Consider the following 104,497-nt stretch of genomic DNA (forward strand, 5'->3'; position numbering starts at 1 on the left):
GAAGCTCGTGCACACAAACCCATTCACAATGCAATGCACCCTGGCGCGGGGTGGAGCAGCCCGGTAGCTCGTCAGGCTCATAACCTGAAGGTCACAGGTTCAAATCCTGTCCCCGCAACCACACACCAAAGCCCGCTTGGTCTGACGACCTCGCGGGCTTTGTTGCGTTTGGGGTACTGGGAGGCTAACCTGGCGCAGGGCCGCGCCTGAAACGGATGCGACGGTCAGCCACTCCGCTGTCCTCCCCGCCGGCCCTCGTCCGGGTTCCCTCACGGCGGTTCTCCACAGATGCCGCTGCCCCCGGCCGCACGCCGCGCCCTCCAACAGCCCTCACCGCACCTGGACCCGGCCTCCGCAGGGGTGCGAAGAGGGCTCCTGAAACGCGAGAGCGCCCTGGATCTCCGACCTCTGGGCAACTCTGCCGGTCTGGCATCGGGCGCCTGGTGAGGTTCGCGAGAGCCTCTCGAGGCGCTGCTGCTTCCTCTTAAGCGTTCGGTCGAGGGTTACGCGACTTTCCGTGATGCCAGATGTGAATCGGAGTGGCGTTAGTGGCACCGGTAGCCATTGGACGAGCGAGAGAACCTCCGCCTGGGTAACGCATCGGCAGATTTGTCGTGCGGCCGAAATCATTCTGTGACATCTACGTGAATTCTAGTTGGCTTATTAATCAACGCCCGATAATGGGAGCGCTACCGTGGAGAGCCGCCCGGTAAGCGGTGGCAGCCACTGGCATGGGGAGGACTTTTGCAATGATTTCTCGCTGGCATCGTTCACGCTCGGTGCAGGCAGCGGCGCTTCGATTGGGCGCCTCCGCGGTGGCACTGGCCGCCGTAGGGTCGGCGCTGCCGGCCTGGGCACAGGTTCAGCAGGATACGCCCGACGCGACCCAGCAGGCCGCGGGGCCCGAAGCGGAAGCCGCTGGCGGTGGTGAAATCGTCGTGACCGGCCGTCGCGCCGCGCTGGAGGCCGCGGACGACCGCAAGCGCCGCAGCGAGACCATCGTCGATTCCGTCGTGGCGGATGACGCGGGCAAGCTGCCCGACAATTCGATCACCGAAGTGTTGCAGCGTGTCTCGGGCGTCTCGATCGTCCGCTTCTCGGCCTTGAACGATCCGGATCACTTCTCCGCCCAGGGTTCGGGCGTGCAGGTTCGCGGCCTGTCGGGCGTGGCTTCGCGCCTCAACGGCCGCGAGATCTTCAGCGCGAACGGCGGTCGTGCGCTGCTGTGGGGCGACGTCACGCCCGAACTGATGAGCGCCGTGGACGTCTATAAGGCGTCGACCGCGGACCTGATCGAGGGCGGCACGGGCGGCCAGATCGACCTACGCACGCGGCTGCCGTTCGACTATCGCGACCAGGACCTCCACATTGCGGCGACCGGCGAGCTCAGCCTGGGCGACCTCGCGCAGAATGCCGACTACGCCGGATCGATCCTGGTCTCGAAGAACTTTCAGACGGGCATCGGCGACATCGGTGTCATGGTCGATGTGGCGCGCAGCCGCTTCACCCAGCTGTCGCAGTTCTTCCGCGTCGAGCCCTATTTCCGCACTCGCCTGGAAGGGGACGATTACTACGTCCCGGGCGGCTATGCGTACGGCGACGAGCGTTTCCAGCGTGATCGCACCGGCATCTACGGCGCCGTCCAGTGGTCGCCGTCGGACGCCTTCACCCTGACGGGCACCTTCTTCCAGTCGCGCTACGAGAACCTGTCGAGCGACTATGGCGCGCAGGTCGCGGCGCAGGTGCTGGCGGTGAACCCGTCCGAATCGCAGTTCGACGAGAACGGCCTGCTGGTTTCCAGCCCGTCGGTGTTCGTGCGCGACCAGACCACCTTCCTGCCGAGCGGCGGCTCGATCGTCAGCGGCGGCAACAAGGGCGTCTGGGACAGCGAAACCGTCACCCGCGACTACTCGCTGGCCGCGCAGTTCACCCCGGCCGACAGCCCGCTGTCGATCAAGGGTGCGATCCAGCGCGTTGAGTCGACCAATGAGCTCAACCGCCTCGACGTGTTCCGCGACCTCAACTTCCCGACCAGCTTCGGCTTCGACCTTTCGGGCGATCTGCCGGTCGTCAGCGTGCCCGCAGGGTCGCAGGCGATCTTTAACGATCCATCGAACTATCTCTGGTCGGCGTCGATGCCGCACAACGAGAACAACAAGGGGCGGCTCGACTCCGCGAACCTCGACCTCGAGTACAGCTTCGACGACAGCTTCTTCCGTTCGGTGAAGGCTGGCGCCCGCTGGTCGGAACGGACCGAGCGCGACTACAACAACGGCTACAACTGGGCGGCACTCGGCCGCGGCTGGAATGGCGATCCGCAGCTCACCTTCGCCAATGCGGCGCCGGGTGACATCGAGCGGCACACCTTCAAGAACTTCTTCCGTGGCGATGCGGTCATTCCGGGCGAACTGCTGTTTCCGTCCTACGATCTGGTCAGCCGCCTCGATCGCGAAGAACTGACCCAGTCGCCGCCGGCCGGCTTCTGCCCGGGGGATCTGGCCAACAACTGCTCGGCAGCGGGGCCGCTGCCGACCACCGGCTATGGCGGCCAGAGCGGCATCCGGCCCGTCGGGTTCGTCCTGCCGGCGGATCTCACCAGGTACCGCACCGAAACCTGGGCCGGCTATGCGCTGGCGCGGTTCGGGCGTGAGGGCGGTGCCTTTTCGGGTAACGTCGGCGCGCGTCTGGTTCACATCGACAACACCAGCAGCGGTTATTTCCAGCAGAACGTTGTGACGTTCATCAACAGCAACGGCCAGACGACGACGCTGGCGCAGAACGCGGGCGTGGTGTCCGATGGCGCGAAGTTCACCCGGGTGCTGCCTTCGGTGAACCTCGAATATGCGCTGGCCGACACGGTTAAGCTCCGCGGTGGCTACAACATCACCTTGGATAACCAGAGCTTCACCGCGCTGCGTTCGTCGGGCACGCTGGGCGTGGCGACCGCTACCAACCCGGTGGCGGGTCAGCCGGGCATCTTCACCAACTTCACCTTCGAAAGCGGTGATCCGACGCTCAAGCCGACCACGGCGCACAACTTTGATCTGTCGCTGGAATATTACGGGCCGAACGGTCGCAGCTTCCACATCGCGCCGTTCTACAAGCGCCTGCTCGACACGGCGGTGTTCTCGCTGAGCCAGGTGCCGGTCAATGTGGCGTTCGAAGACGGTACCAGCATCGACACGACGGCGTCCGCAAGCATCTACCGCAACTCGGACGAGGCAGCAGAGATCAAGGGCATCGAAGTCGGCGGACGGTATTTCTTCGACATGCTGCCCGGTTGGCTCTCCGGCATCGGTGTCGAGGCGAACTACACGTTCATCGACAGCAAGAACCCGGGTGACGTCTATCGCGACATCAACGGTGCGACCCACAATGATGCGCCGCTGGCCGGCCTGTCGAAGCACAATGTGAACGCGACCTTCCTGTACGAAAAGGATCCGTTCTCGCTGCGTATCGCCTATACGTGGCGGTCGAAGTACCTGCAGTCGACCAATGCGTCCGGCACCAACCCGACCTACGCGTTCTACAGCGCGCCGGGGGTGATCTACAATCCGACCACCGGTGCGACCGGACCGGATGCGGGCACGCAGATCGCGCTGCCCACGTACAGCGACTCCTATGGCCAGTTGGACGCGGGCATCCGCTTCAAGGTGAACGATAACTTCTCGTTCGGCATCCAGGGGCAGAACCTCACCAACGCGACCCAGCGCACGCTGATGGGCGGCTATCCCGGCGGCAAGCTGGTCGGCCGCAGCTGGTTCCAGAGCGATCGCCGCATCGCAACCAGCATCAGCCTGGTGTTCTGACCTATTGGTGGCGCCGGGGTACACCCGGCGCCACTTTTGCTGCGATAGAGGGGCGCGATGCGCAAACGCTTGCTGATCGTCGGCGGCGGTACGGCCGGCTGGCTTACCGCGGGCTACCTCGCCAAGCGGCTGAGCACGGACCTGCCCGGCGGGGTCGCCATCACGCTGGTGGAGTCGCCGGAAATTGGCATCCTCGGGGTGGGTGAGGGGACCTTTCCCACCATTCGCCGGACACTGAAGACGATCGGCATCAGCGAGGTCGACCTCGTCCGCAAATGCGGTGCGAGCTTCAAGCAGGGCGCCAAGTTCGCGCACTGGCGCTTCACGCCCGGGTCGCCCGGCCCGGACCATTATACCCACCCGTTCCAGCTCGCCCAGGCGGACAACGGCCTGGATCTGCTGCCCTATTGGCTGCTCGGCCACGGGGGCGAGGCGAACTGGGATGAGGTGTGCAGCCCGCAGAAGAAGGCGGCGGACGCGCACCGTGCGCCCAAGCTGCCGAGCCACCCCGACTATGTCGCGCCGCTGAACTACGCCTTCCACTTCGACGCCGTCGCGCTGGCCGGGCTGCTGCGGGACAAGGCGGTGGAGAATGGCGTCACCCACCTCACCGATCGCGTGACGCAGGTCCACGTCGGCGAGGACGGCGCGATCGCCGGCGTCGACACCGAAGCCAACGGCCGTCTCGACGCCGATCTCTACATCGACTGCACCGGCTTCCGCGCCGAGCTGATCGATAAGGCGCTCGGCCAGCCGTACCGGTCGTGCCGCGACGTGCTATTCTGCGACAGTGCACTGGCAATCCAGGTGCCGTACCGGGACGAACGCGAGCCCATCGTCTCCTACACGCTCGCAACCGCGCAGGAGGCGGGCTGGATGTGGGACATCGGCCTCGATCGCCGCCGCGGCATCGGCCATGTCTTTTCCTCCGCCCACACCGAGGACGCGCGCGCCGAGGAGCTGCTGCGCGCCTATGTCGGCGACGTCGGCGGTGACCAGGAGGTGCGCAAGATCCGCTTCGAGGCGGGCTATCGCGAGACCAACTGGCACAAGAACTGTGTCGCCATCGGCCTGTCGAGCGGCTTTTTCGAGCCGCTGGAGGCGACGGGCATCGTCTTTTCGGAGGTGGCCGCGGGCCTGGTCGCCAACCTGTTCCCCTGGGGCGGCGACCACGAAACGTCGGCGCGCCAGTTCAACGCCAACATGCTCCAGCGCTACGAACGCGCGCGCGATTTCATCAAGCTGCATTACTGCATCTCCGAGCGGCGCGATGCCGAGTTCTGGCGCGACAATGTTGCCGCATCCTCGATCCCGGACAGCCTGCACGACCTGCTCGACCGCTGGCGCTTCCGCCCGCCGACCGAGATCGACATCGACACGAACGTCGACATCTTCACCGAGGCGAGCTGGCAATATGTCCTGTACGGCATGGGCTGGAAGACCGACCTGTCCGCACGCGCCGGTGCCTACCGCTACGTCGAGGACGCGCGCCGCGCCTTTGCGGAGGTGGAGCGGCAGGCGGCATTCGCGGTCGCCAACCTGCCGAGCAACCGCCAGCTGATCGACTACGCCCGCACACGCAGCTTCGGCCCCCCGCAGGGCATCGCGAGATGACGGCGAAGCCGCTCGACCGCGTCGTCATCGTGGGCGGCGGGACGGCCGGGTGGATGACCGCCGCGGTGCTCGCGCGGCTGACGGCGGCGGGCACGTCGGTGACGCTGGTCGAATCCGAGGAGATCGGCACCGTCGGCGTGGGCGAGGCGACGATCCCGCCGCTCCTGGACTTCAACCGCTTCCTCGGCATCGACGAGGATGCCTTCGTCCGTGCGACCGGAGCGACGTTCAAGCTGGGCATCGAGTTCGTCGACTGGGCGCGGCGCGGGGAGCGGTACCTCCACCCGTTCGGCACGTTCGGCCGGGATGTCCAAGGGATCAAGTTCCACCAGCTCTGGCTCCGGCAGGCGCGGGTAGACCCACCGATCGCGGACACCGGATCGTTGCACGATTACTGCCTGGCGTCGGTGGCGGCACGCATGGCGCGGTTCACCCGGCCGAGCGGTGATCCGGCCGCGGTGCTTTCGTCGCTGCGCTACGCCTTTCACTTCGACGCGGCGCTCTATGCCCGTTTCCTGCGGGGCATCGCCGAGCGGGGTGGCGTCGCGCGGGTCGAGGGACGGGTCGCCCAGGTTGATCTCGCGCCGGAGGACGGCTTCATCCGCGCGGTGCAGCTTGCGGACGGGCGCCGGATCGAAGGCGATCTGTTCGTGGATTGCAGCGGCTTCCGGTCGCTGCTGCTCGGCGAAGCGCTGGGCGTTCCCTTCACCAGCTGGCAGCGCTGGTTCCCTTGCGACCGGGCGCTGGCGGTGCCGAGCGCTTCTGCGGGCCCGCTGCTGCCGTATACGCGCGCGACGGCGGAGCGGGCGGGCTGGCGCTGGCGTATCCCGCTCCAGCACCGCACCGGCAACGGCCATGTCTATGCCAGCGCCTTTGCGAGCGACGCGGAGGCCGCCGACACGCTGCTCCAGGGACTGGACGGTGCGCCTGCTGCCGAGCCGCGCCCGCTGCGCTTCGTCGCCGGCATGCGGGAGCGCCTGTGGGAGCGCAATTGCATCGCGATCGGCCTGGCGGGCGGGTTCCTGGAACCGCTGGAATCGACCAGCATCCACCTGATCCAGTCCGGCATCACCCGTCTGATGAGCCTGTTCCCCGACAAGGGTCATGCTGCGGTCGAGCGGGAGGCCTATAACCGGCTTGCCCGGGCCGAGTATGAGCAGGTCCGGGACTTCCTGATCCTCCACTATCACGCCACGGAGCGCGACGATTCCGACTTCTGGCGCCATTGTCGGACTACGCCGCCGCCGGACAGCCTGGCGCACAAGCTCGAGCTCTGGCGCGCTCGCGGCCGCGTGCTGCCGGAGGCGGGCAGCCTCTTCACCGAGGACAGCTGGATCGCGGTGCTGATGGGCCAGGCGGGTGCGCCCGCGTCCGTCGACCCGCTGGTGGCGACGCTGCCCGTCCAGGAGACGCGACGCTTCCTGCACCACCTGCGCACGGTTATCGGCCAGACCGCCGCCGCCATGCCCGCCCACGACCAATTCATCGCCCGCCACTGCGCGGCATGATCCAGTTGGAGAGACGCACCATGACCTTCGCCCTCCGTCACGCCGGGGTCGCCGCCGCGGCACTGGCGCTCGCCGCCTCGCCGGCGGCTGCGCAGTCCCGCCAGATCAGCGTCGATGTCGGCAAGGCCGGTGTCCCGATCGACCGGGCGTTCGACCTGTCGGTCGGCGCGGACTACGCCGGCACGCTGATCCGCGCCGACAGCCTGGCGCAGCTCAAGACGACGGTGGACGAGCTCGGCTTCCGCTACATCCGCTTCCACGCGATCTTCCACGATGATCTCGGCACCCTGAAGGTCGTCAACGGCAAGACGGTGTACGACTGGACCAAGCTCGACAAGCTGATCGACGCCCTGCTCGCCCGGCGCATCAAGCCGTTCGTCGAGCTCGGCTTCACACCCACCGCCATGGCGACGTCCAAGCAGACCTTGTTCTACTGGAAGGGCAACACCTCGCACCCGGAGCCCAAGGCGTGGGCGGCGCTCGTCGACGCCTTCGTGCGCCATGTCCGCGAACGCTATGGCCAGGACGAGGTGCGCAGCTGGTTCTTCGAGGTGTGGAACGAGCCCAATCTCGACGGCTTCTGGGAAAAGGCCGACCAGAAGGCCTATTTCGAACTGTATGAATCGAGCGCGCGGACGATCAAGGCGATCGACCCTGCGCTGCGGGTCGGCGGCCCGGCGACGGCAGGGGCGGCCTGGGTGCCCGAACTGCTCGCACTTACCGCCTCGCGCAACATCCCGATCGATTTCGTGACCACCCACACCTATGGCGTCGACGGCGGGTTCCTCGACGAGAAGGGGCAGGACGACAACAAGTTGTCGACGAACCCGGATTCGGTCGTCGGCGACGTGCGCAAGGTGCGCGCCCAGATCGATGCCACGCAATACCGCGGCATGCCGCTCTATTTCACCGAGTGGAGTGCCAGCTACAATCCGCGCGACCCGGTGCATGACAGCTACGTGAGCGGTCCGTTCATCCTCACCAAGTTGCGCGCCACCCGCGGCATCGCTCAGGGCATGAGCTATTGGGCGTATAGCGATCTGTTCGAGGAAGCCGGCCCGCCGCCCACGCCCTTCCACGGAGGCTTCGGCCTGATGAACCGCGAAGGCATCCGCAAGCCGGCCTGGTTCGCATACAAATATCTGAACGCGGTGAAGGGCAGGGAGATCGCCACCGGCGACACCGAGGCGCTGGCGGCTACCGAAGGTGGCAAGACCAATGTCGTGCTCTGGGCATGGCGACAGCCGGAGCAGAAGGTGAGCAACCGCCCGTTCTTCACCAAGGTGTTGCCGGCCAAGGCGGACCAACCCGCCGAATTGCGCTTCGCCGGGCTCCAGCCGGGTCGCTATCGGGTCGCGGTGCGGCGCGTCGGCTTCAAGGTGAACGACGCGCACACCCGCTACCTGGAGATGGGCTCCCCCAAGGATCTGAGCGCGGCACAGCTCGCCGAGCTGCAGACGTTGACGCGCGACCTGCCCGAGAAGCAGACGACCGTGCAGGTCGGACGCGACGGCCGGCACGCGATGACGGTGAGGATGCGCAGCAACGACGTGGTGCTCGTATCGGTCGAGCCGGCTGGCGCCGCGCAGCAATAGCGTTCAGCGAGAGAGAAACATGACCGTGAACCGCCGCGAAACCATCCTCTTGGCGCTAGCCTCGGCCGGCGCGACGCTGCCGGGCGGGGCCCTCGCGACGCCCAAGGCTGCGCCTTCTTCCAAACGCGCGCGCTGGGGGACCACGGTCGAGGGGCAGCGCCGGGCCGATCTCGGCAACGGCACCTACCTCAATCCGGTGCTCGCCGGCGATCGGCCCGACCCGAACGTGCTGAAGGACGGGGACGACTATTATGCCGCCTTCTCGTCGTTCCTCTACTATCCGGGCGTGCCGATCTGGCATTCGCGCGACCTGGTGAACTGGACGCCGGTGACCGCCGCGCTCAAGGCGCCGATCGGCAACGTCTGGGCACTCGACATCGCGAAGCACGGCGGCCGCTACTTCATCTACATCCCCGTCTTGGACGACAACGACCCGGGCCGCGCCCTCAAGACCTATGTCATCCACGCACCCAGCATGAAGGGGCCTTGGAGCGAGCCGATCGACATGCGGATCGATGGCCTCATCGATCCCGGCCATGCGGTGGGCGAGGACGGCAAGCGCTACCTGTTCTTCAACGGCGGCAACCGGGTGCAGCTGAGCGACGATGGCCTCTCGGCGGTCGGCAAGGTCCAGCATGTGTATGACGGCTGGCCGATCCCCGAGAGCTGGATCATCGAGGGCTTCGCGCTTGAAGGACCGAAGATCACCCGCAAGGACGGCTGGTTCTACATGTTCTCCGGCCAGGGCGGCACCGCCGGGCCGCCGACCAGCCACATGGTGGTGGTCGCCCGATCGCGCTCGATCGACGGGCCTTGGGAGAATTGCCCGCACAACCCGATCGTGCGCACCGCCAGCCGCGACGAACCCTGGTGGTCGCGCGGCCATGCGACCGCGATCGAGGGGCCGGACGGCAAGTGGTGGCTGGTCTATCACGGCTATGAGAACAGCCTGCGCACGCTGGGCCGCCAGATGTTGCTGGAGCCGATCGAGTGGACCGCCGACGGCTGGCCGCGCGCCAGGGGCGGCGACCTGTCGCGCCCGCTACCAAAGCCCGGCAGCGCGGGCGGTGCCCACGGCCAGCCGCTGTCGGGCTTCGGCCCGGACGCGATCGGGAGCAAGCTGACCTTCTGGGCACCGCGCCCGGGCTATCTCGATCGCGCGCGCATCGCCGGCGGCGCGCTGACGCTGGCCGGGCAGGGGACCAGTCCGGCGGATGCCTCGCCACTGCTGTTCGTGGCCGGCGACCGCTCCTACGAGGTGCGCGTCGAGGTGGAACTCGATGGCGCAACGCAGGCCGGGCTGATCCTGTTCTACAACGAGAAGCTGTTCTGCGGCCTCGGCGTCGGGTCGGAGAAGCTCCACGCCTATCGCATCGGCCAGGAGGAACGCTGGCCCGCCGGCGCGCCGATTGACACGCGCCGCCTGCACCTGCGGCTGGTCAACGACGAGGATGTGGTCACCTTCTACTACAGCCGCGACGGAAAGCGCTGGACCAAGGAGCGCTCGTTCGAAGTCGCCGGCTACAACCACAATGTCGCGGACGGCTTCCTCAGCTTGCGGCCCGGCCTCTACGCGGCGGGCGAGGGGAAGGCGACGTTCCGCAATCTGACCTATCGCGCGTTGCAGGGGATCAGCGACAGCGTCCGTCCGTGATCCGGCGGCACCCCTCGCTGGAGCCGGGGTGCCGATGCCGCTTCAGCGCGGCGGACGTGCCAGTGCCTCGGCGATGGCCTTGCGTGCGACGGGGGCCATCCGCGCATAGCCGGCCGCGTTCGGATGCAGGCCGTCGCCGGTATAGGCCTCCGTCAGCATGCCGCGCGCGTCCGCCAGCGGTGCCGCATAGTCGGCAAAGGCGTAGCCCCGCGCCGCCGCGAGCGCCCGCAATCCGTCGTTGATCGCGCGCAGCGTCGCCGGCGGACGCTCCTTGGTCATGTACCCGCGATCCTTGCCATAGTCGTTCACCGGCAGCAGCGCCCCCAACACGACGCGGATGCCCCGCGCGTCGGCGATGTCGGCCATGGCGGTGATGTTCGCGAGGATCGTCTCGGGTGTCTCAATCTGCAGGAAGCCGGACACGTCGTTGGTGCCGCCCAGGATCACCACGGCAGCAGGGCGCAGCGCTACGACATCCTGTTCGAAGCGCACCAGCATCTGCGCCGTCACCTGCGCACCGATGCCGCGATTGACGTAGGGTTTGCCGGGAAAGGCCTTGGCAAGGTCCCAGCCATCGGTGATCGAATCGCCCAGGAAAACGACCCGCTGCTCGCCACGCGCTGGCTGGGGCAGTGCGGCGTTGGCCGGGGCGTAGAGATAGCGCTCGCCGAAGTCCTGCATCAGCGACGGGACCAGCTTCTCGCGGAATGGCCCGCCCCATGGTCCCCAGTCGCGCGACTCGGTGACGGTGCGGCGCTCGGGGCTGCTCTGATAGTGCGGTTCGTCGGCGGCAACGAGCAGCACCGCGCCGGCAAGCAGCAGCGCGATCCGCTTCATGCCGGCAGCACGCCCAGTCGCCGGGCATAGGCGGCGAACAGGTCGGGCCAGGCGGCCGCCGGCACCGTCTTGGGAAGGCGAACGCCGAAGCCGTGGCCGCCCTTGTCGAAGCCGTGGAACTCGGTCTCGCGCTGCTGGTCGAGCATCGCCTGGTACAGGGCGATGCTGTTGGCGATCGGCACCAGTCCATCGTCACTGGCATGCGCCAGGAAGATCGGCGGCGTGGTGGCGGTGACCCGCGTCTCGACCGAGGCGGTCCGCCGCAGCGCTTCGTCCGCGTTCTGCCCGAGCAGCGAGTCCCGCGATCCACCGTGGGTGAACGGCGCCGCAAGGCTGACGACTGGGTAGATCAGCCCGGCAAGGTCGGGCCGGGCGGACTGCTGGTCGGCAGCGACGACGGGCGTATAGGTCCGCTCGTCGTGCCGCGTCGCAAGGCTGCCGGCGAGATGCCCGCCCGCCGAGAAGCCGAGCGCCGCCACGCGCTTGGGATCGACGCCATAGGTCGCCGCACGCGCCCGGATCACGCGCATCGCCCGCTGCGCATCCTGCAACGGAACCAGCGCGCGATCGGCCCAGCCTTCGCCCGGCAGGCGATAGCTTAGGATGAAGCAGGTGACGCCGCGCGCGTTGAGCCAGCGCGCCTGTTCCTCACCCTCGTTGTCGATCGCGAGGAAGCCGTAGCCTCCGCCCGGCACCAGCAGCACCGCCGTGCCGTTGGGCGAGGGCGCACGCCGCACCATCAGCGTCGCCCGATCGATGCCGGTCAGCCAGCGATCGTTGAAGGCCGGGTCCTTGGACTGTTGCGCGACCTTGCCCACCGGCAGGCGGGCCGGGGTGCCCGGCGCCTTGCCGGGCCACAGCTGGATCGTCTCTCCCCAGGCGATTGGCGCGGCATGCGCCGTTGCGCCGACGAAGGGGAGGACCGCGGCCGCTGCGAGCACTTCGCGACGCGACGGCGTCATCACTTCGCCTCGCCGCCTGCGGGGCACACCGCGCCCGCAGGATCGGTCGCGAGCCGGATGTCCGAAATTGCGACGGAGAAGGGCGCGGAGGCGTCGAGCGCGAACGGGGTCGAGACCTTGTCCACCGTCGCGCCGGCAGCGCGGAAGCACTTCAGCGGTACGCGCAGCACATGCCAGCCGGCGCTCCTGTCGAGCGTCGAAGCGATATCCACCCGGCCGCCGCCCAGCGCCAGCCCGACCGCACCGGTCGGCGCCTTGTCGAGGCGATAGGTGACCTGCAGGTTGAGGTCGCCGTTGGTTTCGCGCGTGAGGGCAAGCTCCGGGCCGGAGATCCGCGCCGTGCCCTTGTTCTTCCAGGTCAGTTGCACCGCACCCTCCTGGGCGGTGGCGCTGTCCACCGCCGCGCGGCCGATCGCCGGATCGAGCGACAGCTGGAAGGGCGCCGGCACCCGGCCGCGCGCAAAGAACAGGCTGGTATTGGCGAGGCTGGCGTCGATGCCGGCGACCTCGCTCAGCGCGGGCACCGTGCCCCCCTTGGCGTAGCTCAGGCCATAGCCGAACGGGAACAGCGGGTCGTAGCCGGGCGCGCCGCGGTTCAGCACGAACTGCGCGGCCGTCTTGGGCCAGCTGAAGGCGAGCTTGCCGCTGAAGTCGCGCTTGCCGCCGACCAGCACGTCGGCGACGCCGGCGCCTTCCGACCCCGGGAACCAGGCGGCGACGAACGCATCCGACTGGTTGAGCTCCGGGTTCACCCACATCGGGCGGCCCGACAGGAACACCGACACCGTCGGCACGCCCGCGGCCTTCAGCTTCTTCAGCAGCGCCAGCGCCTGCTTGTCCCCCGCCTCGAACTCCAGCGAGCGAACGTCGCCGCGCATCTCGGCATAGGGCTGCTCACCGAACACCACGATCGCGACATCGGGCTTGGTGGTGAAGCTGCCGTCTGCCGAAAGCGTCGCGGTTCCGCCGCCGGCCTTGGCCGCGGCTGCGATCCCGGCGTAGATCGAGGTTGCGCCGGGGAAGTCGGCGTTGGTGTTGCCGTCGCCCTGCCACGAGAGCGTCCAGCCGCCCGACTGGCGGCCGATGTCGTCTGCCGCTTCACCGGCGACGAGGATGTTGGCGCCCGCCTTCACCGGCAGCACACCATTGTTCTTGAGCAGCACGAGGCTCTTCGCCACCGCCTCGCGCGCCACCGCGCGGTGCTCGGCCGATCCGATCACCTGCGGGCGGCCTTCAAAGGGGCGCGGCGCGTCGAACAAGCCCAGCTTCATCTTCACGCGCAGGATGCGACGCACCGCATCGTCGATGCGCGCCATCGGGATGGTCCCGGCCTTCGCCGCGGCGAGGGTGGTGGTGTAGAGTCCCTTCCAGCTGTCCGGCGCCATTGCCATGTCGAGGCCCGCGTTGAAGGTCGCGGGGCAGTTCTCGTTGGTGCAGCCCGTGATCTGGCCGTGGCCGTTCCAGTCGCCGACGACGAAGCCGTCGAAGCCCATGCGACCCTTCAGCACATCCGTCAGCAGCGACTTGTTGCCGTGCATCTTGGCGCCGTTCCAGCTCGAAAAGCTTGCCATCACCGTCATGGTGCCGGCGTTCACCGCAGCCGGGTAGCCGGCGTTGTGGATCGCGATCAGGGTCGCCTCGTCGACCTGAGTGTCGCCCTGGTCGATGCCGTCCTTGGTGCCGCCGTCGCCGAGGAAGTGCTTCACGCTCGCCGAGACATGCCCTTTTTGGATGCCCCAGTTCGCGGGCTTGCCCTGCAGCCCTTCGACCATCGCGCCTGCATAGGAGGCGACGACTGCGGGATCCTCCGAATAGCCCTCATAGGCGCGGCCCCAGCGATCGTCCTGGGGCACCGCCAGCGTCGGGCCGAACGCCCAGTCGATGCCTGCCGCCGCCGTCTCGACTGCGGTCGCTTCGCCGATGCGGCGGATCAGCGCCGGATCCCGCATTGCGCCCAGCGCGCTGTTGTGCGGGAAGATCGTCGCGCCGACCACGTTGTTGTTGCCGTGTACCGCATCGATGCCGAACATCAGCGGGATGGGGACGTGCCCCGGCCGCTGCTCCAGCGCGACCGCATTGAACGCGCGCGACGTCGCGACCCAGGGGGCCGCAGGCGAGCGATCGGGAGCGCCGATCGGCGGCGAGCTGCCGCCCGCCAGGATTGAGCCGAGTGGATAGGTGCGCAGGTCCTCTGGCGTGATCGAGGCGGTGTCCGCCTGGATCATCTGGCCGATCTTCTCTTCGAGGGAGAGCTTGGCGAGCAGTGCCGTGATCTTGGCCTCGGTCTTGGCGTCCACCAGCGCAGCCGGGCTCTTCGCCTCGGGCCAGCGTGCCGGATCGGCGACCTGTGCTGCCGTTCCGCTTGCCACCATCCCCATCAGGGCGGCGACCGCCCAATAGCCCACGCGACGCATTCCATTCCTCTCCGGCTTTGCCCGCTCTCAACAAGAGCACAGGTCTGATACCGCTATCTACACTTGCTGCTCTGCAGATGCATCAGATGCATCAGATGCGCCCGCACGTCCATGGCTGCCGGTTAGGAATGATGCTCGAAGAGACGAGGGGAAGCCTGACGAAATCTGACCTTCCTGAGATGCAGGGCACATTGCTAATTGAACGCATCACCAACACCGCAGAAGATGGGCGTGAGGCGGCCTGACCGCGCCTGCGCTCTCGTCATCACTTTAATCAGACCGTTCATCGGTTGTGTTAGCGATATCCGGCATGCCATAGACAGCAGCAAGGGCAGCAAGAGCCTAAGAACAATCAAGTGGGGAAGGCGGGGGATGATGGCGCGTATGCACTTGATGCAAACAGCCATGGTCGCGCTCGCCCTGTGCGCTGGTGTCCACGTAAGCGCTCGGCCCGCTGCTTCCCAGTCCTCTCCGTACGAGTGGCGCAACGTCACGGTCGGTGGCGGGGGTTTTGCGCCCGGGATCGTGTTCAGCACCGTCGAGCGCGGGCTCGCTTACCTGCGCACGGACATGGGCGGCGCCTATCGCTGGGATGCGGCCAAGGCGCGCTGGCTGCCGCTGCAGGACGACGAAAGCGAGCCCAGCTACATGGGCATCGAGAGCATCGCTTCCGATCCGGTGGACCCGGACGTCGTCTACATGGCGGCAGGCATGAGCGCCCGGATGCCGGCGGCGATCTTTCGCTCCGCCGATCGCGGCGTCAGTTGGCGCAAGACGGCGGTACCGTTCGCGATGGGGGGCAACGAGGACGGCCGCGGCATGGGCGAACGGCTCGCGATCGATCCGAACGCGCCCGCCACCCTGTTCTTCGGCTCGCGCCACGACGGCCTGTGGCGCAGCGACGATTCGGCGGCGACCTGGCAGAAGGTAGGGAGCTTCCCGCTCCCGGGCCTCGGCAAGCCCGCTCGCCCGCGCACGACCCACGGCGGCCTTTCCTTCGTTCTGTTCGATCGCGCCAAGCGCGGCCGCATCTATGTGGCAAGCGCAGACCCAGGCGCGCAGCACCTGTTCCGATCGGACGACGGCGGGAACGGCTGGCACGCGGTCGCGGGGGGACCGTCCCCTGATCTCCTGCCGGTGAAGGCGGCGATCGGCCGCGATGGCGTCCTCACCATCACCTATTGTGACTATATCGGGCCCAACGGGATCAAGCGCGGCGAAGTCTGGCGGTACGATCCGGCCAAGAAAGCCTGGCACGACGTGACGCCGCTTAAGGGGGCGGCGGCCGTGCCCGGCGGCTACATGGGCGTGGCGGTCGCGGCGAGCGATCCGAACATCATCGCGGTCGCCACGGTGAACCGCTATCAGGGTGGCGATACGGTTTGGCGCTCGGCGGATGCCGGGCGCACGTGGCAGGAACTCTCGGGCACCAGCACGCGCGACGTGTCCGCCACGCCATTCCTCGACTTCGACAAGAAGGCCGACTTCGGTCACTGGATCGCCGGGCTCGCGATCGACCCGTTCGATGCGAACCACGCGGCGTATGTCACCGGCGCGACGATGTACGCGACCAACGGCTTCAACCAAGCCGGCAGCATGCGCTGGGCGCCCTGGACCAGGGGGATCGAGCAGACTGCGGTTATCACCCTCGTCAGCCCCACGGGCGGCGCGCACCTCGTCTCCGGCTTCGGCGATCTCGGTGGTTTTCGCCACGACGACCTCACCCTCTCACCGCCGCGGGTCCACCTCAATCCGTTCCTCACCAACACCAACTCGCTCGATTACGCCGGCAAGGCGCCGGCGGTGCTGGTGCGCAGCGGCAACACGCACAAGCCGGTGGTGCCGGATACCTCGCTCGCGTGGTCGGGCGATGGCGGGACGAACTGGCAGCCGCTGCGCGTTCCGCCAAGCGAAGCCGCCGATGGCGCGCCACCGCCCGAACGCACCGGCAACGCCGCGATCACCGTCTCGGCTGACGGCCGCACCTTCGTGGTGGAGACTAGCCGACCCATCCTGACCCGTGACCGCGGCAAGACATGGCTGGCGGTCCAGGGCCTGCCGGCGCGCGTCCGCGTGACCGCGGACAAGGCCGATCCCCGCCGTTTCTATGCCCTCGATTTCGCCGCGAACCATCTGGTGCGCAGCGACGATGGCGGCGCCACTTTCAAGCCCGCCGCGAGCATCGGTCTTCCCGCCGATCTGTCCGGCGCCCGCGCGATCGGGCGCGAGGCGGCCAACCCGCTGGTCGCGACGCCGGGCCGGGCAGGTGCCTTGTGGCTGCTGGTTGATAGCGACCTCTACCGCTCGACCGACTTCGGCGGGCGTTGGGAACGCGCCACCACCGGCATCGCCATTTCGCGCTACGGCCTCGGCAAGGGTGCGCCTGGCGCCAAATGGCCCGCGCTCTACGCCATCGGCCAGCTCGGGACCACGAAAGGCGTGTTCCGCTCGCTCGACGGCGGGGCGGGGTGGCAACGTATCAACGACGATGCGCATCAATGGGGCCTGCGCCTGCGCATGGTGAGCGGCGACCCGCGGCAGTTCGGCCGGGTCTATTTGGCGACGGACGGACGCGGGATCCTGTACGGCGATCCGAAAGAGGGGGTGAAGTGAACGTTTTCAAACTAGGCACGGCGCTGATCGCGCTCGCGAGTGCCACCAGCGCAGCCGCACAGGCCGGACCGGCCACCGAGTTGCCGCGACTGGAGACCCGCAACGGGCGTCACGCCTTTATTGTCGACGGCGCGCCCTATCTGATGCTCGCGGCGCAGGCCAACAACTCCAGCAACTACCCTGCCATGCTTGCCGAGGTGTGGCCGACGCTCGACCGGATCAACGCCAACACGCTCGAGATCCCCATCGCCTGGCAGCAGGTCGAACCGATCGAGGGGCAGTTCGACCTCTCTTTCCTGCAGGTGCTGCTCGACCAGGCACGCGCGCACGACAAGCGCATCGTTCTGCTCTGGTTCGGCACCTGGAAGAACACCAGCTACGCCTACACCCCGGACTGGGTGAAGCTGAACCCCGGCCGCTTCCCGCGCATGAAGACGCGCGACGGCAAGGATCATGGCGTGCTCAGCGCCCATGGCGAACAGACTTTGGCGCTGGACACCCGCGCCTTCGTCAAGGTCATGGAATATCTGCGGGATCACGACCAGCAAAACACCGTCATTCTGGTCCAGCCACAGAATGAGACGGGCAGCTACCGCAACCCGCGCGACTTCGGTCCCACCGGCAACCGCCTGTTCGCGCAGCAGATCCCTGCCGCACTTGCCCGTAAAACCGGAAAGTCCGGGACCTGGTCGCAGGCTTTCGGCGCCCAGGCGGATCGCGCCTTCAACACCTGGTATGTCGCTTCCTACGTCAATGCGATGGCGGTGGCGGGCAAGAAGGTGAAGCCGCTGCCAATGTACGTGAACGCATCGCTCGCGGGGCCGTCGAACGTGCCCGACCCGGATGGTGTGGCGAGCGGCGGGCCGCAGCAGGACGTGCTCGACATCTGGAAGGCCGCCGCCCCGGCGATCGATTTCCAGGCGCCCGACATCTACGACCGCAAGAGCGAGAACATCGTCCAGTATCTCGACAAGTACGCGCGCCCCGACAATGCGCTGATGGTGCCGGAGATCGGCAACGGGAAGGAGTTCGCCCGCTTCTTCTACCCGACGATCGGCCTCGGCGGGATCGGCTTTGGGCCCTTCGGCATGGACGACACCGGTTACTTCAACTACCCGCTCGGCTCCGACCGGCTCGACAAGGAGACGCTCGACGCCTTCGCCTTGCCGTACAAGGCGGTGGGTTCGATCATGCGCGACTGGGCCCGGATTGCCGCTACCCGCCCGACCTGGGGCGCGGCCAAGCCCGACGACGGCGCCGCTGTTTCCACCGTCCTGGGCGGCTGGAAGATCACCGGCAGTTGGGGCGAGTGGCAGTTCGGCAACAAGGAGTGGACCTGGTTGAAGTCCGAGCCGGCACCCTGGGCCTCGCAGCCGATCGGCGGCCTTGCGGTGGCACAGATGTCCGACACCGAATTCCTGCTGGTGGGCGATCACGTCCGCGTCCGCTTCGAGCCGGAGACGCCTGGCGCCATGGTGCTGCGGATCGAGGAAGGCAGTTTCGCCGAGGGCAAGTGGGTGATGAAGCGGGTGTGGAACGGCGACCAGACCGATTATGGAATCAACCTGATCGACCGGCCGCAGGTATTGAAGATCACGACGGGCCGCCGCGCTGAATGCGCGGCCAGAGGGGATGCAGATAGCTATGATTATGAACAAGGTTTTCGTCTCGGCGCTGTTGGTCGGTAGCGCTATCGCCTCGCCCGCGCTCGCGCAGAGCGGCGCGTTCCAGAAGATCGCCGGCGGCGTCGCGGTGACACCGGCGTCCGGCCCGTCCGCGCGTGTCGAGGTGACGGTGCATGGCGATGGCATCATCCACGTCGTCGCCACGCCGCGCGACATGGCGAGCGGCCCGCTGGTACCCAGCCTGATGGCGCCCAATCCGCCCGCCGCCGGCAAGTTCACGGTGCAGGAGCAGGGGGGCTACGTCACCCTCGCGGCCGCCAAGTCGACGGCGCAGGTCGCGCTCGCGACCGGCGAGGTGCGCTTCCTCGACGCGGCCGGCAACGTGCTGCTGAACGAGGCGGGCGCCACCACCTTCGCCCGCACCACTGCGGACGGCAAGCCGTTCGTCACCGTGTCGCAGCAGTTCAACCGCGGCACCGACGAGGGTGTCTACGGCCTCGGCCAGCACCAGAATGCCTACATGGACAATCTGGGCGAGGACGTCGAACTCGCGCAGCACAACATGGACATCGGCGTGCCGTTCATGGTGTCCACCAAGGGCTACGGCCTGTTGTGGGACAACAACTCCATCACCCGCTTCGGCAATCCCAAGCCCTACCGGTTCGTGGGCGAGGGGATGAAGGTCTCGTCCGGCGGCAAGCCGGGCTGGAAGGCCGAGTATTTCCTGGACGGCAAGCCGGTGGTGACCCGCCAGGAAGCGACGATCAACTACCAGTACATCCGCGACCAGGCGAACTGGCCCGAGGCGGCCAAGGCAAAGACCGAGGCGGCGACCGGCGGGCAGAATACCGCGGGCAACGCGGTGCAGAAGCAGACGGTGATCTGGACCGGCGACGTGATGCCGACCAGCACCGGCACCCACCGCTTCCAGCTCTATGGATCGAGCTATTTCAAGGTCTTCGTCGACGGCAAGGAAGTGCTGAACCGCTGGCGGCAGAACTGGAACCCCTGGTACGCCAATTTCGACGTGCCGATGACCGCCGGCAAGGCCGCCAACGTCCGCATCGAATGGGAGCCCAACGCCGGCTACATGGCGCTGCTGCACAGCGACCCGCTTCCCGCCGAGGACCGCAACTCGATCTGGTTCACCAGCGAAGTGGGGCAGGCCAAGAACTATTGGTTCATCCCCGGCGGCAGCATCGACGGCGCGATCGCCGGCTATCGCCAGCTGACCGGCAAGTCCGAGATGATGCCCAAGTGGGCGTACGGCTTCTGGCAGTCGCGCCAGCGGTACGACACGCAGGACGAGGTGACCGGCGTCGTCGCCAAGTACCGCGAGCTCAAGATCCCGCTCGACAACATCGTGCTCGACTGGCGCTATTGGCGCGACGACGATTGGGGCAGCCATCGCTTCGATGCGACGCGCTTCGCCGATCCGAAGAAGATGATCGACACGGTGCACGCCGACCACGCGCGCTTCATGATCTCGGTCTGGCCGAAATTCTATCCGACCACCGATACCTACAAGGAGCTTGAGGCCGCCGGTGCGGTGTACAAGGGCAACCTGGAGATGGGGAACAAGGACTGGGTCGGCCCCGGCTATGCCAGCACCTTCTACGATCCCTATTCGCCGGAAGGTCGCCGCCTCTTCTGGAAGCAGATCGAGGAACGGCTGGCGAAGCTCGGCACCGACGCCTGGTGGGCGGATGCCAGCGAGCCCGACATGCACTCGAACCTCTCGATCGAAGAGCGCATCAAGACGATGGGGCCGAACGCGATCGGACCGGCGACGCAGTATTTCAACAGCTTCCCGCTGATCAACGCAAAGGCGTTCTACGACGGCTGGACCTCGTTCAAGCCGGACGTGCGCCCGTTCCTGCTCACCCGCTCGGGCTTCGGCGGCTTGCAGCGCTACAGCTCGGCGATCTGGTCGGGCGATATCGCCAGCCGCTGGTACGACCTGAAGGCGCAGATCTCCGCTGGCGTGAACGCCTCCATGTCGGGCATCCCCAACTGGACTCACGACATCGGCGGCTTCGCGCTGGAGGATCGCTACGCCACCAAGACGCCGAAGCCGGCGGATCTCGACGAATGGCGTGAACTCAACCTGCGCTGGTTCCAGTTCGGCGCGTTCAGTCCGCTGTTCCGCAGCCATGGCGAATTTCCGTATCGCGAGATCTACGAGATCAGCCCGGAAGGCTCGCCGATGCGGCAGTCGATGGTCTGGTACGACCAGCTTCGCTACCGCCTGATGCCGTATATCTACACGGTGGGCGCCGACACCTACATGAAGGACGGCAGCATCATGCGGGCGCTCGCAGCCGACTTCCCGCAGGACAAGGTCGCGCGGGATCTCGCCGACGAGTATCTCTTCGGGGACGCGTTCCTGGTCGCGCCCGTCGTCGAATACAAGGCGCGCAGCCGGCAGGTGTATTTCCCCGGCACGGGCATCTGGTACGATTTCTCTTCGGGCCAGACCTATCGCGGCGGGCAGACGGCGACCGTTGCGGCGCCGGCGGAGCGCATGCCGCTGTTCGTCCGTGCCGGTGCGATCGTGCCGATGGGGCCGGTGATGCAATATACTGATCAGGATCGCAGCGCACCGCTGACGATCACGGTGTATACGGGCGCCGACGGCAGCTTCTCGCTCTACGAGGACGACGGCACCAGCACCGCCTACAAGCAAGGCGCGTTCAGCCGCATCCCGATCCGCTACGACGAGCGCACCGGCGCGGTGACGCTCGGCGCACGCGAAGGGAAGGGCTGGACCGGTATGCCCGCCAGCCGCGCGATCCGCATTCGGTGGGTGAGCGAAGGCAAGCCGGTGACCGATGCCGACGCGTATGACGCGCAGGTGACGTATACCGGCCGCGCCCTTACGATCCCGCGGAAGTAACCCGGCAACCCAATCCTCCCCATCTTTGATGGGGAGGGGACCGCCGCCATAGGCGGTGGTGGAGGGGCAGAGCCACGAGCGCCACGCCGCGGCCTCCCCTCCAACATGCTACGCTAGGTTCCCCTCCTCAGCAGAACTGGGGAGGAGCGGAATGTCCACAAGTGGGTGGAAAGCGGAACGTCGGCTAATCTCTTCGAAAACAGAGAATGCAGACGGGTATCGGAGATAGCGCTAGCAGCGCGAACACGATGAATCCGCCGACGTCACCTCCGAGATCAAATCCAAAAAACGCGAACCTAAACACTACCATCGCGGCGATAACGAGAGTGTATCCGACCGCTGCGGCCCGAGCCGTGATGTCTGCCTTGCTGGTCACTCGACCAAAGATACCGCATTGCTGAACAACCGCAATTAGGGGCCGCATTCCGACCAGTGAATGTCAGGATCTGGGCGGAAGCCGCCATGTCGTTATCCCGCGCAGGCGGAGAGCTATAAGCTCCGGACGTCGTGATGGAGGCGAACGTTGAGCATATGGATTTCTGCCTCCGCGGTGGGGCGGGTGGGATTGCCGCTGCACTCAAACTTCCCTTTGTGGAAGGACTCGCGCCACCTCAAACCAATCCGAAACCCTCCAGCTTGACCACCGGTACGAACCCGTCGCCCCGCGGCACAGTGAGCGCCAGCCCGTCCGCCCGCTGCGTAACCTCGACGCGCCCACCGCCCAGCAGCGTTGCCCGCGCAACCCGTCCGTTCCACCGCCCGCGTCCGAGCGCCGCAATCGTTACCGGCCGCGTCGGTCGCTTCAGGAACAGCACGTACAGCGCACCCTTGTTCACCGTGAACCGCACGTCCCGCTCGTCGAAGCCCTTGAACGCGCCTTCGTTCTGCATGCCTGCGCTAAGCCGCGTCGGGCCTTCGCCATACACGCGCCATGGCCGCGAGCCGAAGATCGCCTCGCCGTTCACCGCCATCCAGCCGGCGAGATCGTCGAGGATCCGCTCCTCCTCCGCGTCGATGCTGCCGTCCCCGCGCTGCGGCACGGAAAGCAGCAGGTTGCCGTTCTTCGACACGACGTCGGCCAGCCGCTGCACCACGTCCTCGGCGCTCTTGTAGCTTTTGTCGGTGAAGCGGCTGCGGTTGTAGAACCAGTCCCCGATGCACGTGTCGGTCTGCCACGGCTCGTCCCACAACCGGTCGGAAAAGCCGCGCTCGACATCCTGCACCACGCCGAACCGGGCATAGGGCTTCAACTGCTTGGCGGTGAGCACCACGTCGATGTTGCCGTGCCACTCGATCGAGCGGTTGTAGTAGTGCGCCGCCGCCTCGAGCCCGGTCTGGCCGAACGGCAGCTCGTAATTGTCGAAATAGCACAGGTCCGGGCGATACTTCTCGATCAGCTCCTGCTGGCGCAGCAGCCATTGCCGCACGAAGCGGCGGTCGTGCGGGGGTGCCGTCTCGATCCACTGGCCGTCGTGCTGGTCGTGCCAGGCGTTCATCGCAGCGATGCTGTCGATCCCGTCGGGTGCCACCATATGGCGCCCGGTGTAGAGCTCCTGCGGGTCCAGCCCGTCCCACCATTGCCCGCGGCCGTCGGCCTTGGTCAGCCGGTACGCGTCATAGCGCTCGCCCTTGCGCGGGCCGACCGGATCATAGCCATAGGCCGGCTGGTACCAGTGCCATGCGTGCGAGATGTGGTTTGAGACGCCGAAGCGCAGCCCGGCCCGCCGCGCCGCACGTTCCCAGATGCCGACCACGTCGCGCTTCGGCCCGATCGCGGTCGCATTCCACGCGTGGTGGCTGCTGTCGAAACAGTCCAGGTTGTCGTGATGGCAGGCGAGCGACACGAAATACTTGGCCCCCGCCCGGACGAAGCGCTGCATCAGCGCCTCCGGCTCCCAAGCTGCGGCGGTCCAGCGCGGGAACAGGTCCTTCATCCCGAACTCGGCCGGATGGCCATAGGTCTTGCGGTGGAAGTCGGCCATCGGATGGCCCTGCATGTACAGGAACCGCCCGTACCAATCGCCCTGCTCGGGTACCGCCTGCGGCCCCCAGTGCGACCAGATGCCGAACTTCGCGTCGCGGAACCACTCGGGGTACCGGTAATGCTGCACCAGCGACGGCCAGTTCGGTTGCACCCGCTCGCCCCGCGCGGCGATCAGGGCAGGGGCCGCCAACGCGGCAGCGATCACGGTACGCCGCGATGGTCCTTCGGTCACTTCGTCCTCCCCCGCCTCGAGAGCGCCGGCAAGGACCGGCGTTCCGCAAGATCGTTCACCGCGGCACGCCGTCGCCTGAGTAATGCGCCGGGACTGCTCCGCCGTTCCTGTTCCTGGCGTATGGACGCGCGATGGACAAGGCGATAGCGCTATCAAGATGCTGCTGCACCGCAGGCGCGTGTTCTCAGCGGTCGTCTGGCGGCGGCTTCTTGCCGCGTCGGTTGTCGCGAGGCAGCACGAAAAGGGGAGGGGCATGAGGATCATCGGAACGGCTATCGCAGCCGCAGCGACGCTTTCGACACCGGTGGCGGCGGCGCAGGAGACCGCGGTGCCGCGGATCGTCACCCGGGACGGCCGCCACGCGTTGATCGTCGACGGCGCACCCTTTCTGATCCTTGGCGCGCAGGTGAACAACTCCAGTGCGTGGCCTTTCGCGATGGCGAAGGTCTGGCCGACCATGGAAGCGCTGCACGTCAACACGGTAGAGGTTCCGATCGCCTGGGAGCAGGTCGAGGCCAAGGAGGGGGTGTTCGACTTCTCCTATCTCGATCTGTTGCTGGCACAGGCACGCGAGCGGAACCTGCGCCTCGTCCTGCTGTGGTTCGGTACGTGGAAGAACACCAACCCCCAGTATACGCCGGCTTGGGTGAAGCTGGACAACAAGCGCTTCCCCCGGATGCGCGCGCCGGACGGCACCAACCACTATGCCCTGTCGCCGTTCGGGCGCGAGACGCTCGCCGCCGATCGCCGTGCCTTTTCCGCCTTCATCCGCCACCTGAAAGAAGCCGATGCGCAGAATACGGTGGTGATGGTGCAGGTGCAGAACGAGCCCGGCTCCTATGGCCTGCCGCGCGACCACTCGCCCGAAGCGGACGCCGCCTTCGCCGGACCCGTGCCCGCCGCATTGCTGCGCCAGATGAAGAAGCGGCCGGGTGACTGGGCCACGGTGTTCGGCCGCGATGCCGAGCTGTATTTCCACGCTTGGCACGTCGCGCGCTATATCGATCAGGTCGCGGCGGCAGGCAAGGCGGTCAAGCCGATCCCCATGTATGTCAACGCCGCGCTTCCCGGCGATCCGTTCACCTACCAGGAGCCGAAAAGCTACGCGAGCGGCGGACCGGCCAACACCGTGATCGACGTGTACAAGGCCGCGGCCCCGCACCTGGATGCGCTGGCGCCCGACATCTACAACCCCGATCACAAAGCCTATCGGGGGTTCCTCGATGCCTATGACCGGCCGGACAATCCGCTGTTCGTGCCGGAGACCGGCCACGCCAAGGAGTATGCCCGATACTTCTTCGAGGCGGTCGGGCGGGGCGCGATTGGCTGGGCGCCGTTCGGCGTGGACGGCAACCGGTATCTCTCCACGCTGCCGCTGACGGCCAAGCTGAACGACGAGGCCATCGCGCCGTTCGCGGCGCATTTTGCCCTGTTCCGCCCCATTGCGCGGTTGTGGGCAAGGCTCGCTTTGGACGGCAAGACCTGGGGTGCGGCGGAACCCAATGACCCGGCCGACGAGCACAAGCAGGTGATGCAGCTCGGCAAATATGTCGCCACCGCCACCTTCGGTCGCCCCGACTTTGGCATGGCACCGCCCAAGGGCAATCCCGATCCTTCCGGCGGCGTCGCGATCGCCGAACTCGCGTCGAACGAATATCTGGTCACGGGCTTTCGTGCGCGGGTCGACTTTGATCTGGCGGACAAGCGCGCCGCCAATCTGATCTACGACCGCATCGAGCAAGGCCATTATGACGAGCATGGCCGATGGGTATTCGAGCGCGTGTGGAACGGCGATCAGGCGGATTGGGGGCTGAACTTCACCGCCGCTCCGCAATTGCTGCGGGTGAAGCTTGCCAGCTATCCGAAGCGATAGTGCGGCAGGCAAAGAGGGGATGGCGACGCGTTCGTCGTTGACGGCGATCGCGCCGGTCATGCCGTCCGCCTAGACCGAACGACGTTCAAGCTCCGCGGTCTGGCGGTGCCAGCGAATACCGCCCGGAGCACGTCCCGTTGCCCCCGGCGGGGCGCTTACTCGATGCTGCAGGCCGGATTGGCGACAGTGCTCGCCAGCGGTGAGACACGTCGAAGCTACATTAAAAGCAGCATCTAGGGATTTCGTCCACGCGCGATATCGCGGGTAAAACGTATACCATCCGTTTTGGTGCAGTCTCGTCGACCCTATTCCGATCGCAGAGCGGACGTTCCATTGTCCTAAACGGTTAACTTATTTCAGCCCGGTGTAGCTGAGGTTTCGAAGTCCCGTTCACGCGCCTGACGCCTCGACCGATATTGACATATTCTTGCCGCCTGCGAGCATCGTCGAAAACAGGGAGACGGATGATGATTCAGGGAGGCCCCACTGCAGCTCGGCAATAGCCTGATGGCGGCCCGCATCCGCGGAAAGGATTGGTCATCGACCGAATTGGGGCCGCGGCCGCAGTGGCCACTGGAACTTACCACGACGCTGGGCCTGATCCTCGACTCTGCCTTTCCGCAAAGCCTGCTCTGGGGCGACGACTTCGTCACCTTCTTCAACGACGCCTACACGGTCATCTTGGGCAAGAAGCCCGATGCACTAGGGCGCCCCTATCGGGAAATCTGGGCGGAGGCCTGGGACGAGGTCAGCGGGATTGTCAACGCAGCGATGCGCGGTGAGGCGAGCTTTCACGAGAACCTGCCGCTGGAGCTAGATCGGGGCAGCGGCCCACAAAAGGACTGGTGGACCTTCTCCGTTTCGCCGGTGCGCTATGCCAACGATGAGGTGGGCGGCGTTCTCGTCACCGCGTGGGAGACGACCAAGCTCGTCCTAGCAGAGCGCGAAGCCGTGCATCAGGCGAAGGAACTCGAGCGGTTCAGCGCCCTTGTTCCCGAAATGCTCTGGGTAACGCGGGTTCCGAACCACGTTGCGTGGGCGAACCAGCGGATGATCGACTTCCTCGGCGTCGATCCGACGACCATCGGAGACGATTGGCCGTCCATCGTCCACCAGGACGACGTCCAGGCGATCCGCCTGCGCTTCGAAAAGGCGCTCTCCCGGCGCACGACCTTCGAAAGCCGTCACCGGCTGCGGCGGAACGACGGCCAGTATCGCTGGGTGCTGGTGCGGTCCGAACCCGTGCTGGACGCAGATGGCGAGATCGAGGGCTGGTACAGTGCCGCGACCGATGTGCACGATTGGCATCTCGCCATGGAGTCGATCCACTCCAAGGAAGAGTTGTTCGAAACCTTCGCACATTCCAGCCACAAGGTGCTCTGGATCGTCGATCTCGAAACCCAGCAGATCGACTATCTCGCCGGCGACACCACGCATCTTTGGGGAGAACAGACGGCTTCACAGCTCCGGAGCTGGAGCGATTGGCTGGGGACGGTCCATCCCGACGACCGGGACCGGCAGATCGATTTCCTGCCGCGCCTGCAGGCAGGGGAGCTGATCTGCGAGGAATATCGCGTCGTCGGCGGCGACGGGCAGATCCGCAAGATACGGGAAACGCTGTTTGCGGTACCCGATCGGGAAGGCGGCATCCGCAGCGTCGGAGGCATCGCCGAGCGCATCGATGCGCAAGACCATCAGCAGATCTATCTGGTCGGCCTGGAGCCGGGTGAGGAGGCGCGCCTGGCTGGCCGTTTCTGGCGGCGCGGCTACAAGCCTCGCACGTTCGAGACGATCGAGCAGTTCGTGAAGATCGCCACTGCTCTTCAGGCGGGCTGCATCTTGTTCAGCGTTCCCAGCGCTCCCAACAGCCTGGGGCGGATACTGGGCGCCTTGGGGAACCGCCGTCGGTCGTTCCGGATCATCGCCCTCACGCCCGAGCACGGCAATGCTCAGGAGGTCCGCTCCCTGATGAAGATGGGCGCGTTCGATGTGCTGCCCGGAACCGGGGGCGGGGAGGAGCAACTCCTGCGGGCGGTGCGGGAGGCGCTTCACGCCGTGACCGAGCGGGAGGAAGCCAGCGCTCCCGGCGCACAGTCCGCCCGCGAGCGGCTCGCTGCATTGTCGCCGCGCGAGCGAGAGGTACTCAGCCGGCTGCTCACCGGGTTGAGCAGCAAGCTGATCGCCAAGGAACTCGGGCTCAGCCCCCGCACCATCGAGGTGCATCGGGCCAACATCAAGGACAAGCTGCAGGTGGGGACCATGTCCGAGGCGATGGCGCTGGCCGCTTCGGCCGGCCTGGCCTGAGCGGCCAGGCAGGTGAAACTGGTTTCCAGAAAGTAAATGCCGGCGTGCGGTTCTACGTAGTCACTTAGGGGCTTGGTCCAATAGGATCGGCCTTTTCCCTCAAATACATAGATGTCCGGAGACGCGACTTTCCCGAACGCAAGTTCGGGCAAGACAGGGCGTCGTCTCCGCAGGCGGCGTGAGCCGTCGAAGGACGTGGCCGGAGACCGTCGGATGGCGAGACTTCCGGGACCAAGAGGGAGATGATGCGCCGTGAGCCCACAGACGAGTGACAATGTCGCTGCCGATGCCACCCCTGCTGGCACGACCAACTTCACTCCGGGAACGACGGACGTCGTAAAGCTCCCCTATACGCCCGCCGAGGTCACGGGCTTCGCGCGCGAGGGCGACGCGCTGGTGGTCCGCCTGCAGGACGGAGGCGCCGCGCGGGTCGAGAATTTCTACACGCCGGGCGCGGATAGCACGCCCAAGGACCTGCTGCTGCAGGGCAGCGACGGCCGCGTTTGGCTCGCGCGCGCGCCGGTAGGCAGCACCGAATTCAGCTTCATCGAAGTCGCCGCAGGCGACCAGTTGGTCGGCGGCGCGGTCGGTGCCGGCGCGGCCAGCGGCCTCGGCGCCTTCGCCGGCCCGCTCGCGGGCATCGCTGCCGGTTTCGCAGGCGGCCTGGTCGGCGGCGCGATCACGGGCGACGAGTCCGAGGACTCCGATGCGGATGCGGACGCTGACGCCGACGCTGATGCGGACGCTGATGCGGACGCCGACGCCGACGCCGACGCCGACGCAGACGCAGACGCAGACGCTGACGCTGACGCCGACGCGGATGCGGACGCCGATGCGGACGCTGATGCGGACGCCGACGCTGATGCCGACGCTGACGCCGATGCGGACGCTGATGCCGACGCGGACGCGGACGCTGATGCCGACGCGGACGCTGATGCTGATGCTGATGCGGACGCCGACGCTGATGCCGACGCCGACGCCGATGCGGATGCGGACGCGGACGCTGATGCGGATGCTGATGCGGATGCGGATGCGGATGCGGATGCTGATGCTGATGCTGATGCTGATGCTGATGCTGATGCTGATGCGGATGCGGACGCCGACGCCGACGCCGACGCCGACGCTGATGCTGACGCCGACGCGGATGCTGATGCTGACGCGGATGCGGACGCCGACGCCGATGCCGACGCCGACGTCGTCGCTTACGACGACATCGTCACGGCGGAGATCGACATCGCGGCGGCCGTTACGACGCGTACCGCTTCCGACAGCACATCCGTGCTGCTGAACGTGGGCACCTTCTCCGATACCTTCGTGTTCGAGGTGCCGTCAGGTGCGGTGACCGATGCGACCTTCGAGATTACGGTCGGCGGCCTGGCCGGGGTGCTGCCCAACGCGACGGCGGTGCTGGAAGTGCAGACGGATGCCGGTTGGGTGCGGATTGGGGACGCCTCGCAAGGCGGGCTGCTCGATCTGCTTACCGTTGCAGGACGCGGCTTCACCGTCACTGCCGACGATCTGCAGGCCGGCAACTACCGCCTCACCTATGGGGGCGGCGGTACGCTGGGCGTGGGCACCACGATCAATCTCCAGGCGGGTCTGGAGGACACCAGCCTGACGAACTTCGAGGTCGTGTCCGCTCTGGCGATCACCGGCAACGTGTTCGACGCGTCGGAAGCCGGACCTGCGGACGAGCGCGGCCCGAACGACGGAGCAGTGCTGCAGGTGCTCGACGAGGGCGTCTATGTCTCCGTCACGGAACCCACGGAGGTCACGGGTGAATTCGGGACGCTGGTGATCAATCCCGACGGCAGCTTCACCTATACGCCGAATGCGGACGTGGAGGCGAGTGCCATCGGCCAGGTCGACAGCTTCAGCTACCAGCTGCTCGGGCCGGACGGTCCGTCACAAGCGACGCTGAATGTCCGCCTCGACAGCCCGGACGCGGACATCATCTGGGACGCGACGGACTTCGAAGCGCCCGGCACGGCGGTGGTGGCAGTCGGTGACACGGCCGAGGCCGGCATCGTGCTGGGGCCGCGGGTCGGTGATCCCCAAACGGTTTCCGACGCGATCGAAATCACCGGGCTCATCACGTTGGGGAGGGTATCCGACACGTACCGGTTCGACGTCGCACCCAACACGACCGAGGACTTCACCCTCGACGTGGTCTCGAATTCGGGTGCGAGCCTGCTCGGTGCGACGACCTTCGTGCTTCAGCGCCTGGACGGCACGCAGTGGGTGGACGTGCGGAGTGCGACCGGCGGTTCGCCGATCGAGTTGCTCGGCCTCACCGGCGGCGGCATCCGGGCGGAAGCCGAGGACCTCGGGCCCGGGAACTACCGGGTACGCGTGTCGGTCGATGGCCTGGGCCTGGGGACGAACGTCACGGGCACTGCCACGCGCGTGACGACCTATCCGGGCGAGTTGGAGGCCACGGGCGTCGTGGCGACGAGCGGCAATGTGCTCACCGGAGACGAAGGCGCGGGCAGCGATGTGCTGGGGTCGCAGAACACCATCCTGCGGATCGAGCGGGCCGAGGGCGACTTCGTGGCACCGGGATACGGCGGCCAGCGTGTCGTCGGCGACCACGGCGTGCTGCTCATCGAGGCAGACGGGGATTTCACCTACACCCCGCTCGTGGATGATGCCGGCATCGACCAGACCGACCGGTTCACTTATCAGCTCGTGCATCCCAACGGCGAGACGATCACGGCCGAACTGGTGATCACGATCGGGGAGGCCACGGGCGGAGTACTGGTGGCGGACACTGTCCAGCCGGACGAAGTCGCGCTGCTGGACCTGGATGTCGAGGTGACGGCGCTGGATGGGCTCGCCGCGCTGTCCCTTTCCACCGACGAGGGGCACGAAGCCAGGCTACCGTTGGACCCGGCAGGAATGCCGCTTCCGGCGGAGGATCCGGCCATGCAGGATGCCACCCTGCCGGCGCTCGACGGGGACACCGTCGTCCTGGCCGGGTTGGACCACCTGGATGGCTATGCTGAGGGCGCGGACGCGCAGCCGGTGCTCGTCGGCCCGGATGCGGACGGGATCACCCTGCCGGCGTTCGAGGACGTGTTGGAGGTCGAGCCTGTGGCGGATCAGGAGACCGGCCCGTCGGCAACTCCGGACGCTGCGGACGGTCCTCATGTCGAGACGGAAGTGGCCGTCGAGATAGAACCCGTCATCCTGGTCGAGAGCCCCTTGCACGATCCGTGGGCGAATGCCGCGTCTCACGTCTGATCAAGGGGCATCGCAGGTAAGCAATCCCCGCCGCCGACAGCCATCGCGCTGCCGGCGGTGGCTTGCCGCGGCAGTTGGCTTCGCGATGATCGGGGGCGGGACGTTCCCTTTGGCCTACGCGCAAGAGGGAGTGCCCGCGTCTGGTATCGGACCACCGGCACCCCCGGGGTTCGAGCCGCTGGGCGCGCTCTCGCTGGAGATGGCCGTCCGCCGCGCAGTCGAATGGAACCCCTCGATCGAGGAGGCGGTGGCGAGGATCGGCGCAGACGAGGCGGAGGTTCGCGTCGCACGTGCGGGCTATTACCCGACGATCCGTGGCGGCGTCGGCACGCAGTACGACAACCGCTTGCGCAACACGGCCTGGCTTCCGCGCCCGCAGATCTCCGTCTCCCAGATGATCGTCGACTTCGGGAAGGTCTCCAGCGACGTGGCGGCGGCGCGTGCGGGGGTGGACATCAGCCGCGCTCAGATGTTGCTGGCAGTGGACAGCCTGGTTCGCGATACCGCCCAGGTGGTCGTCGAGATCCAGCGGCATGAGGCGCTGCTCGCGGTCGCGGACGCCCAGCTCGAAAGCGTGCTGGCTATCAACACGCTGGTACAGCACCGGACCCGCAACGGCGCCAGCACCCGGTCGGACGCGGTACAGGCGGAGGCGCGGGTGGAGGCCGCCCGCGTCTCCGTGCTGGAGATCCGCGGCCAGCTGGAACGGTGGCGTGGCGTTCTCAGCTACCTGATCGGCAGCAAAGCACCCGTCACGGCCGTCCGGTCCGAGGCGCCCGCTTGGCTCGACCAGATGTGCGAGGGGCCCGACCCAAACTGGACCCAGGTGCCGACCATCCAGGAGGCGAGTGCGCGCCGGGAAGAAGCGACCGCGCGCCTGCGCCGCAGTCGTGCCGACGCCCTGCCGACGCTGTCGCTGGACGCAGGCGCTGCCGCGGACCTGCGCGACCCGATCTCATCCTCGAGCAACTATAATTTCGGGCTCTCGCTCTCCAGCAGCTTGTTCCAGGGAGGTGCTTCCAAGGCGCGACGGGCAGGCGCGGAGCAATCGCTGCGGGCCGCCACCGCCGCCGTGGAGGCCAGCAACCTCGCCGTCGAGCGTGCTTTGGCGGAGGCACGCCAACAGATCCCCAGTCTTCGCCAGCGGCGGGCTTCGCTGGGGATCCGCGAAGCGATGATGCGCGAGACCGGCAAACTCTACCGCCTGCAGTATCTGGAGATGGGGACACGCACGCTGATCGACCTGCTCAACGCCGAGCAGGAACTCCACCAGGTGCTGTTCGATGGCGTGAATGCGCAACATGACCTGCGGCGGCTCGGGCTCGACTGCATGTTCAACAAGGGCCAGTCGCGCGATCGCTTCGCGCTGAACGGCATGCGGGTCCGCGGAGTGACCTTATGAAGTACGAGCCGATCCATGGCGTCGCGTCGGAGGACGTCGTAGAGGCAGCCGCCGCGCAGGAGATGACGGATCGCTGGGTGGCTGCCTTGCGGCAGGTCGCGACGCAGTTCCGGCTTCCGCAGTCGATGCAGTCGGCACGCCTCTTCTCCGCATGGGATGGGGCAACCGAGCCGCGCGACCGGATCGTGAACCTGGCCGCCCGCATGGGCCTGCGGGTGAAGTTCGAGGGGCCGCGGCTGCTGGGAGGGGAGCTGTCCCCCTGGCGCTTGCCGATGATCGTCCAGCTTCGGAACGGGCAAGTGGGCGTGTTGACCAGCGCGGGCGAGGGAGGCGAAGCGAGTGTCCTGCTGGATGGCCTGGACGAACCTCCGGTCACAGTGCGGCTTGCCGAGCTCCGGGAGGCTGCGGAACTGGTGGTGCTGGCACGCCCGGCACGCGGCATGTCGGACGCCCGGATCGACGCCTATGTCGAACCGTTCGAACCCAAGTGGTTGTGGAAGTCGGCCTTCCAGGAGCGCCGTGCCTATGTGCCGGTGCTTGCGGCGTCGCTGCTGGTACATCTCCTGGGTCTGACCGGGGTCCTGTTCTCCATGCAGGTCTACGATCGCGTCGTTCCCGCGGAGTCGTTCCCGACCCTCTACGTTCTCTTCGCCGGGGTGCTCCTAGCGATCGGCTTCGATTTCGTGCTGCGGCAGCTGCGTACCGGCGTCATCGACCTGCTGGGGAAGCGGGCGGATCTGCGCATCTCGGACCGGGTGTTCGGGCACGCCCTGCGGGTCCGCAACAGCGCGCGGCCGGTGTCGACCGGAAGCTTCACGGCGCAACTGCGCGACCTGGATCAGGTACGCGAGTTGATGACCTCCACGACCGTGGCGGCTATCGCGGACCTGCCGTTCTTCTTCCTGTTCCTGGTGATCTTCTGGTTCATCGGCGGCACGCTGGTGCTGGTGCCGCTCGTCGCGCTCGTGTTGCTGGTGGTTCCCGCCGTGCTCGCCCAGCCGAAGCTTCGCGCCTATGCGGTCGAGGCTGCTCGCGAAGCTTCGCTCCGCAGCGGCATGCTGGTGGAGGTGGTTCAGGGCCTGGAGGACATGAAGACCCTTCAGGCGGAGGAGCGCTTCCAGCAGCACTGGAACCACCTCAACGCGGTCACGGGAGAGGCGCAGCTGCGGCTGCGGGGTCTGACTGCCCGCCTCGTATCCTGGACGCAAACCGTCCAGACGGGCGTCTATGCGGCAGTCATTTTCTTCGGCGCGCCACTGGTCATGGCGGGAGACCTTACGACGGGGGCGCTGGTGGGCGCTTCGATGCTCGGTTCCCGGATGATGACGCCGCTTGCGCAGGTGACTCAGGTGCTCAGCCGCCTTCAGCAGGCGCGGACCAGCATCGCGGGCCTCAACCGGGTCATGGCGCTGCCCGTCGATCACCCGGACCGTGAGTCCCGCGTGCACCTGCCCCATATCGCCGGCGATCTGACGGTGCGGGATGCAGTGTTCCGGTACGGCGACCCGCAGTCTCCGGCCGCCCTGACCGTCAGCCGGCTCCAGATCGCGGCTGGCGAGAAGATCGCGATCCTCGGGCGCAACGGCGCCGGTAAATCGACGCTCCTTCAGGCGCTGTCGGGTCTCCTGGAGCCCGTCTCGGGGGAAGTGCTGATCGACGACGTGGCGCTCGGCCAAGTGGATCCCGCGGACGTGCGGCGCGACATCAGCCTGTTGTCGCAGCGCGCGCGGCTGTTCCACGGCACCATTCGCGACAACCTGCTCATGGGTGCGCCCCACGCCACCGACGAGGATATCCGCTCGGTGCTGGCGATCGTGGGGGCCGACGAGTTCGTCCGGCGCCTGCCGCGAGGGCTGGAGCATCCGATCTTCGAGGGCGGGTCCGGCCTCTCCGGCGGGCAGGTCCAGGCACTGCTGCTCGCACGCCTGCTGATCCGCGATCCTCGCGTCATCCTGTTGGACGAACCCACCGCATCGATGGACGACGCGGCGGAGCGGAACTTCATCGCGCGTTTCCGGGAATGGAGTGCGATACGAACGGTGGTGATCGCCACGCACCGTACGCGGGCGCTCGAACTGGTCGATCGGCTGATCGTGGTGGAAGGCGGCCGCATTGTCGCTGACGGTCCTCGCGACGAGGTGCTGGAGCGGCTTCGCACGCCGCGGGCGCCGGCGAAGGTGGTGCCGGCGCGAAAGGATCGGATCTGATGGCGACGAGCGCCGACGTCCTGAATGGCGCCTGGGTGTTCGGCGATGCCGATGGTGCGCGGCTTGGCCGCGCGACCCGACTGATCTGGGTGATTGTCGCGTGCATGGCCGCACTCTTCGCCTGGGCGTATTTCGCACGGCTGGACGAGGTGGCGACCGGGGCAGGGCGGGTGGTACCCTCCACGCGCGAGCAGGTGATCCAGTCTCTGGAGGGGGGCATCCTCGCAAAGCTGCTGGTGAAGCAGGACGATATCGTTCAGCCTGGCCAGATCCTCGCGCAGCTCGACCCGACCCAGAGTGCCTCCACCTTCGAGGAAAGTGCTGCCAAGTACCGCGCTGCGCTTGCCAGCGTCGCACGGCTGGAAGCGGAGGTCGGACAGACTGCTCCCATTTTTCCGGCGGAGCTCGATCCCTATCCCGAGCTCAAGGCCAAGGAACTGCGCCTGTACCAGGCCCGGCGGAGCAGCCTGGACAAGTCGCTCGCGTGGCTCCGCCGCTCCATCGCGCTGCTGACGAACGAGGTGCAGATCGGGCAGCGCCTGATCGCGGTAGGCGCGGCCAGCAATGTCGAGGTGCTGCGGCTGCAGCGGCAGCTTGCCGACCTGGAACTGAAGCAGGCCGACCTCACCTCCGAGTATATCGTCCAGGCCCGGGAAGAGCTGGCCAAGGCGAACGCGGAAGTGGCGACGCTGTCGCCGGTGGTGAAGGGGCGTGCGGACACGCTTGCCCGCCTGACGCTGCGCTCGCCGGTGCGCGGCATCGTCAAGAACATCGAGGTGTCGACCATCGGCGGCGTCATTCCGCCCAACGGCCGGTTGATGGACATCGTGCCGCTGGACGACAAGCTCCTGGTGGAGGCGCGCATCTCGCCGCGCGACATCGCCTTCATCCATCCGAACCAACCCGCCAGCGTCAAGATCACCGCCTATGATTATGCGATCTACGGCGGGTTGAAGGGGAAGGTCGCGACCATCTCGCCCGACACCATCAAGGACGAAGCAAAGCCCGACGTCGAATATTACCGCGTGCTGATTCGCACTGACAGTGACGCCCTGGTCAACAAGGCCGGTCGTCGCTTCCCGATCGTGCCAGGGATGGTCGCGACCGCCGACATCCACACCGGCAGCAAGACGGTGTTCCAGTATCTGGTGAAGCCGTTCAACCGGGGGCGGGAGGCGTTGCGGGAGCGGTGAGCGTGCTCGGGCATTGGTTGGGGGCGGCGAGCCTGTTCCTGTCGCCTCAACTGGAGACCCCGATGCCGCCGCGGCTGATGCCCAACGAAGCCCAACGCCCCGCAGCCCTGCGCGTGCCGCGCGGTCGCCAGACCTTCGACGCGCGCGAGGCGCTGAACGGGTCCACCAGCAGCAGGCGGCGCTGCACCGACGTGCCCGACGCCTATTGGGTCTCGGTCCGCGGCGGCGGTGCGTGCATCCGCACCTATCCGGCCGGCAACCCGCGCGCCGGCGGCACGATGCTGGTGTACCTGCCGGGTGACGTGCTGCTGCGCGGACGCGGCGGCGTCCGATTGATCTCGGGGAGCTATGCGCGGCGCTCTCCGGCCGACATTCGGCAGGAAATGGCCGGCTGGTCTCGCGACGGCGGCACGCCCGCGATCTTCCTCGCGCGGCCGGGCCTCTACGGATCGTCGGGCAATCATGGCGCAAGGCGGCGGTTGGACGAGGTGCGGTTGATCGACGGTGCGCTCGACCGGATCAAGGCGCGGTACCGGGTGTCGCGCTTCATCCTTGCGGGGCATTCCGGGGGCGGGCACCTGGTTGCGGCGCTGCTCGACCGGCGGCGCGACATCGCGGGCGCGTTCATCAGCTCGGGGCTGGTTTCGGCGGCAGAGGTGATGCGGGCCTACCAGAAACGGCGCGGACCCGACGGCGGCCCGGTCGAGGACCCGGCCGCGGTCTATGACCCGATTGCCCATGTCGGCGGGATCCCGAAGCCGGGGCCCGACATCTTCGTCCTGTCGGATCCCGGCGACCGGGTCGTGCCATTCCTCAGCCAACGCCACTATGTGAAGCGGCTGCGCAGCGCCGGGCTGCACCCCACCCACATCCTGCTGCGGGGTGAGGGACGCACCCGGCACCTGCTCGCCGAGCCGCTGAAGGCGGGCGCAGCACTCTACGCGCGGGGAGAGGACGCGGCCGCGATCAGCGCGGCGTTGCGCGCAATGGCGCCGCTGCCGCCCGTGCCGGAGGAAGTGCAGAACTGAGCAGCGCGCGCGCGGCTGCGTCGCGGGCACCGCGGGTGGGTGCGCCCAGCACGGCCGCGATCCAGCGCCTGCCATCGCGGTCAGTCACCGACAGCAGCAGGTGATGGGCACGCGCGCCGATACTACCCGTGCGCAGCCCGTCGACGCCCGCCACCGTGCCGATCAGCCGGTTGGTGTTGGGGTAGGTTGCCCCCTTCCACGCGAACCACGGCTTGGCCGAGAGCGCATGGACGGCGGGCGCGTGGGTGAGCACATGGGCACCCAGCCGGATCGCATCGCCACCGGTAATCGCCTGGCCCAGGCCGAGGCCGCTGGGCGAGGCGAAGCGGCTCGCCGTCATTCCGATCGCCCGCGCTCGCGCGTTCATTTCGGCGGTGAACGCCTCGGCCGATCCGCTATGCCACTCCGCCAGGGCGTGCGCCGCTTCGTTCGCCCCGACGATCGCGGTTGCGGCCATCAGCTCGCCGAGCGTCACGCGCTCCCCCGCCTCGAACCGCCAGCGGCTGTCCACCCTCGCAGCATTGGGTGAGACGAAGATCGGCGCGTCCTCCGCGAGGCCGAGTTCGCGGCGGCGTTCGTCGACGAGGCAGAGAGTGAGCAGCTTTGCCAGTGCCGCGGGGTGGTGCGCCGCATCGGCGTGTTCGGAGACGACCATGCGCTCGGCTTCCAGATCGTAGAGCAGCAGGCTCTGCGGCGGGGCTGTCTGCGGTGCCGGCGCCCGCAGCAGTGGGGTGGGGGGAGCGCTGCTCGCAGCCGCCTTGAGCCAAGCGACCAGCTCGTGAATGCGGCGGCTGTTCGATCCCTTGAACAGCACCACGTCGCCGTCCCGAAGCTCCGCACGGACCGCAGCGCGAAGCGCCTCCAGGCTTTCCGCGTGCACGCCACGCTGCCCGCCCGGAAGCGCCTCCCAGAAGCCGTTCCACAAGGCGCCGACCGCATGCACGCGCGCGATCCGTGGGTCGACGGCGTTGGCGAGCTGGCGATGGAGCGGTTCCTCGGCCTCGCCGAGTTCGGCCATCTCCCCCAACACCGCCATGCGCCGCATGCCCGGACGCTGGGCGAGATCGGCCAGCGCGGCGGCCATGGAGGCGGGATTGGCGTTGTACGCATCATCGATCAGCGTCACCCGCTTGCCGTCGATCACCAGTGGCAGCGTCTCGCCGCGGCCGGGGAGCGACCGGAAGCTCGCGAGTGCTTCGATCGCCGGTTCGATCGGCTGGCCCAGTGCCGCCACCGCGCCCAGGGCCGCCAGCGCGTTGAACGCCATGTGCTCGCCCGACGCGCCCAGCGTGAAGCGCACCCGACGGCCGAATACCTCGGCTTCGACCTCCCGCGTTACCCCGTCATAGGAGAGCAGGCGCAGCTCGCATTCGTCCGACCGGCCATAGTGGATCACCCGCAGGCGACGCGCCTGGGCGGCGGCATGTACGATATCCCACTGGTCCATGTCGCGGTTGAGGATGGCGATACCGCCGGGCGCCATGCCGAGGAAGATGGCGCTCTTGGTGCGGGCGATGTCCGCCACGCTGCTGCCGTTGGTCAGATGCGCGGGCGCGATGTTGGTGAAGATCGCAACGTCCGGCCGCGCCAGCCGCGCGCTGTGCGCCATGCGCCCGACCGCGAGCTCCAGCACGACGTGCTTGGCGTCGGCCGGAACCGAGGCGAGGTTCCAGGCGACGCCATGCGGCAGATTGGCGTTGTGGGCGCTGCGCCCGACCGTGCCGAACGGCTCCAGCGCATGGGCGAGCATTGCCACCGCCGTCGTTTTGCCCGCGCTTCCGGTGACGGCGAGCACGGGGACCGACAGTCGCTGGCGCGCCGCGCGCCCCAGTTCCAGGATGGCATTGCCCGTGTCGGCGACGCGCAGCACCGGCATGTGGGGCGGGAAGGCGCCTGGGTCCGCATCGGTGACGATTGCGGCCAGCGGCGGCGACAGGCTGGCAAGCGCGGCCGGGCGGATCCCGCGGCCGGTGTCCCTTGAGCGGACCACCGCCAGCTGGCCGGGGCGGTAGGTCGGCGGATGGATGCAGACGCCGCGTGCAGACCAGCCGGCGGGCGGCTGCACCTCCCAGCTGCCTCCGGTCGCCGCGACCAAGCGATCGGCGTCCCACAGGTCCGCCGGACCTGAGGGCGCTGCGAGCGGACGCAGCGGCCGACCCTGCGTCCGATAGTGGTGATAGGCGACCAGGCCGGAGAGATAATGCTCGACGTCGTCGATCCGCACCCGGAAGCCCTGGTGGCGGATGAAGAAGCTCCCGACGATGCGGTCCGGCCGGGCGAAGTCCATCGCCAGCTCCGGCCAGAAATGCCCGTTCAGCAGGTGCCGCGCACGCGCCTCCAGCGCCTCGTTGAAGCGCGCAATATCCACTTCGGCGAGCAGATGGCGATGCTCCGGAAGCTCGGCGATGCGCGACAGCATCGCATGCGCCGCCATCATCAGTTCGAGCAGCGTGGGGAAGGTGGTGATCCGGTCCCGAACGAAGTCGAGGTAGCCGGCGACGTTGCGGATGCCGAATTGGAAATAGCGGGCTTCCGGCCGCACCAGCGTCAGCTGGTTGGTGCAATAGCCGAGCCAGTGATCGTGGTGCCGCCAATGCTCGGCCGCGATGAAGTGGTCGTAGGCGCGCTCCACCACCGCCAGCCAGCGCGGGTCGCCGGTCAGCTGGTGAAGGCGCATCAGCGCAAATGCGGCCTCGCCCTCATAGTAGATCGTGCGGAACGGCTGGACGACCTTCAGGTCGGGATAATGCAGCACATGCGCGAAGGCACCGGTCGCGGGGTCCTGCATCGAGCGGATGCCGAGCCCCAACTGCTCCATCAGCGCCAGATGGTCGCGGCAGCCGGTCGCCTGCGCATGGCGGGCCAGTGCCAGGATCGTGACGGCGCTGCCGCCCAGCTTGATCTCGTCGCCCACGTCCACCAGGAACGCGGCCTCGCTTCCATCGCCAAGCGGCGCCGGGCGGACCAGCTCGCGCACCAGATAGTCCAGCGCACGCTCGATCGCCGCGGCGAGCTGCGGATCGCGCAGCATCTCCCAGGCCTCGATCATCGAGTAGGTGGAACTGGCATGGCGCAGCGCGTTATAGGCGTCTATCTTTCGGTCGAAGCAGGGATGATAGCCGTAGACGAAGCGGCCATCCTCACCGACCTGTCGCGCAAGGTGGCCGGCGCCGCTGCGGACCAGTGCCGCCACGTCCTCCGGCGTCAGCGGGTCGAGCTGTCGCCGGCCGCGTTCGAGGCCGCTGTCGTGCAGGACGACGCAGGTGCCGTCCGCGTCGGCGAATACCGCCTGGGTCGTGAACACGAACAACGGCTGATCGTCCGCAAAGTCGATCTGGGTCGCAGGCCCGTATTTGCGGCGCGCGTAGATGGTGAAGTTGCCCTCGTTCACCACCGCATGGGCGATGGCGTTGCCGCCATAGAGCATGGCGTTGGCGTTGAGTTCCTGCTCCAGGAAGGCACGTTCGAACTCCGCGTCGAGCGCGATGCCATAACGGAAATAGTTGCGCTTGGTCTGGCGCAGGCTGGCCTTCAGCTTTGCCCAGCTGGTGGGTTCGACCTGGTCGACCCTCTCCACGCGCAGCCAGCGGGGAGGATCTCCCGCGGTAGACGTCTCGATCTCTGCGGCCAGCCGGTTCCACGCCGTTTCCAGGCTCTCGCCGCGCGCGGTCAGGACCCGCGCTCTGCTGCCTCCCGAGCTGAAAGCGCCGAAGAGCGTGACCGTCGGGGGCAAACCCTGGGCTGGCGTCCTCGTGCTCATGAGCCTGAAGAGGCTCGCCATCATTTCCGCGCTCGACATGCCAACATCCTGCAATCCAAAAGGGAATTTGGCGAGCGCAGGTTTACGCAATGCTAAGACGGCGCCGTGCGCCATCGCGGCGAGTTGCATCGCAGGCGCGGCATCCTACGTTGATCCCAGAAGCTTCGCGGGCGGTCCTCCGAAGATCCTGCACTCGGTAGGCACCAGCTCGGCTGCGCCCGACCGGGCCAATCAAAAACCTCCGGGGTAGTTGAGCGCGTCGTCGCCTGCGGAGAGGAAAAAGGGAGAATGTCTATCGCGACGTCGAGCGTCACCTTGTGGTTCGTCCTGCTGCTGCCGTTCGTGGGCAGTCTCGCGATTGCCGGGCTTCCGACGCGAAGCCGCGACGCTGCAGCGTTGATCGCGGGAGCGGTCGCGCTCGCGGGCACGGTGCTGATGGCGGTGCTCTATCCGCAGGTCGCGAATGGAACCGGCCTCCATACCGGTGTTTCCTGGCTGCCCTCGCTGGGGCTTGACATCATCCTCCGCCTGGACGGCCTCACCTGGATCTTCGCGATGCTCGTCCTCGCGATCGGCGTTCTCGTGACAGTCTATGCGCGCTACTACATGTCTCCGCGAGATCCGGTCCCGCGCTTCTTCTCGTTCCTGCTCGCCTTCATGGGCTCGATGCTCGCGCTGGTCCTTTCGGGGAACCTCGTGCAGCTGGCTTTTTTCTGGGAACTGACCAGCCTCACCTCGTTCCTCCTCATCGGCTATTGGCACCAGAACGAAAGCGCGCGCAGCGCGGCCCGCATGGCGCTGGTCGTCACGGCAGCGGGCGGGCTGTGCCTGCTCGTCGGGGTTCTCCTGATCGGAAAGATCGTCGGGAGCTATGATCTCGATACGGTGCTCGCCTCCGGGGACCGGATCCGCGCGAGCAGCCTCTACCTGCCGGCGCTGATCCTCATCCTGATCGGCGCGTTCACCAAGAGCGCGCAGTTCCCGTTCCACTTTTGGCTGCCCCACGCAATGGCGGCGCCCACGCCGGTTTCGGCCTACCTCCATTCGGCGACGATGGTGAAGGCAGGCATATTCCTGCTGATCCGGCTGTGGCCCGTGCTGGCCGGAAGCGAGGCGTGGTATCTGATCGTCACCAGCGTGGGGCTGATCACGCTGATCCTGGGTGCCTGGGCGGCGATCTTCCAGCAGGACCTCAAAGGGCTGCTGGCCTACTCGACCATCAGCCACCTGGGCATCATCACCCTGCTGCTGGGCATCGGCAGCCCGCTTGCTGCCGTGGCTGCCATCTTCCACACGATCAACCACGCCGCGTTCAAGGCGTCGCTGTTCATGGCGGCGGGCATCATCGATCACGAGGCGGGCACCCGCGACCTTCGCAAGCTGAGCGGGCTCTATCGGTTCATGCCGATCACTGCGACGCTGGCGATGGTCGCCGCGGCGGCGATGGCGGGCGTACCGCTGCTCAACGGCTTTCTCTCCAAGGAGATGCTGCTCGCAGAGGCGCTGGAGGACACCAACGAAACGCTCCTCGACCAGGCGCTGCCGTATCTCGTCACCCTCGGCTTGATCTTCAGCGTGCTCTATTCCGTGCGCTTCATCCACCAGAGTTTCTTTGGTCCGCCACCGACGAAGCTGGAGCGGCGCCCGCATGAGGCACCGCACTGGATGCGTCTGCCGATCGAGGTCCTGGTGCTTGCCTGCGTCGTCATCGGGATCTTGCCCGCCGTCACCATCGGCCCGTTCCTCGACGTCGCGGTTCGCGCGGCACTGGGGGGAGGGACGCCGGAATACAGCCTCGCGATCTGGCACGGGTTCAGCAAACCGCTGCTGCTGAGCGTCATCGCGCTTGTGCTCGGCACGGCCGCTTATCTGGTGTTCGCGCGGGCTTTGAATGCCGCCGATGCGGTTCCTCTGCTCGGACGGCTGAGGGGCCGGCGCATGTTCGACGCGGTCCTCTCCGTGCTCGTCTCTGGGGCGCGATGGCTGGAGGATTGGCTGGGAACGCGCCAATTGCAGCCGCAGCTTCGGCTGATGGTGCTGGTCGCCTGTGCCGTGGCGCTGCTGCCCTTCCTACGGCATGGCTATGCGCCGGGAACGGAGCCGCGAACCCTGATCGATCCCGGCTTCGCGCTGATCTGGCTGATCGGCAGCGCCTGTGCCGTGGCTGGAGCCTGGCAGGCGAAATATCACCGGCTCGCCGCCGTGGTTCTGGTCTCCGGGACCGGGCTTGCCAGCTGCATCGGCTTCGTCTGGCTCTCGGCTCCCGACCTTGCCCTCACCCAGTTGCTCGTGGAGACGGTGACGACGGTGCTCCTCCTCCTGGGACTGCGCTGGCTTCCCAAGCGGCTGCCGGACAACTGGCCTGGCAAGCGCACGCCCGCGAGCGTCGTGCTGCGGCGGGGGAGCGACCTCCTGATCGCGGTCGCTGCGGGTGCGGGCGTCGCAGCCCTGGCCTATGCGATGATGACCCGTCCGCTTCCCAACACCATCTCCCGCTTTTTCCTGGAGCGGTCCTATGCGGAGGGCGGGGGTCGCAACGTCGTCAACGTCATCCTGGTGGATTTTCGGGCATTTGATACGCTTGGTGAGATTACCGTGCTGGCGATCGTCGCGCTGACGGTGTTCTCGTTGCTGCGCCGCTTCCGGCCGGCCCGGGAGAGCGTCCGCGACCCCGAGCAGCAGCGCCTGCAGGACGCCTTCGACGAGGCGCATGCGGGGCGCGCGCCGGGCGATACGGTGTCGGATTACCTGGTCGTCCCGCGGATCATTTTGGAGTGGGTCTTCCCCTTCATCATCGTGATGGCGCTTTACCTCTTCCTGCGCGGGCACGACCTTCCCGGCGGCGGGTTCGCGGCCGGCGTCGCCATGTCGATCGCGCTGATCCTCCAGTACATGGCGGCGGGAACGCGCAGTGTGGAGGCGCGCCTGCGCGTTCGCCCGACCGACTGGATCGCGGCCGGCTTGTTGATCGCAGCTGCTACCGGCGCTGCGGCACTGCTCTTCGACCATCCGTTCCTCACGTCCTGGTTCCACTACCTGGAGGTGCCCCTGATCGGGAAAATCCCCTTGGCCACCGCGCTTTTGTTCGACCTCGGGGTGTTCCTGCTCGTCGTGGGGGCGACGGCGCTGATCCTGATCGCCATCGCACACCAGTCGATCCGCAGGCCGGTGCGCCCGCTGCGGGGCCGCGAGGAGACGGGGGTGGAGAAGCGCTGATGGAACTGGTTCTTGCCCTCGGCATCGGCGTTCTCACCGCGTCCGGCGTATGGCTGATCCTGCGGCCCCGAACCTTCCAGGTGATCCTGGGCCTGTCGCTCGTCTCCTATGCGGTGAACATGTTCATCTATGCGATGGGGCGGCTCAAGGTGGATGCACCGCCGATCGTGGGGTCAGGTGCGGTGGAAGCGTCGCGATACGATGATCCGCTCCCTCAGGCGCTGGTCCTGACGGCGATCGTGATCTCCTTCGCGATGACCGCCTTGCTGCTGGTCGTGTTGCTCGCATCGCGCGGTATCACCGGCACCGACCATGTCGACGGGAACGACGGCGAATGAGCGGCGGTTGGGCTGGGCACCTGATCATCGCTCCCATCCTGCTGCCGCTCGTCGCCGGCGCGGCCTTGCTGCTGCTCAAGGAGAAGCGTCGCACGGCCAAGCGGTGCATCGCGCTCGGTACCACCGCGACGCTCGTGCTCCTCTCCGTGCTGCTGCTCACGCGCGTGGCTCAGGCGGGGTTTGCCGGCGATCCCGCAACCCTCGTCTATCGCATCGGCAACTGGCCGGCCCCGTTCGGCATCGTGCTGGTGCTGGACTGGCTGTCGGCGCTGATGCTGGTGCTCACAAGCGTGGTCGGTCTAGCTGCGTTGATCTATGCAGCGACCCGCTGGGACCAGGCCGGGCCTCGCTTCCACACCCTGTTCCTGTTCCAGCTGATGGGGCTCAACGGCGCCTTTTTGACAGGCGACCTGTTCAACCTGTTCGTCTTCTTCGAGGTGCTGTTGGCGGCGTCCTTCGGCCTGCTGCTGCACGGGTCGAGCAAGGCGCGCATCAAGGCAGCGCTGCATTATGTGGCGCTCAACGTTGCGACGTCGCTGCTTTTCCTCATCGGTGCGGCGCTCATCTATGGGGTGACCGGCACGCTCAACATGGCGCATCTGGTGTCGCAGGTGGCCGCGGTGAGCGACCAGGACCTGCCCATGCTGCAAGCCGGCATGGCGATCCTGAGCGTCGCGTTCCTGGTCAAGGCGGGGATGTGGCCGCTCGGCTTCTGGCTGCCGCGCACCTATGCCGCGGCGGCGCCGCCGGTCGCTGCGCTTTTCACCATCCTGAGCAAGGTCGGGGTCTATGCGGTGCTTCGGGTACCGTTGCTCCTTTTCGGCGCAGAGATCAGCCGAACTGCGGGCGCCGCCCAGCAATGGCTGTTCTTCGGCGGCGTGTGCACGATCGCGTTCGGCATCATCGGCCTTCTCGCCGCGCGCAGATTGTCGCGGATCGCCGGATGCTCACTCACCATCTCGGCCGGAACGCTGCTGGCCGCGGTGGGAGCGGGGGAGGGCTCGGTCCTTGCTGGCGCGCTCTTCTACCTCGTGAGTTCGACCCTTGGCGTCGCCGCCTTCTACCTGTTGATCGAACTCGTCGAGCGCCGGGATGCCGCGACGGCCATGGGCGGCGAGCCCGTCTTCGACGACGAGTACGTCGGGCTGATGCCGATCGAGCAGGAGAGCGAGGTCGGCGTCGTCATTCCGGCATCGGTGGCGATCCTCGGCGGAGGCTTTGCCTTTTGCGTGCTGCTGATCGCGGGGCTGCCGCCGCTCTCCGGCTTCCTCGCCAAGTTCGCGATGATCAATGGTCTGCTGGATCTGCGGGATACGGTCGGCGCGCCCGTCTGGTGGCTCATCGGCCTGATCGTCGGTTCCGGCCTCGCGACGTTGATCGCGACGACCCGCGCGGGCATCGACCTCATCTGGGCTCCTTCCGAGCGTCCCCAGCCGGCCTTGCGCGTGACGGAACTGCTGCCGGTGGGGCTGCTGCTTGGCATCTGCCTTGCCCTCACGATCTTCGCCGGGCCTGCGATGCGGTACATGGAGCGGACCAGCCAGTCGCTGGGAGACCGCCACGGCTATGTCGAGGCGGTGCTCGGGCCGGAGGCGGCGGGCCGATGAGGCGGTGGCTACCCTATCCGGGGCTCGCCCTCGCGTTGCTGCTGGTATGGCTGCTGCTGTCGCAGTCCCTTTCGGTCGGCCAACTGCTGCTCGGTTCCGGCGCGGCTCTGATCGGTAGCCACGCCATGGCGGTGCTGCGTCCGCCCCGCAGACGGCGTGTTCGCCTGGCGCCGCTAGCGAAGCTCGGTGCCCTGGTCGCAATCGACGTAGTGCGCTCGAACCTGGCAGTGGCGGCGATCATCCTGTTCCCGCGGAAGGGCCGCGTGTCCGGGTTCGTACGCATCCCGCTGAAACTGACCGAACGCGGGGGGCTGGCGCTGCTCGCGCTGATCCTCACCGCCACGCCGGGCACCCTGTGGGTCGAATACGACCAGCGGAAGCGCACGCTGCTGCTCCACGTGCTGGACCTCATCGACGAAGAGGAGTGGGCGACCTTGATCAAGTCCCGCTACGAAGTTCTCCTGCTCCAGGCGTTCGAACAATGACGACCCTGGCGCTCGCGCTCGCGATCACCGCCGCGCAGATCCTGCTCGGACTGGCGGTGTTCTGCGCCTTCCTGCGCATGGCGTGGGGACCGCGCGCGCAGGATCGCGTGCTCGGGCTCGATACCTTCTATACCAACGCCATGCTGCTGTTGCTGACCTTCGGCATCCAGACGGGGCGGACGCTCTATCTGGAGGCGGCGGTGATCATCGCGCTGCTCGGCTTCGTGGGAACCGTCGCCCTCGCCAAGTTCCTGATGCGCGGCGAGGTGATCGAATGATCCAGGCGCCCGATCTGCCCGGATGGGCGGCGCTCATCGTCGCGCTGCTGGTCCTCTCCGGCGCCGCGGTGACCCTCGTGGGCTCGCTGGGCCTGCTGCGGCTCAGGACCTTCTACGAGCGGGTCCATGCGCCGACGCTCGGCAGCACGCTGGGCATGGCGCTGATCGTCGCCGCCTCCATCGTCTGCTTCTCGGTCCTGCGCGGCCGGCTTTCGGTGCACGAGATTGTCATCGGGCTGTTCCTGACCTCCACGGCCCCGGTCGCGTTCATGCTGCTCGCCCGTTCGGCCTTGTACCGGGATCGGGCGGGGGGCCGTTTGAGCCTCCCGTGGGATAAGGAGGACGAGGGCGGCGAGGTGCCGGGGAAGGACTAGCCTGCGGGCGGCTGGCGTCGGAGAACCGACGCCAACCGCTGCCTCAACCCAGCAGTTGCGCGATCGCTCCTGCCGTCACGGGGTGATAACCCGCGCGTGCCCGATCGAAGATCCGGCGTGCGACCGGCATACCCCAGTCGCCCTGCGCCTTCAGCGCGCGATAGACCGGCGTGATCAGCAGGTTGCGGCCGACACTTGGCAGGAACTGTTCGGCCGAGGCGATCGCCGGCTGGTAGCGATTGCCGATCGCGAGCACGAGCCAGGCAGAGCGGATATAGGCATTGGTGGACGTGGAAAGCCGGAACGCTTGATCGAGCTCGGCCAGGCGTGCGGCGCTCTGCTGGCGGGGCAGGCCGTTCAGGAACCGGAGCCACTCCTGCGTCGACCAGCGGCTCGTATCGATCGAAGCGAATGGCGCGCCGCCATTCACGCGCTCCAGCATCTGGTCGATCTTCGCGAGTGTCGCCGACTTCACATGCACCGCATTGGCCGGAAGGCCGGGCTGGTACACCCACGCGTCGAGCTGCAGCTTCTCCTCCAGGGCGCGATCCCCTTGGATGAGGTTGGTGCGCAGGTCCTTCAGGAAGTTGGCGCTGGTCTGCGGCTGGAAGGCGTGCCGGTCGAAGTAGGAGCGCAGATAGGCGTCCCAACGCGCACGCCCGACCGTGTATTCGATCGTCCGCAGGAAGGTCGACCCCTTGGTATAGTCGAGCTGCCCGAAGGTGCCTTCCGGATCGCCGTGCAGGCGGGTCTGTTCGGGCTTCGCCTCCTTCAGGTCGCGCTCGAGGTCGTCCCACGACAGGTCGGCGAGCGTTGCTGCCCGCTCCTTGCCATAGAGCGCCTCGTCGATGCGGTTTTCGAAATAGGTGGTGAACCCTTCGTTGAGCCAGCTGTCGGACCAGGTCGCGTTGGTGACGAGGTTGCCCGACCAGCTGTGCGCCAGTTCATGGGCGATCACGTCCACGTTGGACTTGTCGCCGGTGATGATCGTCGGGGTGGCGAAGGTGAGGGTGGGGTTCTCCATGCCGCCGAACGGGAAGGAGGGCGGGAGGACGAGGACGTCGAAGCGGCCCCAGCGATAGGCGCCGTAGAGGGCCTCCGCGGTGGTCACCATCTTGCCGGTGTCGGACAGTTCGGATGCCGTCCGGTCGAGATCGGTAGGCTCGGTGAAGACGCCGGTGCGGGTGTCCACGGCGCGGAAGCCGATGTCGCCGACCGCAAGCGCGATTAGGTACGGCGGGACGTTGCGGTCCATGCGGAAGCGATAGCGGCGCTGGCCCTCGCCGGCAGCCTCGCCCTCGGGCGTCAGCCGCTCCCCGCTCATCACCGCCACCAGATCGGCCGGCACCGTGATCGACGCGCTCCAGCTCTGGCGAATGCCGGGGCTGTCCTGCGTGGGGATCCAGCTGCGGTTGTTGATCGCCTGCCCCTGGCTGAACAGGTAGGGCTTGCGCTTGCCGGCGGTGAGCTCGGGCGGCAGCCAGCCGAGCGCCCGCGCGTCGGGGCTCGAGCTATAGGTGATGACGATCCGGCGGGCCTTGCCGATCGCGACGGTCAGCGCCGCGCCCTTGTACGGGTCCTCCGCGCCGACCGTCCATTTGAGGGGCTTGCTTGCGCCATCGGTGATGCGGGTGATGACGAGCCCCTTGTCGTCCAGCACGATTTCGCGCGCGTCCGAGCGCGCCAGGATGTCGAGGGTCGCGGTGCCCCGCATCGTGCGGCTCGCAAAGTCGGCGACGAGGTCGAGGTCGACATGCGTCACCCGCGCGATCTCCGGACGCGCATAGGTGAGCACGTCGCGGGCATCCGGCGTCGTCAGGATCGGCGAGGGCGCGTCCGGCGCAGCCATGGCGGGCGCGGCGAGCAGGACTGAGGCGAGAAGAAAGCGGCGCATGGGGATCCACTATGCTGGTGAAGGCACACGTGTCGCCGCTGTCGGCCGCCCGCGCAAGGGCCGGCGCGACTTTGCGCTCCGCCCGCTGGCGCGTGCGCCTATGAGAACAGGCCCAGCGGCACCGCTTCGCCCATCTTCCGATAGCCCGCTTCGGAGGGGTGGAGGTGATCGCCGGAGTCGAGCGCCGGGGCGAGCCGATCCGGTTGGGCCGGGTCGCGCATCACCGTGTCGAAGTCGATGACCGCGTCGAACGTGCCGGAGGTGCGGATGAAGCGGTTGATCTCCTGTCGCGCCGCTTCGAGTTCGGGCGCCGGATGATAATAGCTGTTGCCCCCGAACGGCATGACCGTTCCGCCGATCAGCTTGATGCCATGGGCGTGCGCACGCTCGGCGAGCTGGCGGTAGGCGGCGGTGATCTGCCGCACCAGCGCGCGATGCTGCTCCGGGGTCGCCGGGGCGTCGCGGGTGAGGGTGCCGAGATCGTTGATCCCCTCCAGGACGATCGCCCAGCGGACGCCGCTGCGGGCGATTACGTCCCGGTCGAAGCGGGCCATCAGATTGGGGCCGAGCCCATCGAGGAGGATGCGGTTGCCGCCGATTCCCGCGTTGACCAAGCCGATGCCCCGTGTCCGCGCTTCGCTCCGCAGCCGTTGCGCGAAGACGTCGGTCCAGCGGGTGTTCCGTTCCGGCTCGACACCATAGCCGTCCGTGATGGAGTCGCCGATCGCCACTATGGTGCCGACGTTCGATGCGGCCGCCACCTCCACGTCGGCGATCAGGTACCACCGGGTGGTCGGCCGCGCACCGGGCAGGTCCGCGTCCGCGACATGCTGGCCGGTCAGGAGGAAGCTGGTGGCGCGCGCGCCCGGATGGCCGGTCTGCGGTTCCGGTGCCTCGGGCAGGTAGAGGCTGATGGCGAGGTCGGCGCCGGGGGCGAGGTTCAGCGATACCGGATCCGAATAGATTTCCGCCCCGGCCGGGATCACGGCGTCGGCGTGACCCGAGAAGGTGAGCGCCACGCCGCCTTCAACCCGCGGCGTCCCCGGCTTTGCCGCGCGGGCGACATGCGCGGCGCCGATGGGCAGCGGACGCGTGCCGAAGCGGTTGGAGAACCGCACGCGGATCTCGCCTCCGCCTGCCGATAGGCGGACCACCTGGCGTAGGGTGACGGCATTTGCCGCATCCGCTGGCAGCGCGTTTTCGCCCTCCGGGATCATCTGTGCCGAGCCCCAGCTCGCGATCCAGCGGGTGGCGCTGGTGCGCGCGTCCGCGCCGCCGCCCGCCAGAAGAAGGGCGGCGGCCGCAATCGTCGTCTTCCAAGCTGCTGCCATCGGGTGGTTCCTCAATGCCGGGGTTGGTGGCGCATCAATGCGGATTGCCGGGGGCGTGGGGGAAGCTCTGCGCCTTGTACCAGGCGAGGTCGTGCTCGGGCGCCGCTGCCCCGGCGGGGAGCGGTAGCCCGTTCACCGATTGCCAATAGGCAAGGCTCGCGTCGCGCCACCAGCGTGCCTCGCGCTCCTGGATGGCAAGGAAAGCGGCCGTTTTCTCCCAGCGTTCGGCATCCACGAGCGTGCGCAGTCCGTCCCACTCCCGGCGCATCGCTGCCACGGTGGCCACGCCCCGGTCGTACCGCCGCACCATGCCCTCCCACAGCGTCTCGCCGCTTTTCAGTCGATAGTCCCAGGGGAGGTGGTGGAACCACAGCAGCTCGCTTTCGGGCGTCGTGCGCGGGTTCGCATAGAGCTTTGCCACCGCAGGCGCATATTGCGCGACGGCGTTGCTCCCGGTCCGGGTCCGGTCGAAACCGATCCCCTGGCGATCGGCGCGGTGATAATAGACGGGGTTCCACTCGGGCCGCTGCAACTCGCTCACCCACGGCCCCGGCCCATAATGATGTCCCGTCGCCATGACATGGGCGAGGCCCAAGGGGCCGGTATAGTCCACCACCGCTTCGCGCGAGCGCATCATCATGTCGACGACCGGCGCAACCACTCGCGGATCCGTGCCGAAAGTCTGCTGCGCCCATTCGCGCGCGATCGCTGCCGCATCGAGGGAAGGGTCCCATGCCAGCCGACCGAACGCGTACCAGTTCGCCTGGTTGAACGTGCCCCCGGTCCAGTCGCGATCATCGCCGATGTTTGCGACGCCGGCCATGCCGGTCAGCTGGTGGCGCTCGCTCTCGCCGTCGACGACGCTCGCCACCGTCTCCTTGCCACGCCCGGTCTTCGCCTCCAGCACCTCGGTGAAGAGCGGCCCCAGATAGGCGAGGTGGGTCGCCTGGCCGAGGTACTCCTTGGTGATCTGGAACTCCATCATCAGCGGCGTCTTGGGCATCGCGCCGAACAGCGGATGGAAGGGCTCGCGCGGCTGGAAATCGATGGCGCCGTTCTTCACCTGCACCATCACATTGTCGGCGAACTTGCCGTCCAATGGCTTGAACTCGGTATAGGCCTGCTTGGCGCGATCCTCGGGATCGGTGTCCGCGTAGACAAAGGCGCGCCACATCACGATGCCGCCATGCGGCTTCACCGCCGCGGCGAGCATGTTGGCGCCGTCGGCATGGCTCGCGCCATAGTCGCGCGGACCCGGCTGCCCCTCGCTGTTCGCCTTGACGAGGAAGCCGCCGAAGTCGGGAATGGCGCGGTAGATCTCATCCGCCTTCGCCTTCCACCACGCCGCAACGGCAGGGTCTCGCGGGTCCGCGGTCTTCAGGCCGCCGATCTCGATCGGTGCCGAGAACCGGGCGGAGAGATAGACCCGGATGCCCCAGGGGCGGAACACGTCGGCCAGCGCCGCTGCCTTGGCGATATACGGCGCGGTGAGGCTGTCGGCCTTGGCATTGACGTTGTTCAGCACCGTGCCGTTGATGCCGATCGAGGCATTGGCGCGGGCATAGTCGGTGTAGCGCGGGTCGCGATAGTCCGGCAGCTTCCACCAGTCCCACAACGACTCGCCGGAATAGCCCCGCTCCACGGTGCCATCGAGATTATCCCAATGGTTGAGGACACGCAGCTTCACCTTGGGTGCCGAGCGAAGCGTCGCGTTTGCGACCTGTCCGCCGCTGGCGACGTGGCGGATCAGGGCGAAGGCGCCATAGAGCACGCCTCGATCGGTGTTGCCCGTGACCAACAAGACCTGCCGTCCGCCCAAGGAGGCGGGGCGGACCAGATAGCCCTCACTTCCCAGGTCCGCGACGGGCAGCCGGAGCGCCGAAACCAAAGGGTCGCTTGCGGGCGCTACCACGACCGGCAGGTTCGCAGCGGCGGGCAGATCACGACGAAGCTCGGCTTCGGCGAGCCGCAACGTGGGCGTGTCGCCAAGGCGAGAAATCGCGGTCTGCCCTTCGGCCGGCGCCTGGGTTTGGAGCCAGAGCCGGTAACCGTCCTCCGCCGCAGCCGGTGCTGTCAGCAGGGCCGCCGTGACCGCGATGGCGCTGGCGCACACCAGCGTCCTCATTGCCTTCATTACTCTCTCCCGGTGCGCGGCGGTTGACAGCCCGCCGCGTCGCTGGCCATGGTAACGGTATCAGTTGAACAGGCAAGCCGCGCAAGACGGAGGCCGCAACGGGGAGCGGATCGTGACGCGCGCAGAATGGAAGACCGAGCAGAGCGACCGCCAGCCGTCCGCGCGCCACGGGTTTACGATCCTCGATAGCCGCGCGGGCGAAGCGGTCGCCCGGCAGTATGACTGCGATCGAGTCTCCTCTGCCGCGCGTCCGATCGCGACACTGCGCAACTCGCAGTCCACACACATTCCGGCTGTGGGATGGGACGCGCGAGGCGGTCGCACCCGCCAATTGCATATCCTGACCCGCTCGAACGGCCGCGACCTCCAGCCCGTCGTGCTCGAAATCGCCTGAGGAACCCGATGCCCAAGATCGTCAAAGCCCGCGTCATCGTCACCAGCCCCGGGCGCAACTTCGTCACCCTCAAGATCGAGTGCGACGACGGCACCACCGGCGTGGGCGACGCCACGCTGAACGGCCGGGAACTCGCGGTCGCCAGCTATCTCGCCGATCATGTGGTGCCCTGCCTGATCGGGCGCGAGGCGCACCAGATCGAGGACATCTGGCAGTATCTCTACAAGGGTGCGTATTGGCGGCGCGGGCCCGTCACCATGACCGCGATCGCGGCGGTCGACATGGCGCTGTGGGACATCAAGGGCAAGATCGCGGGGCTTCCCGTCTACCAATTGCTCGGCGGTGCGGCTCGCGAGGGGTGCATGGTCTATGCCCATGCGAACGGCACGACGATCGACGATACGATTGCGGCAGCCAGGGCGGCGATGGACGCGGGGTATCTGGCCGTGCGCCTGCAATGCGGCGTGCCTGGGCTGCCCTCCACCTATGGCGTCGCCAAGCACGGCGAGCGCTATGAGCCCGCCGACGCGGACCTGCCGAGCGAGAGCATCTGGGCCACCTCCAAATATCTGCGCGTCGTCCCCGAACTGTTCCGGGTCGCGCGGGAGGAACTCGGCTGGGACGTCCACCTGCTGCACGACATCCACCATCGCCTGACCCCGATCGAGGCGGGGCGGCTCGGCCGCGACCTGGAGCCCTATCGCCCCTTCTGGCTGGAAGATGCGACTCCGGCCGAAAACCAGGACGCCTTCCGCCTGATCCGCCAGCACACCACGGCGCCGCTTGCCGTCGGCGAGATCTTCAATTCGATCTGGGACTGCAAGACGCTGATCGAGAACCAGTGGATCGACTATATCCGGTCGACCGTGGTCCATGCCGGCGGCATCACCCACATGCGCCGGATCGCGGCGCTCGCCGACCTGTATCAGGTCCGCACCGGCAGTCATGGCGCAACCGACCTCAGCCCCATCTGCATGGCCGCGGCGCTGCATTTCGGCCTCTCGATCCCGAACTTCGGCATCCAGGAACACATGCCGCACACGGAGGAGACCGACCGGGTGTTCCCGCACGCCTATTCCTTCGTCGACGGGCTGATGCATCCGGGCGACCAGCCAGGCCTGGGCGTCGACATCGACGAGGAACTGGCGAGCACCCACGCGTACAAGCGCGCCTTCCTGCCGGTGAACCGGCTGGAGGACGGAACCTTGTGGAGCTGGTGAGGTGAGCGAGTTCACCCAGGCCGCCGCACAGGCGCCGGAAACCGCCGCGCATGCGGTGCGGCCGCCGCGCGGGCGCATCCGCTGGGTGATCTGCGGCCTCCTCTTCACCGCCGTGGTGCTCAGCTACATCGACCGGCTGGTGCTGGGCGTGCTGAAGCCGCAGTTGCAGGGCCTCTACGGCTGGACCAACTCCGGCTATGCCGACATCACCGGCTACTTCCAGGTCTTCTATGGCGTCGGCTTCCTGCTGTTCGGCTGGCTGATCGACCGGGTAGGCCCGCGGTGGGGCTATCTGCTGGCGATGGGCAGCTGGACCGTCGGCCATTTCGCGCAGACACTGGTCACCTCCACCGCCGGCTTCGTCGTCGCCCGCATCCCGCTCGCGTTCGGCGAGGCGGGGACATATCCCTCCGCGCTCGCCGCCGCCTCGCAGTGGTTCCCCAAGAAGGAACGCGCGCTCGCGATCGGCATCTTCAATGCCGGCGCGAACGTGGGCGCGGTGGTGACCCCGTTGCTGGTCGGCTTCATCGTCGCCGACCTGATCCTCGATTGGCGCTGGGCGTTCATCGTCACGGGCCTCTTCAACATCGTCTGGCTCGTCGCCTGGTGGCGCCTCTATCATCCGCCGGGCCGCCATCCGCGCATCACGACCGAGGAGCGCGCCTGGATCGAGGCGGAGCCGGCGGACGACAACGGTCGTGCAGGCTTCCTGTCCGTGCTGCGTCATCGCGAAGCCTGGGCGTACATGGCCGGCCGCTTCCTGATCGATCCGGTGTGGTGGACGTTCCTCTTCTGGCTGCCCGACTTCTTCCACACCCGCTACGGCTATGACCTCAAGAGCTTCGGCCCGCCGTTGGTGGCGATCTACATCCTGGCGGACCTGGGTGCGGTGGCCGGCGGCTGGTACTCGTCGCGCCAGCTGAAGCGGGGAGCCTCCGCGGGAAGTGCCCGCAAGCGCGCGATGTTCGTGTGTGCGCTGTTCGCCCTGCCGGTGATGTTTGCGGCACAGGCCAGCAGCATCTGGATCGCCGTCGCGCTGATCGGCCTCGCCTGCGCGGCGCACCAGGGCTTCTCGACCAACTTGTTCGCGCTGCCGGGGGACCAGTTCCCCCGCTATGCCCAGGGAACGTTGATCGGCGTGGGCGGCTTTGCGGGCGCGGTCGGCGGCTTCCTGGCCTCCAAGACGCTGGGCGCGCTGCTCGACAAGGTCGGCAGCTACGGCCCGTTCTTCGTCGCCTGCGGCGTCGCGTACCTGGTCGCGCTGCTGGTCTTCCACCTCCTCAACCCGCGCTACCGCGACGTGAAGATCGCGCAATGAGCCTTCTCCGCCGTCGCCGACCGAACAAGGGAACTGACGTGAAGCATATCGCTGCAAGCCTGGGTGCAACGCTCCTCATCGCCACGCCCGTTCTGGCCGAGACGCCGCGCCTCGAGCGCAATGGCGAGGCGACCCAGCTTGTCGTCGGCGGCAAGCCGATGCTCCTGATCGCGGGGGAACTGAGCAACTCGGCGGCCTCCAGCGCGACTTATATGGCGCCGCACTGGGCCAAGCTGCGCGCGATGAACCTCAACACGGTGCTCGCGCCGGTGTCCTGGGAGCTGATCGAGCCGGTCGAGGGGCGGTTCGACTGGTCCAGCCTCGACTCCATGATCCGCGAGGCACGCGCCAACGACCTGAAGCTCGTGCTGCTCTGGTTCGGCGCCTACAAGAATTCCATGTCCACCTATGTGCCCGGGTGGGTGAAGCGCGATCAGGCGCGCTTCCCGCGGGCGGGTCTGCCCAACGGGCAGTCGGTGGAGATCCTGTCGACCTTTGGCGAGGAGATGATCCGAGCGGATGCCCGCGCCTATTCGGCGATGCTTGCGCACCTGAAGGCGGTGGACGGCGACCGAAACACCGTCGTGATGGTGCAGGTGGAGAACGAGATCGGCATGCTCCCGGTGGCGCGGGACTATTCCCCCGCTGCCAATGCAGCCTTCGCGCAGCCGGTGCCGGCGGAGCTCACCACCTATCTCGTCCAGCACCGCGATACGCTGGTGCCGGAGATGAAGGCGATGTGGCTGGAGCGCGGTGCCCGCACCCAGGGCAGCTGGACAGAACTGTTCGGCGACGGCGATGCGGCGGCGGAGGTATTCACCGCGTGGCACTATGCCCGCTTCGCCGATGCGCTCGCCCGCGCGGGAAAGGCGGCCTATGCGCTGCCGATGTACGTGAACGTCGCGCTCAACCGGCCGGGGCGCGCTCCCGGACAATATCCGAGCGGCGGCCCGTTGCCGCACCTGATCGACGTGTGGAAGGCCGGGGCGCCCTCGATCGACCTGCTCGCGCCCGACATTTATTTCTCGAACTTCACCCAGATCGTCGATCGCTATCACCGGCCCGACAATCCGCTGTTCGTGCCGGAGGCCCACAACGCCGACAATCCGATCGTGCCGGCCAACGCCTTCTATGCTTTTGGCGAGCGGGATGCGATCGGCTTCGGGCCGTTCTCGATCGACTCCGTGGACGATGCGCCGGGTCAACTCGGCGCGGCGTACGGCGTGCTGCGACAGCTCCAGCCGTACATCCTGCAGGCGCAGGGCAGCGACCGGATCGCCGGCTTCAAGCCGCGGCAGCGTTATGACGATTCGCTCGATTACGAGCCGCAGGTCCGGCGGATGGGCAATTACCGCTTCACCGTGGCCTTCGCGGACATCGAGCGGCCTGCCATGACCCCGGAGACCGCCGGCTACGGCGGCATGGTGATCCAGATCGGAGCGGATGAGTATCTGATCGCGGGGCAGGGGATCACGGTCACGTTCGCCGGTGCGGGGGAGGGGCCGTCACTTGCCGGGATCGAGCGCGCGGAAGAGGGCGTGTTCAACGCCGCCGGCCAGTGGGCGGCGGGACGCCTGCTGAACGGCGATCAGACGCACCAGGGGCGCCACATCCGGCTGCCGGCGGGGCAATGGGGGATCCAGAGAGTACGTTTGTACCGCTACCGGTGACGTACCTCCGGCGACTGGCCCAAGAGGCCGCCGTGTCGGCAAGGTGACACCGGGAGGCAATGCGAACATCGACAGCAATGTCGTGTAAAAACGTGCTTGCGCTGGGTAGCGCTACCAGTAAAGCATAACACATCCAGAAACGAGGGCGGTCCACGCCCCGGCTTCACAGGGAGAGGAACCCATGCGGACTGTACCGATTCGCCGCGCGAGCGGCTTTGCCGCGCTTTTGCTTACCACCGTCGCCTGGCCTGCAATGGCCCAGACGCAGGGAGAGCCCACCGCCTCTTCCTCGAGCAGCGCCGCCACGGAAGCAGGCGCCCCGACCCAGGACGGTGCCGGGCAAACCCAGCCGACTGCGATCGACGACGCGGCGCAGGCACCGGCGGACCCTTCTGCCACCGGCAATGAAGACATCGTCGTCACCGGCTACCGCGCATCCCTGCAGAGCCAGACCAACGCCAAGCGCAACTCGATCGGCTTCACCGACACGATCTTCGCCGAGGATATCGGCAAGTTCCCGGACACCAACATCGCGGAGTCGGTGAACCGCATCCCGGGCGTGACCATCAGCCGGGAAGTCACTGGCGAAGGCGCCAACGTCGCGATCCGCGGCCTGGGCACCAACTTCACCCGCGTGCTGCTGAACGGTGCACCGGTTGCCATCGCGTCCGTGCGGTTCGATGCGCAGAGCACCAACCGCGAGGTCGATCTCGACCTGATCCCGACCGAGCTGTTCACCCAGCTGACCGTCAGCAAGTCGCCCACGGCTAGCCAGATCGAAGGCGGTGCTGCCGGTACCGTGAACCTGCGCTCGGCTCGGCCCTTCGACAATCCCAAGCCTTATATCAGCTACGGCCTCCAGGGTTCGAAGGTGAGCTCGGCCGACAAGTGGGGCTATCGTGGGCACGTCCTGGCGAGCGCCACGTTCGGCGACTTCGGCATCCTGGTCGGCGGCGCGGCGGTCAAGAACCGCTTCCGGGTCGACGGCTTTGAGACGATCGGCTGGACCAACCCGAACCTGACCGCCGCGCAGAGCAGCAGCCCGACCCGCAACAACACCGGCGGCGGCAACTGGACCATCCCCGGCACCGTTCCGGTCAACGCCGGCAACGGCCTGACCCCCGGCACGGTGATCGACCAGGCGTTTCTCCTCGCCAACAACCCGGGCGCCACGATCGAGCAGCTCGACAACGGCCTGCTGCCGCGTCTTGGCCGCCCGCGTACCGAGATCGGGGAACGCACCCGCTACAATGGCCTGGTGTCCGTGGAATGGCGGCCGAGCGATGCGCTGCACTTCTATGTCGATGGCATGTACGCCAAGCGGGACACCGACTTCCAGCGTTCGGCAATGAATTGGGCGGTCCGCAATGGCGCCGCCATCCCGCTCAACACCACCTACGACAAGTCCGACTGTTCTGACGGCTGCACCGTCACCAGCGGTACTTACGCCAATTCGCAGTTCTTCCTCGAATTCCGCCCGTACAAGGACCGTCAGGATTACTGGGGCGTCAACCCGGGTATGGAGTTCGTCATCAACGACTTCATCAAGGGCGACCTGCAGGCGAACTATACGAAGAGCACCTTCCGTCGGGAAAGCCCGACCGTTCTCGTCATCACGCCACCCAACAGCGGCGTGACGGTGGACTACACCAACGACGGCGGCATCCCGGATATCTCGCCCAACATCGACCTGAATAATCCGGCCAGCTTCGGCTGGGCCGGTGGCGGCCGCCTGAACCTCAATGGCGAAGAGCGCGAGACCGAGACCAAGGGCGTCCGCGGCAGCCTGTTGTTCGGCGACGAGTCGCGGTTCAGCGTCCGTGTAGGCGCGGCCTATGACGACACCAGCCGGCGGATCACGCCGTTCGACAACACCAACCCGTGGCAGGCAGCGGTTTGCGGCAACAATCCCAATGTCGTCCTGCCCGGTCCGAACCGTCAGCCGGTCTGCGACGGCGCCAACCTGCCCGGTACGGCCACGCCCCCGGGATATCCGTCCTATCCGGCCTACGGGACCGGCTTCTCGACCGGACTGCCGCCGCTCAGCTATGGCGGTTCGCTGGTTCCGACCGCGGCGGTGCCGGGCTTCCTCATGCCCACCGGCGCCGGCTTCGTCACGGTCGACTGGAACAGGTTCAAGGATGCGACCAACTATGACGAGTTGCTTGCCGGGGCGACGGAGACCGGTGCCGGCAGCAGCGGCGCCAACGGCGGCCTGATCCGCGAAAAGGTGACCGGCACGTTCATCGAGATGAACGGCGTGTTCGATGTGCGCGACGGCGACACGCTGCGCCTGAACGGCGGCATCCGCTATGTTCGTACCGACCAGCGGGTCGGCGGCCGGACCACGATTCCGAACCCGCTGAACGTTCGTGACGGCGTCACCTGCCCGGGCGTCAGCCCCACGTTCGAGCTCGATGGGTCCTGCTATCCGACGATCGTGAACTTTGCCCGGACGCAGCGCCTCTATTCGAACTTCCTGCCGTCGGCCAGCCTCGCCTACAGCTTCGGCGACAAGGCGGTGGCCCGTGCCTCGATCTCCCGGACGATGACCCGTCCGGACCCCAACCAGCTGCTGCCGGGCGCATCGTTCGTCCAGCCGTCGGCGGACGTCGGCACGCTCGGGAACAACGCGCTCGACCCGTACATCTCGGACAACATCGACCTCGGCTTCGAATATTACACGGGTGGGGAGGGCGTGATCGCGTTTGCGGCATTCCGCAAGTCGATCACCGGCTTCACGGTCAACGGCCTCACCACCGTGCCGTTCTCGACGCTGGCGCCTTTCGGGATCACCTTCGCTTCACTCACCGCGGCGCAGCAGCAGGCTCTGATCGATCGCGCCACCCCGGCAGGTATCCGGCCCGAGGACGTTCCGATCCAGATCCAGCAGCAGGTGAACGCTGACGGCAAGCTCAAGGTCAACGGCCTCGAGTTCCAGGTCACCCAGCCGCTCGACTTCGCCACCCGCCTGATCGGCGTCGAAGGCTTCGGTGTGCAGGGCAACCTGACCCTGATCGATCAGCGCGGCGAGGGAACCGTTGCGCCGGTCGCCCTGGGCGTCTCGCCGACCACCTACACGCTAACGGGTTACTACGAAGGCAACGGCCTGTCGGCACGCCTGACCTACACCTACAACGAAGGTTCGGTGAACTCGGGCTTGAACCAGAACGGTATCCCGGATGCCGCGATCATCGGCCGCAACTACGGTCAGCTCGATTTCTCGGGCAACATCGATCTCGGCAAGATCCTCGGCAACGACTATCTGCCGACCGTCGTGGTGAACGTGATCAACATCAACAAGGAAGCACAGAGCTCGTACTTCCAGTTCCCGAACGCCACGTTCAGCGAATATAATCCAGGCCGCACCGTCCTGGTCGGCGTGCGCGGACGCTTCTAAGCGCCGCCATCCGCACGAAGAACGCGCAACGCCGCCCCTTGGGGCGGCGTTGTCGTTTGTGGCGGGTTGGTCAGTCTGGCGGGCAGTGAGGGGCGCTGGTGGAGCGGATCAACCGGGCCGCCCAGCGCCCGTGGTTGCTCAGGTACGCCGGTCGAGGCGGATGGTCCGTCCTTCGCGGGCGGAGCGATAGATGGCCTCGACGATGCGCATGTCGCGCAGCCCCTCTTCGCCCGAGACGATGGGCTCACGGCCGGTGCGGACACACTGGGCGAGATGGTCGAGCTGTCCGGCGAACTGCGTCTTGCCCGGGCCCGGCGGCGGCGTCACCTCGCGCTCGCGTCCATCCTTGCCCAACCACATGCGCTGGCCGTCGTAGCGGGTCGCCGGCTCCAGCTCGATCCGGCCCTTGTCGCCCATCAGCAGGATGTGATTCTGGTTGGCGCTGTACATGGACTGGCAGCTGCCGATCGCGCCCGAGGGGAACTCGAGCGTCCAGTCGAGGATGTCCTCGACCTCGGTGAACCGCGGGTCCTTGCGGTCGGTCGACTCTCGCGCGGTCACCGCTACGGGTTCCTCGCCCGTCATGTAGCGCGCCGCCTGCAGGCTGTAGATCCCCATGTCCATCAGCGAGCCGCCGCCCGATATCGCCTTTTTCAGCCGCCACGCCGATGGGTCGCCCTGGACAAAGCCGTGTTCGGACCGAACGTAGCGGATCTTTCCTGCCTCACCGGCGCGTGCCAGCCGCATGGCCTCCAGGTTGAACGGCTCGAAATGGGAGCGATAGCCGATCATCAGCTTGCGGTCGGCGGCCTTGCAGGCCGCGATCATCGCCTCGCACTCCGCGACGGAGACGGCCATCGGCTTTTCGCACATCACGTGCTTGCCCGCCTTGGCGGCGCGGATCGTATATTCGGCGTGCATCGAATTGGGCAGGCAGACATAAACGACGTCGACATCCGGATTGTCGCGGATCCGGTCGAAGTTCGCGTAGGAGTAGATGGAGCGCGGGGACAGGCCGTGTTCGGCTGCCACCTTCTTTGCTTTGGCGGGGTCGCCGCTGACGACCGCGGCCAGGCGGCTGTGCTCGCAATTGGCGAACTGCGGGATGATGACGCCCAGGCCGTAGTAGCCGAGCCCTACGATCGCATAGCCCAGGGGGCGGTTCGGGCGCTCGGCCGCGAAGGCGCGGGGACTGAGGGCGAGTGCGGCGGCCGATAGGATAAGATCACGTCGTGCAACTTCCATAGCAGGCTCCCTGGCGTTCGGGTCGATCGATCGGGAAGGCGCACGCACAAGCGCAAAGCTAGGCGACTATCGAATGTTGCGGTGTGGCGCGTCCTCGGATGGGGCTTCGGGGCGAAGCTAGCAGCATTGCCGCCGTGGGGAAGGGGCATGCGCCCCCAACCCACGGTGGCCGATTGGCTCCTCCGGGCGAGCGCACGCTCGCCCGGGGAAAGGCCTTGTCAAATGAAGCGGTTGATGAGGTTCTCGATCCGCTCCTGGCGGCCCGAGCGCGGCTGCGGGTCGATCGACTGCTCGACCGCCAGGTCTGCGATGCCGGCCAGATCGAGGTCGGCGATCTTTTCGCCGAACGCGCCCGTCCAGCCGGCGTAGCGCTCCGCCTTGATCGCATCCAGGCGACCGTCCTCGATCAGGGCTGCGGCGTTCAACAGGCCCTTGGCCACCACGTCGATCCCGCCGATGTGGCCGTAGAAGAGATCGGCGGCGTCCATCGACTGGCGGCGGACCTTGGCGTCGAAGTTGAAGCCGCCGGTGGTGAAGCCCCCGGCGCGCAGGATCTCCAGCATCGCCAGCGTCATTTCCTCGACGGAGTTCGGGAATTGATCCGTGTCCCAACCGTTCTGCGGGTCGCCGCGGTTGGCGTCGATCGAGCCGAAGATACCGAGCGCCCCTGCGGTCGCGATCTCGTGCTCGAAGGTGTGGCCCGACAGCGTGGCGTGGTTCGCCTCGATGTTGACGCGGACCTCGTTCTCCAGGCCATAGCGCTTCAGAAAGCCGTACACGGTCGCCGTGTCGAAGTCGTACTGGTGCTTGGTCGGCTCGTGCGGCTTCGGCTCGATCAGGATCGTGCCGGTGAAGCCGATCTTGTGCTTGTGCTCGACCACCAGGTTCAGGAAGCGCCCGAGGTTGTCGAGTTCGCGCTTCAGGTCGGTGTTGAGCAACGTCTCGTAGCCCTCGCGGCCGCCCCACAGCACATAGTTGGTGCCGCCGAGGCGATGGGTCGCCTCCAGCGCGTCGCGGACCTGCATCGCGCCGAACGCGAACACTTCCGGATCCGGGTTGGTCGCCCCGCCGGCTGCATAGCGCGGGTGGCTGAACAGGTTGGCGGTGCCCCACAGCAGCTTGCGGCCGGAGGACGCCTGCAGCTTTTCCAGGTGATCAACCGCTTCGGCGAAGTAGCGGCGGTGTTCGGCGACGTTGGCGGCATCCGCCATCACGTCGACGTCGTGGAAGCAGTAGAAGGGCACGTCCAGCTTCTGGAAGAAGTCGAACGCCACCTCGCGCTTCTGCGCCGCTGCGTTGCTGTCGTTGGCACCGCGGTGCCAGGGGCGGTTGAAGGTGCCGCCACCGAACACGTCGCTGCCGGGCCAGCAGAAGGTGTGCCAGAAGCACGCGGCGAAGCGCAGATGCTCCTCCATCGTCTTGCCCAGCACGACGCGGTTCTTGTCGTAGAAGCGATAGGCGAGTTCGTTCTCGCTATCGGGACCCTCGTAGCGGATCTGGGGAATGTCGGCGAAGAACTCGGCCATCACAGGTTCCTTATGCGGGGATAGGCGTCGCGGAAGGTGGCGCGCTTGGGGGCCAGGCGCTCGACGAGCGCTGGATCTGGTTCGATGACGTGGGCGACGGGCGGTGCCTGGCACACGTCTGCGGCGGTGCCGCCATCGACGGCAAGCTGGGCGAGACGGGCGGCACCCAAGGCAGGCCCAACTTCGCCGCCCTGCAAGTAGACAAGCGTCACGTCCATCGCCGCCGCAAGCGTCTCGCCCCAGTAGCGGGAACGAGCGCCACCCCCGATCACCGACAGGCGATCGATGGTGGTTCCGGCTTCGCGGAGGACGCGCACGCCATCGGCTAGTGCGAAGCCGACGCCTTCCAGCACCGCCTGCGCCAGCCGTTCCGGGCTGGTGTCATGGTCGAGCCGCAGGAACGCACCGCGCACCTGCGCATCATTGTGCGGCGTCCGCTCACCGGAGAGATAGGGGAGGAAGATCTCCGGCCCGGACGCCGGCCCGGCGCGTTCGGCGCGGGCGAACAGGTCGGCGGCACCGGCGGCGCCGGTCAGACGCGCCACCCAGTCGATGCAGGCCGCAGCCGATAGGTGGACCGCCATCTGGTGCCACATGGCCGGCAGGCAGTGGCAGAAGGCATGGACTGCGCCGGCGACATTCGGCCGAAACTGGTCCGTCGCCACGAAGATGACGCCCGACGTGCCGAGCGAGAGCAGGGCGTCGCCATCGCGCACGGCACCGACCCCCGCAGCACCGGCGGCATTGTCGCCGCCGCCGCCGGCGACCGGCACCTCGGCCATGCCCCACAACGCGGCGATGTCGGGGAGCAGCCGGCCGGCAATGTCGCTCCCTTCCACCAGCTGCGGCATTTGCGCCTCGGTGAGGCCGGTGGCCGCGAGCAGCGTGTCGCTCCAGCGCCGGCCGGCCACGTCGAGCCACAGGGTGCCCGCCGAGTCCGACATGTCGGAAGCCTTTTCGCCGGTCATCTTCAGCCGGACATAGTCCTTGGGCAGCAGCACGGTGGCGATGCGGTCGAAGACCGCGGACTCGTGGTGGCGGAGCCACTGGAGCTTGGGTGCCGTGAACCCTGGCATCGCGAGGTTGCCGGCGATCGCGTGCAGCTCGAGGACCGCTGCCTCGAGCTCCGCGCATTCCGCATAGGAGCGGCCATCGTTCCAGAGGATCGCCGGCCGCAGCGGCGTGTCGTCTGCGCCCAGGACCGTCGCGCCGTGCATCTGGCCGGCGAGCCCGATGCCCCGCACGGCCCGCCGCACCGCAGGATCGATCGCCTGCACCGCCGCCGTGGTGGCATGCCACCAGGCGTCCGGATCCTGCTCCGACCAGAGCGGCTGGGGCCGTTGCACGCTGAGCGCGGCGGTACCCTGGCCGACTACTGCGCCGTGCTCGTCCAGTACCACCGCCTTGACGCCGGAGGTGCCGATATCGATGCCGAGGAACATGGGCCGATCAGTCCTTGAACGGATCGATCAGCTGGATCGTGCCGTCCGTGTTGAAGGTCAGTTCGGTCACCTTGGCCGAGCGCAGGTGGTTCTTATCGGATAGCTGGGTGTCGTGGTAGAACAACCACCAGCGGCCCTGGAACTCCACGATCGAGTGATGCGACGTCCAGCCCTGCACCGGCTTCAGGATGTGTCCCGTGTAGCGGAACGGCCCATAGGGCGAGTCCCCGATCGCATAGTTCAGGAAGTGCGTGTCACCCGTGGAGTAGGTGAAGTAGTATTTGCCGCCGCGCTTGAACGTCCACGCCGCCTCGAAGAAGCGCCGGTCGTGGTCGCCGCCCAGGACCGGCTTGCCCGCCTCGTCCGTGATGATCACGTCGCGCGGTGCTTCGGCGAACTGCTTCATGTCCGCGGACATGCGCGCGATCTTGGGCGCGATCGCTGGCTTGTCGTCCTGCTTCAGGTCGGTGTCGCCGCCGTTCGGATCATAGCGGCCGTTGGTCCAGCGCTGGAGCTGGCCGCCCCAGATCCCGCCGAAATACATGTAGCTCGCGCCGTCCGTGTCGGTGAACACGGCCGGGTCGATCGAGTAGCTGCCGCGGATCGGCTCCTTCTCGGCCTTGAAGGGTCCGGTCGGCGACTTGGACGTGGCGACACCGATGCGGAAGACCCCCTGTTTGTCGCGGGCCGGCATGTAGAGGTAATAGGTGCCGTTCTTGTACGCAGCGTCCGGCGCCCAGGTCTGCTTGGAGGCCCAGGGAATATCCTTCACGTCGATCGCGACCGGATGGACCGTCACCGGGCCGCCGACGCGATCCATGCTCAGCACATGATAGTCGTGCATGGCATATTGATTGCCAAGGTCGTCGTTGGGAATACCCGCATCGACGTCATGGCTGGGATAGACGTAGAGCTTGCCGTTGAAGACATGCGCCGATGGATCGGCGAAGAACTTGTCGGTCACTAGCGGCTGCGCCACGTACCGGCGCCCCTCCGGGCTGCGCGCTTCGGCATGCGTCGCGTGCTGAGCCGCGGTGTGGGTCTGCGCGCCGGCCAGCGTTGCCGTAGCGGCAATGGCGGCGGTCGCCAGACAGAGTTGTAGGCGCAGGCGCATTCAGGCTCTCCTTCCTCTTTTCGGACCTTCTTGCGAGGCCTCGGGCCGCTGACGCAACCTAGATAGCGCTACCATATTGCGGGATTTCAGCGCCTGCAAGGAGATTGCACACGTGCGTCGCTCTTGCCCATCCTGCCGCTTGCGTTCATGCCTGCGCGGTCTCGAACCTGGAATGCGCCAACCGCCCCATGGACCCGATCTCCGCCGCACCGACACGTTCTTCCCGCCGCGCGGGTTCGGCCCCCACCATCAGCGACGTCGCCCGCCGAGCCGGAGTGTCTCCGATGACGGTGTCTCGCGTCATCAACGGCGAGGCGAATGTCCGGCCGGCGACGCGGGACGCCGTCAACGCGGCCATCTCGGAACTCAACTATGCGCCCAATCGGGCCGCCCGCAGCCTGGCCGGGGCGGGGCAGGTCCGGATCGGCCTGCTGTACAGCAACCCGAGCGCGGGCTTCCTGAGCGAGTTCCTGCTGGGCAGCCTGGACCAGGCGAGCCGCAGCGACGTCCAGATCGTCGTGGAGCGGTGCGAACTCGGCGAACATGAACTCGAGGTCGCCCAGCATCTGGTGCGCGGCGGCATCGACGGCATCATCCTGCCGCCTCCGTTGTGCGAGGCGCCGGCGCTGCTCTCGCTGCTTCGATCGGCGCGGATCCCGACGGTCGCCGTCGCGACCGGGCTGCCCGCAGAAAACCAGCTGGCGATCCGCATCGACGATCGCGAGGCCGCGGCGATGATGACCCGGCACATCATGGACCTGGGGCATCGCCGCATCGGGTTCATCGCCGGCAACCCCAACCTGTCCGCCAGTGCGCAGCGGCTCGAAGGTTTCCGGGAAGCGCTGGCCGCTGTCGGTATGGCCGAGGATCCGGCCCTGATCGTCGACGGGCTGTTCACCTACCGCTCGGGGCTGGATGCGGCCGAGCAATTGCTGGACCTGCCGGAGCCGCCCACCGCAATCTTTTCATCGAACGACGACATGGCGGCAGCGACGGTCGCGATCGCGCATCGCCGTGGGCTCGACGTGCCGGGTGACCTTACCGTCTGCGGCTTCGACGACACCACATTGGCGACCGCGATCTGGCCGGAACTGACGACCATCCACCAGCCGATCGCCAATATGGCTCGCGCCGCGGTGGAACTGCTTGTTGCCACCCTGCGCCAGCAGAAGCGGCTGGACGGCGCCGCAGAGCAGCAGGTTCTCGATTACACGCTGATCCGCCGTCAATCGGACGCGCCGCCGCGTCGCCGGCCACGCGCGCTCGGCGCTTGACGGCGGCCGGCAACTTGATAGCGATAACAGGTTAAGGCGGACGGGCAGTTGGCCACCTCGCGCGACCAGCCGCAGGGAGCAAGAAGCCGCACAAACGATCAATCCGGCGTGGGCCGGGCGAGGAGAGACGATGACTGACAGCTTTAGGGGACCGGGGCAGGGGGGGGCAGGCATCGCCACCAACCACGGCTTCATCGCCGCAATCGTCGCAGTGGCGACGATCGGCGGCTTCATGTTCGGCTATGATTCGGGCGTGATCAACGGCACGCAAAAGGGGCTGGAGTCGGCGTTCGACCTCGGCCGCCTGGGCATCGGCGTCAATGTCGGCGCCATCCTTGTGGGCTCCGCCATCGGCGCCTTTGGCGCGGGACGGCTGGCGGACGCGATCGGTCGCCGCAACGTGATGATGCTGTCGGCGGTGCTGTTCCTAGTCAGCGCCGTGCTTGCCGGCGCTGCCAATGGTTCGCTGGTCTTCATCCTCGCCCGCATCGTCGGCGGCCTGGGCGTCGGCGCCGCGAGCGTGATCTCCCCGGTTTACATCTCGGAAGTCACCCCGGCATCGATCCGCGGTCGGCTTTCGAGCGTGCAGCAGGTGATGATCATCACCGGCCTTACCGGCGCGTTCGTCGCCAACTTCGTGCTGGCGCGCTATGCCGGTGGCTCGACGTCCGAGTTCTGGCTCGGCTTCCCGGCCTGGCGCTGGATGTTCTGGCTGCAGGCCATCCCGGCCGCCATCTATCTGCTGGCGCTGCTCGTCATCCCGGAGAGCCCGCGCTTCCTGGTTGCCAAGGGACGTGACGCGGAGGCGCATGCGGTGCTCACCCGCCTGTTCGGCAGTGCGGAGGCCGACCGCAAGGTCGTCGAAATCCGCAACTCCCTCGCGGCCGACCATCACAAGCCCAAGCTGTCGGACCTCCGCGACAAGGCAACCGGCAAGATCCGTCCCATCCTGTGGGCCGGCATCGGCCTCGCGATCTTCCAGCAGCTCGTCGGCATCAACGTCGTCTTCTACTACGGCGCGGTGCTGTGGGAGGCGGTTGGCTTCACCGAGGACAACGCGCTCCAGATCAACATCCTGTCGGGCGTGCTGTCGATCGCAGCCTGCCTGTTCACGATCGCGACCGTCGATCGCATCGGTCGCAAGCCGCTGCTGCTCGTCGGGTCGGCCGGTATGGCCGTCACCCTGGCCGTGGTGGCCTATGCCTTTTCGACCGCAGTCACCGATGCGTCCGGCGCGGTTTCGCTGCCGGGCCACAACGGCATGATCGCGCTGGTCGCGGCCAACCTCTACGTGATCTTCTTCAACGCCAGCTGGGGCCCGGTCATGTGGGTGATGCTGGGTGAGATGTTCCCGAACCAGATCCGCGGTTCCGGCCTCGCGGTCTCGGGCTTCGCGCAGTGGATCGCCAATGCGGCGATCTCGGTGAGCTTCCCGGCGCTTGCCGTCTCGCCGGGCCTGGCCGTCACCTACTTCGGCTATGCGTTCTTCGCGGCCGTGTCGTTCTTCTTCGTGAAGGCGATGGTGAACGAGACCCGCGGCCGCGAGCTGGAGGACATGGCGGGCTAAGCCCTCCTGCTCGTCACCAACACAGAAAAGGCGGGAGTACCACACCGGTACTCCCGCCTTTCTCATATCTGGCGCCTGGAAAGGCTTACTTCGTCCAGGCGTAGGGTCCGATCAGCGTTCCGACGAAGCCCGTCGCGACCTTCGTGCTCAGGAACCGCGCGTCCACGTCGGCGGCCAGCGTCTTCCTACCGGCCGTGCCCTCATAGTCGAACGCCATAGTCCCTCCATCGGCCCGGATCGTCAGCGTCACGGGCTTACCCGGCGATATCGGAGCCGAGGCAACCAGCCGCTCCTGGCCCTGGTCGGCCGTGTAGAGCGCCACCACCGGCTTGCCCGCAATCCGCGTCACGCCGAAGAACAGGTAGTTCCGGTCGCTCTGCATCGCCGCCAGGCCACCGCGCTCCCCGTCCGCCCCTGGATCGAAGCGCACCGCGGTGCTCACCGTGGCGACATGATGCTGCTGTCGCCGGCCGACGAAGGCGGGCACGCCCGAGAGGTCCCCGATGGGTGTGCCGCGGTCGAGCACCAGATCTCCGGCCTCAAGGTGGTAGAAGGGGCGCTTGGGCGTGCGTACGCCGACCCACTGCATCGCCAGCTTGTCGCCGTCGAACTCGTCGACATAGCCGAAGTCGCCGGTCGTCGGCACCGGGCCGGGCGTTTGGGCTGGCAGCTTGGGTGCCCTGCTCGCGAAGGGGATGGTCTCGCCCTTGGGCAGGATGATCGGCCAGCCGTCCTTCCAGGTGACAGGCAAAAGGAACGTTTCGCGCCCGATGTTGTAGAAGTCGCCTTCATAGGGGCGCACGGCGAGGAAGGTCGCGAACCACTCTCCGTTCTGCGTCTCGACCAGCTTGGCGTGCCCCGCAGACGTGATCGGATTTGGACGTGCCGGATCGAGATCCCGCTGGGTCAGGATCGGGTTGTCCGCACAGGGTACGAAGGGGCCGCGCAGGTTCTTCGATCGCAGCACCACCTGGGAATGGTTGACGCTGGTCCCGCCCTCGGCAGCGGTCAGATAGTACCAGCCGTCCTTCTTCAGGATGTGCGGTCCCTCGATCCACACCGGCTTCTTGGAAATGTCGACGCCGCCGTTCACCAGCTGCGTACTTTCGCCCACCATCTTGCCAACGCGCCAGTCATACTCCTGGATCCAGATCGCGCGATGGCCATCGTAGCGCGGCGGTTCGGCGGGTGCTCGGTTGTTGACGATATAGGCGCGGTCGCCTTCCCAGAAGATCGAAGGATCGATCCCCTCGAACGGCAGCCAGATCGGCTTCGACCAGGGGCCGGCCGGATCCTTCGCCGTGATGACGAAGTTGCCGCCGCACTCCACGCAGGTGTTCGCGATGTAGAAGGTGCCGTCGTGGTACGAGATGTCGGGGGCGAACACCGCCTGCGAAGTGCGCATACCGGTGAAGTCGAGCTGCTCCGGCCGATCGATCGCGTTGCCGATCTGCGTCCAGTTCACCAGGTCCTTCGAGCGGAAGATCGGCAACCCCGGGAAGTGCGCGAAGGAAGAGAGGACGAGGTAATAGTCGTCCCCCACGCGCGTGACCGACGGATCGGGATAATAGCCGGAGAGGATCGGGTTGCGGTGCTGCCCCGCACGGACGGTTACCCGTTCCTGCGTACGGCCGTCGTAGGTGAAGCGGCTGAACCGCGCCGGCTCCGTCGCCAGCGCGGGAGAGCCGGCGGCGAGACCCGCCAGCGCCAGGGCAAGCGTGCGAATGTGCATGTCGATCCTCTCTGTATTCTGAGCGGGCGAGCTTGAGCCTATTGCTTGCTCGGGTCCGCTTTGGCCGCCGTGCCCGCGGTGGCGAGCTCGTGCGCTGCATGCGCCAGCTCGATCCACATCGCCCCTTCCGGGATCACATATTCGTTCTCGCCCCAGAAGAAGGGCCAGTCCTCATGGTTCTCGGGGAAGTCGGGCTTGATGATCAGAACGCCCGGAACCACGCCACCCGCAATGAAGGAGAAGTCGGCGCGGTTGTTGCCATAGGCCACTTCCTTGGAGACGGTGCCGACGCCGGAAACGAACGAAATGTCGGAGCCGGGGTGATGGCCGAGCAGGAACTCGATCCCGCGGAATACCGGATCCGCCGGCATGATGTCCGGGAACGCCTTGTGCAGGGCATAGGCGTTGAGTGCCGATCCCAAAACGGCGCCGCTGCCGGCCCAGCCACCGGTGGTGATCGGCACGCCGAACGGATTGGCTGCTGCCCCCGTGCGGGTGGCCTCGGCATAGGTCCGCACTGCCGGGATCATGCCGTCGCGATAGCTCGCGGGCATGAAGGGCAGAGCCGCGACGGCGTCGCGCAGGTTCGACGCAAAGGTCTTCTCGATCGCTGGCCACGCCGATTGGACGGCCGCGACATAGCGCTGGTCCTTTGTCGCGCGCAGCAATTCCACCGCGGCCGAGAAGCGTTCCGCCTCCAGCGGCCCACCGGTGGTGTTGCCATATTGGTAGAGATCGGGGGCATGCGACTGCTCCTCCGCCCAGGTGCGGGTCGCGATCGCCAGCGCCTTCCTCGAAAGCTCCGGATCGACTTCGGCCAGCGCCCGCGATGCTGCTGCCAGCCCGGCGATCGAGCCATAGTTGAGCGCGGAGGCTTTGGTGGTGAACGCCCAACGATCGTCCGGCGTGCCGCTGCGCCCGTTCCTCTCCTCGCCCAGCTTCAGGCTCGGATCGTAGATCAGCCCGTCGGTCTTGGTCGATGCGTCGCCGAGGTGGGTATATTGGGCGACGTCGGGTTCGACGATGCCATGGATGGCGTGGCCGACCGCGTCGAACTGCGCGACCAGTTGCAGCGTACCGTGGCGGATCTGCTGGAGCAGGTCGGGGGTGCCGTCGGGGACATGCATCTCCGTGCGGCGGCGGCTCCAATCCACCGCGGTCGTGTCGCGCGCCGGCCGCCAGCGTTCCCAGCTATCCACCAAGGAGCGGATCACCTGATATTGCGACTGGGTGCGGATGTCGAAGTCGCCCGCGTCGAACCAGCCGCCGACCGCCAGGCCGGGAATGTGCTCGCCCGGCTTGAAGCGGGTATCGGTGGTCGGCCCCTGCGCATAGAGGTCGATGTGCTCATGGCTGACCGGCGCCTGGCGAGCGTCGTCCCGATGCGCCTCGCCGTGCCAGACGCGATAGCCTTCGTTGACGAACATATGGTCCATCGCGACGGGGAAGTAGACGTCCATCGTCGGGTGCCAGGCGCCCGCATAGGTGTCCGCGGCGATCCGAAACGGGGCGGTGCGGGTGTCGCCATATTCCAAGACATAGAGGCCCGGCTGGCGCACGCCGCTGAAATCCAATTGCAGGTAGCTGTAGCGCAGATAGTCACCCCAGCGCTTTGCCGGCGAGACGCTGACGGGCGTCATGCGGCCATCTTCGCCGACGCGCAGCAGCCGCGCGGGCAGGGTGCGGCGGTCGTTGCGGTCGAGCTCGATCGTGGCGACCTTGCGCGCGCCGGGCGTGTAGCCGAGCTGCGAATGGGCGATGACGGGCGCACGCAGCCAGCCTGGAACGCTGTTCGGCTGGATTGTCCATTCGACCACGGTTCCCGTGCGCCCTGCCGGCAACAGCGAGCGGAACACGAACCAGCCATTCTGCGCCTGGTTGCGGCCATCGAACAGCTGCACCTCGACATTCGATTGGATGGACACGCGTCGCGCCGGGTCTTCCGGCGCGAGCACGAAGCGGTTGCCGCGCGCTATCGGCGTCGGTTCGGCGCCCGGACCTTCGGCGCGTCCGCTCGCCGCGTTGCGCTCGGGCGTTCGGATCATGGCGTCGGCGGGGTAGAGCGGGAAGCCGCCGGTGCGGCCGTCGACCATATAGCTGTGATGGAAATAGGCGGAGGGCAGGAACTCCAGGTTGAAGCCTGCCTTACCCGCGAGTGCTGCCGGGACCGGCTGCTCCAGGATCACCGACACCGCGACCGCCGCGCCGCGCTTTTCGGAGCGGATCCGGTAGCGCCATTGGTGCTCGGGATACTCCAGCGTCACCGTGATCGCACCCGTCGCGGCGTCCACCTGTCGGTCCACCAGGCGTCCGATCGCGTCCCACTGCCCGGGAGTGGAGGACAGGCGGACATCGCCGTTCGTCGCGATCCGTTTGCCCTGCTGGATGATCTCGACGCCGCTGATTTTGGAGTCGGCGAACAGGCCGTCGTACCAGTTGGAGAAGACCAGCACGTTGACCGCCGGCGCCTCGTAATAGCCGGCCTCGCCCAGCTTCAGCTCGGGCGATGCCGTCGGCTGCAGGGTTTGAGCTTCTACGGGCGCAGTGCTTGCAAGCAGTGCTGCCAGCAGACAGAACACAGGTCTTCCCGCCATGACCATCCTCTCCTGGTTGTCCCGGCACTCTTCGGCGCCTGTGCTTGACTATAGCGCTAACAACATCGTCTGCTAGCCGCATCTTGTGTTGAGAGTTGAAGAACGTCGAGGAGAGTAGCTCCTGCCGATAGCGCTATCAGAAGCGTTGAAGGGGAACCGAATCACGCTGGCGGTCTAGAGCGGATCGGTCCGCTCATCCTCCGCGCGAGGCGGCATCGCGATGCGCGTGTCGGTCAACGCCAGCTCGACCAGCAGCCGCATCGCGGCATTCGCGCCCGCTACGTCCTTTGCGACGATGGCATCATAGACGCGGGCATGATCCGGGATCGGGTCGCGGATCAAGGCGCGGGTGCGTTGCTTGAACTGCGTGGTCCAGGCGACGGCGGCCCCGATCGAGGATCCTAGAACCACCATGGCATCGTTTCCGGTCGCGTGCAGCAGCGCATCGTGGAAGTCGCGATCCGCCGCCACGCCGGCTGGCGTCGCAAGCGAGTGCCGGCGCATGCCCTTCAGAGCGTCCCCCATGCGCTTCAGGTCCGCTCGGGTACGCCGCTCGGCCGCAAACGCGGCCGCGGCGGGTTCGATCACCAATCTCAGTTCAAAGAGACTGCGCACCAGCCGCGCGTCCGGTTCTCCCGTGAATGCCCATGCGAGCACGTCCGGGTCGAGCAGGTTCCATCGCTCGCGCGGGAGGACATGGGTGCCGGTTTTGACACGGCTCTCCACCAGCCCCTTGGCGGTCAAGACCTGAACTGCCTCCCGATACGCGCCGCGGGAAACGTCCAGGGCTTCAGCCGCCGCGATCTCGCCGGTCAGCACGTCTCCCGGCTTGTACTGCCCCGAAAGGATCGCGACGCCCAGCTTGTGGGCGACGGCACCGCGAAGACGCCGGCCAGGCCTGCGCGTGGACTCCCGGGACTCGGTCGTGGCCGGGGACGTGTCGGCAATCACTTGCGGAAGATCCCGGCTTTCTGAGATCGCGGCTGCCCGCTGTACCATGTCGCTGCCGTCGCTCATCGGCTGCCCGGACGGAGGGGCGCAACGCGGACGGACGCTCGTCGCTGGATTGGAAGCTCGGGCGGGCAAAGAAAGGCGCAGCTTCCCCGCCACGCCGGCAACGCCGCATAGGTAGACAGCCGCATTCCGTTCTCCCAAATCTTCTGTTCTTGCGGCAAACCTGTCACGCAGCCGGCCAACCGGCAACCCGCCATGGCTCGCAGCAGGCGCCCTTCAACTCCCCCCGGGCGGCGCCGTCGACTGGCGCTCGACCAGGACATGCTGGAGCACGCGGGAGCGTTCGTCACCTGTCGGCGCAACGGTGCCGGCGCGCATTTCCCGGATCAGGAGTTGCAGCGCTTCCGCCGCGAGTTCCAGCACCGGCTGCCGGATCGTGGTGAGCGGGGGCCAGAGCGTCACCGCCGCCGTGGTGTCATCAAAGCCGGCGACGGTAAGGTCGGCCGGCACGTCCAGGTGCCGGCGATGCGCGACGGAAACGACGGCCGCGGCCATGTCGTCGTTGCTCGCGAAGACGGCGGTGGGCGGGGTGGGCGCATCCAGCAACTGCTCGCCCGCGACCAGGCCAGATGCATAGCTGAAATCACCCGCGGCGATCTGGGCCTCGGCCGTCCCGGCTTCCCGCACCGCCTCCTGGAATCCGCTCAACCGCTCCGCACTCGCGGACTGGTCCGGATTGCCGAGGATGAAGCCTAGGCGGCGATGCCCCAGCTCGATCAGGTGGCGGGTCATGTCATAGGCAGCTTGGCGATTGTCGATGCCCACCGAAATGGCACCGGGTGCAGTCCCGCCGACGACCGCGACGGGCAGATTGGCCGCGCGAAGCACCTGCCGTACGAGCGGCATCTCGCCCAGCGGCGGCGCCAGCAGAATGCCGCCGACACCGGAGGCGATCAGCCCTTCGATCGCCTCCGGCGTCGGCGCTTTGCCATCCTTGCCCTTGAGAAGGATCAGCTGCGCCGCGCGGGCGGACGCCTCCTCGAAGACGCCGCCCAGGAAATCGCTCATGAAGGCGGCGCTTGGATTGGAGTAGATGACGCCGATCCGGATCTCGCGCGACGTCACCAGGCTTCGCGCCATCATGTTCGGCTTGTAGTTGAGCGCGCGAATGGCCTCGTTCACGCGTTCCCGGGTCTGATCGCGAACCCCGGAGTCGGCGTTGATGACGCGGGAGACGGTCATGGGCGACACGCCGGCCTGCTTGGCTACGTCGATGATGGTGACGCCACGCGTCCGTCGGGCGGTTTGTGCCAAGCTCTTCTCTGCGTTGCTGCCGGCGGACTTCGCCTGCGACCGTCGACCAGAGGACGTGCATCCCTGCAAGCGGCTTCGTCAATGCCGTCGCGCACGTCCCTCTGCCGCGCAGCCGTTTACACCGCGACTTGCCTTCGCTCCGCCGGCCGGGCTACGAAGATGGTAACGTTACCGGGAGGGGCCGCACGGTGAGACGATTTCCGTATGTTCGGTGGACCATCATCGGCCTCTTCGTAGGCGCGATGGTCATCAACTATCTCACCCGCAGCATCCTTGGGGTCGCCGCACCGGCGATCATGACCGAGCAGCATATTTCGTCCGCCCAATATTCGTGGATCACGGGCGCGTTCCAGCTCGGCATCATGTTCCAGCCGGTTGCGGGCTATCTGCTCGACCTGATCGGCCTGAAGGTCGGCTTCACCCTGTTCGTCGCGGTCTGGTCGCTGATCACCATGGGCCACGGCCTGGCGACCGGCTGGCTGGGCTTTGCAGGCCTGCGGGGCGCGCTGGGGCTGGTTGAGGGCTCTGCCCAGCCGGCCGGCATGAAGCTGGTCGCCGAATGGTTTCCAGCGCGGGAGCGTGGCGTCGCTGGAGGAATCTACCAGATCGGGGCGTCCTTCGGCGCGGTGTTCGCGCCGCCGCTCGTGGCCTGGGCGGTGCTCAACCACAGCTGGCGTGCGGCGTTCTTCGTCGCCGGCGGTCTCGGCCTCCTGTGGGTGATCGCCTGGCTGTTCTGGTACGCGCCGCCCGCACGACATCGGGCCCTGTCCGAGAGGGAGCGGACGCTCATCGTCGAAGGTCAGGAGGCTGCGCTTGCCAAGCGGCGACGCCGGCCGCCGCTTCGGGAACTGCTCGGGCAGCGCAACCTCTGGGCTATCGCAGGGGCGCGCTTCCTGGCCGATCCGGTCTGGGGCATGCTGTCTCTGTGGATGCCGCTGTACCTCGTCCAGGCGCGCCACTTCGATCTCACCCAGATCGCGATGTTCGCGTGGCTGCCCTTTCTCGCGGCGGACCTCGGCTGCCTGTTCGGCCCTGCCGTGGTGGCTTGGCTCCAGCGGCGCGGCATTTCCCTGGTGGATGCGCGTCGCGGCGCCTTCACGGTGGGTGCGGTGCTGATGATGGGCATGATGTTCGTCGGAACGGTGACGAGCCCCATCGCCGCGGTCGCACTCCTCTGCCTCGGCGGCTTCGCGCATCAGACGCTGTCGGTGACGGTGATCACCATGTCGTCCGACCTGTTTCCGCAGGACCAGGTGGCGACCGCCACCGGCGTGTCGGGGACTGCTGCCAACCTGGGCGTCCTGATCTTCACCCTCGTGCTGGGCTCACTGGTCGACCAGGTTGGCTATCAACCCTTCTTCATCCTCCTCGGCCTGCTCGACCTTCTCGGCGCTGCGCTGCTTTGGACGCTGGTTCGGAAAACCGCATGACCATCCGCAATCCCATCCTGCGGGGCTTCAACCCCGATCCGTCGATCGTCCGCGTGGAGGACGATTATTACATCGCCACCTCCACCTTCGAATGGTTTCCAGGCGTCCAGATCCACCACTCGCGTGATCTCGCCAACTGGCGTCTCGTCGCACGTCCGCTTCGTCGCCCCAGCCAGCTCGACATGCGCGGCAATCCGGACGCCTGCGGGGTGTGGGCGCCGGACCTCAGCTACGCCGATGGTCGGTTCCACCTGATCTTCACCGATGTGAAGCGCTATGGGCGCACGACGGTGGATGGTGCGCGTGGGGCGTCGCTGCGCGACTTCCACAATTACTGGGTCTGGTGCGATCGGATCGATGGTGACTGGTCCGATCCCGTCCATCTCAACAGCAGCGGCTTCGATCCGGCGCTGTTTCACGACGACGACGGACGCAGCTGGCTGCTCAACATGCTGTGGGATCATCGGCCGGGCCGGCGCCGCTTCGCCGGCATCGTCGCGCAGGAGATGGATCTCCGCAGCGGCTGCCTGCTCGGGGAGCGCCGCGTGATCTTCGAGGGAACGCCGCTCGGCTTCACCGAGGGGCCGCACCTCTACAAGCGGGACGGCTGGTACCATCTCCTGGTCGCGGAAGGGGGGACCGAGCGGAACCACGCCGTCGTCATGGCCCGCTCGCGCTCGCTGTTCGGACCTTACGAGGTGCATCCCGACGGCCCCGTGCTTACGGCCCGCGGCCGGCCCGAGGCTCCCTTGCAGCGCGCCGGGCACGGCGATCTCGTCGAGACGCCCTCGGGCGAGACGTGGATGACTTATCTTTGCGGCCGCCCCTTGCCGGCAAGCGACCGCTGCGTGCTGGGGCGGGAAAGCGCGATCCAGCCGATGCGCTGGGGTGCGGACGGATGGCTGCGCACGCTCAACGGGACGGGGGTACCGGTGGCGGAAGTAGCAGGGCCGGCGCACGCCGCCGTCGACCCTGTGCAAGAGGAGACCGAGTTCACCGGCTCGACCCTGCCGGAGCCGTTCCAATGGCTCCGGACGCCCTATCCCGAGCAGCTGTTCAATCTCGATGCGCGTCCCGGGCACCTGCGCCTCTACGGGCGCGAGACCATCGGCAGCCACTTCACCCAGTCGCTGGTCGCGCGGCGACAACAGGCGTTCCGCTACCATGCGCAGACCTGCGTCGACTTCGAGCCCGAGCATTTCCAGCAGGCGGCCGGCCTGGTCTGCTATTACAACAGCACCAAATTCTACTTCCTCCACCTGACCGCCGACGATGGCGGCGAGCGCCAGATCCAGGTGCTGGCCGTCACGCCGCAGGGGGAGGGGAGCAGTGTCCTCACGCCGCCGACCCCGATCGGTCCGGGTGCCGTCGAGCTTCGCGTGGAGGTGGACCATGAGGCACTGCGCTTCGGCTATCGCCTGGCAGGTGCCTTGGAGTGGTGCTGGCTACCGGAGACGTTTGACGCGAGCCTGTTGTCGGACGAGGCGACGCTGCCGGGGCTGCCGAACTTCACCGGCACCTTCGTCGGCATGGCGTGCCAGGACATGGCCGGCACCGGCCTTCCGGCCGACTTCCGCTATTTCCACTATGTCGAGCACCCGGCGGCCGACCCGCTGCGGGAGCAGGCATCGGCACGCGCAGAGGTTCTGGGCTAGGCGGGCTGGATGCGGGGAAATGGCTGCGAAGCGCGAGCCAGCGCAGCCGTGCCCCTCCTCAGGGTTTGCGCGTCCGCTTTACCCCGGTCTTCGGGACGAGGATCAGCGTGCGTCCCTCGACCCGCCACGAGGCGAGATCGGAGAGGAAGTTCATCCCCAGCACGTTCATGTCGCCGAGCGCCGGCGAGATCGCGACCTTGAGATCGCGCGCCGTGATCGATCCCAGCTCCAGCTGCTTCACCGATCCGGTGCGCGCCTGGGCGAGGCCGTTCGCGGTCTGAAGCACCACCGGAACCAGGCTGGTGCCGGAGCCTACGGCGGCCGCCTTTGCCGTGTCCTCGGAGATCGCGGTGATCGTCGCACCGCTGTCGACCAGCATCCGGCGCTCTACCCCGTTGATCGTCGCGCGTGCCCAGAAGTGCCCGTCCGGCGACATCCGGATGCGAACCTCTCCGCCGGACACCTCCTGGCCGTTCACGCCGAGGCGCTCGGCGATGCGCGCCAAAGAAGGTTCGTAGGGTGCTTGCTGGAACAGGATGAACAGGCACAGCGCGAGCAACCCGACCGAGAAAGCGAAGCGCACGATCGGCCCGATGAAGGGGATGCGCTGGATGAATGCGAGCGCCAGCGCCGCAAGCACTGCATAGATTGCGATCTGCTGCCATTCGGTGCTGATGGTCACGCGGTGTAGCCCTTCATCTCGTCACGAACCCAAAGCCCAAAGTTTCGATCCGCAGCGTCTGTTCGGGACGATCAGAGCGGACTGTCGATGGATGCGGGTGGCTTGCTGAACCAGTGAGGCCCCGCCGGGGTCATGTAGAAGCAATCCTCCAGCCGGACGCCGAACTTGCCCGGCAAGTAGAGGCCCGGCTCGTTGGAGAAGCACATGCCGGCCGCGAGCGGGGTAGTCTCTCCGTGCACGAGGTTGACCGGTTCATGCCCATCCATGCCGATGCCGTGGCCCGTGCGGTGGGAAAGGCCGGGCAGCCGGTAGCGCGGGCCATAGCCCTGCGCCTCGTAGAAGGTGCGCACGGCATCGTCGATGGTGCCGGCCGCGACGCCGATCCGCGCTGCCTGCAATGCCACCTGCTGTCCCTTCGCGACCGTTTCCCACACCCGGCGAACCTCCGGGCGGACGCTTCGGTAGGAGAAGGTGCGCGAGACATCGGACTCATAGCCATGCACCGAGCAGCCGCAGTCCATCAGCAGCACTTCGCCCGGCGCGATCCGGTACACCTGTCGGCTGCCGTGCGGATAGGCGGAGGCCTCGCCCACCAGCGCCATCGAGAACGCCGGCTCGCCGCCGAGCTTGCGGGTTGCGGCGCTCATCAGCGCGGACACGTCACGGCCGGTCATGCCGGCCTCGACCCGCGCCCAGGTCCACCGATAGGCGGCGAGGGTGACGTCGGTCGCCATCTGCATCAGCGCGATCTCGGCTGGGGACTTGATCATGCGCAGGCCGCGGACGACCGGATCGGCCGACACGAGCCGCATGCCCGGCAGCCGCGCGCCGAGCCCGTCTGCCACGAAGAAGCGGGCGGTCTCCTCGATCCCCAGCCGCCCCTTGGCCAGGCCCCGCTCCTTCAGCCAGCCGGCGATCAGTGCCAGCGGGCTTTCATCCTCCTGCCACACGCGCACCTCTGCCGCGACGTCGAGGGTCTCGCGGACGGAGGGCTCCTCGAAAAAGGGTGTGACCACCAGTGCCTCGTCTTCACGCGGAAGGACGGCGGCGGTGACGCGCTCGCTCCGGCCCCACTGGATGCCGGTGAAGTAGGTGAGCGAGGCGCCCGGCTCGACCACCACCGCGGCGATGTCGTGGCGGCGCATCAGGGCCTGCGCGCGCCCGATCCGCGCCAGCCGCTCGGCCGCATCGATCGGCTTCGCGGCCGTGGTGAGGTCGCGGAGTTCCGACAGGTCCGGCTCCGCGGCGCGCAGGATCGCGCTGGAAGCCAGGACCGGAACGGTGAGGGCTGCGCCGACGAAGCTGCGGCGGGAGAGGAGGGCGTGCATACCGGCTGGATAGGGTGCATTGCAGGGACGCTGCAATGCACCCGCGCCGGTCAGCGTCGATTTAGCGCCGCCGCCGCCACAGCCATGCGCCGATGGCCGCCACGCCGAGCGCGGCGGCTCCGGCCGCGGCCGGTGCGGCACGGCGCTGCTCGGGATTTCGCTGGCCGCCATCGATGCCGCTGGGCTCGCTGGGCGGATCGAACAGGGTGCCGCTGCCGTCCTCGCCGCGCTCGGCCTTGTGCGACCAGCGTTCCATGAAGCCGTTCATCATCGCCGCGCTCAGGTTGGGCACCGCGAACTGGCCGAGCTTCAGGGCAAGTGCGGGCGCGCCCAGCACGGTGGTGTTGCGGGGGCGCCGTGCAAGCCGGACCACCGCTTTTGCGACGGTCTCCGGTGCCAGTGACCCCGGCGGCATCGCAAGCCGTGCGCCCGTATAGTTGCCGGCGTGCCCGATCGCGGGCGTGTCGACGAACGTCGGATACACGTCGCAGATGTGGATCCGCGGGTTCTTCGAAAGCTCGCCGCGCAGCGCCTGGCTGAAGCCCCGCAACCCGAACTTGCTCGCCGAATAGGCGGCGGCAAACGGCGTCGCAAAGAAGCCGCCGATCGAGATCATGTTGACCCAGGTGCCGCGATCCTGCGCCAGGAAGATCGGCAGGACGGCATGCGCCTCGCTCATGTGGCTGAGCAGGTTCGCCTCGATCACCCTCTGGTGGTCGGCGAGGGGAACGTCCTGGAACTTGCCGAGCACGCCCACGCCCACGCAACTGAACCAGAGGTCGATGCCGCCCAGCCGCTCCCGCGCTTCCGCTGCGAAGGCCGCGACGGCGCCCGGATCGGTCACGTCGACGGGAACGGCGTCGGCCGTGCCGCCCGCGCCGCGGCAGCGCAGGGCGATGTCGTCCAACCCGGCCGTGCCCCGCGCGCCGAGCACCAGCCGGGCGCCCTGCCGTGCGAAGGCGACCGCAGTCGCGGCGCCGATGCCGCTCGATGCACCGGTGATGACGACGCGAAGGGGCGCGCGGCTCATCGGCCGACCGCCTCCTTCACCTTCTCGGCCGCCTTCGCGAGCAGGCCCTTCTCCGCCTCCTCCGCCTCTTCCTTGGTCTTGAAGGCGGCGCCTTCGGGTTCGGCCGGCGGCGCATAGACCGAGAAGAGCTTCAGGTCGCCCGAGCCCTTGTTGATGATGTTGTGCTCCGATCCCTTGGGCACGACTACCATATGGTTCTTGCCCGCCTTGGTCGAATGGCCGTCGACGACGACCTGCGCCTCGCCCGAGACGATGAAGGTCGTCTGATCGGCGGGATGCGTCTCGGTACCGATCTCCTCGCCGGCCGGGATGCTCATCAGCACGATCTGCACCTTGCGGTCGCGATACACCTCCTTCTGCCAGAAGCTGTTCTTGGTCGCGAGGTCCACCATGTCCTTGTTGAAGATCGCCATTCGCCTGCTCCTGTGGATTTGCGTTCGGGAAAGGGGACGAACGAAGGCCCGGACCGTTCCCGTGAACTGCGGATCGCGCGGCGCGATGGGGCGTTCGGGCGGCGCAGGGATGTTCGGGAGACCCGATGGTAACGCTCTTTCCCCAAGCGCATGTCAGCGACGCCGAGCGTGAGCACGGCCTCCGCCTGCTGGTGCGCGAAGCGGCGTTGTCCGGCGGTACCGCCGCGCTCACCACCGGCGTGATCCTCACCGCCTTCGCGCTGCACCTAGGTGCTTCGAACACGATGGTCGGGGTGCTCGCGAGTGCGCCCTTCCTCGCGCAGCTCCTGCAGCTTCCCGCGATCCTGCTGGTGGAGCGCCTGCGCACGCGCAAGCGGATCGCGGTCGTCACCAGCCTGATCGGCCGCGCGATGCTGGCGGTGATGGCGGTCACCGCCTTCTTTAGCGGAACGGTGCCGCTGTTGCTGTTCCTGGCGGCGCAGCTGGTCGTATGCGGGCTGGGCGCGATCGGGACCTGTGCCTGGAACGCCTGGCTCCGCGACCTGGCGCCGGAGGACCGGCTGGGGCGGGTGTTCGCGAAGCGCACGGCCTGGCTCACTGCCATCAGCCTCATCCTCGGCCTCGCCGCGGCGCTTGCGCTGCATCTGACGCCTGCCGGATCGCTGTCGCGCAACCTGGTGTTCGCCGGCATGTTCACGATCGGCTGCGTGACCGGGCTGATCAGCGCGCGCGTGGTCGCGGCCATGCCGGAGCCGGAAATGCCCGTCGCCGACGGGCCGGTCCGCCTCAAGCGCCTGCTCACCCAGCCGTTCCGCGACCGCAACTTCGCCCGGCTGCTGGGCTTCGTCGCCAGCTGGCAGTTCGCGATCAACCTCGCCACGCCCTTCTTCACCGTCTTCATCGTTCGCCAGTTGCGTTTCGAAGTCAGCTTCGTGATGGTGCTGAGCGTGGTGAGCCAGATAGCGAACCTGCTGGCGCTGCGGTCCTGGGGCGTGCTCAGCGATCGCTTCGCCAACAAGTCGGTGATGGCCGTATGTGCGCCGGCTTATATCTTCGCCATCGTCGCCATGATCGGCGCGTCGCAGTTCGAGAACCGCACGCTGGTCGCCGGGTGGCTGGTGGTGCTGCACATGCTGATGGGGGCCGCCATCGCGGGCGTGACGCTCACCTCGACGAACATCGCGCTCAAGCTGTCGCCCAAGGGGAGTGCCACCGCCTATGTCGCGGCAAATGCGATGGTGACGGCAGTCGCCGCCGGCCTCGCGCCCATCCTCGGCGGCCTGCTCGCGGACTTCTTCGCGCGGCGGGAACTCGAGCTGCTGCTCCGCTGGAGCGGCCCGAGCGGGACGCTGAGCCTGCCGCTCATCCTCACCAACTGGGACTTCTACTTCCTGATCGCGGGCCTGCTGGGCCTCTACGCCATCCACCGGCTCTCGCTGGTGGCGGAACATGGCGAGATCGAACGGCGCGAGATGGTGAACCAGCTGCTGTCGGAAACCCGGCGTGGCATCCGCAACATCTCCAGCGTTGCCGGACTGCGCGCGGCGACCGATCTGCCCGCGTCGCTGCTGCGCGACGCGCGACTGCGGCGGCGCCTCCGCCGCGCCCGGGCGAGGCGCGACGAGGCGCGCGCCGCCCGGCGAAGTGTTCCGCGCGGGGCGACGGAGGCAGTCGCCGGAGCCGCATCGGAGCTCGCAGAGTAATCCAGGTTACTTCGAGCCGGCCTGAACCGGTTTTTTGGCCCGTCGCGGGAACAGCGCCTTGCCTTCGCGGCTTGAGAGCCTGAACCGAGCGCCGGCAGGACGCCGCCTCGAACCTCACGGGAGAGGGACGCGAATGGCAAACGTGCAGGACGCTCGGAGACCTCGGCGCGAGCCCCTCGGCTCGCGCGCTCCCCTTGCCGCGGCGCGGTGGTGACCGCGATGGCCTATGTCCGCTACACGCCCGAAGTCGAAGCGATCCCGCCCGACGAGGACGAGACGATCGAGGCGATCATCGCGGCGATGGGGAAGGGCGGGGAGGTGACCTGCCGCCGCTACGGCCGCTACGTCCGGGTCTCCCACGCGAAATCCCACGCACTGTTGCGGGGCGAGCTGCATGTACGCGACGATCTGCCGCCGGAGCTTGCCCAAGGTCTCTTCGCGAGGCCCGGGCGCTACTCCATGGTGGTGCGCATGGCGCAGGTGCCTGGCGAACTGCTGGACGATCGCCGTGTCTCCACGCCGCGCGGGCTTGCGATCAAGGTCCTGGGCGTCGAGGGCGAGAAGCTGGCCGGACATGATGCCGACACGCAGGATTTCGTGCTCGACACCGGCACCGTCTTCAACGCGCCCACCGCCCGCGCCTTTCTCGCCGCCATCAGCGCCACCGAAACCGCGACTGCGCTGCCGCAGGCGGTCAAGGCCGCCGTCTCCACTGCCGCCCGAGTGACCAATCGGGCGCTGAACGCGGTGGGGCTCAACAGCGCCAACCTCGACTTCTACGGCCATCCACGGCTTCACCCGCTCGCGGAGCCCTACTTCAGCCAATGTGCGCTCCGGTACGGTGACTATGTCGCCAAGCTCGGCTTCTTCCCCGACGGCGACACGATGGCGGCGGTGCGGGCGAGGGGCATCGACTTCCACGACCCCGATGCACTCCGGTCGGCGATGATTACCTGGTTCACCGAGAATGCGGTAGAGTTCGACGTCCGGGTGCAGCTGTGCACCGATCCGGAGCGGATGCCGGTGGAGGACGCCAGCGTCGACTGGCCGCAGGAAGAAAGCCCTTACCGTTCCGTCGCCCGCCTCGTGCTGCCGCCGCAACCCGCCTGGAACGCGGTGCGCCATACCTTTGTCGACGAGCAACTGCTGTTCTGTCCGTCCCACAGCCTGGCCGCGCATCGGCCGCTCGGCAGCATCATGCGCGCGCGGTTGCGTGCCTATGAAGTGCTGGGCAACCGCCGCCGCGCCACCAACGGCTGTCCACTAGAGGAGCCCAAGGATCTGATGGCCATGCCCCAGGAAATCCCGAGCGCCGCGGCGCTCGCGTCTTCGGCCCGCAAGGGCGCACCTGTCCCCGCATCCGCCGGGCTCCTCGTCCTCGGTGCGCTGGCAGCGCTGGTCGGGGCTGCCTGGTTCCGCAGCCGGAAGGATGAGGCAGCGCTTCGCGAGCGGACCGCCGAACGTCTTCGCACTCCAACCGAGGTGAACTGAACCCATGCGCATCCATCACCTCAACTGCGGCACCTGCTGTCCGGTCGGCGGACGGCTCTTCGACGGCAAGAGCGACAGCCCCTTCGGCCATCTCGTCTGCCACTGCCTGCTCATCGAGACGGACGCAGGCCTGGTTCTGGTCGACACTGGCTTCGGGACGCGCGACATCGCCCATCCGCTGCGGCGCCTGTCGCCCTTCTTCCTGACGCTCAACAACATCCAGCTGCGTCGCGAGGAGACGGCCGTGGCCCAGGTGCGCCGGCTGGGATTCGATCCCGCCGACGTCCGCCACATCCTCGTCACCCATCTCGACTTCGATCATGCCGGCGGCCTCGAGGACTTCCCCAACGCTGCCGTCCATGTGACGGCGCGCGAGAAGGAGGTCGCGGACGAGCGGGCAGGGGGCGCCTTGGTCGGCACCCGCCGCTATCGTCCGCAGCAGTGGGACGAGATGCAGGACTGGCGTCTCTATCCGCTGGGCGGTGGCGAGCGCTGGTTCGGCTTCGATGCCGTGCGGGACCTCCAGGGCCTGCCGCCCGAAATCCTGCTCGTGCCGCTCGCCGGCCACACCTGGGGCCATGCCGGGGTGGCGATCCGAGAGGATAGCGGCCGCTGGCTGCTTCACGCGGCGGACGCCTACTTCTACCGGGGTGAGGTCGGGTCGGAGCGCTATTCCTGCACGCCGGCGCTGCGCGGCTACCAGCGGATGATGGAGGTGGACCGCGCCGCGCGCCTGCACAACCAGCAGCGCCTGCGCCGCCTGTCGCTGGATCACGGGGACGAGGTCCGCATCTTCTGCGCCCACGACCCTGTCGAGTTTGAGCTGCTCGCCTCCGGGCAGCGCTAATCCGAACCGCGGCGCCCTGGTCCGGGCGCCGCGTCGCGCCTAGTTGCTCGCCGTCGGCACGGGGGCATCGGCGGGAATCAGCGCTTCCTCGCGCAGTTCCTCCCAGACGGCTGCCGGCACGGTCGCCGCCATCAGCCGCGCGTTTTCGCGAACCTTGTCCGGCCGCTTGGCTCCCGGGATGATCGCTGCCACGACGGGATGCGCGGCGCAGAACTGGAGCGCGGCAGAGCGGATGTCGGCGCCATGCCGCTCGCAGATGGCCGCGATCCGGTCCCGCTTTTCGATCATGTCGGCCGGCGCTTCCTGATATTCGAAGTTCCGCCCCCCGGCGAGCAGGCCGCTGTTGTAGGGGCCACCCACCACCACATGCACGCCGCGCTCGGCACACAGCGGAAAGAGGCGATCGAGCGCCGGCTGGTTGAGCAGGCTGTAGCGGCCGGCGAGCAGGAACACGTCGGGATCGGCCTGCTCGATTGCCCGCACGCAGGGCTCGGTGCGGTTCACCCCCAGGCCCCAGCCCTTGATCACACCCTGGTCGCGCAGTTCGGCGAGCGCCCGGAACGCGCCCGTCCGGGCGATCTCGAACTGCTCTTCCCACGCGTCTCCCAGGTGGTCGGCAGCAAGGTCGTGCACGAACGCGATGTCGATTTGTGCGAGGCCCAGCCGCTGGTAGCTGTCCTCGATCGATCGCATGACCCCGTCATAGGAATAGTCGAGCTCGACCCGGAACGGCAGGCTCTCCTTGAACGGCGGGTTTTCGGGGTAGCTGGCGTCCGGCCGCAGCAGTCGCCCGACCTTGGTCGAAAGCACGAACTGCTCGCGGGGATAGCGGCGGAGGACCGTGCCGAACCGATGTTCGGAGAGCCCGCTGCCATAGTGGGGCGCGGTGTCGAAATAGCGGACACCGCTATCCCAGGCGGCGACCAGTGCTGCCTCGGCCGTCGCCTCGTCCACGACGTCGAACATGTTGCCGAGCGGAGCGCCGCCGAAGCCGAGCGGGCCGGGGGGAGCGAAATGGGGCATGCGGATCCTCGGAAAAAGCTGAAAGGGGCACCGTCAAAGCGCGACGATCGGCAGGACGTTCCCGCAACGGTGCCCCGCCGTCGCGATCCGCGCAACCAGATGCCGGCATGGCGTCGCGCTGATCTGGCGCGACGCCATGCCATTCTGCCGCCCTGCGCACCAGACGCAGCGGCAATCCGGTGGGAGACGCCACCTTCCGAACGCCCGCGTGGCTTCCGCCAGCCTGGCGTTCGGCCGGCTCAATCCAGCATTTCGATGTCCGACAGATGCCAGCTGGCGTCGAAATACGGCGCCAAGGGTGCGTAGAGCCTGAAGTAGGTGAACCAGGCCCGGCCGGCGACGGTCGGCAGCCAGTTGGCCTCCGGCGCATCGGTGGGCGGCTCCGGGCCGAACACCAGGTCGACCGAACCGTCCGGGTTGGTAACCAGTTCGCTCCGGGAGCCGATCTCCGCCTTGTCGTACGGGGTGTCGATGAAGCAGCGGGTCTCGATGTCGTAGACCGCGACCGACCACCATTGCGCCGCCGGCACATCGGCAGGGACGTGGAGCCGGTAGCGTCTGCCGCCGTCGAACCACTGGCCCTGCGCGTCACGATAGGCGGAAAGATAGGCTTGGCCCTGACCCGGCGTGTGGGTGGTCATCCCTTCCGACAAACCCACCGCTTCGTAGAACCAGGACGCGCGCTCATCGAGCTGGGAATAATGCTCGCTCTGCTGGCTCATGGCGACATTGACCGCCCGATCCCAGTGTCCGCCATAGGCGGCCGTATCGAAGCGCTTGTCGAAGGAGTTGGCGATCGCCATCAGCTGGCCGATCCGCGCGCCTTCCTCCAGCGCCCGTGCCTGCCCGGCATCGGGGCGGAACGGCTTCCCCTTTTCGATGCCCAGCGGCTTCAGCATCGCCATGAACAGCCGATCCTCCTCCTTCACCGGCTCGATCTGGAGGATCTCGTTCAACCGTTCCCAATAGGCCATGCCGACCGGCTGGGTGCCGCTCCACGGCCGGCCATCGGGATGGACGATGCGGGTCTTGCGCGGGTGGCCGACCTCGCTTGCCGGATAGACCTGATAGGCGTGCAGGATGCGGTCGGCCTCCGCGGGATCGGTGGTGAGGATGCGGAAGGCGTGGAAGACATTGAACGTGTCTGAGCGTACCTCGTAATCCGCGCCGGCCTCGGGCGCGGCCTCCTGGCCCGGGCCCAAGATCACATAGCGGCCGCCCTTACCCTTGTCGGGTCCGGTCAGGCCGCAATCGCTCATCGACCGCTCCCAGAAATCGCCGACGCCCCCCGCGGTCTCTCCCGCAGGGAAGTCGATGATGAGCGGGCCCGTCCGCTGCGTGTTGGCGAAGCCGATCACATAGGGCGTCGTCGCATTGGCGGTGATCAGGCCCAGCTTGTCGCGCACCGACACATATTGGACGATGTCGCCGTCCTGCGCCCCGAACACGGTTTCGTGCTGGTTCTGCCACTGGGCGTAGGAGACGATCGGCAGCGCCCAGAGGTAGCATTGGCACGCACGCTGGAAATCGCGCTCCGCGTAAAGCAAGTCGATCGTCGCCTGGTCCGGAAGGCCCTGCCGGTCGAGTGCGAGTGCTCCGATGCGGCTGTTCTGCGCGCTATAGTGCGCGCCCGTGGCCGGGGAAGTCTGAAGAGCGGTGTTGGTCATGGCAGCTGATCCTTGACGAGGTCCGGGAGCACCCATTGCTTCTCGAAGAAGGGCTTTTCAGGTCCGTAGAGGCGGAACAGCACCTCGAAGCCGCGGCCAGGAACGGTGGGTATCCAGTTGGCTTCCTTGCCCGCCGGCACATGGGGGCTGAACCACAGGTCCACCGAACCGTCGGGCTCCGCGACGATGCCGGGGCTGGTGGAGGCCCGGCTGGCGCGCGCCACGTTCCGGATCAGCGCGTGTGTCTCGCGGTCGTAGGCGGTGGCGGACCAGTACAGCGTCACCGGCGCATCCGCCGGCACACGCAGGCGATAGGTCTCCGATCCGTCCAGTGCGTCACCTGCGGCGTCGCGGATCGCCATGAGATAATATTGGCCGGCACCGAGGTGCTTGGCGCTGAAATACGCCAGCGAGTAGCTCACCGCGCGCCCGTCGATGGGGTAGGCGTCGGTGGAAGCGAAGAAGTTCGGCATGCCTTCGACGACTTCCGGCACTGCGGGCAATGCCCAGCGTGTGCCCGGTGCAAACGGCGGATCGAACACCGCCTCGTACCGCATGTCGAGATAGGCATGCGCCTCCTGCGCGGCGGCGTCGAACGTCTCCTCCAGGGCCGGTCCCGGATTAAACGGCTCACCCTTGCAGATCCCGAGCGTGCGTAGCGGATCGATCATCGCCTTGTCCCGCGTGAGCCAGGGTTCCTTCTCGACGATCCGGGCGAGCGAACGGAAGAAGTCGCGGTCATAGGGGATGGTGGAGTCGTAGAGGACTCCGGCCATGTCGAGATGGCGGGTCTCCGGCGGGCTGGCAGCCTGCGCCAGCGGATAGACGCGGATGCGCTTGCCATAGGCGAGCGCCTGGGCAACGTCCGCCTCGCTGCCGCTTTTCACGTTCGAGCGCAGGATGGCATAGCTCTGGAAGGTATCGGAAGGCACTGCGATATAGCCGTCCGGCGCCGTACCGACGTGACCGGGCGGGAGGATCAGATACTTGCCTCCAGCACCCTTGTCCGCGCCGGCGAGGCCGACGTCCTCGAGTGCGTTCTGCCAGCAATCGTCGATGCTGCCGGTGATCGAGCCGCCTTCGGCCGGGGGGATCTCGACCACGACGGGCCCGTCCTTCGTATCGAAGAACGGATTGAAGTAGATGGTGTCCGGGTTTGGCGTCAGCGTCTGGTTCTGACCGTCGAGCAGGTGCGACCAGAACGGCACCTGGTTGGGGAGCCCGCCCGCCTTCAGGAACGCCTGGAGCATCAGGTCGAAATTGACGGCCGGCATGCCCCAAATGACCGCCTCGACCGCTCGTCGATACCTCGCCCGCTGGAGGAGTTCGTCCGCAGAAAACTCAGGGCTTCGCATAGACTGTCCTCGCGTTGACCGAAGGCAGTCTAGCCGATGCGTGGCAGGGGCTGATCGGGAAAGACCCGGACAATAGTCGGGGCTGTCACGGAGCAAGCCGGCGTCGCCCCGTCATCGGCCGTTCGGGGGCTCCACCCGTTCGGAGCGTCGTGCGTCCGCGATGCTGCGCAGCCAGCGGCGTCGCCGCTCGCGCAGCGCCTGGAAGAGCGCGGGTTCTCCTGATCGGTGCGCGCTGAGATGGCGTGGCCGCGTGGAACTACCGGACCACGAGGAAATCCGCCTGCAGCGATGGAAGCGCCGTACCAGGGGCATCACCGGCCGCTGTCGGTCAGCCTCGGCGCTGGCATTTTCGGCGATCCGGTCGCCGATCTGGAGCTCTGTTGCCACCAGCGAAGCTGGTGACCCCTACGGGAGGGGTCGATTAGTCCGAGCGGCGCGTAATATCAAAGGTTTAGCGATGGCCTTCGGTCGGTTTCGGCCTAGATTTGTAGCACCTTTTGGAGGTCCTCGATATCATCAGTTGCCCCTTCAATCCAACAGTAACTACGACCCAATTGCGGGCATTCATCCGGCCCTGCCCGCTTCCCGAAAGAGGACACTAGTTCATCTCAATCTCAGGCCGAGACCGCTTCTGTTTCTGCAGCTGTGCCGGAAGGTCGTCATCATGGCCGCTCGAGGTGTATGAGGGCGATGGGCACATAGGGGTGGAATTCCGCGTGCCCTTTCCTGAGCGGGCACCGCTACTCCCCCACTGGATAGTGGGGGTCGTGCCAGCAGCTGTCGGCGAGTGGGCGGCGGGGATACTCCGGGAGCGGGAACGGTTCGACCATCTCGGTCAGCCCGTCCCGCACCGACCGGCCCTTCGCCGTGAGGTCGACGCGCCACAGCGCATAGCAGTCCGCCGGGGTCTTCGGTTTCGTCGTGGTGATCAGGCCGCGGCGTTTCAGCGCGTCGTAGGTGGGACGCGCCCACCGGCCGAAGCGCTGCGTGGTTCCAGCGCCCTCAACGATCGAGACCAGGACGCGCTGCTGTTCCGTGGATAGCTTCACGGCGTTGGCCTGACGACGACCGCCGATCGGACGGAATATCGATCATACGCCATACCGCTTGTTGCCCCCGCTCGTGATGCAGTAGCGCCCGCCGCGCGGTCCGATGCAGACCTGTGAGCCCGAGCAGGGGCAGCCTGATCCGAAGTAGCCGCCGCCCGTGTCGCGGCGCCGACCGGATGAGCCACGATGTCGCGATCCGCTGTGCCGTTTTCCGGATCTCACCGCTTTGCTGGCCACGTAGCCCGCACCGGCCGCCGCTACGCTCGGCCCCACGCCGGTCGAGATCAGGCCCTGCGCGTTCGGCCTTGCCGATCCTGTCGGGCTGCCGCTTCCGTCAGGAGCGCCCGAGAGGAATGAATTCGACACCCAGCAGTCTCCGGCGGTTCGTGTCAGGCGCGCCCATTCGCCGCGCCGTTCCGCGACGACGACCTGGTCGTCCCGTTTCAATGCCTGCGAGACGGCCGCCGAGGCGTCGGGTTCGCGCCGGCAGTTCAGGCTCCCCGCCGTCACGTAGGCCGGTTGCGAGATGGCCGCTCCGGAGCTGCCCGCCTCGACGGCGTTACCCGGCGCGTCACTGGAACCCGACGAGCACTTCCCGATGAGGAAAAGGACGAGGATCAGGACGAAAACGAGACCGCACCCTTCCCCGAGGGCTGAATTCTGTTGCGTCGTGGCCGGGGTCGCCGGACGCGGAGGTGCGCGGCCCGGAGCCTGTGGCCGGCGCCCCGACGCCCTGTCGATCCTAACCGGTTTCCTGAAAATCTACCTCCTCCCCGGACCGCGATTCCCCCGACGATCCCAACGCCAGACTGCAGGACAGATTCATTCTGGGCAACAAGTCGCTGTGTGGATTGAAATAAGCGGTCGAGCCGATAGTCTGTGGCTCGACGAGCCTGCGGGAAAGGAATCGTCCGCAGCCGGGGGGGAAAGGACTTGGTAGACGAAGACGTGCGGCCGCGCTGGGTCCGCGACCTGACGCGTTTTCTGCCCCTCAAGAGCCAGTTCGTGCTGACAGGCAACGTCCGCGACCTGCAGATCCGGGACGTCGGCGGCACGGCGGTGGCGGCTAGCCTTTCGGACGTGCTCGCCGCCACGCTGAGCGAAGCCGGCTACGCCGATGTCGTGCGCTACGATCCCATCGCCGGTTTCACGGTGCTGCCGAGACCGGACGGATCGCAAGGCGACGCCGATGGGGTCCTGACCAGGCTTGGCCTCACGCCCTCGAACGGCAGGGCCTCGGCTGGACCCGACCTGTTCGGGACGACGCTCGAGAGCCTCGTCGGGCTGGATGGTCCGCCGGTCGCACTCGTCGCCGACTTCGCTTCCCGGCTCGTCGTCCGCAACGACGCCCTCACGCCTCAGGAGCAGGCACTCTTCACCCGTGCATTGGTGCTCAGCCAGTCAGCAGAGCCGCGTCCGGCGGGACCGGACCGCGCGCCGCGTTACAACTGCGTGGTCTGGATCGCCGAGCGCGAGGGCGATCTCCCGGACTGGCTGACCATAGACAATCCCCGGTTGCGACACATCCCTGTCGCGCCGCCCGACCGCGCGGCTCGGGGAGCGGTCGCACCTTCGCTGGTGAGGGGCATGCCCGGTGCCCGCGCGGCCGGTCAGGAGGTCGTAGAGGCCGCCGTCGCCGACCTGGTCGACGCCACCGAGGGGATGCTCCTGGTCGACCTAAGCGCGGTCGCGCAGCTTGCGCGGACCGAGGGTGTCGGGGTGCAGGACGTCGCGGAGGCCGTCCGCCGCTATAAGGTCGGTGTCACGGAGGACGCGTGGCGCAAGATCAAGCGGGGTCGGATCCGGGACGGCGCCCACATCATCAAGCGCCGCGTCGTCGGTCAGGACCACGCCGTCGTGCACATGCTGGACATCGTGAAGCGGGCGGCCACGGGCATCGGCGGCGGTCGCCGCGGCGGCCGCCCGCGCGGCATCGCCTTCCTTGCCGGACCGACCGGGGTCGGCAAGACGGAGCTCGCGAAGACGGTCACGGAACTGCTGTTCGGCGACGAAAGCGCATACATCCGCTTCGACATGTCCGAGTTCAGCGCGGAGCACGCCGATCAGCGGCTCATCGGCGCACCTCCCGGCTACGTCGGCTACGACGCGGGCGGCGAACTCACCAACGCCGTGCGGGAGCGCCCCTTCTCGGTCGTCCTGTTCGACGAGATCGAGAAGGCGCATCCGCGCATCCTCGACAAGTTCCTGCAGATCCTCGACGACGGGGTCCTGACGTCGGGACGTGGCGACAGGGTCTACTTTTCCGAGGCCCTGATCGTCTTCACCTCGAACCTCGGCATCTACTCCACCGCCGCCGACGGCAGTCGCCGCCCCAACGTGACGCCGGACCAGCCGTTCGAGGAGGTGCGCTCGCGCGTCCGCGCGGGGATCGGGAACCACTTCAAGCTGGTCCTGAACCGCCCCGAGATCCTCAACCGCTTCGGCGAGAACGTGATCGTGTTCGACTTCATCCGCCCGGCGGTGGCGGAGGAGATCTTCGCGTCGATGGTGCGTTCCGTGCTCGCCGACGCCGAGGCGTCCGGATACAGGGTGACGCTGTCGTCCGAGGCCTGGGACTCGCTCCGGCACATGTGCACCGCCGACCTCTCGAACGGCGGCCGCGGCATCCGCAACCAGATCGAGGCGCACCTGATCAACCCACTCGCCCGCACGCTGTTCGACCGCGAGGGCGATGCGCCGACGGTCGTGCGCCGGGTCGAGACCGGCGCGATCACGACGCTGGTCCTGGAGGACGCGTGACGAGCATATCCGTCTCCAGGCTGCACTTCCCCGTCACGACGCTCGGACCTGGGCGGCGCGTCGGGTTGTGGTTGCAGGGATGCTCCATCCGCTGCCCCGGCTGCATATCCGTCGACACGTGGGAGTCGGGGGTCGGCACCGTGCCTCTTGCCGAGCTCCTCGAGCGCTTGACCGCGCTCGCCGAGGGCGCAGACGGACTGACCGTGTCGGGAGGAGAGCCGTTCGATCAGTCTGACGCGTTGGCGGCCGCGCTCGCGCATTGGCGGTCGGTATCCGGCGCCCCGACGCTCGTCTTCACCGGCCGCGAGCTCAGCGACGTGGAGGGCTGGTTGTCGGGCAACCCGGGTCTGATTGATGCCCTCGTCACCGGGCCGTTCCGTTCCGACCTGCCGCAGACCCTCGCCTTGCGGGGCAGCGACAACCAGCTGATCCACGTGTTGACCCCGGAGGGGGCCACGATGCGGTCCTACGACCGCCCGGCCGTGGCCTCCGACCGCCGACTGGACGTCGCGTTCGACGAGCAGGGTCACGCCTGGCTGGCCGGCATCCCCGCACGGGGCGAGATGGCCCGGCTGCGACGGGTGCTGGCGTCGGCGGGGCATGCGTCCGTCACGTCCGACATGGTGGGAGCTCATCCGTGATCAGGTTCTGCCCCAACTGCCAGACCGAACGGTCGCCGAGCGAGACCTTCTGCGAAGGCGAGGTCGACGGCTCACCGTGCGACTGGCCGCTCTCCTCCCAGCCGCTCCGGCCGAAAGGCTGGCGCCCCGAGCAGCCAGGTTCGGCCGCACCCGTCGCGCCTTCCGCCCAGGTATGCGTCAACGGCCATGCGGTGGGCCCTGGCGACATCATGTGCGCCGAGTGCGGCGGTGACGTCGCGGCCTCGTTCGACCCCGCGGCACCCGGTGTCTCCGCGGAAGGGTCGGACGCGGATGCGGCCCACCCCGAGCCCGGCGCCGGACCGGCCACCGAGGGCGTCACGGAGACGATCGTCGCAGGCTGGCGGCTCATCAGGCAACTGCCGACCACCAGCCAGGTGCGTGAGCGCTATGAGGTCGTCCACGGCGAGGACGGTCGCGAGGCCGTGCTCACGCTCTACGCGAACGGGAGCGAGCCGGACACCGAGGTCTACGACGCGCTCCGCGCGCTGGACCGCGACCACGTGCCCGAGATCTATGAGACGGGGCGCTGGGAGGAGCGGGCCTACGAGGTATCCGAGGACCTGCGCGGCGGCACGTTCGCGGACCTCGGCGTGCTGGCCGACGACCACGCCACCATGTCGAGCATCCTGCGCGAGGTCGGCGGCGCGCTCGCCGCCCTCGGCGAATGCGGACTGCGCCACCGCGACCTGAGGCCCGGCGCGATCATGGTCCGGCAGCGCGAGCCGCTGGACCTCGTGCTGAGCGGCTTTGGCTCCGCCCGTCTGTCCGAATACGACCTGGACGTCGTCTCGCCCCTGGAGATCACCCGCTACACCGCCCCGGAGGCGGTCGCTGGGGGCGTGGCGGCCGCCAGCGACTGGTGGAGCCTCGGGATGCTCATCCTCGAGCAGGTCACCCGCGGCGAGTGCTTCGCCGGTGCCGACGACCAGACGTTCCTGATCACCGTCCTGACCAACGGCGCGCCTATCCCGAGAGGACTTGCACCCTCCGTCGATGCGCTGCTGCGAGGTCTGCTCTCGCTCGATCGGCATACGCGTTGGCAATGGGACGAGGTCCAGCGCTGGCTGTCGGGAGATATACCCGAAGCGCCGCCGACGGTTCGGCAGCTTGGCGGTTCCGACGGGGCTCGCTCGATCCGGCTCGCCGGGGCGAGGCACGCGAGCCCGGAGCGCTTCGCCCTCGCCGCCGCCGAGGCCGCTTCATGGGACGAGGCCCGTTCGATGCTGCTGGGCGGCGAGGTCGCGACCTGGCTCGAGGAGGCCGGCGAGCACGCCGGCCTGCGGACCGAGGTGCGCACGATCGCGGCGCTCGAGGGCGTTTCCGAGGACATGCGTCTCGCGCTCGCGCTGAAGGCGCTGAACCCTTCGATGCCCTTGGTCGTGCGCGGCGAGATCGTGACGCCCGGCTGGCTGCTCGATCATCCGGAGGAAGGCTATGCGCTCGTAACCGGGCCCGTCCCGGACCGGCTGGAGCGTGACGACGACGAGGTCTGGCTCGCGCGCCTCAAGCGGCGCGAGGCGCGCGTGCGGGAACGCGCGCGCCAGCTCGACGTGGAGCTCGACGAGGCGCAGCTGCGGGTCACGTCGCTGTCGACCTCGAAGAGCCGGCTGGCAGCGGTGTGGGATGAGCGGCGACGCATCCTGCCCGACACCGATCACTCTGGATTGCTGGCCCTGGTAGAGCGGCGAGTCACCGAGGAGGAGGACCTCATCCTCCTACTGAGCGCCGCGGCCACGCAGTTTCGGGCGGCTGACGCGATCGTCGACGAGGCTGAGGAGGCTGCCCGCCGGGCCGGCGTCGCCGAGTTCGACCGGGAGGCGGCGCTCACCCGAACCGCGACATCGAGGCGGGAGCTGCACGCCGAGATCGAGGCGCGACTGGAGGGTTTCGCGAGGTGCGGCCGCGACCGCATCGACGAATGGGGCGACCAGTTCCGGCTCGAACGCCGCCTGCCTCTCGCAAGGGCGCTCGCCCTGCTGGCGGTGCCCGCCGACGAATGGCGGCAGCCTCCGCGTCAGGCCTACGTCGCGACGCTCCTCGACTTCTACGCGCGGCGGATCACAGGCGCCATCATGCGGGGGCCGCTGACGCGGCTCATCGTCGGGAAGACGACCGCGCGCGTCGACCTCGTCGAGCTCGACAGCCCGAGACGCACCGCCGCGTCCCTTCTGGACCATGTGCTTCTGCGCAACGAACAGGCGATCGACGTGGACCCGCACGCGTTCGCCGAGGATCCTCGTGTCGAGCGACGTCTCCGCACTCTGCACGGGCACGCGACGCTGTATCGCCGGGACACGGGTATCGACGGGCTCTATCTCGGCTTCCCGTTTCTGGTGATCCAGGAGGCAAACCGCTCGACGCGGCCCCGCATCGCGCCGGTCCTGCTGTGGCCGGTGAAGCTGCATCCGGAGACCGGATCACGCGGCCGGGTGACCCTCACGTTCGACCGCGACCGCGAGGAGGTCCGCCTGAATCCGGCCTTCGAGACGCTGCTCGGTGTCGACGCCGCGCGGCGCTGGCGGGAGGTCGCGGACGAGGTCCTCGGCCGTTCGTCGGCGACCGCCGCCGAGGTGGTGGAGGCGTTCGCGGAGCTGGCCGAGGTGGCGGGACGGACGCTCGTCCCGCTGCCGTCGAAGGACCTGCGCGTGGCTGCGGGCGAGGACCGGGTCCACTGCTCCGCGGCGCTGTTCCACCTGGGCTTCATGGGTCAGGCCGTCATGGAGGACCTCCGTCAGCTGAAGGCCATGCCGCCGGCCGGGAGCAGCCTCGAGACGGCGTTCAGGGTGGGTGAGGAGATCCGCCGTGCCGAGGTGCCCGGGGCGCCCGAGCGGGAGCGCTACTTCACGGCCGACAGCGATCCTTCGCAGGAGGCCGCCGTGCTCGAGGCGCGGGCGGGACGCGGCCTCCTCGTCGAGGGGCCGCCTGGCACGGGCAAGAGCCAAACGATCGTGAACATGGTGGCGGACGCGATCGGCACCGGCCGGAGCCTGCTCGTGGTCTGCCAGAAGCAGGCCGCGCTTGAGGTCGTGCACAAGCGGCTCGAGGCAGCCGGGCTCGGCAACCGCATCATCATGGTCAACGACGTGAACAAGGACCGGGAGGCCGTCATCAGGGCCGTCCGGGAACAACTCGAGGAGATCTTCCAGCGACCCGGTGGCGCGACCGGATGGCGGCAGCAGCGCGAGCAGACCGCGGCGCGCATCGAGGCGCTGGAGCGCGACCTGGATGGTCAGCATCGTGCCCTGCACGCGGTGGACGATCAGACGGGCCTCTCATACCGGCTCGTGCTGGGTGACCTGATCGGCCTCGCCCGCGAGGGCAGGACGCCCGCGCTTCCTTCCCTCCGTCACACGCTGGCTCCACTTGATCCCGGCAGGCTTGCCGTGCTCCAGGAGGTCTGCGCGCCGACGGCGCGGCTTTGGCTCCCCGCGCGATACGAGGCCAGCCCGCTCGCCGACACGAAGCCCTTCGGCACGGATGACGGCAGCGTCGAGACGTTCGGGGAGGACATGCGCGCCTTCCACTTGGCTGAAATGGCGCGCGAGGAGATCCTGGAGCGGACGCCGGACGCGCTCGCGATCGACGATCCCGAACCGTATCGCGCGTGGTCCACGACGAATGGCAGGACGCTGCTCGACCTCGACGACGGAAAGCGGGAGCGCCTCGCGCGCTGGCTGGATCGGTTCGCCGGCGCGGCGAACCGCGACCCCGGGACCACGATGGCGCAATCCGAGATCGGTGAACTCGAGCGCGCGCTGCTCTCCGTCCCGACAGACGACGCGCCGGCCGACGCGGTGGAGGTGGCGCGGGCGATGGACGACGCGGAGCTGGCGGAATGGCTAATCGTCTCCGACCGCCTCCTGCGGCGGCCGACGCTGCTCGAGAGGCTGTCGCCCGGGCGCTGGGGGGCGGCTTGGCGGCGTCGCGGCCTGATGAAGCGCGAAGGGCTGACGGACCGGTCCGCACTGGGAGCGGCGCTTCATCGGGAGACCATCCTTCGGCCGCTCCGCTCACGGCTGATCGCGGTGACGTCCGAGGTCGGCGAGCCGTCTGGTCAGCTGGCACCGCTGCGAGTTCCCGAACTCCTGATGCACACCCGCGCGCTCGGGAAGGAGCTCGCCGCGGCGGAGGCGCTCGTCGCGCGGATCGAGGCCTATCCCGAGCCGCGCACGGCCACCGCGATGGCGCGGACGGCCACCCGCGGCGCGGTCGAGGATCTGATCGAGGGCATAGACCAGAGTCTCGCGCGGCATGCCGCCCGCGTCGTCTCGCGGGCGGCCCTGGAGCGCGTGCGGCCCTGGATGCAGGACGAGTGGATCGAGTCGCGGCAAGCGGCCATCGGGGCGAATGCGCCTGGTAGCGCCGCAGTTGAACCGGTCCTCGAGGAGCTTCCCGCCACCGCCGCATACCAGCGCTTCCGCGCGAGGGTGCCGCAGCTTGGCGAGGAGGCGATGGCCGTCTTCGCCCAGCTGGCGAGGATCCGTGACAAGCTGGAGGATCTCCCGCGCGCCGAGCTCGAGCCGACGGTTCGCCGCATCATGGGCGTGGAGGCGCGGCTGGCGTGGAAGGCGCGCATGGAGGCTGCCGATCCGACCCTCATGCTTGAGGCCGACGAGCTCGACGCCAAGGCCGCCTCGCTGAAGACGGCCGACAGGGAGATGCGTGGCCTCAACCGCCGGCTGCTGGTCGACGGACTGGATGCGAGCCGCCTCCGGCCGCTGCGGGAATGGGAGGACATCACCAGGCTCCGCGGCGTCCGCGCGCGCCGGCTCCGCGAGTTCGTGGAGAAGGGCGCCGACCTCGGACTGATGCGGCTGCGACCCGTCTGGCTGGTCAACCCGGACGTCGCGAGCCGCCTGCTCCCGCTCCGGAAGGCCCTTTTCGACACCGTCATCTTCGACGAGGCTTCGCAGATGCCCGTCGAGTATGCGCTGCCGACGCTCTACCGCAGCGGCGCTATGGTCGTGAGCGGCGACGAGAAGCAGATGCCGCCGACCGCCTTCTTCTCCAGCCGGGTGGAGAGCGACGAGGCCGAGGTCTTCGAAGGGCAGGCGGCCGAGGAGGACGTGCCCGAGGATCAGCGAGAGGCCGTCGAGGAGACCTGGAACCGCCGCGAGATCAAGGACTGCCCCGACCTCCTGCAACTGGCCAAGACGGTTCTGCCGTCGACGACCCTGCAGATCCACTATCGCTCCGCCTACCGCGAGCTGATCCAGTTCTCGAATGCCTCCTTCTACGTGAACCGGCTCAGCGTCCCGGCGCGGCACCCGGCCGACGAGATCCGGCGTAAGCGGCCGGTCGAGATGATCCGCGTGGACGGGACCTACGTCGACCAGACCAATCCGGAGGAGGCTGAGCGCGTCGCAGACGTCCTGCGGGACATCTGGGCGCAGGCCGGAGCCACCCCGCCGACGATCGGCGTGGTCACGTTCAACCGGAAGCAGGCGGACCTGATCGAGGAGGTGCTCGAGGAGCGTGCGGAACACGACGCGGCATTCCGCACGGCGCTCACCCGCGAGCGCGAGCGCGTCGAGGGTGGCGAGGACATGGGGCTCTTCGTCAAGAACGTCGAGAACGTGCAGGGCGACGAGCGCGACGTGATCGTCTTCTCCTCCACCTTCGGGCGTAATGCACAGGGGACGTTCCGGCGCTCCTTCGGAGTATTGGGGCAGACCGGTGGGGAGCGGCGGCTCAACGTCGCCGTCACGCGTGCCCGTCAGAAGGTCGTCCTCGTCACCTCGATGCCGATCCCGCTAATTTCCGACCTGCTCTCGACACGGCGGCAGGCGGCCAGCCCGCGCGACTTCCTCCAGGCGTATTTCGAGTATGCGCGTGCGCTGTCCGACGGCGACCTGGACGCCGCCGAGGCGTTGCTCTCGCGCCTGACGCCCGAGCAGCGCCGCCAGCGCGGGCGTGACGCAGGCGATGACGGGCTCGAGGCGGCGGTGGCCGACGAGATCCGCTCGCTCGGCTGGGAACCCGCGTCGGTGGGCGACGACGGCGCGTTCGGCCTCGATTTCGCGATCGAGGATCCGCGCACCGGCCTCTACGGGATCGGCATCGAGTGCGACGCGCCTAGACATCCTCTGCTCGAGAGCGCGCGTGCCCGCGAGATGTGGCGGCCGGACGTGCTCCGGCGCTCGATCCCGTCGATCCACCGCGTGTCCTCGCACCGCTGGTTCCACGAGCCCGAGCTGGAGCGCGAGCGACTCCGCAGGGCGGTCATCTCGGCGATGGGGGTTCTGGCGTGAGCGGACCGAAGGTCGTGCGCATCGTGACGCGCGAGGAGATCCTGGCGATCTGCCATGGCCAGCTGGCCCGGGTCGACGCCGCGCTCGCCGAGTGGACCCGGATCGGCCGGAGGAACGACTGCATCGACGACGAGGCGCTGGCGACCGCGAACCGCCGCCGGGACGCATTGGCCGCGCTGATCGCATCCGACCGCTTCATGGACCTGCAGAAGCAGGCGCCGGTCGAGGAGGAGTTCCTGCGCGCGGACATGCAGCGCAGGCTCGCCGCCGTCGCCGCCGAGCAGGCCGCCGCCCGGTCGAGGGAGCGGCGCGGCCGCGAGGCGGCGGCGACCCTCCTGCGGCGTTTGCGGGAGGTCGGCTCTCCGCTGGACCCTGGGCTCGTGGCTGCGCTGGAGCGGGGCGACGCCGAGGCGCTCGCGAAGGGCTTCGAGATCCTCGCGGACGCTTCCGCCAGGCCGGGCGCTGCCTCCGGTCTCGCTTCCAGCCTCAGGGAGGGCGCCCCGTCGGCGACCCTCGCGGATTGGCTTGCCGCCCAGCCTCGGACGCCTGGCGACCCCGCGGTCGAGAGGATCGCCGCGAGGCTCGACGAGCTCTACGCGTTGGACGGCTTCGACACGAGCGGCCACCGTGCGCGGCTCGACGAGGCGGCAGACGCGGCGCCGTCCCGCCGTAACCTGCTCATCGACGGGCTCGAAGTGGAGACGGGTCGCAGCCTCACCGATGCGCGCAAGCGCGCATCGCTCCGCACCGATCTCGTCCTTGCGCGCGCGGAACTGGCCGCCGCCGGAGGCACGCCTTCGGATGGGCCATCGGACGCGATGGGCGCGTCCGCGCTTGAGGCCGAGATCGCGTCGACGCGTGCGGCGATCAAGAGCCTGCGGCTCGGGCGGGCTGCCGCCGCGCGTCGGGCGGCCGTGCTCGAAGGCCTGGCGGGGCTCGGCTACGAGGTGGCCGAAGGCATGTCGACCTCGCTCGCGGATGAGGGACGCCTCGTCCTTCGGAGCGCCGCTCGGCCGGACTACGGGGTCGAGGTCAGCGCGGTCGCCGGGGCGGAGCGCATGCAGATGCGGCCCGTGGCGTTCGAGGCGGGAGGCGTCGGCCCGGATCCTGCTCGCGATCGCGACGCCGAGACGATCTGGTGCGGCAACGTCTCGACGCTGCAGGACGCGCTGGCTGCGGCGGGCGGCGGCCTGGTCATCGAACGCGCGCTGCCGGTCGGAGCGACCCCGCTGAAAAGGATCGCGGTCGAACGCTCCGTCGCCAGCGGCACTGCGGCGGAAGCGCCGGCACTCAGGGAGCGGACGCTCCGCTGACCATCAGCGTGCAGGTCGCCATCCGGCGGCCGCGGCCTCGATGGCGCTGCAGAACGACCTCTCGCCCTTGAGGGGGCTGATAAGGACTGCGGCATAGTTCCGGGAGCCCGGCAGGTGGTAGATCCGCGACCCCCTGGAGTTCAGGTTGCCCTTTACGGCGCATCGGGTATCGTGAGCCGAGTGGAGTGCCAAGGCCTCCCGCCGAGCCCGTCGGTATCCGTCGGGAGGTTGGAAGCCGAGTGCCCAGATGCCCCGCCGCGCCGCGCGGGCGAGCTGCTCCGCGCCCACGTAGTCGAGCGAGTATTTCCGGTAGGCGGTCGCGCAGCCGGCCTCGGCGATTGATCGGCCGACGTCCGAACCCTCCACGTTGCATCGGGCGACCAACCGTCCGTATCTATCCGTGTCAACGCGAGTGCACCGCAGGAGGCGACCCTGAACCCGTGACCTGAGCCACCGCGCCGCGAGCTGTCCGCATGCCACCTTTGGCGCCTCGGCGCCGCACATCTGCGACAACTCGGGCGCATCCACTCCGAAGAGCCGCACGCGCTCGCCGCCGACGTGCCGCGTGTCGCCGTCCACCACTACCGCCGGTCCGCTGAAGGCGACTTGAGCGGCCAGGGCGAAAGAAATCCAAGACCACGGCGCCCCCTCTGGCCGGGATAGGCCAGTTCCCTATAAGTGTAGGAAGGGGGACGGAAGTCCAAGGGGGGGAAGATGGTCACATCGCGGCAGTTCGCACGGGGCATGGTGCGCACCATGCGCGCGATGGACCGCGCGGCGAAGCAGGCCGAGCGCCAGCGCATAGCGAGGCAGAACGCGTTGAACCGCGCCGCGATGCTAAACGCGTCCGCGCAGGCGGTCGCGGAATATGACGAGATGGTCGAGGCGCTCACCGGTGGTCACCGGATCACATGCGGCAAGCGTGATTGGCTCACCGCGGCGACGGCGCCCGACGAGCCCTATCCGGCCCGGCGCGACGACGAGCAGCTGGCTGCGCGGGCGAGGCTCGACGGCTACGTGCCGGGGCTTCTCGACAAGATCCTTCGGCGCGGCGAGAAGGTGATGGCTCGGCTCGCGGACGACATTGATGCCGCGAGGAGGCGCGACGACGATCTGCACGCGCGTGCCGCGGAGGCGGTCGCGTCGCGGAACGCGCGAACCGCTGTGGCGCGCAAGGTCGTGGAGCGTGACCCGGACGCCTTGGTCGCCGCACTCGAGCAGCACAGCGCTCTCGGCCGGCTCCCGTTCTCTTTCGAAGGCGTCGACACGATTTTCCTGGATGGACGTGTCATCGCCGTCGTCGACGGTCTCGGGAGCGACGACGGTTGATGAGGATGGCGCGGGGCCGATCACCGCGCGTTCAGCGCCACCTTGTAAGCGTCAAAGGCGCGGGCAAACTCACCTGCCGCGTTAGAGTCGGAAAACTGATATTCCTCTTGGACGCCTCCGGGGCTCGTGAACAGCAACCGTCCATATTGGACTATCGGGATTTGGTAGTTGTCGCGGAAGCGTAGGTCGCGCGAGCCGTTTTTGTTCACCTTCGCCCATGTCTGCCCCACGACCGTCGCGTCGGGTGGCACCGCCTCATCCTCAATGAAGCGCACGGCGTGATATTGAAGATCCACCTCCCGAAGCTCAATCAGGGCGAACGCGCCGTCTGCGCGCGGCATGATCACGACGCCCGGATAGATCAGAATGTCCTCTCCATTGATGTTGCCGAACCGGATCGCGTGACCGGCAAACCGCACCAAGTCGGACGATGAGAAATCGATTTTAACAGGCTTTCGATCCAGCGTTCGGGTAGCTGCGGATCGCTCGCGCACCTGATCGGTGTCCCGATCAGAGGTGATATCCCAGATCGCCGTGCTTTGCCGCAGCGCTTCGAAGGTGCGGACCAACGCACCATACGCACGCTGCGCAGCGTCGCTCGTTTCGAAGCTCACATCAATGTGCGTGAGGCCCTGCCACTCTGTGAGCCGCTGAACCTCGCTTGCCGTTTCCGGCACAGAGCTCTCGAGCTCGGCAATCCGCCGCTTCATGAACCACCGAAACCAACTCCGCTGTCGCCGCTCCAGTTCGGCCGACTCGGACTGATACGTGGCGTGCGCCTCCACCAAATCTTGATCGACTTCTATCCGCTGCGACCGTGCCTTGGCGATCAGGTCCCGCAGTTCGACCAAGCTGTGGCTGGTAAGCTGTTCAACCGACGCGCTGTTGATCTCCCGCATCGGCTGCACGGGGGCATAGGACGGAGCGTACCCCGGTGGCGGCGTGGCCGCGTGTGGTGTCGGCGAACCGGTGAAGTGATTCGCGGTAAAAGATAGACCGGAGCCGGGGATGCCGATCGTGCTGCGGACGCCATGAGCCCCGACATTCACCGTCGCACCATTTACGCCGAAGCTGGCAGTGATTCCGCTACCGGACAGGTTGAGCCGAACGCCCGGAAACACCTCAAACGATTGCCTGAACCGCAGCCCCATGTCGTCTATCCCCCCTATACGGAAGCACTATATATCCAAACCTGCTACGGGGAAGAGTTGGCGTGTCCGTCGTCAGAACATTCGGCACAACTCGCGGCGTAGATTAGCGGAGTGCGGACCTCGTCAGGGGTTGATGTTAGGCGGCGAACTTGCGGTGCTGCAAGCGCCGATGTTCGATGGTCTG

General features: G+C 67.6%; 64 protein-coding genes and 1 tRNA gene. 39 read left to right on the forward strand and 26 right to left on the reverse strand.

Annotation, left to right across the window (positions count from 1 at the left end; all coding sequences use genetic code 11):
- Positions 1 to 44 precede the first annotated feature (44 nt).
- The 6 genes from MHZ35_RS08890 (at position 45) to MHZ35_RS08915 (ending at position 10,180) form a co-directional block, all read left to right on the forward strand.
- Positions 45 to 121, forward strand: a tRNA-Met gene (locus MHZ35_RS08890).
- 628 nt (positions 122 to 749) lie between these two features.
- Positions 750 to 3,809, forward strand: coding sequence for a TonB-dependent receptor (locus tag MHZ35_RS08895; protein WP_239435274.1), 3,060 nt, complete (start codon positions 750 to 752; stop codon positions 3,807 to 3,809).
- A gap of 57 nt (positions 3,810 to 3,866) precedes the next feature.
- On the forward strand, positions 3,867 to 5,423 hold the full coding sequence (locus MHZ35_RS08900) for a tryptophan halogenase family protein (protein ID WP_239435275.1): 1,557 nt from the start codon (positions 3,867 to 3,869) through the stop codon (positions 5,421 to 5,423).
- The gene (locus tag MHZ35_RS08905) at positions 5,420 to 6,931 is read left to right on the forward strand and encodes a tryptophan halogenase family protein (RefSeq protein ID WP_239435276.1); all 1,512 of its coding nucleotides are present in this window, start codon (positions 5,420 to 5,422) and stop codon (positions 6,929 to 6,931) included. The genes MHZ35_RS08900 and MHZ35_RS08905 overlap by 4 nt, the downstream gene beginning before the upstream one ends.
- 20 nt (positions 6,932 to 6,951) lie before the next feature.
- Complete coding sequence (locus MHZ35_RS08910; protein WP_239435277.1) at positions 6,952 to 8,526, forward strand: GH39 family glycosyl hydrolase; 1,575 nt, start codon at positions 6,952 to 6,954, stop codon at positions 8,524 to 8,526.
- A gap of 19 nt (positions 8,527 to 8,545) precedes the next feature.
- Complete coding sequence (locus MHZ35_RS08915; RefSeq protein WP_239435278.1) at positions 8,546 to 10,180, forward strand: family 43 glycosylhydrolase; 1,635 nt, start codon at positions 8,546 to 8,548, stop codon at positions 10,178 to 10,180.
- A 42-nt stretch (positions 10,181 to 10,222) separates the two neighbouring features.
- Here the strand turns inward: MHZ35_RS08915 and MHZ35_RS08920 are convergent, their stop codons facing one another.
- The 3 genes from MHZ35_RS08920 to MHZ35_RS08930 are packed head-to-tail and all read right to left on the reverse strand — an operon-like array spanning position 10,223 to position 14,393.
- A complete protein-coding gene (locus MHZ35_RS08920) occupies positions 10,223 to 11,017 on the reverse strand; it encodes an SGNH/GDSL hydrolase family protein (RefSeq protein WP_239435279.1) in 795 nt (264 codons plus the stop codon).
- A complete protein-coding gene (locus MHZ35_RS08925; protein WP_239435280.1) occupies positions 11,014 to 11,979 on the reverse strand; it encodes an alpha/beta hydrolase in 966 nt (321 codons plus the stop codon). Before MHZ35_RS08925 ends, MHZ35_RS08920 begins: the two co-directional genes overlap by 4 nt.
- Positions 11,979 to 14,393: a glycoside hydrolase family 3 protein gene (locus tag MHZ35_RS08930; RefSeq protein ID WP_239435281.1), complete on the reverse strand. Its 2,415-nt coding sequence runs from the start codon at positions 14,391 to 14,393 to the stop codon at positions 11,979 to 11,981. The genes MHZ35_RS08925 and MHZ35_RS08930 overlap by 1 nt, the downstream gene beginning before the upstream one ends.
- Before the next feature lie 525 nt (positions 14,394 to 14,918).
- Between MHZ35_RS08930 and MHZ35_RS08935 the strand changes: the two genes are divergently transcribed.
- The 3 genes from MHZ35_RS08935 to MHZ35_RS08945 are packed head-to-tail and all read left to right on the forward strand — an operon-like array spanning position 14,919 to position 21,527.
- Positions 14,919 to 17,006: a hypothetical protein gene (locus MHZ35_RS08935; protein WP_239435282.1), complete on the forward strand. Its 2,088-nt coding sequence runs from the start codon at positions 14,919 to 14,921 to the stop codon at positions 17,004 to 17,006.
- Positions 16,892 to 18,694, forward strand: coding sequence for a DUF5597 domain-containing protein (locus MHZ35_RS08940; RefSeq protein ID WP_446741035.1), 1,803 nt, complete (start codon positions 16,892 to 16,894; stop codon positions 18,692 to 18,694). Before MHZ35_RS08935 ends, MHZ35_RS08940 begins: the two co-directional genes overlap by 115 nt.
- The gene (locus MHZ35_RS08945) at positions 18,657 to 21,527 is read left to right on the forward strand and encodes a TIM-barrel domain-containing protein (RefSeq protein ID WP_239435284.1); all 2,871 of its coding nucleotides are present in this window, start codon (positions 18,657 to 18,659) and stop codon (positions 21,525 to 21,527) included. The genes MHZ35_RS08940 and MHZ35_RS08945 overlap by 38 nt, the downstream gene beginning before the upstream one ends.
- A gap of 611 nt (positions 21,528 to 22,138) precedes the next feature.
- Here MHZ35_RS08945 and MHZ35_RS08950 read toward each other — a convergent pair.
- Positions 22,139 to 23,743, reverse strand: a complete 1,605-nt coding sequence (locus tag MHZ35_RS08950; RefSeq protein ID WP_446741036.1) for an alpha-L-fucosidase — start codon at positions 23,741 to 23,743, stop codon at positions 22,139 to 22,141.
- 253 nt (positions 23,744 to 23,996) lie between these two features.
- Between MHZ35_RS08950 and MHZ35_RS08955 the strand changes: the two genes are divergently transcribed.
- The 7 genes from MHZ35_RS08955 to MHZ35_RS08985 all read left to right on the forward strand — a co-directional run bounded on the left by MHZ35_RS08955 (position 23,997) and on the right by MHZ35_RS08985 (position 36,993).
- Positions 23,997 to 25,616, forward strand: a complete 1,620-nt coding sequence (locus tag MHZ35_RS08955; protein ID WP_239435285.1) for a DUF5597 domain-containing protein — start codon at positions 23,997 to 23,999, stop codon at positions 25,614 to 25,616.
- Positions 25,617 to 26,123: 507 nt separating this feature from the next.
- Positions 26,124 to 27,920, forward strand: coding sequence for a PAS domain-containing protein (locus tag MHZ35_RS08960; protein WP_239435286.1), 1,797 nt, complete (start codon positions 26,124 to 26,126; stop codon positions 27,918 to 27,920).
- Between the two features lie 252 nt (positions 27,921 to 28,172).
- Positions 28,173 to 31,163 carry a BapA/Bap/LapF family large adhesin gene (locus MHZ35_RS08965; RefSeq protein ID WP_239435287.1) on the forward strand — a complete coding sequence of 997 codons (2,991 nt, stop codon included), beginning with the start codon at positions 28,173 to 28,175 and terminating at the stop codon, positions 31,161 to 31,163.
- Between the two features lie 130 nt (positions 31,164 to 31,293).
- Positions 31,294 to 32,565, forward strand: coding sequence for a TolC family protein (locus MHZ35_RS08970; RefSeq protein WP_239435288.1), 1,272 nt, complete (start codon positions 31,294 to 31,296; stop codon positions 32,563 to 32,565).
- Positions 32,562 to 34,772, forward strand: a complete 2,211-nt coding sequence (locus tag MHZ35_RS08975) for a type I secretion system permease/ATPase (protein WP_239435289.1) — start codon at positions 32,562 to 32,564, stop codon at positions 34,770 to 34,772. The genes MHZ35_RS08970 and MHZ35_RS08975 overlap by 4 nt, the downstream gene beginning before the upstream one ends.
- On the forward strand, positions 34,772 to 35,965 hold the full coding sequence (locus MHZ35_RS08980; protein WP_132883608.1) for an HlyD family efflux transporter periplasmic adaptor subunit: 1,194 nt from the start codon (positions 34,772 to 34,774) through the stop codon (positions 35,963 to 35,965). The genes MHZ35_RS08975 and MHZ35_RS08980 overlap by 1 nt, the downstream gene beginning before the upstream one ends.
- The gene (locus tag MHZ35_RS08985) at positions 35,962 to 36,993 is read left to right on the forward strand and encodes an alpha/beta hydrolase family protein (RefSeq protein ID WP_239435290.1); all 1,032 of its coding nucleotides are present in this window, start codon (positions 35,962 to 35,964) and stop codon (positions 36,991 to 36,993) included. The genes MHZ35_RS08980 and MHZ35_RS08985 overlap by 4 nt, the downstream gene beginning before the upstream one ends.
- On the opposite strand, the gene MHZ35_RS08990 is transcribed toward MHZ35_RS08985, so the two are convergent.
- Complete coding sequence (locus MHZ35_RS08990) at positions 36,932 to 40,753, reverse strand: Mur ligase family protein (RefSeq protein WP_239435291.1); 3,822 nt, start codon at positions 40,751 to 40,753, stop codon at positions 36,932 to 36,934. The two genes, MHZ35_RS08985 and MHZ35_RS08990, sit on opposite strands and share 62 nt — an antisense overlap.
- Before the next feature lie 288 nt (positions 40,754 to 41,041).
- On the opposite strand from MHZ35_RS08990, the gene MHZ35_RS08995 reads away from it, so the two are divergent.
- Genes MHZ35_RS08995 through mnhG form a run of 6 tightly spaced genes read left to right on the forward strand, consistent with a single transcriptional unit; the run spans position 41,042 to position 47,051 of the window.
- Positions 41,042 to 43,969, forward strand: coding sequence for a monovalent cation/H+ antiporter subunit A (locus tag MHZ35_RS08995; RefSeq protein WP_239435292.1), 2,928 nt, complete (start codon positions 41,042 to 41,044; stop codon positions 43,967 to 43,969).
- Positions 43,969 to 44,307, forward strand: a complete 339-nt coding sequence (locus tag MHZ35_RS09000; protein WP_239435293.1) for a Na+/H+ antiporter subunit C — start codon at positions 43,969 to 43,971, stop codon at positions 44,305 to 44,307. Before MHZ35_RS08995 ends, MHZ35_RS09000 begins: the two co-directional genes overlap by 1 nt.
- Positions 44,304 to 45,914, forward strand: a complete 1,611-nt coding sequence (locus tag MHZ35_RS09005; protein ID WP_239435294.1) for a monovalent cation/H+ antiporter subunit D — start codon at positions 44,304 to 44,306, stop codon at positions 45,912 to 45,914. The genes MHZ35_RS09000 and MHZ35_RS09005 overlap by 4 nt, the downstream gene beginning before the upstream one ends.
- The gene (locus MHZ35_RS09010) at positions 45,911 to 46,399 is read left to right on the forward strand and encodes a Na+/H+ antiporter subunit E (RefSeq protein ID WP_239435295.1); all 489 of its coding nucleotides are present in this window, start codon (positions 45,911 to 45,913) and stop codon (positions 46,397 to 46,399) included. The genes MHZ35_RS09005 and MHZ35_RS09010 overlap by 4 nt, the downstream gene beginning before the upstream one ends.
- Positions 46,396 to 46,677: a K+/H+ antiporter subunit F gene (locus MHZ35_RS09015; RefSeq protein ID WP_239435296.1), complete on the forward strand. Its 282-nt coding sequence runs from the start codon at positions 46,396 to 46,398 to the stop codon at positions 46,675 to 46,677. The genes MHZ35_RS09010 and MHZ35_RS09015 overlap by 4 nt, the downstream gene beginning before the upstream one ends.
- Positions 46,674 to 47,051 carry a monovalent cation/H(+) antiporter subunit G gene (mnhG, locus tag MHZ35_RS09020; RefSeq protein ID WP_239435297.1) on the forward strand — a complete coding sequence of 126 codons (378 nt, stop codon included), beginning with the start codon at positions 46,674 to 46,676 and terminating at the stop codon, positions 47,049 to 47,051. Before MHZ35_RS09015 ends, mnhG begins: the two co-directional genes overlap by 4 nt.
- Before the next feature lie 43 nt (positions 47,052 to 47,094).
- On the opposite strand, the gene MHZ35_RS09025 is transcribed toward mnhG, so the two are convergent.
- From MHZ35_RS09025 to MHZ35_RS09035, 3 genes are all read right to left on the reverse strand, one after another.
- A complete protein-coding gene (locus MHZ35_RS09025; protein WP_239435298.1) occupies positions 47,095 to 48,945 on the reverse strand; it encodes a M1 family metallopeptidase in 1,851 nt (616 codons plus the stop codon).
- A 98-nt stretch (positions 48,946 to 49,043) separates the two neighbouring features.
- Positions 49,044 to 50,276 carry an SGNH/GDSL hydrolase family protein gene (locus MHZ35_RS09030; RefSeq protein ID WP_239435299.1) on the reverse strand — a complete coding sequence of 411 codons (1,233 nt, stop codon included), beginning with the start codon at positions 50,274 to 50,276 and terminating at the stop codon, positions 49,044 to 49,046.
- A gap of 34 nt (positions 50,277 to 50,310) precedes the next feature.
- Positions 50,311 to 52,410 (reverse strand): alpha-glucuronidase family glycosyl hydrolase, encoded by a 2,100-nt coding sequence (locus tag MHZ35_RS09035; RefSeq protein WP_239435300.1) that lies wholly within the window; start codon positions 52,408 to 52,410, stop codon positions 50,311 to 50,313.
- A 112-nt stretch (positions 52,411 to 52,522) separates the two neighbouring features.
- Here MHZ35_RS09035 and MHZ35_RS09040 point away from each other — a divergent pair, with 112 nt between their 5' ends.
- From MHZ35_RS09040 to MHZ35_RS09060, 5 genes are all read left to right on the forward strand, one after another.
- Positions 52,523 to 52,804 (forward strand): hypothetical protein, encoded by a 282-nt coding sequence (locus tag MHZ35_RS09040; protein WP_239435301.1) that lies wholly within the window; start codon positions 52,523 to 52,525, stop codon positions 52,802 to 52,804.
- An 8-nt stretch (positions 52,805 to 52,812) separates the two neighbouring features.
- Positions 52,813 to 54,024, forward strand: a complete 1,212-nt coding sequence (gene manD, locus MHZ35_RS09045; protein ID WP_239435302.1) for a D-mannonate dehydratase ManD — start codon at positions 52,813 to 52,815, stop codon at positions 54,022 to 54,024.
- 1 nt (position 54,025) lies between these two features.
- Entirely contained in the window at positions 54,026 to 55,342 is a 1,317-nt protein-coding gene (locus tag MHZ35_RS09050) for an MFS transporter (RefSeq protein ID WP_446741037.1), read from the forward strand.
- A gap of 38 nt (positions 55,343 to 55,380) precedes the next feature.
- A complete protein-coding gene (locus tag MHZ35_RS09055) occupies positions 55,381 to 57,012 on the forward strand; it encodes a GH35 family beta-galactosidase (protein ID WP_239435303.1) in 1,632 nt (543 codons plus the stop codon).
- 181 nt (positions 57,013 to 57,193) lie between these two features.
- Complete coding sequence (locus tag MHZ35_RS09060; RefSeq protein ID WP_239435304.1) at positions 57,194 to 60,412, forward strand: TonB-dependent receptor; 3,219 nt, start codon at positions 57,194 to 57,196, stop codon at positions 60,410 to 60,412.
- Positions 60,413 to 60,550: 138 nt separating this feature from the next.
- Here the strand turns inward: MHZ35_RS09060 and MHZ35_RS09065 are convergent, their stop codons facing one another.
- The 4 genes from MHZ35_RS09065 to MHZ35_RS09080 form a co-directional block, all read right to left on the reverse strand.
- A complete protein-coding gene (locus MHZ35_RS09065) occupies positions 60,551 to 61,657 on the reverse strand; it encodes a Gfo/Idh/MocA family protein (protein ID WP_239435305.1) in 1,107 nt (368 codons plus the stop codon).
- Between the two features lie 218 nt (positions 61,658 to 61,875).
- Complete coding sequence (xylA, locus tag MHZ35_RS09070; protein WP_446741038.1) at positions 61,876 to 63,186, reverse strand: xylose isomerase; 1,311 nt, start codon at positions 63,184 to 63,186, stop codon at positions 61,876 to 61,878.
- Entirely contained in the window at positions 63,183 to 64,625 is a 1,443-nt protein-coding gene (gene xylB, locus MHZ35_RS09075) for a xylulokinase (protein WP_239435307.1), read from the reverse strand. The genes xylA and xylB overlap by 4 nt, the downstream gene beginning before the upstream one ends.
- A gap of 7 nt (positions 64,626 to 64,632) precedes the next feature.
- Complete coding sequence (locus tag MHZ35_RS09080) at positions 64,633 to 65,739, reverse strand: glycoside hydrolase family 43 protein (protein ID WP_239435308.1); 1,107 nt, start codon at positions 65,737 to 65,739, stop codon at positions 64,633 to 64,635.
- 188 nt (positions 65,740 to 65,927) lie between these two features.
- On the opposite strand from MHZ35_RS09080, the gene MHZ35_RS09085 reads away from it, so the two are divergent.
- Both MHZ35_RS09085 and MHZ35_RS09090 read left to right on the forward strand, forming a co-directional pair.
- Complete coding sequence (locus tag MHZ35_RS09085; protein WP_239435309.1) at positions 65,928 to 67,013, forward strand: LacI family DNA-binding transcriptional regulator; 1,086 nt, start codon at positions 65,928 to 65,930, stop codon at positions 67,011 to 67,013.
- A gap of 130 nt (positions 67,014 to 67,143) precedes the next feature.
- Entirely contained in the window at positions 67,144 to 68,580 is a 1,437-nt protein-coding gene (locus MHZ35_RS09090) for a sugar porter family MFS transporter (protein WP_239435310.1), read from the forward strand.
- A gap of 85 nt (positions 68,581 to 68,665) precedes the next feature.
- Here MHZ35_RS09090 and MHZ35_RS09095 read toward each other — a convergent pair whose 3' ends face one another.
- The 4 genes from MHZ35_RS09095 to MHZ35_RS09110 form a co-directional block, all read right to left on the reverse strand.
- On the reverse strand, positions 68,666 to 70,312 hold the full coding sequence (locus MHZ35_RS09095) for a glycoside hydrolase family 43 protein (protein ID WP_239435311.1): 1,647 nt from the start codon (positions 70,310 to 70,312) through the stop codon (positions 68,666 to 68,668).
- A 38-nt stretch (positions 70,313 to 70,350) separates the two neighbouring features.
- The gene (locus MHZ35_RS09100; RefSeq protein WP_239435312.1) at positions 70,351 to 72,906 is read right to left on the reverse strand and encodes a glycoside hydrolase family 9 protein; all 2,556 of its coding nucleotides are present in this window, start codon (positions 72,904 to 72,906) and stop codon (positions 70,351 to 70,353) included.
- A 174-nt stretch (positions 72,907 to 73,080) separates the two neighbouring features.
- Positions 73,081 to 73,923 (reverse strand): FadR/GntR family transcriptional regulator, encoded by an 843-nt coding sequence (locus MHZ35_RS09105; RefSeq protein WP_239435313.1) that lies wholly within the window; start codon positions 73,921 to 73,923, stop codon positions 73,081 to 73,083.
- A gap of 213 nt (positions 73,924 to 74,136) precedes the next feature.
- Complete coding sequence (locus MHZ35_RS09110; protein WP_239435314.1) at positions 74,137 to 75,174, reverse strand: LacI family DNA-binding transcriptional regulator; 1,038 nt, start codon at positions 75,172 to 75,174, stop codon at positions 74,137 to 74,139.
- A gap of 188 nt (positions 75,175 to 75,362) precedes the next feature.
- Here MHZ35_RS09110 and MHZ35_RS09115 point away from each other — a divergent pair, with 188 nt between their 5' ends.
- Together MHZ35_RS09115 and MHZ35_RS09120 are read left to right on the forward strand one after the other, a co-directional pair.
- Positions 75,363 to 76,604 carry an MFS transporter gene (locus tag MHZ35_RS09115; RefSeq protein ID WP_239435315.1) on the forward strand — a complete coding sequence of 414 codons (1,242 nt, stop codon included), beginning with the start codon at positions 75,363 to 75,365 and terminating at the stop codon, positions 76,602 to 76,604.
- A complete protein-coding gene (locus tag MHZ35_RS09120) occupies positions 76,601 to 78,259 on the forward strand; it encodes a glycoside hydrolase family 43 protein (protein WP_239435316.1) in 1,659 nt (552 codons plus the stop codon). Before MHZ35_RS09115 ends, MHZ35_RS09120 begins: the two co-directional genes overlap by 4 nt.
- Before the next feature lie 58 nt (positions 78,260 to 78,317).
- Here the strand turns inward: MHZ35_RS09120 and MHZ35_RS09125 are convergent, their stop codons facing one another.
- The 4 genes from MHZ35_RS09125 to MHZ35_RS09140 all read right to left on the reverse strand — a co-directional run bounded on the left by MHZ35_RS09125 (position 78,318) and on the right by MHZ35_RS09140 (position 81,712).
- Complete coding sequence (locus MHZ35_RS09125) at positions 78,318 to 78,941, reverse strand: retropepsin-like aspartic protease family protein (RefSeq protein ID WP_239435317.1); 624 nt, start codon at positions 78,939 to 78,941, stop codon at positions 78,318 to 78,320.
- A 71-nt stretch (positions 78,942 to 79,012) separates the two neighbouring features.
- Positions 79,013 to 80,269, reverse strand: a complete 1,257-nt coding sequence (locus MHZ35_RS09130; RefSeq protein ID WP_239435318.1) for a M24 family metallopeptidase — start codon at positions 80,267 to 80,269, stop codon at positions 79,013 to 79,015.
- A gap of 61 nt (positions 80,270 to 80,330) precedes the next feature.
- A complete protein-coding gene (locus tag MHZ35_RS09135) occupies positions 80,331 to 81,299 on the reverse strand; it encodes an SDR family oxidoreductase (RefSeq protein WP_239435319.1) in 969 nt (322 codons plus the stop codon).
- Positions 81,296 to 81,712: a cupin domain-containing protein gene (locus MHZ35_RS09140; RefSeq protein ID WP_129341289.1), complete on the reverse strand. Its 417-nt coding sequence runs from the start codon at positions 81,710 to 81,712 to the stop codon at positions 81,296 to 81,298. The genes MHZ35_RS09135 and MHZ35_RS09140 overlap by 4 nt, the downstream gene beginning before the upstream one ends.
- Positions 81,713 to 81,837: 125 nt before the next feature.
- Between MHZ35_RS09140 and MHZ35_RS09145 the strand changes: the two genes are divergently transcribed.
- The 3 genes from MHZ35_RS09145 (at position 81,838) to MHZ35_RS09155 (ending at position 85,753) form a co-directional block, all read left to right on the forward strand.
- Positions 81,838 to 83,415, forward strand: coding sequence for an MFS transporter (locus MHZ35_RS09145; protein WP_239435320.1), 1,578 nt, complete (start codon positions 81,838 to 81,840; stop codon positions 83,413 to 83,415).
- Between the two features lie 210 nt (positions 83,416 to 83,625).
- The gene (locus MHZ35_RS09150) at positions 83,626 to 84,906 is read left to right on the forward strand and encodes a catalase family protein (protein ID WP_239435321.1); all 1,281 of its coding nucleotides are present in this window, start codon (positions 83,626 to 83,628) and stop codon (positions 84,904 to 84,906) included.
- A gap of 4 nt (positions 84,907 to 84,910) precedes the next feature.
- Positions 84,911 to 85,753, forward strand: a complete 843-nt coding sequence (locus tag MHZ35_RS09155) for an MBL fold metallo-hydrolase (protein ID WP_239435322.1) — start codon at positions 84,911 to 84,913, stop codon at positions 85,751 to 85,753.
- Between the two features lie 39 nt (positions 85,754 to 85,792).
- Here the strand turns inward: MHZ35_RS09155 and MHZ35_RS09160 are convergent, their stop codons facing one another.
- The 4 genes from MHZ35_RS09160 to MHZ35_RS09175 all read right to left on the reverse strand — a co-directional run bounded on the left by MHZ35_RS09160 (position 85,793) and on the right by MHZ35_RS09175 (position 90,847).
- Complete coding sequence (locus MHZ35_RS09160; RefSeq protein WP_239435323.1) at positions 85,793 to 86,776, reverse strand: aldo/keto reductase; 984 nt, start codon at positions 86,774 to 86,776, stop codon at positions 85,793 to 85,795.
- 239 nt (positions 86,777 to 87,015) lie between these two features.
- Complete coding sequence (locus tag MHZ35_RS09165) at positions 87,016 to 88,443, reverse strand: DUF1254 domain-containing protein (protein WP_239435324.1); 1,428 nt, start codon at positions 88,441 to 88,443, stop codon at positions 87,016 to 87,018.
- Positions 88,440 to 89,717, reverse strand: a complete 1,278-nt coding sequence (locus MHZ35_RS09170) for a DUF1214 domain-containing protein (protein WP_239435325.1) — start codon at positions 89,715 to 89,717, stop codon at positions 88,440 to 88,442. Before MHZ35_RS09170 ends, MHZ35_RS09165 begins: the two co-directional genes overlap by 4 nt.
- Positions 89,718 to 90,538: 821 nt before the next feature.
- Positions 90,539 to 90,847 (reverse strand): hypothetical protein, encoded by a 309-nt coding sequence (locus MHZ35_RS09175; protein ID WP_239435326.1) that lies wholly within the window; start codon positions 90,845 to 90,847, stop codon positions 90,539 to 90,541.
- Between the two features lie 948 nt (positions 90,848 to 91,795).
- On the opposite strand from MHZ35_RS09175, the gene MHZ35_RS18145 reads away from it, so the two are divergent.
- Genes MHZ35_RS18145 through MHZ35_RS09195 form a run of 4 tightly spaced genes read left to right on the forward strand, consistent with a single transcriptional unit; the run spans position 91,796 to position 101,833 of the window.
- Positions 91,796 to 93,607 (forward strand): AAA family ATPase, encoded by a 1,812-nt coding sequence (locus MHZ35_RS18145; RefSeq protein ID WP_239435327.1) that lies wholly within the window; start codon positions 91,796 to 91,798, stop codon positions 93,605 to 93,607.
- Positions 93,604 to 94,248, forward strand: coding sequence for a 4Fe-4S cluster-binding domain-containing protein (locus MHZ35_RS09185; protein ID WP_239435328.1), 645 nt, complete (start codon positions 93,604 to 93,606; stop codon positions 94,246 to 94,248). The genes MHZ35_RS18145 and MHZ35_RS09185 overlap by 4 nt, the downstream gene beginning before the upstream one ends.
- Positions 94,245 to 100,520, forward strand: a complete 6,276-nt coding sequence (locus tag MHZ35_RS09190) for an AAA domain-containing protein (protein ID WP_239435329.1) — start codon at positions 94,245 to 94,247, stop codon at positions 100,518 to 100,520. The genes MHZ35_RS09185 and MHZ35_RS09190 overlap by 4 nt, the downstream gene beginning before the upstream one ends.
- Positions 100,517 to 101,833: a hypothetical protein gene (locus tag MHZ35_RS09195; RefSeq protein WP_239435330.1), complete on the forward strand. Its 1,317-nt coding sequence runs from the start codon at positions 100,517 to 100,519 to the stop codon at positions 101,831 to 101,833. The genes MHZ35_RS09190 and MHZ35_RS09195 overlap by 4 nt, the downstream gene beginning before the upstream one ends.
- A 3-nt stretch (positions 101,834 to 101,836) precedes the next feature.
- Here MHZ35_RS09195 and MHZ35_RS18190 read toward each other — a convergent pair whose 3' ends face one another.
- Positions 101,837 to 102,415 (reverse strand): thermonuclease family protein, encoded by a 579-nt coding sequence (locus MHZ35_RS18190; RefSeq protein WP_446741039.1) that lies wholly within the window; start codon positions 102,413 to 102,415, stop codon positions 101,837 to 101,839.
- A gap of 162 nt (positions 102,416 to 102,577) precedes the next feature.
- On the opposite strand from MHZ35_RS18190, the gene MHZ35_RS09200 reads away from it, so the two are divergent.
- The gene (locus MHZ35_RS09200; protein ID WP_239435331.1) at positions 102,578 to 103,162 is read left to right on the forward strand and encodes a hypothetical protein; all 585 of its coding nucleotides are present in this window, start codon (positions 102,578 to 102,580) and stop codon (positions 103,160 to 103,162) included.
- A 20-nt stretch (positions 103,163 to 103,182) separates the two neighbouring features.
- On the opposite strand, the gene MHZ35_RS09205 is transcribed toward MHZ35_RS09200, so the two are convergent.
- A complete protein-coding gene (locus MHZ35_RS09205) occupies positions 103,183 to 104,313 on the reverse strand; it encodes a DUF4236 domain-containing protein (protein WP_239435332.1) in 1,131 nt (376 codons plus the stop codon).
- Between the last annotated feature and the right edge of the window lie 184 nt (positions 104,314 to 104,497).

This window comes from Sphingomonas sp. ACRSK (assembly GCF_022346685.1).
Taxonomy (GTDB): domain Bacteria; phylum Pseudomonadota; class Alphaproteobacteria; order Sphingomonadales; family Sphingomonadaceae; genus Sphingomonas; species Sphingomonas molluscorum.

Coding starts and splice junctions, on each gene's coding strand:
- MHZ35_RS08895 (WP_239435274.1), top strand. CDS start 750: ATGATTTCTCGCTGGCATCGTTCACGCTCGGTGCAGGCAGCGGCGCTT.
- MHZ35_RS08900 (WP_239435275.1), top strand. CDS start 3,867: ATGCGCAAACGCTTGCTGATCGTCGGCGGCGGTACGGCCGGCTGGCTT.
- MHZ35_RS08905 (WP_239435276.1), top strand. CDS start 5,420: ATGACGGCGAAGCCGCTCGACCGCGTCGTCATCGTGGGCGGCGGGACG.
- MHZ35_RS08910 (WP_239435277.1), top strand. CDS start 6,952: ATGACCTTCGCCCTCCGTCACGCCGGGGTCGCCGCCGCGGCACTGGCG.
- MHZ35_RS08915 (WP_239435278.1), top strand. CDS start 8,546: ATGACCGTGAACCGCCGCGAAACCATCCTCTTGGCGCTAGCCTCGGCC.
- MHZ35_RS08920 (WP_239435279.1), bottom strand. CDS start 11,017: ATGAAGCGGATCGCGCTGCTGCTTGCCGGCGCGGTGCTGCTCGTTGCC.
- MHZ35_RS08925 (WP_239435280.1), bottom strand. CDS start 11,979: ATGACGCCGTCGCGTCGCGAAGTGCTCGCAGCGGCCGCGGTCCTCCCC.
- MHZ35_RS08930 (WP_239435281.1), bottom strand. CDS start 14,393: ATGCGTCGCGTGGGCTATTGGGCGGTCGCCGCCCTGATGGGGATGGTG.
- MHZ35_RS08940 (WP_446741035.1), top strand. CDS start 16,892: ATGGGGCCTGCGCCTGCGCATGGTGAGCGGCGACCCGCGGCAGTTCGG.
- MHZ35_RS08945 (WP_239435284.1), top strand. CDS start 18,657: ATGAACAAGGTTTTCGTCTCGGCGCTGTTGGTCGGTAGCGCTATCGCC.
- MHZ35_RS08955 (WP_239435285.1), top strand. CDS start 23,997: ATGAGGATCATCGGAACGGCTATCGCAGCCGCAGCGACGCTTTCGACA.
- MHZ35_RS08960 (WP_239435286.1), top strand. CDS start 26,124: ATGGCGGCCCGCATCCGCGGAAAGGATTGGTCATCGACCGAATTGGGG.
- MHZ35_RS08975 (WP_239435289.1), top strand. CDS start 32,562: ATGAAGTACGAGCCGATCCATGGCGTCGCGTCGGAGGACGTCGTAGAG.
- MHZ35_RS08980 (WP_132883608.1), top strand. CDS start 34,772: ATGGCGACGAGCGCCGACGTCCTGAATGGCGCCTGGGTGTTCGGCGAT.
- MHZ35_RS08990 (WP_239435291.1), bottom strand. CDS start 40,753: ATGAGCACGAGGACGCCAGCCCAGGGTTTGCCCCCGACGGTCACGCTC.
- MHZ35_RS08995 (WP_239435292.1), top strand. CDS start 41,042: ATGTCTATCGCGACGTCGAGCGTCACCTTGTGGTTCGTCCTGCTGCTG.
- MHZ35_RS09000 (WP_239435293.1), top strand. CDS start 43,969: ATGGAACTGGTTCTTGCCCTCGGCATCGGCGTTCTCACCGCGTCCGGC.
- MHZ35_RS09005 (WP_239435294.1), top strand. CDS start 44,304: ATGAGCGGCGGTTGGGCTGGGCACCTGATCATCGCTCCCATCCTGCTG.
- MHZ35_RS09010 (WP_239435295.1), top strand. CDS start 45,911: ATGAGGCGGTGGCTACCCTATCCGGGGCTCGCCCTCGCGTTGCTGCTG.
- MHZ35_RS09015 (WP_239435296.1), top strand. CDS start 46,396: ATGACGACCCTGGCGCTCGCGCTCGCGATCACCGCCGCGCAGATCCTG.
- mnhG (WP_239435297.1), top strand. CDS start 46,674: ATGATCCAGGCGCCCGATCTGCCCGGATGGGCGGCGCTCATCGTCGCG.
- MHZ35_RS09025 (WP_239435298.1), bottom strand. CDS start 48,945: ATGCGCCGCTTTCTTCTCGCCTCAGTCCTGCTCGCCGCGCCCGCCATG.
- MHZ35_RS09030 (WP_239435299.1), bottom strand. CDS start 50,276: ATGGCAGCAGCTTGGAAGACGACGATTGCGGCCGCCGCCCTTCTTCTG.
- MHZ35_RS09035 (WP_239435300.1), bottom strand. CDS start 52,410: ATGAAGGCAATGAGGACGCTGGTGTGCGCCAGCGCCATCGCGGTCACG.
- manD (WP_239435302.1), top strand. CDS start 52,813: ATGCCCAAGATCGTCAAAGCCCGCGTCATCGTCACCAGCCCCGGGCGC.
- MHZ35_RS09060 (WP_239435304.1), top strand. CDS start 57,194: ATGCGGACTGTACCGATTCGCCGCGCGAGCGGCTTTGCCGCGCTTTTG.
- MHZ35_RS09065 (WP_239435305.1), bottom strand. CDS start 61,657: ATGGAAGTTGCACGACGTGATCTTATCCTATCGGCCGCCGCACTCGCC.
- xylB (WP_239435307.1), bottom strand. CDS start 64,625: ATGTTCCTCGGCATCGATATCGGCACCTCCGGCGTCAAGGCGGTGGTA.
- MHZ35_RS09080 (WP_239435308.1), bottom strand. CDS start 65,739: ATGCGCCTGCGCCTACAACTCTGTCTGGCGACCGCCGCCATTGCCGCT.
- MHZ35_RS09085 (WP_239435309.1), top strand. CDS start 65,928: ATGGACCCGATCTCCGCCGCACCGACACGTTCTTCCCGCCGCGCGGGT.
- MHZ35_RS09090 (WP_239435310.1), top strand. CDS start 67,144: ATGACTGACAGCTTTAGGGGACCGGGGCAGGGGGGGGCAGGCATCGCC.
- MHZ35_RS09095 (WP_239435311.1), bottom strand. CDS start 70,312: ATGCACATTCGCACGCTTGCCCTGGCGCTGGCGGGTCTCGCCGCCGGC.
- MHZ35_RS09100 (WP_239435312.1), bottom strand. CDS start 72,906: ATGGCGGGAAGACCTGTGTTCTGTCTGCTGGCAGCACTGCTTGCAAGC.
- MHZ35_RS09105 (WP_239435313.1), bottom strand. CDS start 73,923: ATGAGCGACGGCAGCGACATGGTACAGCGGGCAGCCGCGATCTCAGAA.
- MHZ35_RS09120 (WP_239435316.1), top strand. CDS start 76,601: ATGACCATCCGCAATCCCATCCTGCGGGGCTTCAACCCCGATCCGTCG.
- MHZ35_RS09130 (WP_239435318.1), bottom strand. CDS start 80,269: ATGCACGCCCTCCTCTCCCGCCGCAGCTTCGTCGGCGCAGCCCTCACC.
- MHZ35_RS09135 (WP_239435319.1), bottom strand. CDS start 81,299: ATGAGCCGCGCGCCCCTTCGCGTCGTCATCACCGGTGCATCGAGCGGC.
- MHZ35_RS09140 (WP_129341289.1), bottom strand. CDS start 81,712: ATGGCGATCTTCAACAAGGACATGGTGGACCTCGCGACCAAGAACAGC.
- MHZ35_RS09145 (WP_239435320.1), top strand. CDS start 81,838: ATGGTAACGCTCTTTCCCCAAGCGCATGTCAGCGACGCCGAGCGTGAG.
- MHZ35_RS09155 (WP_239435322.1), top strand. CDS start 84,911: ATGCGCATCCATCACCTCAACTGCGGCACCTGCTGTCCGGTCGGCGGA.
- MHZ35_RS09160 (WP_239435323.1), bottom strand. CDS start 86,776: ATGCCCCATTTCGCTCCCCCCGGCCCGCTCGGCTTCGGCGGCGCTCCG.
- MHZ35_RS09165 (WP_239435324.1), bottom strand. CDS start 88,443: ATGACCAACACCGCTCTTCAGACTTCCCCGGCCACGGGCGCGCACTAT.
- MHZ35_RS09170 (WP_239435325.1), bottom strand. CDS start 89,717: ATGCCGGCCGTCAATTTCGACCTGATGCTCCAGGCGTTCCTGAAGGCG.
- MHZ35_RS09200 (WP_239435331.1), top strand. CDS start 102,578: ATGGTGCGCACCATGCGCGCGATGGACCGCGCGGCGAAGCAGGCCGAG.
- MHZ35_RS09205 (WP_239435332.1), bottom strand. CDS start 104,313: ATGGGGCTGCGGTTCAGGCAATCGTTTGAGGTGTTTCCGGGCGTTCGG.